The sequence below is a fragment of the Conyzicola nivalis genome, from assembly GCF_040548875.1.
Lineage (GTDB): Bacteria > Actinomycetota > Actinomycetes > Actinomycetales > Microbacteriaceae > Conyzicola > Conyzicola nivalis_A.
Window position 1 is genome coordinate 673,562 of the sequence record NZ_JBEPSJ010000002.1, and the last position, 95,866, is coordinate 769,427.

The window sequence follows — 95,866 nt, forward strand, 5'->3', positions numbered from 1 at the left end:
CTTTCGGGTTCACGGCGTAGCGCTTCATCGCGTTGGCGAGGGCGTGCACGGTCGTCGCGGCCACCTCGGGGTCGATCGCGGCCGAGCAGCGCTGTGCCTGCCCCGCTACCGACTGGCCGGCCGAGTCGGTCATGCGGTCGATGGCGACAGGGGCGCAGTAGGTGCCGTGGTTCGCTATGCCGGCGTAGGCGGCCGCCATGGTGAGCGGGGCGATCACGTTGGTGCCGATGATCGCCGAGGGGTTGGAGCCGAGCCTGTTCTCGACGATGTCGGTCGTCGCGGGGTCGTCGACGTCGTTGGCCGGGTGCACCCCGAGGGCCGTCGCGATGCGCTTGGTCTCGCACTGGTCGAGCTGGAGTCCCATCGAGACATACGCCCCGTTGATCGACGCCGCGGTCGCATCCATCACGGTCCGGCTTCCCCGCTCTCCCGACGAGTTCTTGAACGGCCACGGACCGCCGAACGGACCGTCTTCGACTCCCCCGCCGTTCGCACTGTTCGGGCAGCTGTTCGCGAAGGCCGCCTGCTGCACCGTTCGGCCGTTGCCGTCGACGACCTCGTTCAGCCCGTGCCCGCTCTGCAGCCAGTTGATGAGAGTGAAGACCTTGTAGGTCGACCCGATCTGAAACCCCCGCGAGCCGCCGTTCGGCCGGTCGGTGTTGTAGTTCACGCTCGTCGTTCCCGGCCCTCCGCCGACAGCCGTGTTGTCGAATCCGGTGTTCTGCGCCATGGCGAGGATGCGGCCGGTTCCCGGCTGCACGGACACCGCGGATGCGCCCAACGCGAACCGCGCCTCCGCCGCGGGCGCTCTGGCTGCCACGGCGTCCTGGGCCGCGGTCTGCAGGCGCAGGTCGAGGGTCGTGTACACCGTGAACCCGCCGATCTTCCACGCCTCGGCGCGTTCTGCCGGCGACGAGCCGAGCGTCTCCAGCTCCGGCACGAGAGTGGTGACGTAGTCGCAGAAGAACCGGGCGTACGGATGCGCCGCGATGCACCCGTTCGCGTAGGGCGCCAGCACGACGGTCGTGGGGTCGACCGGCACCGCGAGCGCCTCGTCGAGCTGCTCGCGGGTGATCATCTTCTCGACGAACATGTTGCGCAGGATCACGTCGCGGCGCTCGAGATTCGCGGCGTGGTTGGCGGGATCGTCGAGGCCGCGGGCCCCGGGCTCCTGCACGATCGCGATCAGGCTCGCGGCCTGCGCGAGTGTCACGTCGAGGGCGGAGACGCCGTAGTAGCGCTGCGCCGCCGCCTCCACGCCGTAGTTGTTGCCGCCGAAGCCCGCGATGTTGAGGTAGGCGAGAAGGATCTGCTCCTTCGTGTACCGCTTCTCCAACCCGATCGCGAGTTTCATCTCCCGGATCTTGCGGTCGGGCGTGCCGGCTTGCGCGGCGTCTATGCCCGCCTTGCGAGCCTCGGCGGTGGGCTGCTGCAGCGCGGCCTGGATCGCGATGTTCTTCACGAGCTGCATCGACAGGGTCGAGGCGCCGCTCTGCGAAGTGCCCGTGGCGTTGCCGACGGCCGCCCTCAGAACTCCCTGCAGGTCGACGCCGCCGTGATCGTAGAACCGGCGGTCCTCGCCGGCGATCGTCGCGTCCCTGAGGAACGGCGAGACCTCTTCGGCGGTGACCTCCTCGCGGTTCTGGTCGTAGACCTGGGCGATGCGCTCGTAGCTGTACGTGCCGTCGGCGTTCACGCCGTTGATCGCGAAGATCTCGTTCTTCTGCGGCTGGTCGCCGATCTCGATGAACTCGGGCAGGCTGTCGAAGATTCCGATGGCGTTCGATGCGGTCACGCCGGTCACGGCCATGAGCGGGGTCACCATGACGGTGACGAGCAGTCCGGCGACGACGCTCAGGCCGACGAAGCCGCACAGTGCGCGGAGAACGCCCAGCGGGCGGTGTTTCTGGGCAGGCAAATCAGTACCTCTCGGTCGGGGGTGCGCGCCGGCGGGGCGCGTGAAGGCACGCGGCGGGGCCGCGGCGGGTGGGACGGGGTGGGGCGGATGCCTCGGGCGGGTCTAGCCCAGGGCGGTGACGACGGCCGTCGCGGCTCGTGCGATCAGCGCGTCGTAGCGTTCGGCTCCCGGCGAGTCGCGGGTCGACATGATCGCCATCACGATCGGCTCGCGGCCGGGCGGCCAGACGATCGCGATGTCGTTGCGCACGCCATACCCCCCGCTGCCGGTCTTGTCGCCGACTACCCAGTCGGCGGGGACGCCGGCCCTGATGAGATTCGCGCCCGTGGTATTCGCTTTGAGCATCTCGATCAGGACCGCCTGCTTGTCGGCGCTCATCGCGTCGCCGAGTGCGAACTCCCTGAGGTCGGTCGCGAAGGCGCGAGGGCTGGTCGTGTCGCGGGGGTCTCCCGGCACGGCGTCGTTCAGCCCGGCCTCCCACCGTTCCGCGCGCGTCGTGTCGTCGCCGATCGCGGCAAGCGCGGCGTCGAATCCGCCCGGTCCGCCGAGCTCGTCGAGCAGCAGGTTTCCGGCCGTGTTGTCGCTGAAGCGCACGGCGGCGTCCGCGATCTCGATCAGGGTCATCCCGCTGTCGATCCTCAGCTCGGTGACGGGCGAGTAGGTGATGAGGTCGTCGCTCGTGAAGGTGACGACCCGCTGCATCCCGGCTGCGGTGTTCTTCTGCAGCACCGCCGCCGCCGCGAGGGCCTTGAACGTGGAGGCGTATGCGAACCTCTCGTCGGCTCGGAACGACACCTCGGCGCCTGTCGCCGTGTCGATCGCGTAGACGCCGAGGCGTGCGTCGAATTCGGTCTCGAGTGCTTCGAACTCGCCGGCATACGGTGCGACGGTCGGCGCGGGCGACGGCGCCTGCGTCGGTTCAGTCGCGGGTGGCGCGAGATCGGGGGCCGCGGCGGTGCACCCGGTGAGCGCGACGAGCAGGGTGAGCGCCGAGGCCGCCGCCACCGTTCTCGCGGGCGTCATCGCGCCACCCGGTCGACGACCGAGGCGGTGAGCGCCGTGTACTCGAGGGTGGTGCCTGCGGGGATCTCCCCGACTCCGTTCACTGACACGATGCGCACTCCGATGAATTCTCCCGTTGCCGGGTCGACGATGATCTCCTGGCGGCTGGCTCCGTCTGCCGTCGCCAGGCCGATGGCCGTTCCGCGCCGATCGTCGAGCGTCGTCTGCTGCTCGGTGATGACCACCGACGGCATCAGCGCGAGCGCCTCGTAGAGCGCGGCGCGCAGGTCCGACTTCACGGTTCCGCTGCGCAGCAGATCGACGACGTGGGCGAAGACGTTCTCGTCGCTCGACCCCGCCTGATAGCGGAAGTCGACCAGGTAGTCGAGCAGGGCCCGGGGGTCGCGCGGCATCAGCGACAGGTCTTCGACGGGACGCGTCGCATCGGGCTCGGCGACCACCACGCGTGGCGCGTCGGTCGCGGCTTCGGCCGCGCGCTTGCGGTCCCGGGCGGCGAACGCCTCGGCCCCGGCGCCGAAGAACACGGTGGGTTCGACATACGTCGTCATCTCGATGGGTCGGGCGCCGTCGTCTGCGGGGATGAAGGTCTCCCGCACCCGTGCGTCGAGGTACCCGATGGTCGACTCGGGCCGCCCGTCGAGTGACGTGGTCGCCAGGAACGCCGCCGTCGTCGCGAGCTTGAGGAACTGGCCGTCTGCGACGGTCGGATCGTTGGCGGCCTTCGCCGCCGTGCGCAGCATGGTCGACGCCTCCGCCGAGGGATCGGCGGGACCGGCCGACGGGGGGAGCGCGACCACCGCGGCCACCACTGCCGCGATCGCGCCGAGGGCGAGGGCGCCGATGCCGACACGGCGCACGGTGCGGCGGGGCTTGAGCTCGGCTTCGACGGCGGCGACGAGAATCCCCCGCGTAGCGAGCAGCTGCGCGGGCTCCAGCTTCGGTTCGGTCATCTCGCGTTCCCTTCCAGTGCTTCGGTCAGTGGCGTGCCGGGCCGTGTTCCTTCGAGACGGTCGGCGAGCGCCCGCTTGGCGAAGTGCAGGCGTGACTTCACGGTGCCGACCGGGATGCGCAGCACCCGAGCGGCATCCGCGACCGGCAGTCCCTCGATGATGCACAGTGTCACCACCAGGCGATGGCCGTGCGACAGGGTGCGCAGCGCGCCCAGCGCCGGACCGTCGTCGAGCCCCTCGGCGGGATCCGGCACGTCCTGGGCGGGCGGAACCCGCTCGATCAGGTCGCGGTAGCGTCTCGCGGCGCGCGAGATGTTCTGGGCGGCATGCGTGGCGGTGACGAGCAGCCAGGGGAGCAGCGAGTCGTCGACGAAGCGCACCGTCGCCCGTTTGCGCCACGCCTCCAGGAAGGTGACCGCCACGACGTCCTTCGCGTCGTCGAGCGACGGCACGAGAGCGAGACTGTGGCGGAACACCCTGTGCTGGTGTCGGTCGAAGATCGTGGCGAACCCTTCGCCGTCGCCGGTGAGCGCGAGACGCCAGTATTCGGCGTCGGTCGTGTTCGTGCTCATGTCTGTATTGTCCGGCAAGGCGCAAAAGGTTCACTGGGTCGTCACGAATCGCCGCGCCGTCCGGTCTTAACTAGTGACCCTCGAAGTGCTCCCCGAACGGCGAACGACGACGTGGTGGCTCCCGATGAAGCGAGGTACTGAAGAACAGGGCACAGGGGTCGGGAGGAAGACAATGCGAAGAATTGTGATTGTCGGCGGCGGCTATGCCGGCTTCTATACGGCCTGGAACCTCGAGAAGCGACTGCGTCGCGGGGAGGCGGAGGTCGTGGTGATCGACCCGCTGCCCTACATGACCTACCAGCCGTTCCTGCCCGAGGTGATGGCCGGCTCGGTCGAGCCGCGGCACGCGCTCGTGTCGTTGCGCCGCCACCTGCACCGCACCGAACTGCTGAGCGCGAGAGTCACCCGCATCGATCACGCGCGCAAGACCGTGACGGTGCAGCCGGCTGTCGGCGACGACTACGACCTGGACTACGACCTCGTCGTGGTCACTGCGGGCGCCGTCACGCGCACCTTCCCGATACCGGGAGTGCAGAGCGAGGCCATCGGCTTGAAGACGATCGAGGAGGCCGTGGCGGTGCGCGACCGGCTGCTCGCCAACTTCGACCGAGCCGCGGCGCTCGAACCCGGGCCGGAACGGCGGAGACTGCTCACCGCCACCTTCGTCGGGGGCGGGTTCGCCGGCGTCGAAGGCTTCGGCGAACTGCTCTCGCTCGCCAGCGCCCTGCTCGACTCGTACCCCGAGCTCAGCTTCGACGAGCTCGACTTCAGGCTCGTCGAGGCCCAGGGTCGCATCCTTCCCGAAGTGTCGGAGAAGACCGGCCGCTGGGTCGTCGACTCCCTCGAAGACCGCGGCGGTCGTGTGCACCTGAACACCCAGCTGGTGTCGGCGCTCGACGGTCACGTGGTGCTGTCGACGGGCGAGGAGTTCGACTCCGACCTCATCGTCTGGACAGCGGGGACCGCGGCCAACCCGGTCGTGGCGAGGCACACCGACCTCCCGGTCGACGACCGCGGCCGACTGCTCGTGGGCGCCGACCTGCGGGTGCGGGACGCGGGCGAGATCGTGGTCGACGCGTGGGGAGCCGGCGACAACGCCGCGGTGCCCGACGTGAGTCGCAACGCCGCCCGCTCGACCACCGTGCCCAACGCGCAGCACGCCGTGCGGCAGGGGAAGCGACTCGCGAAGAACCTCGCGGCGAGCCTCCGCGGAGAGGCGCCCCGAGACTACGTGCACGCCAACCTCGGTGTGGTCGCCACGCTCGGGCTGTACACGGGAGTCTTCCAGTCGGGGCCGTTCGTGGTGAAGGGCTTCATCGCGTGGGTCATGCACCGCGGCTATCACGTACTCGCGGTTCCGACGTGGGAGCGCAAGGTGCGTGTGCTCGCGGCGTGGATCCTCTCCTTCGTGCTCGGCCGCGACATCGTCTCGCTCGAGCAGACGCAGCACCCGCGGGACGCGTTCGAGCAGGTCGGCGCACGGCGATGAGAACCCCGCTGACCGAGCGTGCCGCGGCCGCCCTGACCGGGTCGCGCGCCGCGCGCGTGGCTGACGGGCTGCGGCATCGGGCCGCACCGAGCCACTGGTCGTCGATGTTCGGCGAGGTTGCGCTGTACAGTCTCGTCGTCGTCTTCGTCACCGGCATCTTCCTGACGTTCTTCTACGACCCGTCGAACACCCTGGTGAGATACGACGGGGCATACGTGCCGCTGCAGGGCGTCGAGATGTCGCGGGCGCTCGACTCGACACTTCACGTCTCGTTCGAGGTTCGCGGCGGGTTGCTCATCAGGCAGGCACACCACTGGGCGTCGCTGCTGCTGCTGGCGGCGCTCGGCGTGCACCTGCTGAGCATGTTCTTCACCGGCGGGTTCCGCAGGCCGCGGCGCCTGAACTGGGTGGTCGTGTTCTCGGTGTTCGTGCTGGGCCTCGTCGCGGGCTTGACGGGCTATGCGCTGCCCGACGACATGCTCTCCGGCAGCGGGCTGCGCATCGTGCACGGGGTCGTCCTCGGCATTCCCGTGGTGGGCACCTGGTTGTCGTTCCTGGTGTTCGGCGGCGAGTTTCCGAGCACGATCATCGCCACGTTCTATCCGCTGCACGCGATCATCGTGCCCCTGCTGATCCTGGCGCTGGTCGTTCTCTACATCGTGCTGGTCGTCTCGCAGAAGCCGGCGCAGTTCGCCGCCCCAGGTCGCACCAACGACAACGTCGTGGGCGTACCGGTGCTGCCGGGCTACGCGCTCAAGACCGGCGGGCTGTTCTTCATCGTCTTCGCGGTGGTGATGCTCATCTCGGCCACGGTCACGATCAACCCGATCTGGAACTACGGGCCGTCGTCTCCCGGCGACGCGTCCGCGGGCAGCCAGCCCGACTGGTACACGGGTTTCCTCGACGGGGCGCTGCGCCTCGTGCCGCCCGGCTGGGAGGTCGTGCTGTTCGGCCGTACCTTGACGCTCGCCGTGCTGGCCCCGCTCGCGGTCATCGGACTCTTCATGCTGCTCGTGCTCGTCTACCCGTTCGTCGAGGAGTGGATCACGGGAGACAAGCGTGAGCACAACATCCTCGACCGGCCGCGCAACGCTCCGGTGCGCACCGCCATCGGGGTCGCGGGTGTTCTGTTCTACGCCACCCTGTGGGCCGCGGCGAGCGCCGACGTCGCCGCGACGCACTTCCGCGTCTCCGTCGAGAGCCTCATCCACTTCTACCAGGCGATGCTCCTGATCGGTCCGGTGGTCGGCTTCGTGGTGGCCCGCAGGGTGGCGATTGCGCTGCAGCGCAAGGATCGCGAGCTCGTGCTGCACGGCTTCGAGACCGGGCGCATCGTCCGGCTGCCCGGGGGCGAGTACATCGAGGTGCACAAGCCGCTCGGGGAGTACGAACGGTGGCGGCTCGTCGACTTCGAGCAACAGGCGCCGTTACGGCTTCGACCGGATGCCCGTGGCCGGCTGTCGAGGTCGCAGCGCCTCCGGGTGCGGCTGTCTCGTCTTTTCTTCGAAGACCGCGTCGCTCCGGTGACGCCGCGCGAACTCGATGCGCCTCCGCCCGGCTGAGTCTCAGTGCCCGGGGCGCAGCCTCTCGAGCTTGTGCGGGTTGGCGACGACGTAGATGTTCTCGATCCCGGCGGTCGAGCCGTCGATCGAGATCGCGACCGACGGCTCGTCGCCGTAGGAGATCAGCACGCCGGAACGGCCGTTGAGCGAGACCACGGAGATGTCGAAGCCGGGCTTCGCCTTCCTGAGCACTCCGCCCAGGAAGCGGGCCACGTGGTCGCGGCCCTCGACCGGTCTGCGGCTCGCCGAGACCACGCCGCCGCCGTCGGAGATCGAGACGACGTTCTCGGCCAGTACGGCCTCGAGCGACTCGACGTCGCCCAGACGCACCGCCGCGAGCAGGGCCTGGAGCAGCTGGTCGTGGTCGGCGCCGGACACCGGCTCGTGTCGGTCTTCCTCTGCCATGTGCAGGCGTGCGCGGCGGCCGAGCTGCCGCGCGTTCGCCTCGCTGGTCTCCAGAACCTCGGCGATCTGCGCGAACGGGTACTCGAAGGCCTCACGCAGAACATAGACCGCGCGCTCGGTGGGCGACAGGCGTTCCATCATCAGCATCACGGCCACCCCCAGAGACTCGGCGCTCTCGGCGCCCAGGGCGGGATCGTCGGCCGTGACCACCGGCTCGGGCAGCCATGGTCCGACGTACACCTCGTGCCGGGCGCGTGCCGTGGTCGCCGCTGTGATCGCGAGGCGCGCGGTCGTGGTCATCAGGAACGCGGCGGGGTTGCGCACGACGGAGCGGTCGGTGGTCTGCCAGCGCAACCATGCCTCCTGCACGATGTCCTCCGCCTCCGAGACGCTGCCGAGCATGCGGTAGGCCACGCCGAACAGCTGGCGTCGCACACCCTGGAACGCCTCGACCGCATCGTCGAGGTGGCTGTCTGGCGTGGGTGACACGGGCATTCCCTCAGTTTATCGAGAGGGCGTCAGCGCGAGTGGTCGATGAGGTACTCGAGCGCCACGCGCCATCCCACCATCGGCTCCGTCTCGGCGCGATCGGCGCCCTCCACGGCGTGGCAGACGTAGAGCGGCGCATCCCGGCCCGCCGGATCGGCCGTGTGCTCGATGTCGCCGAGGTGTCGTTCGCCGTCGTAGACGAACCACCTCTCCGGCTCCTCCTCCTCGACGCGGTAGGTCTTCTCGTGATACTCGTAGGTACCGTCGGCGAGTTCCGGGGCGTCTGACATGGGACGAGGCTATCCACGCGCGAGCAGAAACAAAAGACCTCGTGCGAGTGGGCCGATCGTGCAGTCCGGGACTGGCCCGCTACCCGCGTCCGAGGGCGAGGGCCGGCGTTCTCGCGTCGTTCCGGTACTCCGACGGCAGCATGGCGTAGTGCTCGCGAAACGCGGCGCGCAGTTCGAACGCCGAACTGAAGCCGCAGTCGTACGCGATCTGCTGCATGGTGTGCCCCGATGCCATCGGAGAGACGAGCATCAGTGCTGCAGACTCGGCGCGGCGGCGCGCGATGGCGTGTGCCACCGACTGGTCGGCGTGCTCGAATGCGCGCTGCAGATGCCGCAGGGAGACGCTCAGGCGGGCCGCGACGACGGCCGGAGTCAGACGCGGGTCGCGGTGGTTGGCGGCGATCTCGACGAGCGCCCTGCCCCGGAGTCCGGCGCGCAGATCCTCGCCGTCCATGGAGTGCCCGTCTGCCTCGAGGAACATCCCCACGACCAGGTCCTCGATCGTGCGTTCGGCGACCAGTTCGCCCACGGTCGACGCGTTCCACGATGCATCGGCGACCGACAGGGCGAATCCACGCAACGGTGCACGCAGTGATCGCCCGATGTCGGCGGTGAACCGCGTCGCCCTTACGTGCACCCCCCGGTCGGCCAGCCGACCCGACTTCAGCAGTATGTGGAATCCGCGAACGGTCTCGGAGCACTCCAGGTGGACGGCACTCCAGTCGCTGACGACGCACGATCCGCCCGGGCCGAGCGCGACCACATCGCCGCCCTTCGGCGTGATGGTGACGGTGCCGCGCAGCACGAAGGCGATGTGCACAAGCTCTCGCGAATCCGGGGCCTCCGGGCCGACCACCCTCAGCGCCGAATGGGTCATGGTGACGAGGGCCGTCTCGCCGAGCAGGCGCCGCTCGGCCGCGAACCTGAGCTCGCTCTCCGCCGGGGCGAGAAAGTGCTGCGCCATCTGAGCGAGCGCCGTGTCTGGCAGGTCGATGCGGCCGTAGGCCTGATCGAGAACGTGGCGCATCGTCGCGACGGCGAGCGGCTCCCACGCGACCATCCCAGCCCCCGAACATCTCAGAAACGGACGAGACGCCCCGGCGCGGTCCGTCGTCGATCATGAAGAAATCCCGTTGTTCGACAGCCTGCCACTGTTCGGGCCGATAGCCAAGGAGTGCTTACTGCAACGACGACGTGAGCCGGGCGAGACTGTCACCGACCTTGGCTCCCACAGACCGTCGCATCCACTTGTCGAGCGTCAGCTCGTCGCTGTCGGCCCGGTAGGCGTCTTCCACCCGGCGCAGTTCGTCGACGAAGTCACGGCCGTGCACGAGCAACGAGACCTCCATGTTGAGGCTGAACGAGCGGATGTCCATGTTGCTCGAGCCGACCACCGCGACGTCACCGTCGACGGAGAAGTGCTTCGAGTGCAGCACCGTGGGCGAACGGTAGAGGTAGACGCGCACACCGGCGCGCAGCAACGCCTCGTAGTAGGAGCGTTGGGCGTGGTGCACGAGCGCCTGGTCGCCGACCGCCGAGACGAAGAGCTCCACCTCGACGCCGCGTGCCGCCGCGGTGACGATGGCGAGCATCGTGGACTCGTCGGGAACGAAGTAGGGGCTGGTGATGCTGATGCGGCGCTGCGCCCCGTGAAGCAGGTACACGAAGAGCTTGAGGTTGTTGTCGTTCTCGAAGCTCGGGCCGCTCGGAACGACCTGGGCGTCGAGCAGCAGGCTCGACGTGTCGAAGACCACCGGCGTGGTGTCGAGCTCGAGCAGTTCGTCGGTCTCGCTGAACCAGTCGGTGACGAACACCGCATCGAGCTCGCGCACCGCCGGCCCCTCGATGCGAACCATGAGCTCGCGCCAGTGCAGACCGCGCTGCACGTTCTTCGTCTTGAGGTAGGTCGAGTCGATGAGGTTCTGCGAGCCGGTGAACCCGACGCGGCCGTCGACCACGACGAGTTTGCGGTGGTTGCGCAGGTCGGGCCGCTGCCACTGCCCGCGCAGCGGCCGCAACGGCAGCATCGGATGCCACTCGGCGCCCATCGACTCGAACGACCTGCGGGTCTCTGCCCGGTTGGGAAACATCAGCCCGGAGACGTGGTCGGAGAGCACCCGCACCGACACTCCCCTGCCCGTCGCCCGGGCGAGGGAGTCGAAGAACGGCGCGGTGGAGTGGTCCTTGACGAGGATGTAGAACTCGACGTGCACGTGGTCGACCGCCGTGTCGATGTCGCGCACCATGCGGGCGAAGCTGCCCTCGTAGTCGTCGAGCAGTTCGGCGGAATTGCCGCCCACCATCGGCAGCGCCCCCAGCTCGACGTTCATGCGAACAGCCGACGCGAGCCCCTCCGGCCACTCCTCCCTGTGCCCCACCCGGTTCAGCCCCTCGGTGCGGTCGAGGATCGCCCGGTTCACGTCGCGCTGCTTGTCGCGCCGCGACTTGGGCAGCCGTCCGACGCCGACCAGCAGAAACCACAGGGCGCCGAGAAACGGGATGAAGATGATGGCGAGCACCCACGCTACGGCCGCGGACGGCGAGCGATTCGCCGAGATCAGCACCGTAGCGACGAGTCCGATGACCACGTGCGCCGCGAGCAGCACCACGGCGACGATCTCTACCTGCTCCATCCGCTAGCGCGCGGCCTGGCTGGGGACGACGACCTTCTTGACGATCAGGAGGATCGACGCCGAGATGGGGCAGGCCACGAGCGCGCCGAGCAGCCCGAGGAGGGAGGCCCCGACCATGGCCCCGATCAGTACGAGCGAGCCCGGAATGCGGATGGCCTTGCCCACGATCCGCGGGGTGAGCACGTAGGCCTCGACCTGCAGGTAGACCAGCATCACGATCAGCACGACGAGCGCGGTCTGCGGGGAGGTGAACAGCGAGACGAACGTGACGAGCGCGGTGCTGATCAGGCTGCCGACCACCGGAATGAAGGTGATCGGCAGGGCGAAGGCGGCGAGGATCGCGGCGTACCTGACACCCATCACGGTGAGCAGCACGAAGGTGAAACACGCATTGAGCACCGCCAACAGGAACATGCCGGTGAGGTACTTGCCGACGGAGTCGAAGATCTCCTCCGCGAGCTCGGCGAAACGCGCCTTGCGCGACGCCGGCACGAGCGAGTACAGACCGGCCTTCATGCTCTCGATGCTGCCGAGGAAGTAGAGGGTGAGCGCGACGACGAAGAGCACCCCGAAGGTTCCGTTGAGGATGCCGGCGCCGACCCTCAGCGCGCCGCCGCTCACGGCGAGCCAGACGGCGGGATCGGCCGCCGCAGCCTGGAGGGTGGCGACGAACGGCAGCAGAGACCCGCCGAAGAAGTCGTTGAACGAGATGAACCAGTCCTGATGCTCTATCTGGTCGATGCCGTTAGGCAGGTACTTCACCAGCTGCCCGCCCTGTTCGAAGATGACAGGAACGATCATCCACACCAGCAACGCGACGACGATGAGGAAGCACACCATCACGATGAGCACCGACGCCGTGCGGGATAGACCGCGGGACTCGAACTTCAGCACGACGGGGTAGAGCCCGAGGCTCACGAACAGCGAGAAGAAGATGAGGGTGAGGGCGTAGCCGATGCTGCCGATGGCTGCGCCGAGCACCAGGGCGAGCAGCACCCCGAGCGTCGTGACGAAGCCGAATCGGAAAGGGCCGGAGTTGAACAGCCGTGCGGTCGCCAGCCTGTCCATCTCGATCGTCCTACTTCCGCACGGGCGACGGGTCGGGGATCTCCTCGCGTTTGTAGCCGGGCAGCATGCTCGCCGGCAGGATGGCGAGGGCGCAGAGCGAGGCGAGCACGAGCAGTCCCAGCCGCAGCGACCGCAATCGCGCGTCGGAGTTGAGCGCCACGGCCTCGTCGACCTGCTCGGGCGTCGCGTCGGTGCGCTCGAGGGTGGCACGGAGGTTGTCGTTGCTGACGAAGTTGATGCTGTTGAGGTCGACCTGCGACTGCAGCGACTCGGGCAGGTTGTCGGAGGCCGCGACGCCCTGCGCCACCCCGATGCTGAGGAGCGCGACGAGCATCGCCCCGGCGAGCGCCGTGCCGACCGCCGAGGCGAGGTTCTGGGTGGTGCCGCGCAGCGATCCGACGTCGCCCGCGAGCTCCTTCGGCGACGAGGTGACGAGCACGTTGAACAGCAGGGTCACGAGGGCGCCCTGGCCGATGCCGAACAGCACGAGGCCGAGGATCGTCGGCAGCGTCTCCCAGTTGTTCGACACCACGAACGACAGCCAGACCAAGGCGAGCGTCGACAGCACGAACGCGAACTGGGCGATGCGGCGTGCGCTGAACCGGCTGTAGAAGCGGGTGATCAGCAGCGCGGAGAAGAAGACGGTGAGGTTGAACGGCATCATCGCGAGCGACGTGTCGAGCGGGGTGCGGCCCTGCACGATCTGGATGTAGAGGGGGATCGTGAAGTTGATGGATGCCTCGAGCCCGACGATCACGAACAGCGCGAAGACCGCGGCCCGCTCGGGTTTCGACTCGACGACCTCGAGCGCCAGCAGGGGTGTCTCGCCCCGTCTCGCTCGCCGGCGGGTCCACATGAAGAAGGCCTGCCCGGCGATGACGCCGATCACCACCGAGAACAGGGCGGGCGAGAGCCCGAAGACGCTGAACGGGGCACCCGGCTCTGCGGTGAGCACGCCCCAGCCGTTGAGGTTGTTGAACCCGACCGTGATCAGCATGATCGCGATGCCGATCAGCGCCGCCCCGACGAGGTCGATCTTCACCGACGAGTTCGCGGAGTCGGAACGCAGCCGGAAGCTCAGGATGAACACGACGATCGCGAGCACGACGAGGATCCCGAAGACGGGGCGCCAGCCGACGAAGGTGCCGAGGAGGCCGCCGATCAGGAAGGCGGAGATTCCGGACGCTGCGCGCGCCGAACCGAGGGAGCCGATGGCCGTCGCTTGCTGCGCCCCCTTGTAGTTCTCGGCGATGAGCGCCACGAGCGACGGGACGATGATCGCGGCCGCCGCTCCCGCCAGCGCCTGTGCCGCGATCATGAAGCCGGCGTTCGGGGCGAAGGTCATCAGGGTCATGGCCGCCGCGAAGACCACGATGACGATACGGAACACCAGCACCCACCCGAACTTCTGGCCGACCTTCGAGCCGGTCATCACGAGCGCGGCGACGACGAGCCCGTAGGTGACGATGGCAGTGCTGATCGTCGTCGGCGGAACGTCGAACTCATCGACCATCCCTCCCATCGACACCGGCAGGGCAGACACGTTGAACGACATCAGCACCTGCGCCAGGGCCAGGGCGATCATCGGCGACCACGACGCCTTCACCGCCGAGGCCTCCGTAGCCGGGGTGGCTGCTGTGGTCATGAGGTGCTTCCTTCCGTTGTGGTGCGCGAGCCGGCTGTCGGCTCCGGCTGCGACGCGAAGAGGTTGAGCCCCAGGGCCCGGGAGAGGTAACGGGTGGCGCTCTGCCCGCGCACGCTGTTGCCTGCCGGATCGAGCCGAGGCGAGAAGGTGGCCATCCCTCCCTTGCCGGGCGAGACGGTGATGATGCCCCCCGAGACGCCGCTCTTGCCGGGCATGCCGATCTCGTAGAGCCAGTCGCCCGACATCTCGTAGAGGCCTGTCGTCGCCATGACGGCGAGAGTGTCCCTGCTGGTGGCCGCGCTCACCACCCGCTCGCCGGTCACCGGGTTCACGCCGCCGTCGGCGAGGGTGGCGGCCATCACCGCGAGGTCGCGCGTGCTGACCAGCAGCGAGCACTGCTTCGTGTAGACATCCGTCGTCTGAAGGGGGTCGAACGCCATCCGGCCGTAGCTCTGCAGCAGCCGGGCTATGGCCTGGTTGCGCTGGTTGTTCGCCGCCTCGGACTCGTAGACGGCGATGTCGAGTTCGAGCACCCGGCCGGCGAAGCGCGAGAGGCCGTCGTGCACGAACTTCCATTTGGCGGCCGACGTCGCTCCGGGTGCCAGCGCCGTGGTGGCGAGCGCTCCCGCGTTGACCATCGGGTTCATCGGGCTGCCGCCGTTGAGCTCGAGCGCCATGACGGAGTTGAACGGCAGGCCGGTGTTGTTGACCCCGACCGTGCGCCACACCTCGTCGTGGCCGATGGCGTCGCAGACCAGAGCGAAGACGAACGCCTTGGAGATCGACTGGATCGAGATCTCGTGCGACGAGTCGCCCGCTACGAACACCCTGCCGCCGACCCCGGCGACGGCGAGACCGAACAGGCCGGGGTCGGCGATGCCGAGTTCGGGGATGTAGTCGGCGACCACGCCCTCGTCGAGGCCGCGGTAGCGCCCGTGGGCGGTGTCGAGCAGGTGCTGAACCCGCTCCTCGTCGGGCAGGCTCCCGGTGGAGACCGCCTGGTCGTCGAGTGAGTCCGTCGATTCATCCAGCCCCACCTGCATTGCGTCACCTCGCAGCATCGCGGTGTGCGCGGCCGAGCCATCCCCGCCGCGTCGCAATCACCCTGCCGCCGCGACCCGGGTGCGCTCACGAACCTGACGCGAAACTCCCGCCGCCGTGGCGCGAAACTGCGCCGTCGCTACGGGAGCAGGTGACCTGCCGCGGTGAACAGCCGGTACCACTCCTCGCGGGTGAACGGCAGGTCGGAGCCGAGCGCCGCGTCGCGCACGCGCTCGATCCTGGTCGTTCCGAGCACGACCTGCATGTTCGCGGGGTGCCGGGTGATCCAGGCGACCGCGATGGCCTCGACCGGCACGCCGTAGCCGGCGGCGAGCTCGTCGATGACGTCGTTCAGCTCGGCGAAGTTCTCCCGGTCGCCGAGGAACACGCCGTCGAAGAATCCCTTCTGGAACGGCGACCACGCCTGGAGGGTGATGTCGTTCAGACGGCTGTAGTCCAGCATCCCCAGGTCGATGCTGGTCGACTGCGCGACGCCCGACATGTTGGCCGCGACGCCCTGCGCGATGATCGGCGAGTGGGTGATGCTGAGCTGCACCTGGTTGATGGCGAGCGGCTGGGCGACGTGCTTCTTCAGCAGCTCGGTCTGGCCGGGCGTGTGGTTGGAGAGTCCGAAGTGCCGCACCTTGCCCGCGGCGTGCAGCTCGTCGAAGGCGGCCGCGACCTCCTCGGGCTCGACCAGGGTGTCGGGGCGGTGCAGCAGCAGGGCGTCGAGATAGTCGAGCTTCAGCGCGGCGAGCGACTCGTCGACGGTGGTGAGGATGTGCTGCTTCGAGAAGTCGAAGAAGCCGTCGCGGATTCCGACCTTCGACTGGATGACCACGGCCTCGCGTTCGGCGGGCGTGAAGGCGATCGCTTCGCCGAAGCGTCGTTCGCAGCCGTGACGCTCGCCGCCGTAGATGTCGGCGTGGTCGAAGTAGTTGATGCCGGCGTCACGCGCGGCAGACACCAGGTTGCGGATCTCGGCATCGTCGAGCTCGGTGATGCGCATCAACCCGAGGATGACGTTGGAGGTGTTCAGATCGGTCTGCGGCATTGCGGAAATCTTCATCCGTCCATCCTGCCTCGGATGGCGGCGTGGAGGTGCGTCACTCCCGCCCGACGATCGCGTCGACGAAGTCGTTTCCGAACTTCCCCTCCGGGTCGCGCCTTCGGGCGAGCGCGGCGAAGTCGGTCAGTCGCTCGTATTCGGTCGCTGCCGCCGCGGGAGACACGGCGGACACCTTGCCCCAGTGGGCGCGCGGAGAGAACGGGGCGAGGGCCGCCTCGATGAGAGGGAGCACCGCGCCGACCATCGCCGGGGCGTTTCGCCAGGTGAAGTGGATGCACAGGCTGTCGCGGCCATAGGTGGTGCTGAGCCACAGATCGTCGGCGGCGACGGTCCGCAGCTCCGACATCAGGAGCGCGGGTGCTATCTGCTCGCCGATCTCACGCAGAGCTGAGAGGGCGCCACTCGCATCCGCTCGCGCGATGAGGTATTCGCTCTGGATCTCGTCGCCGTTACTGGGGGTGGCGTCGAGACGGAAGTGCGGAAGGCGCTCGAGCCAGGGCCCGGGAACTCCGCCCTGCAGAGTGGTGCCGTCGTTCTCCTCCGTGCCCGGGGCGCCCTGTGGTACGCGCACGAGCGTCGCCCCGAACAGCCGGTCGGGCATCTCGCCGTCGGAGCCCGGCTCGAGCCGCGACTTCACCCACACGCGCGGCACGGTGTCGCCGAGCCAACGGGTGAACAGGCTCACGCTGTAGCCGCATCCCGACACCGCGTCGAAATCGGCGAGCGCCGTCGCCCAGTCGAGGTCTGCGTACACGTCCTGACGCACACGGTACGTCGGCTCGACGGCGAGGGTCACGCGCGCGGCAATGCCGAGGGCGCCGAGTGCCACGACCGAACCGGCGAAGTCGCCGTCGCCGTGCGCGACTGTGACGATCTCACCGTCGATGCCGATCAGGTCGATGGCCCGCACTGCCGACGAGAGACTGCCGTTGGCGCTGCCCGATCCGTGTGTGCCCGTGGCGACGGCGCCTGCGATCGAGATGTGCGGCAGCGATCCCATGTTGTGCAGAGCCAGTCTCTCCCGTTCGAGCCATGCGGCCAGGACGCCGTAGGTCGTTCCGCCCGCGGCCGAAACCGTGCCGTCGTCTTCGAGTCGGATGTCGGGAGGTACGTCGACGAGCGAGACGAGATCTCCGCGGGTGTCCGCGACGCCGTTGAAGGAGTGCCGGGTGCCGAGCGCGCGCACCTTGCTCGCTCGGGCGACGATGTGCTGTGCCTCGGCGACGGAGTGCACGGTGTGCACCGTCTGGGCGGAGTACTCGCGCGTACCGGCCCAGTTCTTCTCGCTCATGGGGTGCCCTCGGCGACGAGCATGACTTTGACTGAGTCGCCCGCGAGGTCCGCGAGCGCATCGTCGAGGTGCGCGAAGTCGTGCCGCCCGGTGATCAGATCGGCGAATGGCAGTTTGTCGTGGCGCCGCAGCAGGGCCATGGCCTCGGAGTACGACTGCGGCGGATTCGCCGCCACTCCGAGCAGGCGCACGTTCTTCTGGCACACGTCGACCGCGGGGTCGAGCGGGATGGTCACCCCGGTGCTGACGATGTTGCCCACCTCCACAACCGTTCCCAGGCGGCGCACCATTCCGAGCGCCTCGCCGAGCGCGGCAGGCTGGCTGCTCGCGTCGATGACGAGGTCGGCGCCTCGCCCGCTGGTGCGGTCGAGCACGAGGCGACGCCGTTCCGCGGCGTCGGTCGCGTGGATGTCGATCACCTGAGCGCCCGCCGCCGCCGCGAGGGCCAGCCGACGCGGCCGGGAGCCCGACACGATGATGTCGGTGACGCCCGCGGCCCGCAGAACCATGGCCGCGAGCAGACCAACCGCACCGGCGCCCAGCACGACGGCCGTGCTGTCGGGGCGGATGACCTCGTCCCAGGTGCCGGCCGCGGTCTTCATCACGTCGACGGAACGCACCGCCACCGCCAGCGGGTCGAGCAGTGCGGCGATCTCGTGAGGCATCGACTCCGGAACCCGCCAGAAGTACGTGCCGGGACGCACCACGAGGTGCCGCCCGAAGCCTCCGCTGAGCGACGTGTCGTCGGAACCGGCGAGCGGCGGCAGCCCCAGGGCCTCAGGAGGTATTCCGTAGACGAAGGGGTCGGAACAGGTCGTCGCCGTCGGCCCGAAACGTCGGCAACCCCAGCAGACCAAGCAGGGGAGCCACGGGAAGAGCGCGATCGTGTCACCGATCTCGAGCGGGTCGTCGTCGGCGTCGGTGCGCGGATGCTTCGATCCGAAGTCGACGATACGGCCCACGATCTCGTGCCCGAGCACGAGCGGTGCGCTGGGTTGGGAACCGATGAGGTGGGCGTCAGTTCCGCAGATGCCGTTCGCGGTCACTTCGATGAGCAGGCCGGTGGGGGGAATCTCGGGGATCGGGATGCTCCATTGCTCCACCCGCCCCGCGCCGACCCAGACGTGGGCGGTTGTGGACTCGGTCATGCTGACCTCCATTGGTCGGATCGGTGGTTCAGTTCTGCCATTCGAGAAAGCGCCCGGGATTGTCGACGAGGATGCCTTGCACGACGCGGTCGCCGAGACGCTGCTGGAGCCGCGGCACGAATCGTCGGCCGAGATAGGCGAGCCCGGGCATTCCGCCGTACGACTCGTACCTGCTGGCACGTGCCACGTCGGCGCCCAGCAGCACGCGGTCAGCGTGCCCGGACTCTACGAGGGCGGCGAGCGAGTCGATCAACACCGCATCGGGCCACAGTCGCAGCCGACCGGCGCCGTCGTACCCGACCGACGCGCCCGTTGCGGCGATCTCGGCGTGCAGGTGCGGGTCTGGGGTGCGGTCGGCGTGCGCGATGACGACGCGGGCTGGTCGCACCCCGTACGACTCCAACAGGGTGATCACTTCGAGGGCGGCGGAGCACGACTCGGTGTGCACCATGATCGGGGCGCCCGTCGCGGCGTGCGACGCGGCCACACCCTCGAGGGCGGCGCGTTCCCCTCGCGAGATCGCCCAGTAGTCGATGGCCGCTTTGAGCATGCCGGCGCGCACGTCCGCGCCGTCGGGGGCCTGCGCCGTGGCGACGTCGTCGAGCGGCAGCCGCCCGTACGCGGTGTCGTCGAGCGCCTGGCCGACGGTGAGTTCGCGGAGCGTGATCGCCGCCCATTCGTCGGCCGAAGCATCCAGAATCCACTGCTGTTCCGGATAGTGGGCGTCGCGGTGGCGGCCCGTGGTGGCAATCACCCGCACCCCGCTCGCGGCGGAGACGCGAGCGAGCGCGTCGGGGCGCCGGCCGAGGCCGACGGGGGTCGCGTCGACCATGCACTCGAATCCGCTCTCGGCGAGGCGACCGAGTTCGGCGCCGCTCAGCGTCTCGTCGTTGAGGTCGTCGCCGGGCAGCAGCGGCGAGGCCTGGAAGAGGTGCTCGTGGTAGTTCACCCGCCCCAGGTCGATCGAGGGAGCGTCGCCCAGCACGGTGCGCACACGACCGGCCGCGGGTAGCAGCTCGCCGGTCGGCACTACCGCACCGCTGAGGCGATCGCCGCGAGACGCCGCACGCGTTCCGCGTCCATCGGGATGTGGAAGACCTCGGCGATGACCTGCGTCCAACCGTGGATGAAGTACTCCCAGCCATCGACGACGGTGAGCTGTCGGGCGAACTCGGCGCCCGCCGCCTGATGCAGGAACTCCAGGCTGCCGCGGTAGTTGAACTCCCAAACGACGGAGCGGTGCGGGAAATCGACGTCGTCGGTGAGCGGCGAACCGGGCCGGTCCTTTCCCATCCCGGTCGCGTTGACGATGAGGGCACCATCCCCCGCCGCGGCGACGATCGCGTCGGCCTCGGCGGCCGGGTCGTCGCCCAGCAGACGGTAGTCGAACATGGTCGTGTCGATGCCTCCACGCTCGTGGATCTCGCGGGTGTGGTCGAGCGACTCCTGGCGTCGAGCGGTGATGACGACTTTCGACGGGCGATCGGCACGGTGTGCGAGGTACCAGCTGAGGGCCGTTCCCGAGCCGCCGGATCCGAGGCAGACGACCGACGCACCGGTGGTGGAGAAGTAGTCGTCGGCGATGATCGACTCGAGCGCCAGGCCGACGGTGATCGGGTCTTTCGCGTGACCGAGCAGCCGCCCGTTCTCCTTTGAGATCGACGAGACCTCGCGGCACGCGTCGGCGAAGGAGTCGAAATCGTCGAAGAGATCACCCGCCGCCTCGAAGACCCGCATCTTGTGGGTCGTCACCAAGGCGCCGGCCTGCCCGGCGTCGTCGCGGATCCGCGTCACCACGTCGCGGTAGGCCCCGTCTGTCGCGTCGGTAGGGAGGTCGAAGCCCGTGAGCTCCCGGGAGTCGAGACCGAGCTCGTCGGCCCACAGCGGAAACACTCGCATGATCGACGAGCCGGCGGTGTCGACGCCCACGAAGCCCATTCGTGCGCCGGTCATGCTGCGACCTCCATCTGGCGCAGCTTGCGATAGCGAGTCGTCATCTCTCGCGCCCGGGTCTCGATGACGTCGAAGCGGCCGGCCGCGAGGTCGCTGGCCGAGATCAGTTCGCTTCCGGCGCCCACGGCGACGACTCCGGCGGCGAGCCACGCTTCGAGGTTGTCTACGGAGACCCCGCCGGTCGGCATCATCCGCACGTCGGGGAACGGGCCGCGGAAGCTCGAGATGAGCTTCGGGCCGCCGAAGCCCGCGGGGAAAATCTTCACGACGTCGGCGCCCAGCTCGACGGCTGCCATGACTTCCGAGGGCGTGAGAGCGCCCAGCATGGTCGTGAGGCCGGTGTCGAACATCGCTTTCGCGACCGGGAGCGATACGCCCGGCGACACGAGGAACCTGGCTCCCGCTCGCGCGGCAGTCGCAGCCTGGGCGGGCTCGATCACCGTGCCGGCGCCGAGCAGGATGGAATCGCCGAAGCGGTCGGCGAGGTGGGCGATGACGCTGGGGGCGTCGGGTGTCGAGTACGTGATCTCGATTCCGGTGACGCCGCCTTTGACGAGCGCCTCGACGCCCGCGATCGCCGACTCCGCTGAGGGTGCGCGGACGACGGCGATGATCCCCACCCGGCGGAGCTCCTCAGTGCTGATGGTCATCGGACTGCCTTTCCAAGAGTCGGGGTTGATGCTGGTCGTACGGGATTCGGAGGATCGATGCCGTCGAGCACGGCGAGGACGTTGTCGACGGAACCGGTGCCCATGCGGTCGACCGCATCGACGGTCTGTGCGCCGAGGTGCGGGGTGATCGTGACCCTGTCGGCGAGATCGGCCGCGAGCAACGGGCTCGCAGCGTGCATCCCGCCCTCTCCGTCGAGCGTGTCGGCCGCATACGAGGAGACGGCTGCCGAGCGGAGGGCTGCCGCGAGGGCGGGCTCGTCGACCAGGTCCCCTCGGGCGGTGTTGACGAGCGCGGTTCCCGCGGCTCCCCGCAACCAGTCGGCGGTGACGAGGCGCTGACCCCCCGGCACGTGCAGCGACACGGCGTCACACCCGGCGAGTTCATCGAAGGTGTCGACGAGGGTGACGCCCTCTGGCGAGTCGGATCCCGCAGGGAGGTAGGGGTCGAAAGCGTGAACTCGGGCGCCGAGCGCGACGACGCGGGCGGCGAAGGAGCGCCCGATGCGGCCGTAGCCGGCCACCCCGATGGTGAGCGAGGCGATCTCCCGTCCGCGGATGGCACCCCAGTCGCCCGCTCGCACCGCGCGGTCTCCGGCGGAGACGTTGCGCAGGCTGGAGAGCAGCAGCGCGAGGGCGAGGTCGGCGACCGACTCCGAGTTGGCGCCCGGTGTGTTGGTGACCCGCACACCGCGGGCCTCGGCCGCCGCGATATCGACGGAGTCGACACCGACCCCGTAGCGGGCGACGACTCGCAGGGCGGGAGCCAGAGCCAGATGCTCCGCGGTCACGGGAGCGGTGCCGGCGATCCACGCGACGACATGCTTCAGGTGAGGTGCGAGCGCGTCGATCTCATGGCCGGGCGAGGCGGAGACCACGTCATATCCGGCCGCGTTCAGACGGGCAGCGACATCGACCGTTCCGGACGAGAACGACCGGCTGGTCACCAGTATCGACGCGGTCATCCCACGCTCCCGCCCTGGCGTGGAAACCAGCCCTCGAGACGCTCGTACGCGTCGACGAAGCGAGAGTGGGCGGCGGTGTACGCCTCGTGGCGCTCGGCGTGAGGCTCGAACTCGGCGGTCACCCTAGACAGGGTTCTTGCCGCACCGAAGTCACCGATGAGCCCGGCACCGACGCCTGCGGTCACGGCCGCGCCCAGACTGTTCGCCTCGTCGACGATGTCGCGGCGCCGGACCGTGACGCCCCACACGTCGGCCATGATCTGCAGCCAGGAGTCGGAGTTCGCTCCCCCGCCGATGGCGTCGATGCGATCGATCTTCTCGCCGCCCTCGCGAAAGGCGTCGATGCAGGTGGCGAGGTTGAACGCGACCCCCTCGAGCACCGCTCGGGTGAAGTGCTGGCGATCGTGGTGCCGAGCGAGTCCGACGAAGGCCCCCCGAGCGTCCTGGTTCCAGTAGGGTGATCGTTCGCCGAGCAGGTACGGGAGGAAGAAGAGGCCTTCGCCGGATGCGTCGACGTTCTCGGCCTCACCGACCAGACGGTCGAAGCGGTCCCCGTCTCCGCCGGGCTCGAACAGGTCGGCGATCCAGTGAAGCGACCCGCCTCCCGACTGCATCGTCGCGGTCGGCACGTATCGGCCAGGCACGACGTGGTTGAACGTCATGGTCCGCTGCGCCGGATCGAGCAGCGGTCGCCGCGCCGAGAACGACACCCACGACGACGAGCCGAGATAGACGTAGGCGCCGTCGCCCTCGTCTACGACACCGGCGCCCAGCGCGGCCAGGGGTCCGTCGCCCCCTCCGATCACCACCGCAGTCCCCTGGACGAGGCCGGTGGCGGATGCCGCGGCCGCCGTCACCCCTCCGACGACCTCTATAGACGGCACGATGTCGGGCAGCAGTCCCTTCTCGATTCCGGCGGCCGCGAGGATTTCTGCCGACCACTCGCCCGACGACTGGTCGAAGGCGTTCGTGCTGGAGGCATCCGACGGTTCCGTCACCAGCCGGCCGGTGAGCCTGGCCACCACGAAGTCCTTCGCCTGGGCCACAGCGGCGACCCTCGCGAACACCTCGGGCTCGTTGTCGCGCACCCACATGATCTTGCTGAGCGAGTAGGTGGGGTTGAAGCGGTGACCGGTGATCCCGTAGCCGCGGTCTTGCCCTATCCGGGCGATGAGCTGGTCGCACTGGGCGGCGCTGCGGGTGTCGGCCCAGATCATGGCCGGCCGCACCGGGTCGAGGTTCGCGTCGAGGAAGACGGCGCCCATCATCTGGCCCGAGAACCCGACAGCCCTGACTTCGGCGGCGGGTGTCGCGGTGCGCGCGAGCAGGGTGGAGGTGGCTTCGCACACGGCGTTCCACCAGTCTTCCGGATCCTGCTCCACGACGCCGCCGAGACCGTAGTGGGTCGAGTAAGCGACGGTGATCGCCGAGACGAGCGCCCCGTCGTCGGTGTGCAGCGATGCCTTGTCCCCGGTCGTGCCGAGGTCGTGGGCGATGATCATGCGATTTCTCCCGTTTCGCTCTTCGTCACTTGACGACGCCGAGTCGCGAACGGTCGATGGTGAGAACGACGGCGGCGATGATGACGATGCCGTAGACGATCTGCTCGAAGCTCGGGTCTACCCCGACCGCGGTGAGCCCGACTCGCAGCACCACGATGATCAGAGCGCCGATGACGGTCTTGATCGGGCCGCCGACGCCTCCGGTGATGGCCGTTCCCCCGATCACCACCGCCGCTATCGCGGGAAGCTGGAGGGTGTCCGCGAGGGTGGGTCCCCCGCTGTGCTGGCTCGCCGCCAGCATGACGGCGGCGAGGCCGGAGAAGAGCCCGCACAGCGTGAAAGCGAGGATGCGGATACGCACGGTGGAGCCGCCCGACATGAGCAGGGCCTGCTCGGCGAGGCCGATCGCGTGGAACGACTTGCCGCGGTTGAGCACGCGCATCGCGACGGAGATCAGTATCGCGAGCACGATCACGAGGATCGCCGCCAACGGCAGCTGCGCGACGCGTACGTCGGTGATCCAGGCGATCGCCTCATAGCCGGTGCTGATACGGATGTTGCTCGCACCGGAGATCGCGAGCCCCAGGCCGCTGTAGAGCCCGAGCGCCCCGAGTGTGGCGATGAACGACGGTATCTGCGCCTTCGCGATGACGAATCCGTTGATGAAACCGATGAGCGTCATGACGCCGAGTACGGCGACGACCCCGAAGACCCCCAGTTCGGGAAGCCATAATGCGAGGAGAACCGACCCGAACGACGCCGTCGCGGCGAACGAGAGGTCGATGCCGCCGGTGAGGATGACGAAGGTCTGGCCGAGCGCCAACAGGAGGATCGGGGCCATCGACTCGAGCAGTCCCCGTACGCTGCCGAGGGCGACGAAGTTGGGCTGCTTGCTCGTGACGATGAGGACGAGCAGGACGAGGACGATGAACGGGAGCGCCGCGAGGAACCGGCTCTTCCAGTCGGCGACGGGTGCCGCTTTGGCGACGGGGGCTGTGGTCAGGGTCTGGGACATTTTCTCTACACCATCTGCTGGACGAGGTCGACGGGCTTGGGCTTGTTGCCGGGTGATGCGTCGAAGCGGCTCTGGATCTCACCGTCGCGCATCACGATGATCGAGTGGCTGAGCGCGATCGTCTCCTCGAGGGTGTCTGCCAGCAGGATGATCGCGATGCCCTGCGTGCAGAGCTGGCGCACGAACGTGTACACGTCCTCCTTGGCCCCGACGTCGAGGCCTCGCGTGGGGTGGTCGAGGATCAGCACCCGCAGTCGGGGCGAGTTGAGCCACTTCGCGAGGACGACTTTCTGCTGGTTTCCGCCGCTCAGGTTCGAGATGTTCGCGTTGCGGTCCGGGGTGCGGATACGCAGCCGCTCGATCCACTGCGACGCGATCTCGCTGGCCTTCTTCGGCAGCAGGAACGGACCGAAGCTGACGGGACGCGGATCGGCGAGGAACATGTTGTCCTGCACGGACATGCCCTGCGCGATTCCCTCGATACGACGCTCGGCAGGGATGTAGCCGAACCCGGCCGCGACGGCGCCGACCGGCGACGCGAAACGCACCTTCTTGCCGTCGAGCGTGATGGTGCCGCTGTCGAAGGGCTCGGCGCCGAACAACACGCGAGTGAGCTCTTCGCGGCCGGAGCCGAGAACACCCGAGATGCCGAGCACCTCGCCGAGACGCACGTCGAAGGACACGTCGGAGAAGGCGTGGCTCTTGCCCAGCCCGTCGACCTGGAGCACGACTTTCTCGTTGTGCACGGGCTTCTGGTCGTTCTCGCGGTAGAACTCCGCTGAGCTCTCTCGGCCGACCATTAGACGGTGCAGCTCGTCGACGTCGGCGGTCTCCGGGTTGCGCTCGGCGACACACTTTCCGTCCTTGAGGATGTAGACCCGGTCGGAGACGCGCAGCACCTCGTCGAGACGGTGCGAGACGAAGATGACGGAGGCGATCTGACGCAGGCGTTCGATCTGCGCGAACAGCACCTCGAGCTCGTCTCCCTCGAGAACGCTCGACGGCTCGTCGAGAACGATGACGGGCTCGTCTGCACTGAACTCCTCGACGCCGAGGGCCTTCGCGAGTTCCACCATCTGGCGCTGCGCGAAGGAGAGGTCTTCGACATGCTCCTTGGGGGAGATCGGCGACTGGATCTTGTCGAGCTGCTTCTGGGCTTTCGCGTTGAGCGCCCGCCAGTTGTAGATCCCGGCGATCACGGCATTGCCCTCGGAACCGAGAAGGATGTTCTCGGCGACGGTGACGCTCGTCACGAGCGATTGCTCCTGGTGAACCATCCCGATACCGGCCTTGGCCGAGTCATTCACCCCGCGGAAGACGGTCTTCTTGCCGTTGCGGAGTATCTCGCCCGCGTCGGGCTGGTAGATGCCGGAGAGGATCTTGAGCAGCGTCGACTTTCCCGCGCCGTTCTCCCCGATGAGACCTACGACCTCGTGCCTGCGCACCTCGAACGTGACGTCGTCGAGCGCGACCACGTTCTTGAACGTCTTTGTGAGGTTCTTGACCTCGAGTACCGGAGAGCTCATTTGATGACACGTACCCTTCTGCGCAGCGACCAGCCGCTCGCGATGACTGCGACCACGATGACGAGGCCCTGCACTGCGGTCTGGATGTAGGGGTCGACGCCGACGAGGATGAGCCCGTTGGCGAGGACGGTGATGATCGCGACGCCGATGAGCGTGCGGATGACTCCGCCGCGCCCGCCGACGAGGAGGGTTCCGCCCAGAACGACCGCGGTGATCGCCGTGAAGAGGAAGCCGGTGCCGATGGTCGTGTCGCCGACGCCCAACTGAGTGGCGGCCATGACGCCCGCGATACCGGACGCCGTTCCCGACAGGACGAACGACGAGATCTTGTACTTGCGGATGTTGATGCCGGAGAGTTTGGCGATGGGTTCGTCGCCGCCGATGACGTATCCGTAGCGGCCCACCCTAGTGAAGCGCTGCACGAGGAAGGCGAGCCCGAGCACGACGATCGCGATGAAGACGAGGTTGGAGAGGCCCGCGGTGGAGCCGACGCCCCAGGCGCGCAGGCCTTCGTCGAGCAGCCGTGGCGCGCGACCGCCGAACAGCACGGTGGCGAGGCCGATTCCGATCGCACCGGTGCCGAGCGTCACCATGAACGACGGGATCCCCAGCCGTACGTGGAGTACACCGTTGACGAGGCCGAAGAGCGATCCGGTGAGGATGCCGGCGACCACCGCGAGAAGTCCGAACTCGAAGTCGTTGCGGTCGTTGGCCGCGAAGAGCACGAAGACGAGAGACGAAGAGGCCATGACTCCCTCGACCGAGAGGTCGATGCTGCCGAGCAGGATCACGAAGGTGAGCCCGACGCCGATGACCAGGAGGATCGACAGCTGGGTGAGCAGGATGCTCAGGTTGCCGGGCTGGGAGAAGGTCGGGGAGGCGATGGCGAAGAACACCACGAGGGCGACCAGGGCGACCAGGGGCCCTGCCCCCACGACGAACTTCTTGATCTGAGCGCCGCGGGTCGTGGTGACCGATTCGCCGATGGTGGTGCTGGTGGATGTCATTGGGAGTTCTCGATCGGGGTCGTGTTCGAGTAGTGGGGGTGGGGGCGGGCGGAGACACGGGTCTCCGCCCGCCCGCGCCGTCACGGAAGTGTCGTGACGACTAGTTGATGCCGCCCTGGCTGCGCTTCCACGGGTCGTCGAAGTCGGCCTCGAGCTTGTCGAGAGTCGGCGGCGTGATGAAGTCGTCGACGTTGTCGCCGGTTACGACGATCTGCGTTCCGTAGAAGGCGCGCTGGTCGTGCGAGAGGTCGGATACCTTGATGGCTCCGCTCGCAGCCATGTAGGCGAGCGACAGTGCCGCGCCGCCCTGCCAGAATGCGTCCGTCGACACCGAGGCGATGTATCCGCTCGTTCCCGACTTGATCTCGTCGAGCGCCTGCGGAACGGCGTCGAAGCCGACGATCGGGATCTCACCGTCGAGGCCGGCAGCCTTCAGCGCCTCGAGAGCTCCGAGTGCCATCTCGTCGTTCGCGGCCCAAATGCCCTTGACGCTGTCGCCGTGCTTGGCGAGCAGGGTCTGTGTCACGGTGAGCGCTTCAGAACGGCTCCAGTTGGCCGTCTGCTGGTCGAGAAGCGTGATGCCCGGCGCTTCGGCGAGCGCATTGTTGAGGCCCTCGAATCGCTGCTTGGATGCCACGTTGTCGAGGATGCCCTGCAGGGCGATGATTCCGCCCTCGCCTGCCATCGCGTCGAAGAGCTTTGCCGAGACCTCTTTGCCGCTCACACGTCCGTCGAAGCTGATGTGGGCTACCCAGTGGTCGCCGATGTCCCAGGGATTGAGGTCGTCGGGCTTGTTCCACTGTGTGACGACGTAGCCGCCGGCGTCGGTGACCGCGCGCACGATCGCCTCGGTGTCGGCCGAGGTGTTGGGGTCGACGTTGAGCGCGTAGACATTGCCGGATCCGGCGAGCGCCTTGATCTGCGAGAGCTGCTTCTGCGAGTCGGCCTCATCGGTGATGACGTCGAGCTTCTTGTCGACCGAGTCGGCGAACAGCTGCCCGCCGGCGACCCAGTTGGCGTGGTACGAGTTAGAGAGGCTTCGCACGCCCTCTACGAGCTGCACGTCTTCGGCGGCAGCGGTTGCCGACCCGCCGCCGTCCTCCGAGGCCGACGAGCAGCCGGCGAGGGCGATGGTGGCCACCGTGACGAGTGCCGCTGCCGTGACGAGCTGACGCTTGAAGCTGCGCCGCGTTACCTGTGGGGTTCTCATGGAATGGATCTCCTTCACTACGTTGTGATTTGCAAACTGACATCTTTGTGGTTTGACAGGCGAGGCGGCTGGCTTCATCACCTGGTTTCATTATGTAGCAAAACTACAGAACCTGCTAGTAATTGGCGCATAATGAGCGGCATTAGTCGAGAAATTGGGCTCAAACCTAGTTTGACTACGAATTTAGTCGGGAGGCGCGCCAGAGCGCATCCCCGCTCACGCCTGCCTACTCAGCGCTGGACGGGCTCCCGCGCGCCGAGCATCGCCAGCTCGCTCCTGCGCGGCATGCCCTCCCAGTCGCCGGGCACGAGGCACGCGAACGCGCCTGCCGTCACGGCTGTCGCGAGCCGGTCATCTACGCTCGCGCCCGACAGGAAGTCGGCGAGGTACGCACCCACGAAGGCGTCGCCGGCCCCGACGGTGTCGATCGCTTGAACGGGTACCGCTGGGCGCTCGTACTCCGCCCCGTCGACGAGGGCGACGCACCCGTCGATGCCGAGCTTGACGATCACCTGCCGCGGACCGAGGGCCGACACGGCGTGGGCGATCTCCAGTGGATGCGTCAGCGCCCCGGTGACGAGGGCGAATTCGTCGTCGCCTCCGAACACGATGTCACAGAGCGGGATCAGCTCGGCAAACTCCGTCGCCGCACGCTCGGGCGACCACAGCGCCGACCGGTAGTTCAGGTCGAACGATACGGTCACTCCCGCGTCGCGGGCCAGGTCCACGGCAGCGTGGACCGCCTCGCGGGCGTTCTGCGACAGGGCGGGCGTGATCCCCGTGATGTGAAGCAGCGACGCCGAGCGGATGTGCCCGGGGTCGATGTCGCCAACGGTCAGGCGCGAACCCGCACTCCCCGCCCGGTAGTACCAGACCTTGGTGGAGGCGGCGGTGCGGCGTTCCTTGAGCATGAGACCCGTCTGCGCGTCGGGATCCCGCTCGGCGGTGACCGCGATCCCCTCGGCCACGAGCTCGCGCACCACGAGGTCGCCAAGGCTGTCTGTTCCGAGCCGGCCGATCCAGCGCGTCGGAATCCCGAGTCGGGTGAGGGCGATCGCGACGTTCGACTCCGCCCCGCCGATCCCGAGCTGCAGGGCGCCGATGTGCGGAAACGAGCCCACCTCGGTCGCGCGCGCGAGTGCCATGGTCTCGCCGAGGGTGACCACGGTCGGCACGGTCACTAGCGGGCCAGCCAGCCGCCGTCGACGGGGAGGACGATCCCGTTGACGTAGTTGGCGGCCCTGGATGAGAGGAATACGGCGGCACCGCCGATGTCGGCGGCGTCGCCCCATCGGCCGGCGGGTATTCGCGACAGGATCGAGTCGCTGCGGTCGGGATCCGCCCTCAGCGCTGTGGTGTTGTCGGTCGCGATATACCCCGGGGCGATCGCGTTAACGTTGACGCCTGAACCGGCCCATTCGTTGGCGAGGGCCCGGGTGAGCCCGGCGACCGCACTCTTCGAGGCCGTGTATCCGGGCACGTTCACACCTCCTTGGAAGCTCAGCATCGAGGCGATGAAGACGATGCGCCCCGACCCGCGCTCGACGAACCCGCGCCCCAGCTCTCGTGCGAGCACGAACTGCGATCGCAGGTTGACGTCGATGACGTAGTCCCAGTCCTCGTCGCTATGGTTCACGGCCGGGCTGCGGCGGATCGTGCCGCCGTTGTTGACGAGCACGTCCGCGTCACGTCCCGCGAGCTCCGCGGCGAGGCCGGCGACAGCGCCGCGGTCAGAGAGGTCGGCCGAGAGCCCCTCGAACCGCCGGCCGTGCGACTCGACGAGCCGTCGGACGGGGCTGTCGCCGTTGTCAAGCGTGGCGCTCACGCCGACGATGTCCGCCCCGGCGGCGGCGAGCGAACCTGCGATGGCGAGGCCGATACCGCGACTCGCTCCCGTCACGACGGCCGTCGAGCCCGCCAGAGAGAAGAGGTCCTCGATCATCGCGTGTCCTTCTGGTTGCGGCCGGGTCATCGCATGTCCGAGATCGCGAAGCCGTCCATGTCGTCGAACGACTGGTTCTCGCCCGCCATCGCCCAGACGAAGCTGTAGCTAGCGGTACCTACGCCGGAGTGCACCGACCAGCTCGGCGCGATGATGGCCTGTTCGTTCGCGACGACCAGGTGACGGGTCTCGGTCGGCTCCCCCAGTATGTGGACGACCCGCGCCTCGTCGGGCAGACCGAAATAGAGATAGCACTCGGTGCGTCGGTCGTGGGTATGGGCAGGGAGCGTGTTCCACATATTGCCCGGATGCAGCTCGGTGACGCCCATGACGACCTGGCAGCTGCGCACGCCGTTCTCGTGGATGTACTGGTTGAGCGTGCGCCGGTTGGAGGTGAGCGGATCGCCCAGCTCGCGACGGATGCCGCCTCCCGCCGGCACGAGGGTCGTAGGGTAGCGCGTGTGGGCGGGAGCCGAGAAGATGTAGAGCCGGGCGGGTTCCGCCGCGGCATCCGATTCGAATTCGACCGAGGCCGCGCCCATTCCGACATAGAGACACGACCCGGTAGCCATTTCGAAGGACTCCCCATCGATCGTCGCGCGCCCGCTTCCTCCGACGTTGACGATTCCTGCTTCCCGGTGTTCGAAGAAGTAGTCGCTGCGAATCTCCGGGTAGGGAGGCAACGTCACCGGCCCTGACACCGGCTTGACGCCGACCAGTACGACGCGGTCGTGATGGGTGTACACCGCGGTCGCCCCGTCGTCGACGAATAGACCCTCGACGAGGTATCGGTCACGGAGGGCGGCAGTGTCGAAGCCGGGTATCTGCTCGGGGTTGGTCGCGTATCGCGTCTGCATGAACTGCTCTGTTCTCGAGATGTTGGCGGTGAGGAGGTGGCGGTCTAGAAGTCGTCGATGAAGTCGTTCGGGTGCTGACCCACGCGCTCGCCCCGGTGGATAGCGGCGAAGGCAGCCATGTCGTCTTCACTCAGCTCGAAGTCGAACAGAGCGATGTTCTCGCGGATGCGCGACTCGGTGGCCGACTTCGGCACGACGATGTTGCCCAGCTGCAGCTGCCAGCGAAGGATTACCTGGGCGGGAGTGCGCCCGAGCCGGTCGGCGATCGCGCGGATCACCGGGTCTCCGAGCACGGTCCCCTGGCCGAGGGGGCTCCACGACTCTGTCGCGATGCCCAGCTCCCGGTGCAGCGCGAACAGCTCGTGCTGCTGAAGGTACGGGTGGAACTCGATCTGGTTGAGGGCCGGCACGACATCCGCCGAGTCGAGCAGGGTGCGAAGATGGTCGGGCTCGAAGTTCGAGACGCCGATCGCCCGGACTCGGCCGTCGGCGTAGAGCTTCTCGAATGCCCGCCAGGTCTCGACATAGCGGTTGTGGAACGGCACCGGCCAGTGCACGAGGTACATGTCGATGTAGTCGGTTCCGAGCTTCGCGAGGCTGTTGTCGAACGCTCGCAGCACACTGTCGTAGCCCTGCTCGTTGTTCCAGAGCTTGGTGGTCACGAACACGTCTGAACGAGCGAGGTTGGATGCCTCGAGTGCGGCGCCGACGCCGCCCTCGTTCGTGTAGATGCGTGCCGTGTCAACGGCGCGATAGCCCGCGTCGAAGGCGGTGAGCACGGCCTCGGTCGCGCGTTCGTCAGGAGTGATCTGCCACACGCCGAAGCCGAGTTGGGGCATTTCCACCCCGTTGTTCAAAGTGACGGTGGGTACGGAAACGGTTGTACTCATTCGCGGCGACTCCTTCGTGGCGCTCATGCAGGGCAATTCGGGAAGAACCGCGTGGTCTCATTCTCGTCGCACGCGCTTCGGTAGTGATACTACCTAAATACTCGACTTTTCGGACGGAAAGTGATCAAATTGGACACGGCGACCTATTCATTGTCAGTTTCGCTACAGAAACCTTTCGCGAGAGTCGCTGCATCCGTTCCGAAACGAACACAGGAGTTCACCATGTCATCGTCGACACCTCAAACCCGACGCCGCGTCCATATCCCGAGCCCGGATGTGGTCGAGATAGTCTCCGAAGCGCTCCCCGAACTCGGAGATGACGAAGCGCTGGTCTCCATGCTCGTCGCCGGCGTCTGCGGCTCCGACACCCACGCCATGCACGGCCACCATCCGCAGATGAAGCTGCCCTACTATCCGGGGCACGAGGTTGTGGGAGTGGTCGAGGCGGTCGGCCGGAACGTCACCGGCGTGACCGTCGGCACGCGCGTCACCCCCGAGCCCACCCTGCCCTGCGGCGAATGCAAGATGTGCCGTACGGGGCGGGAGAACATCTGCGACAACCTCGAATTCTTCGGCTGCGGTTTTCGAGAAGGGGGCATGGCCGATGTCTTCACGGTGCGCGCCGACCGGCTGCACGCGATCCCCGACGGCATGAGCGACCTCGAGGCCGCCCTGATCGAACCGCTGGCCACGCCGGTCCACGCGGTCCGCCTGGCGGGCGACGTCAAAGGGAAGACGGTCGCGATTCTTGGCGCGGGCACCATCGCACTACTCGTTCTCGCGACCGTGCGCTACCGCGGCGCGCGTCGCGTAGTGATGACCGACGTGCTCGAGTCCAAGCGTGCACTCGCACTCAAGCTCGGCGCCGACGCCGTGCTCGATGCGGCCGACCCCGACGTCGCCGCCCAAGTCGTGGCACAGCTCGGCGAGACGGCCGACTTCGTGTTCGACTGCGTCTCCATCCAGCCCACTTTCGACTCCGCGGTCGAGATGGTGGGCAAGGGCGGAACGATCGTTGTCGTGGGCGTCCCGCAGAAATCGGTCGTCGTTCCCCTGCCTACCCTGCAGGACCGGCAGGTTCGCGTGCAGGGCGCGGCCACCTACGTTGCCGAGGATTACGCCGACGCCACGGAGATCATCCGCTCGGGCGCCGTCTCCACGAGCGACATGATCTCCAGTTCGTACCCGATGGCCGAATCGGCCGCCGCCTTCGCCGCCTCGGCTGGCGGGCACGAGGTGAAGGTCGTCATCACGGCCTGACGGTCAGCTGGGGGAGAGGCGGTCTCGGGTCCGGAACGACGCGAGACCGTCTTTCATTGCACGAATTCGCGCGAGGTGCTCGCTCCCGCGCTGCGAGGCGACCGACGTTGCGAGAATGTCGATGATCACGAGCCCCGCGAGCCTGCTGACCGTCGGAGTGTAGATGTCTGTGTCCTCGAAGGTCTTCACAACGAGCGTCACGTCGCTCTCGTCGACCAGAGGGCCGGACGAGGCGCCGGTGATCGCGACCACCGTCGCTCCGTTGGCTCTGGCCCGCGCCGCGACCTCGACGACGGACTGTGTGCGCCCGGTGTGCGAGATCGCCACGAGAACCGTTCCAGGCGCGCTCATCGCGGCGGCCATGAACTGCTGGTGTGCGTCTGTGGGCGCCATACACGGCACACCGAACAGGGAGAACTTCTGCGCCGCGTCCGTGGCGATGATCCCGGAGGCGCCGAAGCCGATAAAGAGAATCTGCTGGGCGGCCACAAGCTGTTCTACCGCCGATTCGATCGCCGCGGTGTCGAGATTGCGCCTGGCCCGGTCGAGGCTGGTGAGAGTGTGGTCGAAGATCTTGGTGACGAGCTCCGCGACGGAATCGTCGTCGTCGATAGCCGAGTGCGTCACCGGGATGCCGAGCGCGAGCGCTTGGGCGAGCGCGATCTTGAAAGACTGGAACCCGTCGAATCCGAGTCCCGTGCAGAACCTCATGACCGTCGGCTCGCTCACGCCGGCGGCCTCGGCTACGGCTGCCATCGTCGAGTGCATAAAGAACTCGGGATTCTCGGCAACCATGTCGGCGACCTTGCGCTCCGACTTGCGCAACGTCGCCGAGATCGTAGCCAGACGCTGCAGCAGCGGCTCCTCCGAACCGTCGAGCGCGGTCGTTGTCACTTCTTGGCTCTCTTCGGCCATTGCGTCAGACATCCCTTGATTCCCGACCGGGTAGCCCCGTCGATGGAATCGTAGCCTACGGTCGACGGCCGGTCAGGCCGTAGTCGTGTCGAGGGCATATCCGGTGTGGTTCGGGTTCGTCACGGCTCTCCAGCCGCCGGCGCCGTCATCTACGACCAACGTCTTCATGCCGCCGGCCGCGGCGATGACCTCGTAGTCCTGCCCGGCGTCGCCGTTGTAGCAGAACAGCGTGACGAACGGTTCGTCACCCACATTGACACTGCGATGTATCCAGTGCCCGGGCACGTGAACCGCGACGCCGGGCGTCATCTCGATGGCTCGCGTCTCGCCCCCGAGGGTGTCCATCAGCATGACTCCGCGGCCGGAGATGCAGTAGTACAACTCGGCGCGATCGGCAAGGGCGTGGAGGTGCCCGCGCGTGACGGCGAATTCCTCGCCCACCTTGCCAGGCAGCAGCGTGCTCGTGCCGATGGTGAGGGACCCCGGCCCGTTGTCATAACTGTGAACGTCGACTGTGTACACGAGCTCGTCCGCTCCACGTTGTGCGAGCTGGTTTTCGAATGCCCCATCATCGGAGTACACACCGGCGAGACGAGGCAGAAACACCTCGTAATTGTCGCTGCGGCCGCCCAGACCCGCGGAACTCACGGTAAACGCGGCAGGAATGGACACGGGGGCTGTGGTCATCGCGAACTCCATCGATTGGTAGTAAAGCTACATTCTGCCCCAATACTCTCAGATGCGAGGCAGGAATGTTGGCTTTGGCATCGTGTTTCTGTAGTATTACTACCACCACACCGCCGTGACGATTGAGAGACAACGTGAAAGCCATTGTGTTCCGAGAGGGCTCCCAGTGGGCCGTCGAAGATGTCGACACCCCCGTGCCCGGCGAGGGCGAAGTGCGTCTGCGCATCATTCGCACGGGAGTGTGCGGGACCGACGAGCACCTGCTGCACGGCGGGTTCATCGCGAAGCTCCCCCTCATCCCCGGCCACGAGATGCTAGGAGAAGTGGAGTCGCTCGGCGAGGGCGTGACCGGCCCCGCCATCGGCACAGTGGTCGCGGTGGACAACACCATCCACTGCGGTGAATGCGGGGCGTGCCTCAAGGGTCGTGCCCTGTTCTGCGAGAACTTCGTGTCTCTCGGCTGCAACGCGCCCGGCGGCTTCGCCGAGTACGTCGTCGTGCGCGCGGCCAAGACCTTCCCCACCCTCGGACTCTCGCCCGACGTGGCCGTCTTCGCGGAACCCACGGCATGCGCGATGCACGGTGTCGACATCCTCGACCTCGCACCAGCATCTGACGTGTTGATCTTCGGCGCCGGACCCACCGGCCTGATCCTCAGCCAGCTCGTGCGCATGGCCGGGGCGGCGCGCGTGACGGTCGCGGCCCCGACGCCGTCCAAGCTCGCTCTGGCGACGCAGTTCGGCGCCGACCACACGGTGGTAGTCGATCGCGACGACCCGAGCGCGGCGATCGCTGAGTTGCATACGATCGCACCGAAGGGATTCGACGCGGTCATCGAAGCGACGGGCGTGGTCGCGTTGCTCGAGCACGCGGTTGGCCTGACGGCGACCGGTGGAACCGTGATGGTCTACGGGGTGGCGTCCGAGGACGCGCGAGCGCGGCTGAGCCCCTATGAGATCTTCAGCCGCGAGCTGACGGTCAAGGGCTCGTTCGCGCAGGCCTTCACGCTGGGGCGGGCAATGACCGCCCTGCGCTCGGGGCGCATCAGCGTCGAGGGAATCGTCACAGACGTCGTCGGACTCGACGACTTCGGCCGGGCCCTCTCGAACCTCAAGGACTCTGGCCAGGTGAAGACCATGGTCGATCCATCGCTCTGGCGCGCCTGAACCCACGAACCGGCCGTCGTCGGCCCGGGCCTGTGGTGGGACCCGCGCCGACGGCCGGCTGCACCGGACGCCCCCCGCACCCCATGGGCGCGGGGGTCGTCTGCGTTACGACTACTCGTCGAGAGAACGCCCGGCGCCCACGGGCTCCAGCTCGCGCCCTCTGGTCTTCAGCAGGCTCGCCACAGTCGCCACGGCCACGGTCGCGGCGATGAACAGCAGCGAGAACCAGATGGGAATCTCGGGCACCCACTCGACGTGCTCGCCGCCGTTGATGAACGGCAGCTCGTTCACGTGCAGGGCGTGGAACACGAGCTTGACGCCGATGAAGCCGAGGATCACGGCAAGGCCCTGGGCCAGGTAGACGAGGCGCTCGAGCAGGCCGCCGATGAGGAAGAACAGCTGGCGCAGGCCCATCAGCGCGAAGGCGTTTGCGGTGAAGACGATGTACGCCTCCTCGGTGAGTCCGTAGATCGCCGGGATCGAGTCGACCGCGAACACCAGGTCGACCACGCCGATCGCGACGATGGTCAGCAGCATCGGGGTGAAGAAGCGCTTGCCGTCGATCTTCACGGTGATGCGGTCGCGGTGGTAGTCGTCGGTGATGGGGAGCACGCGGCGGGCGAGCCTCACCAGCTTGCCGTTGGCGGGGTCGCTCTCGTGGCTGCCGAATGCCTGACGCCAGGCAAGCACGAGCAGCAGGGCGCCGAAGATGTAGAAGATCCACGAGAAGTTCTCGATTAGGGTCGCGCCGACAGCGATGAAGATACCGCGCAGCACGAGCGCGATGATGATGCCGATCATCAGCACCTTCTGCTGGTACGCCTTGGGCACGGCGAAACCGCTCATGATGATGAGGAACACGAACAGGTTGTCGATCGACAGCGCCTTCTCGGTGAGGTAGCCGGCGAAGTACTCGCCGCCGAATACCCAGCCGTTGGTGACGCCGATGCCCACGCCGAAGAGCAGGGCGAGGCTGATGTAGAACACCGACCATCGGGCCGATTCGCCGATGGTGGGTTCGTGCGGCTTGCGCACGTGCACGAAGAACTCGTAGACGAAGAATGCGATGGTGACGGCGATGGTGATCAGCCAGACGGCAGGACTCACGTTCACGTGGGGCTCCAAGGGTAGGTCGAGACTCTAAAGTCTCATCCGCCCCGAGCCGCTCTCGCGATTCGGAAGCCGCCGCTCCGAGACCCAGTCGTGAGTCCGTATTGACGAAGCGTGCGTGTGTGGATTACTCCCCTTATTGCATGCAAAGCTATCGACCGAGTCTGAGAGAACGCGCAGAGGCCGGGCCCGGCATACCCTTGAACAGTGTTCCTCACTATGTTCGCCTCCAAGATCCATCGCGCCCGCGTCACCCACTCCGACCTGCACTATGTCGGCTCGCTCACGGTCGACCTCGACCTTCTGGACGCGGCGCAGATGCTGCCCGGCCAGCAGGTGAGCGTCGTCGACGTCGACAACGGCGAGCGCTTCGAGACCTACCTGATCGCGGGCGAGCGGGGCTCCGGCGTGATCGGGGTGAACGGTGCCGCCGCGCACAAGGCGCACATCGGTGACACGGTGATCCTGATCACCTACGCGGCGATGACACGGGCGGAGGCGTTGGAGTTCATGCCGGTCGTCGTGCACGTGGACCACGACAACCGCATCGTCGACATCGGGGCCGATCCCGCGGCGCCGACCGGCAACTCCGAGGCGCCGCCGTTCGCCGCCGCGGCACGACAAAGGCCGCCTCTCTAGAGAGGCGGCCTCCGTCTGATTCACACGGGAGCGACTAGCTCGCGACCTGCTCGCGGCGGGGCAGCTTCCAGCCCGGGCGCACGTAGTGGCACGTGTAGCCGTCGGGATAGGTCTGCAGGTAGTTCTGGTGCTCGTCCTCGGCCACCCAGAGCGGGCCGACGGGCTCGACCTCGGTGACGACCGGGCCCGGCCAGATGCCCGACGCGTCGACGTCGGCGATCGTGTCGCGGGCGACCCGCTCCTGCTCGGCGTCGGCGTAGTAGATCGCGGAGCGGTAGCTGCGTCCGCGGTCGTTGCCCTGGCGGTCCTTGGTCGACGGGTCGTGGATCTGGAAGAAGAACTCCAGCAGCTCACGGAAGTTCGTCTGCTCGGGGTCGAAGGTGATCTCGATCGCCTCGGCGTGGTCGCCGTGGTTGCGGTAGGTCGCGTTCGGGGTGTCGCCGCCGGTGTAGCCGACGCGCGTCGAGATGACTCCCGCGCGCTTACGCACCAGCTCCTCGACTCCCCAGAAACATCCGCCTGCCAGCGTGGCCTTCTCTGTCGTTGCGCTCATCGTGCGTCCTCCTTGCTTGTGAACAGGCTGCGGAAGTCTCCGTAGCCCTCCTTCTCCAGATCGTCGACCGCGATGAATCGCAGCGCAGCCGAGTTGATGCAATAGCGCAGCCCGCCGCTCTCGACCGGCCCGTCGCCGAAGACGTGGCCGAGGTGGCTGTCGCCGTGCGCGGAACGCACCTCGGTGCGCACCATGCCGTATTCGCGGTCCTGCTTGGTGACGACGTTAGCCGGATCGATGGGCACTGTGAAACTCGGCCAGCCCGATCGGCTGTCGTACTTGTCGGTCGAGGCGAACAGCGGCTCGCCCGACACGACGTCGACGTAGATTCCCGCGTCCTTCTTGTCCCAGAACCGGCCGGCTCGGTCTCCGCCTCCTGGGTCACGCGGTACTGCGTGGGAGTGAGGCCCGAGATCGCCTCGGGGGTCTTGCTGTAGGTGGTCGGCATGGGGCGTTCTCCTTCTCGTGCGGTCGCCGCTGGCTGCAGCGATCATGACGTCGACGGGTACAACGCACGGGGCACGCGAGCTGTTCCGACGCCCCGCGCGCACACAGCCCGCTCGCAGATTCGCCGTGAGCCGCACCGCAGGTCGGAGTAGCGTCGACGCCAACGCGACGAAGGGATATAGACCGTGACGACCTTTGCACTCATTCACGGCGGCGGCTCGACGGCGTGGGACTGGCACCTCGTGAGCCCCCTCCTGCGGGACGCGGGGCACGACGTCGTCGCCGTCGACCTGCCGATCGAGAACCCGGAGGCGCAGCTCGACGACTACGTCGACACCGTGGTGGCGGCGGTGGGCGACAGGCAGCACGTCATCGTCGTCGGCCACTCGCTGGGAGGATTCACCGCTCCTCTCGTCTGCGACGCGCTCCGGGCCGACGGCCTCGTCTATCTCTCCGCGATGATCCCGCTGCCCGGCGAGAGGTTCGGCGTCTGGTGGACGGCGACCGGTCACGACCGCGAGACCATCGACTCCGACCCGGATGTGTTGTTCTTCAACGGAGTGCCGAGGGAGCTCGCCGACGAAGCTCGCCGCAGAGAGCGCGATCAGGCGGGCGCGTGGATGTCGGGCGCCTGGCCGGCGGAGCGGCTCCCCGACGTTGCGACCCTGGCGATCCTCTGCCTCGACGACCGGTTCTTCCCCGCCGGCTTCATGCGGCGGCACGTCGGCGATCGCCTGGGAATCACACCCGTCGAGATCCCGGGCGGGCACTACGCCATGCTGACCCATCCCCGGGCGGTCGCGGGCGCTCTCGACGACTTCGCGAAGGAGATCGCCGCGGCCTAGACCCGGTCGAGCGCCTCGGGAACCACGTCGAGCCAGCGCTCCCGTTCGGCGGACGTCGGCGCAGCGGGCAGATGTCCTTGCCCGTCGGGCTTCGGGATGGCCGCCACCAGAGAGCGGGTGTATGGATGCGACGGGTCGTTCCAGACTTTCTCCGTGACTCCCGATTCCACGATTCTCCCGCGGTACATGACCACGGTCCGGTCGGCGATGAGCCGCACCACCGCGAGGTCGTGCGAGATGAAGAGCAGACCGGCGCCGGAGTCGATCGCCAGCACGCGCATCATCTCGGCCACGGCGGCCTGGCTGGAGGCGTCGAGCGCGGAGATCGGCTCGTCGGCGACCAGCAGGTCGGGGCGCGCGGCGAGCGCCCGGGCGATGGCGATGCGCTGGCGCTGCCCGCCCGAGAAGGAGTTGGGGTAGCGGCCGGCCATGGCGGAGGAGAGTCCGACCCGTTCGAGCCACTCCTCCGGCTTCGATGCGGCAGCCCCGCGACGACGGGCGGCGGCGATGCCCTCGTTGATCTGAGCACCGACGCGGATGCGCGGGTTGAGCGACGAGTTGGGGTCTTGGAAGACCATCTGGATCGACGTGAAGTCGTCAGACCGTTTGCGCACCCCGAGGGCAGGCACGGGGCGACCGCGGTAGCGCACCGTACCCTCACGCGGGGACTCCATACCGACGACAGCACGGGCGAGGCTCGACTTGCCGCACCCGCTTTCGCCGACGAGAGCCACGACTTCGCCGGCAGCGATGTCGAGCGAGACGCCGTCGACGGCGCGCACGACCTTCGTGCCGTGATACTCGACGACCAGGTCGTCGACCGAGAGCAGGCTCATTCCGTGTCTCCGTTCGCGACCTGCGCACCGGGCAGGGCCGCCAGCAGTTCTCGTGTGTACTCGTGCTGCGGTGCGGTGAACAGCTGCTCGCGAGTCCCCGACTCGACGATGAGCCCGGCCCGCATCACCGCGACGTCGTCGGCGATAGCGCTCATCACGCCGAGGTCGTGCGTGACGAGCAGCACGGCGAGCTGTCGTTCGAGCGCGAGGTCGCGCAGCAGCTGCAGGATTCCCGCCTGCACCGTCACGTCGAGGGCGGTGGTCGGCTCGTCGGCGAGCAGCACCTCGGGGTCGCAGGCGAGCGCGATCGCGATGGCGATGCGCTGTCGTTGTCCGCCGGAGAACTGGTGCGGGTAGCGCGCGAGCGCCTCTTCGGGGTCGGGAACCTGCACGCGCTCGAGCAGCTCGATCGCGTGGGCACGCGCCCGCTTGGCGTCGAGCCGGAGGTGCCGACGCACATGGTCGGTGAGCTGGGCGCCGATGCGGATCTGCGGGTGCAGGCTCGCCGACGGGTCCTGGAAGATCATGGCGATGCGGCGGCCGCGAATGCCGCGAAGCCGTTTCAGCGGAAGCCCGATCAGCTCGGTGTCGCCGAGCCGCATCGATCCGCCGACGACGGCGTTGACCGGGAGGAGGCCGAGCACCGCGAGCGACGACACCGTCTTGCCCGAACCGGATTCGCCGGCAAGGCCCTGCACGCGACCGGCGTGCAGGTCGAGCGAGATGCCTTTCACGATCGGGGTCGCAGAGCCCTTCGGGCCGATGGCGATGGTGAGGTCGCGGATGGAGAGTGCGGCGCTCATGCCTTCACCGCCGCCCGGCTCAGTGCCGACGTGGGGTCGAAGATGTCGCGCAGGGAGTCTCCGATGAAGTTGAACGCCATAACGACGGTGAGAATGGCGAGTCCCGGGAAGACCCCGATCCACCAGCTGTCGAAGTTCTGCAGCGAGGCCGAGATCATCGAGCCCCACTCCGCGGTCGGCGGCTGGGCGCCGAGCCCGAGGAACGACAGGCCCGACAGCAGCAGGATCGCCGTGCCGATGTCGAGGGTCGCCAGCACGAGGATCGGGCCGACGATGTTGGGGGCGATGTCGACCGCGAGCGACTTGGCGGGCGAGAAGCCGAGCAGCCGCCCGGCCACGACGTAGTTCTGGGTGCGCAGGCTGAGGACGAGGCTGCGCGTCATCCGCGCGTACTGCGGCCACGAGACGATGATCGCGGCGATGACGGCGTTCCAGAGCGACGGCCCGAGCGAGGCGGCGACGACCATGGCGAGGATGACGGTGGGGAACGCCATGACCAGGTCGGTCAGACGCATGAGTCCTTCGTCGACCCATTTTCCGAAGAACCCGGCGATCGCGCCGACGACGGTACCGAAGATCATGGATGCGGCGACGAGCAGCAGTGCCACCGGCACGGTGACCGCTGCGCCCGACAGCAGTCGGGAGAAGATGTCGCGGCCGAGCGCATCTGTTCCCATCAGTGTGTCGATGCCCGGCTCCTGCAGTCGCGGCAGGTTCTGCGCGAGAGGGTCGTGCGGCAGGTAGAGCGGTGCGGTGAACGCGACGATGATCCAGCCCAACGCGATGACGGCGCCGACGACGCCGAGCGGCGACACCCAGGCTTTCGGAACTCGGAGTCTGCGGCGTCTCATGCGAGCCTCACCCTCGGGTCGAGCACGCCGTAGAGCATGTCGACGATGAAATTGATGCCGAGGTAGATGACGCCGACGACGAGGCCGACCCCCATGATCCCGGGAAGGTCGAGGCTCGTCGCCGACTCGTAGGCGTAGGTGCCGAGCCCCGGCCAGGCGAATACCGCCTCGACGAGCACGGTGCCAGACAAGAGCGATCCGAAGGCGAGGCCGACGATGGTGAGGATCGGCAGCGAAGCCCCGCGCAGCACGTAGCCGAACAGCACCCGCGAACCGCTGAGGCCCTTCGCCCGGCCCGCCCGCACGTAGTCGGCGTCGAGCACCTCGAGCACCGAGGTGCGCACGAAGCGGGTGAGCAGGCCGATGGTGAACAGCGACAGCACGAACACGGGCAGCATGAGGTGCGCCATGGCGTCGAAGAAGATGTCCCACTGGCCGGCCAGCAGCGCGTCGACGGTGTAGAGGCCGGTCACGGTCGGCGGCGGTGTGTAGATCGGCGAGAGCCGGCCGGAGCCTGGCGCGATCCGCAGCTGGAGGAAGAAGATGTAGAAGCTGGTCAGCGCGAGCCAGAACGTCGGGATGCTCAGCCCGATGAGCGAGACGACGCGCACTACCTGGTCGGTGATCTTGCCGCGGCGGTAGGCCGCGAGCGAGCCGAGCGCGGTGCCGACGGCGAGGCTGACGATGATCGCGCCGAGGGCGACCTCGACGGTGGCGGGAACCGCCTTGAGGAGGTCGTCGGCGACGGGCTGGCGGGTGTGCAGCGAGGTGCCCATATCGCCCTGGAACAGGTTGCCGACATACGTGAGGTACTGCAGTGGCAGCGGCTGGTCGAGCCCGTACTTCTCGACGTAGGCGGCCACCGTGGCCGGGTTGCTCGCGGCGCCCTCGCCGAGGGCCGCGGCCACCGGGTTTCCGGGAACGAGGTTGGTCAGAGCGAAGGTGACCACGGTCACGCCGATCAACAGCAGTATGGATGTTCCGAGCCTGCGCAGCAGGTACCCGACCAGAGGACTTCTGGCCGAGTACCTGCGCGGCACGGTGATGCTTGATGCCACGTGTTGACTGTCTCTCGTCGAGATGGGTTGTTACTTGGCGCGGAGTTCCGCGATGTCCATCGTCCAGGTCGAGTTGTACGAGACGCCGGTGATGGATGACGCGGTCGCGATGTTCGAGCCGGGAACGATGAGCGGCACGAACGGGCCGGAGTCCTGCAGTCCCTGGGCGAAGGCGGCGAACGCCGCCTCGCGCTCGTCTACCGAGGTGGCGTTGGCCGCCGCGGCCGACAGGGCGACCGTCTCGGGGCTCATCTCCGCGGTCCAGCCGGCGCGGAGACCGACCTTGTCGCCGGCGGCGAAGGGCAGGAAGTTCGCGGAGTCGGCGTAGTCGGGGCCCCAGAACCAGATGCTGAACGCCTCGCGGCCGTTGACGTACTCGTCGATCTGCGTCGTGAACGGCGCCGGTGCGAGCTCGAGCGTGATGCCCGCCGCGTCGAGCTGCGACTGGATGCGCTCGGCGAGAGGGGTGAAGCTCACGCCGCCGACGGGGTAGTCGTTCGGGTACTCGAGGGTGATGGTCTCGCCGTCGTAGCCGGAGGCCGCGAGGGCGGTGGCCGAGGCATCCAGATCCTGCTCGACCCCGTCGGTGAGCGCACCGAGGAACGACGGGGGGATCACGCCGGTGGCCTGCTCGGAGCCGGCGCCGGCCAGCTCGAGGAGGCCGTCGTAGTCGAGCGCGTAACGCACGGCGTCGACGAAGTCGGGGTTCGAGGTGAACTCGCTGATCTCCGGGTTCTGGTTGAGCAGCAGGAAGATCGTCTGAGCCGACGGACCGGAGGTGACCGTGACGTCGTCGGAGAGGTCGGCCACCTGGTCGCCGCTCAGGTCGACGGCGACGTTGGAGTCGCCGCCCTCGAGGTTGAGCTTCTGGGTGGCGCTCTCGGAGACGCTGCGGATGACCACGCGGCCGAAGTCGATCTCCTCGTCGCCGTTGTACTCGGAGTTCTCGGTGAGCACGACCTGGCTGGCGAAGTCGAGCGAGTCGATCACGTAGGGGCCGGAGCCTGCCGACTCGGAATTGAGGAACTCCTCGGCGGCGTCGGTGTCGTCGGTGGTCCCGCCGTTGGCGATGACGACCTCGGAGTTGAGGATTGCGAGCGAGGGGTTGGTCATGAGGGCGGGCAGCTTGAGCGACGGCGTCTCTGTGGTCAGCTCGACGGTGAGATCGTCGATCTTCGCCACTTCGATGCCCGACATGAGGAAGTTGGCCTTGCTCTCGACCATTCCCTTGACGCGCTCGAGCGAGAACACGACGTCGTCGGCGGTGATCGGCGACCCGTCGGAGAAGACGCGGTCGGCGTCGAGCGTGAACGTGAAGACCGTGGCGTCGGCGTTCTGCTCGAAGGTGGCGAGCCCGGGAACCGGGGTGCTCTCGTCGGAGCCGGCGAAGTCGAGGAGAGTCTCGTAGACGGCCTTCGAGACCATGTAGCCGGTCGGCACGTAGTTGCGGCCCGGGTCTCCGGTCTCGAGGGTGAACGCGGTGTCTATGACCAGGCTCGACGGGGCGTCGCCCGAGGAGGAGGCGCCGGCTGAGCAGCCGGCGAGTGTGACTGTCGCCACGAGTCCAAGGGCTAGTACTGCGACACGGGTGTTGTTGCGCAAGGGTGGTGCCTCCTCATTGATGTGACCGGCGCTGCCCCACCGGAGCACCCGAACACGACTGTTCACAAACGGACGCCACGGCCTATCGCCTTTGGTAACCTCTGGACAGCGTGTGTCGAGAGTCGCATAGTCCACACAATCTGTCCAATCATGCGCGGGGTTGGCAGAAGTCGCGTTCGAAACTGATGATTCGGGGAATGAAATGTCCATAAAAGCGGGAGCCGGTTCTGACGCCGGTGGACAAAACGCCGGACCGCTCGACGAGACCAACGTGAAGATCCTCGCCGAGCTGCGCGACAACGGCCGCATCTCGATGGCGGCCCTCGCCGAGCGCGTGCAGGTGTCGCGCGCCAACGTCTACACACGGGTCGAGGGACTCATCGCAGACGGCGTCATCACCGGATTCTCCGCGCGGATCGACCCGGCGAAGGCGGGACTCGGCATCTGCGCTCTCGTGTTCGTCACGGTGCATCCGCAGACCTGGTCGACCTTCCGACAGAAGATCGAGACGATGCCCGACATCGAGTCGTGCCGCATCACGACCGGCGAGCACGACGCGATGCTCGTCATCCGGGCGCCCGAGGTGGGGGCGATCCACGACTTCGTGATCGGCGTGATCGCCGCGCTCTCCGAGGTCAAATCGGTCGAGACCGTGCTGGTGCTCGACGAGGTCTTCGAGCGGCCGTTCCTGTTGCCCTCCGACCTGCCGGTGCGCGAGACGCAGAACGCGCAGCTGGGCCTCACGCGGTTCACCCGAGCGGCCGCCGGGAGGGCCGGGCTCGGTTCCTAGACGGCGGATGCCCCGTGGCCGTCGACCTGCACGCACACGCTGCGGCCGGGCACGCCGTCGAGCACGAACTCCTCGACGAGCTCGAGCAGACCGTCGGACCGCACCTCGATGCGAGTGGAGCTGTTGCCGCTGAGCGTCTCGCCGGTGGCAACCAGCTCGTGCACGAAGAACTCGTCGAGCGCCTCTCCGGTGCGCACTCCCACGCAGTGGCCCGTGGTGACGGTGTCGCCGCGGTAGACGCCCCAGACGACCCCCTCGCGTTCGCTGAAGTCGAAGCGGGTCGGACCGCCGGAGTCGACGGCGCTCGCGCTCGAGATCGCGAGGTCGAACGAGGTCCCGTCGAGGTGCAGGTCGTCGGCTGTCGCCGGCGGCAGGCCCCAGCCGTCGTCGGGGTCGACCTGCACGCAGACGCTCCGGTGGTGCGCGCCATCCTTCACAAAGGCCTCGACCAGCAGCAGTCGGCCGTCCGCGTCGCGCGTTATCTCGCTCGACCCGCCGCCGAGCAGCGCGGCGCCGCCTTCGGCGAAGGCGTGTGCGAAACCGATCGTGATGCTGTCGCCGAGACGCTGGCCGGCGAACCGGCCGACGCTCACCGTGTCTCCGCGGTATTCGCCCCAGATCATCGACCCGCTCTGGTGATAGCGGAAGCGCGACGGGCTGGTCGTCGACACCTCGCTCGCTGTGGAGGAGATCATCTCGAACTCGCATCCGTCGAGGCTGGGCATGGTGGTGGTCTGGTCGGTGTCGCTCATCCCCACGAGTATCTCTGCGCGAACCGGCCGTCCGCCAATCGCGGCGGATCGATCCGCCGACGCCGCCTTCGCGCGAATCATTCTGGACAACGAGCCGCCGATCGCCCGTTCAGACGGAGAATCGTCTAATCCCGTGTCACCACTCCGCGACGTCGACGCCGAGCCATTCGGCCAGGTCGGCGATCTCCGCCCGCACCATCTCGTCTTCCTCGGGGTCGAACGGCGAGAACTCGTGCACCGCGGCGACGACGAGTGCCTCGCGTTCGCGGTCCACCTCCGCATCGAGCATCCCGACGAAACGGTCGCCCATCAGAATCGGGTGCGCGAAGAATCCGTACCTGCGCTGGGGTTTGGGCTTGAACTGCTCGAGCACGTACTCGAATTCGAACAGGTCGCGCAGCCGAGGGCGGTCGAAGAGCATGCCGTCGTACGGGCTGAGAAACGCGACCCGACCGCCCTCATCGGATTCCAGCGCGGCGACCGCCTCCGGATCGACGCGCCACTTCTGCCGCAGGCCCTCGACGACGGCGGGCTCGCCGGCGTCTCCCACCGGCGACCAGGGCGAGTTCTGCCTGGCGATGCCGAGGGCCTGCAGCCGCCGTTCGTTCAGCATCCGCTCGGCTTCTTCGTACTCGTATTCGGGCATGTCTTTCGGGTGCACCCGTTCGGCGAGGTCCCACAACCGGTGGCGGCCCCGGCGCCCGACGATCGCGACCTCGCCCTGGCGTTGCAGGAAGTCGAGCATGTGCACGACCTGGTTCGGCCCGTACCAGCCGTCCGACCCGCGGGGCACCTCGGCCGTGTCGGGAATCTGCGATGCCAGCAGGGGGCCCTCGCCGCGAAGCCGGGCGAGCACGTCGCTGCGGAAACGCATGTTGGCCTCGAGCCAGGCGACGGACTTAGGATGACTCGGCCAACGCCTCATCCCGGGGAGCATGAGCGGCAGCAGGCTCGCGGGCCTGAAGGCGCCGTCGAACTCGAACAGCAGACGGTCGGACTCCACCGCCTTCGACAGCTGAGCCCGGTCGTAGTCTGCGCCGATCCTCGACCAGAGGATCGTGTGCTCGGCCGGCGCGATGGTCGCTGTGGGGTCGATCTTTATGGCCCCGAGCTCCTCCGCGATGCCCACCACGTCGCTCGGTCGGTCGGCGTCGAGCCGCTGGGCGCGCACAGCGATGAGACGGGCCTCGTCGCGGGTGAGCCGGTGCGTCACGACTGCCCAGTCAGAGGTGCGTGTCGAATTCTTCCGCGGCAGGCCAGTCGTCGCTGTTCGGCGAAGCCGTCGGCGGCGAGATCAGCAGCTCGATCTTCCGGGTCATGAATTCGATGCCCTCCGAGTTGTCCGGCTCGGGGATCGTCGAGTTGGTGGTCGCAGACATCAGGTTGGTTCCGCTGCCGAGCACGAAGCTCGCCACTATGGCATCGCCCTCGTTGCCGATGGCGTTGAGGGATACGGCGTCGGCGTGACCCTTCTCGGCGAGAAGCGCCGAGAACCGGATCAAGACGTCGGCGGCTTCATCGCCGATGAGAACTGACTGGTCCGCGTAGGTGAGGTGCTTCATCGCTATAACGTAGGCAGTGGAGTTTCCATCACTCCACGGGGTTGACAAGAATCGGCGGCGACAGAAGCCGCCCGCGACCTATACATGGCTCTTCGGGAGCGGCGTCATTCCTGTGCCCGCACCGGGCTCGGGGAGGAAGGCGAGACCGCTGTTCGAGTTGGCCGTGGCGATCAGGGCGTTCAGCCAGTCGCGGTTGATCGCTACCGGCTTCGAGCCGGAGAACTTGAAGTAGAGCGGGATCGACTGCTCCAGCCAGATCGACGAGCGGCCGCTGCCCACGCTCGCGTTGTCCTGCCAGGAGAAGAAGAACTTCTCACCGCGTCGGAGCTTCGCGCTGATGACGAGTTGGATATGAGCGAGCGCGCGATCCTCGAATCCGATTTCGATTGCTGCACTGCTATAGAGGAGCTTGCCCATTGTCTGCTGCTTTCACTGATTCGAGAACGGAAAACGGAAGCGTCGCGGCCGGGGGCCGGGCGGTCGCCGCCGGATCGTCAACCGAAGCTCGCCGGGTCGGATGCGCGGCACGGCTGGCCCTCGGCGTCGGTGACGAACATGCCTGCGGATGAACTCGCGGAGAAGGTGAGCCTCTCGATCCACTCGCGGTCGATCTTCGCGGCTTCGTTGCTCGAATAGTGAAAGGTGAGCAGAGCGGCGGGATGCAGCCAGATGCCGGTTCGGCCGCCGCCCGCGGAGTCGGGCTCATGCCACGACATGAAGAAGGCCTCCTGCCGCCTCAGTTTCTGAATGACGACGACCTCCATATGGGCGAGGACCCGGTCCTCGAAGTCGACGGTCGTGCCGTCGTATTTGAGTGTCCCCATGCTGAGCCTCGTTCCTTCGTCGGTGTGACGGCTGGTTGACGACGAAAGAAGTTCCAGTTCAGAGGTCCTCCAGCCGGCAAGGGATCTGCGACAAGCGATAGACCCGGTCTCCATGAGGCTATTCGAGCGGGGAACGCGCATATTGACGGCTTGCGCAACTCGCTTCGGTCGGCTAGATAGCGGATAGAGAACGACGCTCTAGGTGAGTAGGGCTTGTTGCGCAACCGTCTGAACTCGATTTCCGGCTCGTGCATAGGCTGCTGGGATGAAGCATCTGACGTACTCCGAGAAGAGCCTGCTGGTCAGTGACGAGGCAATCGAGTACATGCGCGGCAAGCTTCAGGACCTCGCCTTTCCTCCACACGCCCAGCCGGAGCCCCACCACGAGTCGCACTACGCGGGCGACGACTACCAGCTCGGGTAGCCCTCTCACCGCCCCGAGGGAACCTCCACCGCGCACGTGTCGGCCACCGGTTGTGAATCGAGGCGGCTCCTCAACGCACGCTCCGGTGTCGCGGCGAGCTTCATCCGCTGCCCCCGGTAGACCACGCCCCCGTTCAGGCGAGCGCCTACCGCGAGCCAGACGCAGACGGCGCGTTCGGCCAGCCACACCGGCGCCCACAGACTGCTCGTCGGGGGGAACACGGTCGTGCCTTTAGCACGCCGGCGGCCGACCTCGGCGACCCCGACCGCCGCGGCGACCAAGGGGATCAGACGAGTCGGGCGTGCGACCGCCCACACCAGGGCGGGCAGGAGCGCGAGCTCGGCGGCCAGCCGCATGGGCTGAGCGAAGTCGTCGTACGCCTGACGAACCCGCTGCGCGAGAAACTTCTCGCGGCTGGGTGCGGTTCGCCCCACGAAGACACCGTCGGCCCGGTACTCTCGTCCTCCCGCGGCGCGGACCGTTCGGAGGAGCTCGAGGTTCTCGAAGAGGGCGTCGGCGCAGTAGCCCCCGGCAGCGAGGACGACGCTGCGACGCACCGCGAGCGTACCCGCGTAGTCGGACCAGAACGCACGGTTGACGAGGGTCCGCGCGGTGTCCCACTGTGTATGCCACGCGCGCTCGAGAAAGTAGTTCTGCGGCCGCACGATGTCGGCTCGACCGAGACATTCGACCACGCGTCTGAGTTCGGAGTAGCTGTAGCGCACGTCGTCGTCGCCGATGACGACCGCTTCGTGCCGGGAGAGGCGGAGTCCGGTCATGACTCCCAGCACTTTGCCGTTGAACCCCGGCCCGGGCTCCGGCGCCACGTGCCTGACGAGTCGCTGCCACCGTGCCGCGTTGTGCCGGAAGACCTCGTCGTCCGAGCCGTCGACGACCGTGACATCCGCCCACTCGGCCAGCCTGCTCAGATACTCGGTGAGGTCGTCGTGATCGTCTCCACGCTCGCACCTGATCGGCAGCACGTACTCCACGGCGAGCCTGGGCGCGTCGCGCATCAGCGCGCCAGCGGCATCGGGCTGCCGTCGGTTCCGAGCCCGAGCGCGAACCTGAACTCGTCGAACCATTCGACGCACTCGCCTAGGGTGCCGAACGAGTAGGCCTCGACCTCCTCCCCGTCGAGGCCGACGCGGAACCGGTCACCGTCGCAGACGATGTGACCGATCACCGCGCCGGCGACGGGCTGCTTGAACGCGCGTACCTCCCACAGCAGCGGCGCGACCGCGATAGCGGCTACGTCGCGCTGCGAGTCGGGCGGGCGGCGTCCGGTGTTCATGGCCGGGCGTCAGTTGGAAGTGACAGCGTCCTTGATCACTCCCGCTGCCTTCTCCACGATGTTCGGCTTGGGGGTGGTCCCGTACAGACGCTCGTCCGGCTGCGTGGGCGGGGGCATCGGCACGCCACGTGGCGGCTCTGCGACGTAGGTGAACTCCCCCTTGCCGTCGGGGGTCGCACCGCTCGCCCACGAGCCTTCGCTCGCCTTGGCGCCGTCGGAGAAGTTGATGTACTGGTACGAGACGTCGCGCTCCTCCTTGTCGATCGGGAAGTTGCTCGGCACAGGCAGGTCTTCCACTCCCTCGGCGCGGAGCTCCGCGGCCGCGGCGATCCACTGGTTCTGGTGCATCGTGTCTCTCGCCAGCAGGAACGAGAGCAGGTCACGCACGCCGTGGTCGTCGGTCATGTGATACAGCCGCGCCACCTGCAACCGACCCTGCATCTCGGCGTTGGCGTTCGACGTGAAGTCGGCCAGGAGATTGCCGCTGGCTGTCACGTAGCTTCCCTGCCACGGGTTGCCGTTGCTGTCGACGGGGCGAGCGCCGGCGCCGGCCACGATGGCCGCCTGAACGTCGGTGCCGCCGATGACCGCGCCGAGCACCGGGTCGGCCCTCATCGCGTCTTCCGACTGCTCGACCGGCGCCTTCTCCAGCAACTGCGCGATCATGATCGCGAGCATCTCGACGTGCCCGAACTCCTCCGCTCCGATGCCGTAGAGGAGGTCGCGGTACTTGCCCGGTTCGTGCGAGTTCCAGGCCTGGAAGCCGTATTGCATGGCGACGCTGATCTCGCCGTATTGTCCGCCCAGCACCTCTTGCAGCCGGCGGGCGAACACCGCGTCGGGCTTGCTGGGCGAGGCCTTGAACTGCAGTTCCTGTCGGTGGAAGAACATGGCTCTCCATTGCGTTTGGTGGGTGTGAAGCCGCGATACCGCGGCCAGATGCGTCTACGGTAGGCACCTCGTCGGCGCTGCAGATCCGGGGGTTGACCAACGCCGTTCGAAGGCAGATAGTGCCTCCCCGTGGGTAGTGGCGCCTCACGCACGACGGGCACGGATTTCTGCTTTTGTCCACCCTCGGGCGCGGTGTCGGCTGCGGTTGTTTGAATTGAGGCAACCACGGAGGACTCATGAGACATTCACCGACGCTCCAGGGACAGGCCATGGTCCTTCCGATCTCGGCAACGGAGTGGCGGATCAGCGACCCCCGCCGCAGCGAGAACGATGCGCTGTGCCTGATCGGCTTTGTCCAGCAGATCGACCAGGTCTTCGAGACCACCCGAATCGGCCGCCCGCTCGAACGACGCTTTTTCGTATCCCTGTCGGCCGCCGTGGAATTCCTGACCGTCCCGTGAACCAGTCGGTCGAGTTCGACCACCGCGCGCCCGCGGCGAAGTCCTATGCAGCGGGACTGCTCATCGGCATCGGGCTGATGGCGGCCGTTGACGAGATCGTCTTCCACCAGCTTCTCGGCTGGCACCACTTCTACGACCGAGACACGACCCGGGTCGGCCTCGTCTCCGACGGCCTCCTTCACGCCGCCGAGCTGGTGGCGTTGGTGGCGGGGTTCTTTCTTCTGGCGGATGCTCGCAGGTGGGGCTCATCCGTGGGGCTGTTCCCCTGGGCGGGGCTCTTCGTGGGCCTCGGCGTCTTCCAGCTCTGGGACGGCCTCGTGAATCACAAGGTCCTGCGGCTCCACCAGGTGCGTTACGACGTCGACCTCCTCCCCTACGACCTGCTGTGGAACGGGGCCGCCGCACTCCTGTTGGCGGTCGGTGTCGTGCTCACGATCGTGGCGGTCACGCGACGCCGCCGCGGGTGACCCCGGTGCACGGTCACGGCACGTCGACGATCGGGCTGGGTACGCCGATCCTCGCGCTCGCTGCCGTGCTGACCGTCGCGTATGTGGCGGCCGCGATCCGCCTGCGGCGCCCGGGCGGCCGGGGATGGCCCGCGCCGCGGGTCGTCGCCGCCGTGCTCGCGTTCTGCGCCGTGTCGGCGACCCTGGTCGGCCCCATCGCGGTCGGGGCGTCCGACGATCTCGCCGCGCACATGGCCGCGCACCTCGCGGTGGGCATGCTCGCACCGCTGCTGATAGTCGTCGCGGCGCCGGGCACTCTCGCCCTGCGCGCGCTCGACGTCGTGCCGGCCAGACGCCTCTCCCGGCTGCTCCGTTCGGGCCCTGTGCGCCTGGCCACCCATCCGTTGTTCGCCGGCACCCTCTACACCGCGTCGATGTGGCTGCTCTATACGACCCCTTTCGGCGTGGGCCTCACCGGCAATCCGCTGCTGCACTGGGTGCTCCTCGTGCATTTCCTCGTGGCCGGCTGCCTCTTCACCGCGTCGATCGTGCCCGTCGATCCGTCGCCGCACAGGTCGAGCTTCCGGCTTCGGCTCACGGTCTTCCTGCTGGCGGCCGCCGCGCATTCGGTGCTCGCCAAGCAGATCTACGCGCATCCGCCGCCCGGCACGACGACGGACGAAGCGCAACTCGGCGGCCTGATCATGTACTACGGCGGCGACACCGTCGGGCTTGCCATCCTCGTCGTCATGTTCACACGGCAGTACATTGCCACCCGCCCGCGGGGACGACTCCGTGGCCATCCGTCAGGGGTTGCGGCGGCCCGGCAGCATCGTGACGATCAGCGGAACGACCGACACTATGAGCAAAACCGTGCTGAGCACCTCGTCGTCGGCGCGAACCACGGCGCCGGCGACCACCAGGGCGCCGAACACGAGACCCGAGACAAGACGCCGTAGGGTGCGGTCGAGTCGTGCGACCTGCCGCTCGAGCCGCGGAGTCGCGATGGACACCGTGCCGTCTTCGAACCTGCTGATGAGGGAGTCGAGCCGCCCCGGCAGCCGCACCGCGACGCCGGCCGCATCGACGGCCTTCTGCGCGAAATCCTGCACGATGTTGCCGCTCTCGTCGCGCAGCAATTTCGCGGCGTACGGCTCGACCGAGTCCCAGAGGTTGAACCGGGGATCGAGCGAGCTGCTCACGCCCGATATCAACGACATCGCGCGGATGACCAGCAGGAAGTTCTCGGGCAGCTGGAACGGCAGCGACCGCACGACGTCGCCGAACTGCACGGCGAACTGCCGGAACTCGCGGGGGTCGACCTCGCGCAGCTCGGCGAAGCCCATCCCGCCGAAGCGGCCGAACAGCTGGGTCATGGCTCGCTCGAGCTCGATGACGTCGGCGGAGGGCAGGAGCACGCCGACGTCGCGCATCGCGTCGACCATGCCCTTGCCGTCGCGGGAGGCCGCGGCGATCAGCAGCTTGCGCAGGCCGCTGCGGGTGGAGTTGGGGATGGCGCCCATCATCCCGAAGTCGATGAAGGTGAGCTTCCACGGTCGGCCGTCGGAGCCCTCGTCCGCGGGGGTGACGAAGATGTTTCCGGGGTGCGGATCGGCGTGGAAGAAGCCGGTGGAGAAGAGCTGGTCGAACATCACCGCGGCGAAGTCCCGCGCCACGTCGGCGGGGTCGATCCCGGCGGCGCGCAGCCCGGGCAGGTCGGTGATCTTGATGGCGGTCACGTCTTCGAGAGTGAGCACCCGCCTGGTAGTGCGCTCCCAGACGACGCTCGGCACGCCGACCCGGTCGTCTCCGGCGAAGAACTCCGCGAAGCGCTCGGAGTTCGCGGCCTCGTGCAGATAGTCGATCTCCTCGAGGCTCGTCACGGCGAACTCCTCGATCAGGGCGGGCATGTCGACCCGGTCGTAGACCAGCCGGATCCGGCTGAGCCAGCCGCCGACGCGGCGCAGAGCCGACAGGTCGACGGCGACGATCTCGTCGATGCCCGGCCGCTGCACCTTGATCACGACGCCGGTGAGCCCGGTCGCTGCCGCGTCCTCCGGACCGAGCCACGCCCGGTGCGCCTGGCCGAGCGATGCCGCCGCGATCGGCGTCTCGTCGACCGAGGCGAACGCGTCGGCGAGCCGAACACCGAGCTCCGCCTCGGCGAGCGCGCGGATCCCCTCGAAGGGAACCGGCGGCACCTCGTCCTGCAGGCCCTCGAGCTCCTTGGTGAACTCGGGCGGCAGAACATCCAGCCTCGACGACATGAACTGGCCGACCTTGATCATGAGCCCGCCGAGATCGAGGGCGAGCACGTGGAAGCGTCGCGCGAAGCGCTGCATCCGCTTCGCCCGCGTGCGCTCCGTGACCCGCGTGAACCCGACTCGGGGCAGGAAGAGCTCGTACCACCAGGTGACGGCGAGGTGCCAGGCGGCGAATCGCAGGATGCGACGGTAACGGTCGCGATGAGCCCCGCGCCCCGGCCGCTCGGACTCCGCGGTCAGCGGAGCAGACGTGGTCGTGGTCACACTCGCGCGAGGATCGAGTAGAGGCGACGGCGCGCGTCGTCGAGCACGGCCACGGCCTCCTGGATCTGCTCAGGGGTACCGGTGCGCCCGACCTGCGCGGTAGCCTGCGCGAGCTCGACGCCCGCCTTCGGCAGAGCGGCGAATCCGCTGCCCGGCGCCGCGCCCGTCGACTCCCACGGCGACGACGCGTCCGGGCCGGCGACGGCCTCCCGGCCGGTGTCGGTCAGCGAGTAGATCTTGCGGCCGTTTCCCTCTTCGACGCTGATGAGTCCCTCGTCGGCCAGAAGCTGCAGGGTCGGGTACACCGATCCGGCGCTGGGCTTCCAGCTTCCGCCGCTGCGCTCCTCGATCTCATGGATCATCTGGTAGCCGTGCATGGGCTTCTCGGCGAGCAGTGCGAGCACCGCGGCGCGCACGTCACCGCGACCTACGCGCGACCCGGCGCGCTTCTCGAACGTCGTGCGCATCTGCTCCATCGCCTGCCACACGCCGTCGATGTTGTTGCCGAGATTGAAGCCGCCTGCCGGAAATGAAGCACCCATGCTGTCCTCCTACGTGGACCGTGAACGATATACAACGATACTGAACGATATACCCTTCGAGGTGCATCCGCGCGGATGCTCGCGCTCAGAGTCGCGCGTAGAGAGCGAGCGGGTTCTCGACCGCGGCCACGACCGAACGCAGGAAGCCCGCGGCGTAGCCGCCGTCGCAGACGCGGTGGTCGAAGACGAGCGAGATCTGCATGATGCGCCGCGGCACCACCGCTCCTTCGACGACCCACGGGCGCTCGATCATGCGCCCGAGTCCGAGGATCGCGACCTCCGGGTGGTTGATGATCGCCGCCGACCCGTCGACGCCCAGGCTGCCGTAGTTGTTGAGGGTGAAGGTGGATCCGGTCAGCTGGGCCGGCGACGCCGCGCCGGAACGCGCCGCCTCCGCGAGCCGACGGATCTCCGCGTCGAGGGAGGCGATCGAGTGTCGCTCCGCGTGGCGGAGAACGGGCACCATCAGGCCGCGCGGAGTATCCGCGGCGAAGCCGAGGTTCACGCCGTCGAACTGGATGATCTCGCCGCCGTCGTCGCTCAGCCGGCCGGCGAGAACGGGGTAGTCGGCCAGGGCGATCAGCACGAACTTCGCAACCATCGCCGTGAACGACGGCCGGGAGTCGCCGATCGACTCGCGCAGCGTGTGGAGCTCGGTGGCGTCGACGTCGACCCACACCGTGGCCTCGGGGATCTCCGTGCGGCTGCGGCTCAGCCTCGCTGCCACGGTCTTCCGCAGCATCCCGAGCGGCTCCCGCGATACCACCCGCAGCTCGTTGGTGGAGTCTTCCGTCGCCGCCGACGAGGGCGACACGGCGGCGAGCACGTCGGAGCGGCGGATGACCCCGTCGGGCGCGCTGGGGTGGATGGCTCGCAGGTCGACCCCGCGGCTGCGGGCGAGGCTGCGCACGATGGGCGACCGCACCGGCACCGGCCCTCGAGCGGGATGCGTGGTGCCGGATGCCGCGCCCGACGGAGCACCGGGGGTCGCGGCCGCGACCCGGGCGCGACCGCGACGGCGGCCCGCGCCTCCGCTCTCGCTCGTGCCGTAGCCGATGAGCACGTTGCCGGATCCGGCTCGCTCCTCCGCGCGGTGCGCGTCGAGCTCGACGTCTGTCGGCACCTCGGCGTCCACCTCCATAAACGGGGAGCCGACGTCGAGGGTCTGCCCCTCCTCGCCGTGGAGGGCCGTGACGACGCCGGCGAACGGCGACGGCAGCTCGACGATGCTCTTGGCGGTCTCGACCTCGGCGATCGGCTCGTCGACGGCAACCCTGTCGCCCACGGCGACGATCCACCGCACGAGAGCGGCCTCGGTGAGCCCCTCGCCCAGATCGGGCAGTCGGAAGACCCGGCCCGCCATCAGTCGTCCCACTGCAACGTGTCGACCGCGTCGAGAACACGGTCGACGTCGGGCAGGTAGAAGTGCTCGAGCTTCGGCGGAGCGTACGGCACGTCGAAGCCGGTGACGCGGCGCACCGGCGCCTCGAGCCAGGAGAAGCAACGCTCCGAGATGCGGGCCGCGATCTCCGAGGCGACACTCGCGAAGCCCGGCGCCTCGGCGATGACCACCGCGCGACCCGTCGAGCGCACCGCGGCATCCACCGTCTCGTCGTCGTACGGCGTCAGGCTCCTCAGGTCGACGACCTGCAGGCTGCGCCCCTCCTCTTCGGCGACGGCGGCGGCCTCGAGGGCGATGGGGACGGATGTCCCGTAGGCGACGAGGGTCGCATCCGTGCCCTCGCGCGCGATGCGCGCCCTGCCGATCGGCGTCTCGACCGCGGGGTCGACGGCGCCCTTGGTCCAGTAGAGCTTCTTCGGCTCGAGGAACACGACCGGGTCGGGGCAGCGGATCGCCTCGCGCAGGAGGCTGTAGGCGTCTTGCGGGGTGGCCGGGGCGACGACGGTCAGACCGGGCGTGTGCACGTAGTACGACTCGGAGGAGTCGCAGTGGTGCTCCACTCCGCCGATGCCTCCGGCGTAGGGGATCCGGATGACGATCGGCATGCGCATCGCACCGCGCGTGCGGTTGCCCATCTTCGCGACGTGGCTCACCACCTGCTCGAATGCCGGGTACGCGAAGGCGTCGAACTGCATCTCGACGACGGGAATCAAGCCGTTCATCGCCATGCCGACGGCCGTGCCGACGATGCCGGCCTCGGCGAGGGGCGTGTCGAAGCAGCGGCTCTCGCCGAACCGGGCGGTGAGGCCGTCGGTCACCCGGAACACCCCGCCGAGCACGCCGACGTCTTCGCCGAAGACGAGCACTCTGTCGTCGGCCTGCATGGCGTCGGCGAGCGCGAGGTTGATCGCCCCGGCCATCGTCAGGGTGGTGGCGGCCGCGGGAGTCGCGGCCGGTCGCTCGGAGGTCATGGTCATCGGGCGTCCTCTCGGCTGCGCTCGAGCTCCCCACGCAGCAGCTCGTACTGCTCGTCGAGCTGCGGGTTGCCCGACGCGTACACGTGCTCGAACAGGGCTCGCGGGTCGGGCGCCGTGTCGGCGTTGAGCGCATCCCGCAGCTCGGTCGCTATCGCCTCGGCCTCGTCGGCGATCGCCGTCTCCGCGCTCGCGTCGAGCAGGTTCGCGCGCGTCAGGTGGGCGCGCAGGCGGGTGAGCGGGTCGCGCTCCACCCACTCCTGCACCTCGGAACGCTCGCGGTAGCGGGTGTCGTCGTCGGCGTTGGTGTGGGCCTGCATGCGGTAGGTGTGCGCCTCCACGAGGGTCGGACCGCCGCCGGAACGGGCTCGCGCGACGGCGACCTCGAGCACCGACGCGAGGGCGGCGAGGTCGTTGCCGTCGACGCGCTCTCCCGGCATGCCGTAGCCGATCGCCTTGTGCGCCAGCGACTCGGCCGCGGTCTGCCTCGAGAGCGGCACGGAGATCGCGAATCTGTTGTTCTGCACCAGGAAGACGACGGGAACGCGGAAGACCGCGGCGAAGTTGAGGGCCTCGTGGAAGTCGCCCTCGCTCGTCGCGCCGTCACCGCACATGGCGAGTGCGACCGTGTTCTCGCCTTTCAACACCGCCGCGTGGGCGAAGCCGACGGCGTGCAGCAACTGGGTGGCGAGGGGTGTGGTGAGGGGCGCGACGTTGTGGTCGTAGGGGTCGTAGCCGTTGTGCCAGTCGCCCTTGAGCAGCACCATCGCGTCGGCTGGCCTCACGCCCCTGAGCATCACCGCGACCGAGTCGCGGTAGGTCGGGAAGAGCCAGTCTCCCGCCTCGAGTGCGCCGACGGCAGCGATCTGACACGCCTCCTGCCCGTGTGACGAGGGGTACACGGCGAGACGACCCTGACGCACGAGAGCGTTGCACTGGTCGTTGATCCGGCGGCCGATCACGAGAGACCGGTAGCCGTCGAGCAGCGCCGCCGTCGACGGCGCGGCGTAGCCGTCGTCGTCGCGGACCAGACCTTCAGCGTCGATGAGCTGCACCGGCACGCCCCTGGGAAGCAAGTCGTTCATGAGGTCTCCGTTGATTGCATGGACGCTTTGGTGAAGATCATGCGCTTCCCGGGTCAATTGAGACAGCTTCGACGGCGAACCCTAGATGTATTGCCGTGTTCTGGTGAATACTCGTACAACGCGTATGACCAATCCACCGCCGGAGGTCGCCTGATGCCCATCGAACTGGACGAGCTCGATCGACGAATCCTCGCCGAGCTGCGCCGAGACGGCAGGGCGTCGGTCAGCGCGGTCGCTGCCGCCACCCACATCTCGCGTGCGAACGCCTACACCCGGGTCAACCGCCTCATCGACTCGCAGGTGATCAAGGGTTTCGGCGCCCGCATCGACCCCGTGCTCTCTGGCCAGCACTCGTCGGCCTATGTGACGCTCACCCTCGACCAGGCCTCGTGGCAGGACACCCGCGCGCGCCTCTCCCAGATTCCCGAGGTGAGCCACATCGCTCTCGTGGGCGGCGATTTCGACTGCATCCTGTTGGTGCGCGCCCGCGACAACGGCGACCTGCGGCGTGTCGTGCTCGAGGAGCTGCAGTCGATCCCCGGGGTGAGGTCGTCGAAGACGGCGCTGATCTTCGAGGACTTCGAGACCGTCTGACCGCGCGTGTTGACTTCGTTTCGAGAGCCGTGCCATTCTTACAGAACGAACGGTCAGTAGGTATAGCCAGCGAGGGTGACGGGGCCATGGCAGAGGCATTCACGACGCTCGAGGTGGTCGACGATCGTTCCGACCGCCTGCACGTGCGGCTCGACCGGCCCGAGGTGCGCAACGCCATCGACCGCACCATGGTGCTCGAGCTGCACGACGTATGCGCGGCGCTCGAGGAGACGCCGCGCATCCTCATCATCAGCGGCGGCGACGGGGTGTTCGCGTCGGGCGCCGACATCTCCGAACTGCGGGAACGCACCGCGTCCGACGCGCTGGAAGGCATCAACTCCCGCCTGTTCTCGCGCATCGCGGCACTGCCCATGCCCGTGATCGCGGCGATCGACGGCTGGGCCCTCGGCGGCGGCGCCGAGCTCGCCTACGCCGCCGACTTCCGCATCGCCAGCTCGCGCGCCCGCATCGGCAACCCCGAGACATCCCTCGGCATCATCGCCGCGGCCGGAGGCACCTGGCGCCTTCCCGAGCTCGTCGGCGAGCCGCTGGCGAAGGAGATCCTCCTCGCCGGGCGTGTGCTCGACGCCGAGGAGGCTCTCGCCGTGCGACTGGTCACCGAGGTGCACGAGCCCGACGCCCTCGACGCCGCCGCGCACGCCCTCGCCGACCGCATCGCCGGGCAGGACCCGCTCGCCGTGCGGTTCACCAAGTCGGTGATGCACGCCCCTCGGGCCGAGCACCCTGCCGTCGACGATCGCGCGCAGTCGGTGCTGTTCGCGTCGCCCGAGAAGCACGCGCGGATGACCGCGTTTCTCGAGAGGCGGGCGAAGTGACCGGCGTTCCCGAGGTCGTCGGCGTCGTGGGCGGCGGTCGCATGGGAGCGGGTATCGCGCACGCATTCCTGCTCGCCGGGGCATCCGTCACCGTTCTCGAGCGTGACGCGGATGCCGCGGCCCACGCCCTCGAATCCCTCGGTACCGCGATCGACACCTCCATCGCCCGCGGCACGACGACCGAGCCGCGCGAGGCGTTGCTCGCCCGCGCGACGAGCACCGACTCCGCGGAGGCGCTCGCGGGCGCGATGCTCGTCGTCGAGGCCGTTCCCGAAGACCTCGCCCTCAAGACCGGGATGCTCGAGCGCGTGGAGCGGGTCGTCGGTGCCGACGCCTGGCTCGCCTCGAACACCTCGTCGCTCTCGATCGCGCTGCTCGCCGAGCCGCTTCAGCGCCCGGAGCGCCTGTGCGGGCTGCATTTTTTCAACCCCGTGCCGAGTTCGACGCTCGTCGAGATCGTGCGCGGCCCACGGTCCGCCCCCGAGTTGATCACCCTCGCGCAGCAGTGGACCGCCGCCATCGGCAAGACGCCGGTGACAGTCAACGACTCGCCCGGCTTCGCGAGCTCCCGGCTCGGCGTCGCCGTCGCCCTGGAGGCGATCCGGATGCTCGAGGAGGGCGTCGCCTCGGCCGAGGACATCGACACGGCCATGGTGCTCGGCTACAGGTTCCCGGTCGGGCCCCTGCGCCTCACCGACATGGTCGGCCTCGACGTGCGGCTCGGCATCGCGGACTACCTGCACGGCACGCTCGGAGACCGGTTCGCGCCGCCGAAGCTGCTGCGCACGATGGTCGCCGACGGCAGGCTGGGCCGCAAGAGCGGCGAGGGGTTCTTCGTATGGAACGACTAGCGCCGGTCGACGATGAGGTTGGTGATGCGCACGGTGCACAGCCGCGCCCCCGACTCGTCGGTCACGACCACCTCGTGACTGGTGATCGTGTTGCCGAGCTGCAGCGCCGTCGCGGTGCCCGTCACGATGCCTGCGCGGACGCCGCGATGGTGGGTTCCGCTGATGTCGAGGCCGACCGCGGTCTTGCCCAGTGTGCTCGCGTGGATGACGGCGGCCCACGAGCCGAGGGCTTCGCCGAGCACCATGGATGCACCGCCGTGAAGGGCACCGAACGACTGGGTGTTGCCGATCACCGGCATCGTCGCGACCACCCGCTGCGCCGACTGCTCGAGGATCTCGATCCCCATCTTGCGGTCGAGCTCGCCGAGTTCGATGGTCCAGGGTGCATGCGTCATGCCCGTCAGTGTATTGACCGAACAGCGAAAGCAGAGAGCAGAAGCCGATGACCTCCACCATGACCGACACGCGAGTACTGCCGAGCTACGTCCTGGGCGACTGGTGGGACCCGCAGACCGGCACCCCGACCCGCGACGCCTCCACCGGCGAGGTACTCGCCCTGGTCGGCAGCGACGGCATCGACCTGGCCGGCGCCGTCGACTTCGCCCGCACCGTCGGGCAGCACAGCCTCGGCGAGCTCACCTTCCACCAGCGCGCGCTCCTGCTGAAGTCGCTCGCCGTGGCGCTCACCGCCGCCAAAGACGACCTGTACGCGGTGAGCGGCCGTACCGGCGCGACCCCACGCGACTCGCTCGTCGACGTCGACGGCGGCATCGGCGTGCTCTTCACCTACTCCTCGAAGGGGCGGCGCGAACTGCCGAACACCCGAACGCGCATCGTCGACGGGCCCGCGGAGAACCTCTCGAAGGACGGCAGCTTCGGCGGCCAGCACGTCTACGAACGCATCCCCGGGGTGGCCGTGCAGGTGAACGCCTTCAACTTCCCCGTCTGGGGCATGCTCGAGAAGTTCGCGCCGGCCTTCCTCGCCGGTGTTCCCACCATCGTCAAGCCGGCGACGCCGACCGCTCTGCTCACCGAGGCGGCAGTGCGCGTGATGGTCGACTCGGGCCTGCTGCCGGCCGGTTCGCTGCAGCTCGTCTGCGGCGGCGCCCGCGACCTCCTCGACCTGCTCGACGTGCGCGACCACGTCGCGTTCACCGGTTCGGCGAGCACGGCACAGTCGCTCGCGGTGCACTCCAACGTCATCCGCCGCGGCCTGACGATCACGTGCGAGACCGACTCCCTCAACGCCGCGATCCTCGGCCCGGACGTCACGCCGGACGCCCCCGAGTTCGCGGCGTTCGTCGCCTCGGTCGTCACCGAGATGACCAGCAAGGCCGGCCAGAAGTGCACGAGCATCCGCCGCGTCATCGTGCCCCGCGGCGTCGCAGACGAGGTCGTCGCCGCGATCGGCGACCGGATCGAAGCCCGCACCGTGGTGGGCGACCCGCGTGCCGAGGGCGTGACCATGGGACCGTTGGCCAGCTCCGAGCAGCGCGACGAGGTGCGCCGCAGCGTCGAGCGCCTCGTTTCAGGCGGCGGCCGGATCGTGCTCGGCGGCCTCGACGATCCCCAGGTGCGCCACGACGACGGCACGACCGGGCCCGCCCCCGACGGTGCTTTCCTCGCCCCCGTGCTGCTGCGTTTCGACGACGCGGAGGCACACGCCGTGCACGAGATCGAGGCCTTCGGACCGGTGGCCTCGCTCATCGCCTACGACACCGTCGCCGAGGCCGTGCACCTCGCCAACCGCGGCGGCGGCTCGCTGGTCGCGACCGTCTGCAGCTACGACGCCGAGACCGTGTCGGCACTGGTCGACGGCATCGCCCCGTTCCACGGCCGCATCCTCGTGCTCGACCGCGACGACGCGCGCAGCTCCACGGGCCACGGCTCGCCCGTCCCCCACCTGGTGCACGGAGGCCCCGGCCGGGCCGGCGGCAGCGAGGAGCTCGGCGGCATCCGCGCGGTCAAGCACCACATGCGGCGCCTCGCCCTGCAGGGCACGCCGAACGTGCTCACCGGCCTGACCGGCGAGTGGCGCACCGGCGCGGACACCGCCACGGGCGAGCATCCGTTCCGTAGGCCGCTGTCGCGACTGCGGCTGGGCGACTCGGTGCAGTCGGAGGAGCGCGTGATCACCCTCGACGACATCGCGCACTTCGCCGAGTTCACGGGCGACACGTTCTACGCGCACACCGACGAGGAGGCCGCCGCGGCCAACCCGTTCTTCCCCGGCCGGGTCGCTCACGGCTACCTGCTGCTCTCCTGGGCCGCAGGCCTCTTCGTCGACCCCGCACCGGGCCCGGTGCTCGCCAACTACGGGCTCGAGAACCTGCGCTTCGTCACACCGGTGTCGCCCGGCGACCTGGTCAAGGTGCGGCTGACCGCCAAGCGGATCACACCGAGAGAGACGGATGACTACGGCGAGGTGTCGTGGGACGCGCTGCTCACCAACCAGCGCGACGAGGTGGTGGCCACCTACGACGTGCTCACCCTCGTGGCGAAGGAGTAGCACGCCGGCTATGCGCGGGCGACGCCGTCGAACGCGACGGAGATGACGTCGTCTGCGAGCTGGTCGGGCGTCAGTGGTCCACCCGGCCGGTACCACTCGACGATCGAGTTGATCATGCCGAAGAGCAGCCTCGTGGTGGTGCGGGCGTCGATGTCGGCCCGCAGGCTGCCCTCGTCGCGCGCCTCGTCCACGAGCCGTGCGACGGCGTGGTCGAACTCGCGCCTGCGTTCGAGGGCCTCCCGCTCGACCGCGGAGTTGCCGCGCAGCCGCAGCAGCAGGGTCACGTACGGCAGGTCGTCGACGAGCACACGCACGGCGCCGCGCACGACGAATCGCAGCCGGGCGTCGGCCTTGCCGGTCGTCGCGCCCTCCTGCTCGAGCACGCGCTCCAGCTCGCCCAGAGCGCGGTCGAGCGCGAGGCGCAGCAGGTCTTCCTTGCTGGTCACGTGGTAGTAGATCGCCGACTTGCTCGTACCCAGCCGCTCGGCCAGGACGCCCATCGACGTGGCCTCGTAGCCGAACTCGTTGAAGGCAGCCGTCGCGATGTCGAGCACCGCCGCGAGGTCGTACGGATCGCGGCCCGCGCGACCGTTGCCGCCCCGACGCTCGCCAGTCGCGCTAGTCATCCGTGCCCCTCCGCCCGTGGTCTTCCGACACTACCCGACGCCTTGAAAAGCCTATCCGCCCGCTGGTACAGTCTACTGAACGGACGGTAAGTAATCGGGAGGCGTTGTGGCCGAGTCGACGGAGACTATGGACGACGATGCGGGTGCCGCGCGCTTCGCGGAGCTGCTCGCGAACGAGCACCGGGTCGAACCTACCGACTGGATGCCCGAGGGCTACCGCAAGACCCTCATCCGGCAGATCTCCCAGCACGCGCACTCGGAGATCATCGGCATGCAGCCCGAGGGCAACTGGATCACGCGGGCGCCTAGCCTGAAGCGCAAGGCGATCCTCATGGCCAAGGTGCAAGACGAGGCCGGCCACGGACTCTACCTCTATTCCGCCGCCCAGACCCTCGGCATCGAACGCGAGACGATGTTCGATCAGCTGATCACCGGCAAGGCCAAGTACTCGTCGATCTTCAACTACACGACACCCACCTGGGCAGATATGGGATCGATCGGCTGGCTCGTCGACGGCGCCGCAATCTGCAACCAGGTGCCCCTGTGCCGGGCGTCGTACGGGCCGTACGGCCGGGCCATGGTGCGCATCTGCAAGGAGGAGTCGTTTCACCAGCGCCAGGGGTTCGAGATCCTGCTGCAGCTCATGCGCGGCACCGACGCGCAGCGGGCGATGGCGCAGGAGTCGGTGAATCGCTGGTACGCCCCGGCGCTCATGATGTTCGGCCCGCCCGACGACGACTCGCCCAACTCGAAGCAGAGCATGGCCTGGAACATCAAACGCTTCAGCAACGACGACCTTCGGCAACGATTCGTCGACATGCTCGTGCCGCAGGCCGAGATTCTCGGGATCACCCTGCCCGATCCCGACATCGCCTGGAACGAGGGACGCGGGCACTATGACTTCGGCGAGCTCGACTGGGCAGAGTTCCACGAGGTGCTCGCCGGGCGCGGGCCCGCCAACGCGATCCGCGTGGCCCGCCGGCGCACCGCGCACGAGGAGGGCGCCTGGGTGCGCGAGGCCGCCCGCGCCTACGCCGACGCCCGATCGACCGAGAGGATCGCGTCATGACCAGCCCCGGCGACTCCGGCGGCAGGGAGACCTGGCCGCTCTGGGAGGTCTTCGTGCGATCATCCCGGGGGCTCTCACACGTGCACGCCGGGTCGCTCCATGCGCCCGACGAGATCATGGCCGTGCGCAACGCCCGCGACCTCTACACCCGCCGCGCCGAGGGAGTCTCGATCTGGGTCGTGCCCGCCTCGGCGATCACGGCCTCCGACCCCGATGCGCGCGGCACCTTCTTCGAGTCGCCGCAGGGCAAGGAGTACCGTCACGCCACGTACTACACCGAGTCGGAGGCGGTGCCGCACCTGTGAAGACCAGCCACGTGAAATCGACCGCTATCACCCCGGAGTCGATCGTCGAGGCCGGAGCTATCGCCCCGGGCCCGGTGGCCGATTACGCCCTGGGACTGGGAGACGATGCCCTCGTGCTCGCCCAGCGTCTCGGCGAGTGGATCGCGCACGCGCCCGAGCTCGAGGAAGACGTCGCGCTCGGAAACATCGCCCTCGACCAGCTGGGCCACGCGCGCAGCATGCTCACCTACGCGGGTTCCGCGTGGGGAAAGACGGAAGACGAACTCGCCTACTTCCGCGGCGAATCGGAGTTCCGCAACCGGCAGCTGTTCGAGCGGCCGAACGGCGATTTCGCCGTGACAATCGCCCGCCAGCTGGTGGCGTCGGTCTACTTCGACTCCCTCTACACCGCCCTCGCCGACTCCACAGACCCGACCCTCGCCGCCATCGCCGCGAAGGCCGTCAAGGAGGTCGACTACCACCTCGACCACAGCGTGCAGTGGCTGCTGCGGCTCGGGCGCGGAACCGAGCTGTCTCACGAGCGCATGCAGCGCGGACTCGAGACCATCTGGCCGTTCGTCGGCGAGCTGTACAGCGCCGACCCGTTTGCCGAGGGGCTCGACGGCGTCGCGGTCGACCCGCGCACACTCCAGGCGCGATTCGACGACGTCGTGCCGCGACTCATCGCCGACGCCTCGCTCACCCTTCCCGCCATCCCGTTCGCCCGGGGCGGCGGCCGTGACGGGCGCCACTCCGAGTCGATGGGCCCGCTCCTGGCCGAGATGCAGGTGCTCGCGCGCGCCCATCCGGGTGCGAAATGGTGACCGTCGAGCGGGTCGCCCGTCCGCGCCCCGACGACGCGGTCGAACGGCAGATCTGGGATGTCGCGGCGACGGTCGTCGACCCCGAGGTGCCCGTGCTCACCATCGAAGACCTCGGCGTGCTGCGCTCGGTGCGGCTGGCCGACGACGGGATCGTCGTGCAGATAACTCCGACATACTCCGGATGCCCCGCCGTCGACGCCATCCGCGACGACATAGTCTCCGCGCTGTCCGCCGCCGGGCACCCCCCGGCGCGCGTCGAGGTGGTGCTGGCCCCGGCCTGGACCACCGACTGGATGAGCGAATCCGGCCGCGACAAGCTCGAGCGGTACGGCATCGCCCCTCCCGCCCCCCGCCGCGCCGACGGTGTCATCCGCCTCGGCCTCGGGGTGCGGTGCCCGAACTGCGGATCGCTGCACACGCGCGAGGCCTCCCGCTTCGGCTCGACCTCGTGCAAGGCCCTCTACGTGTGCCAGCGCTGCCAGGAGCCCTTCGACTACTTCAAGGAACACTGATGGCGACGAGCACCCGGCGCCGGGCCAGCTTCCACGACCTGACCGTCTCCGGGGTGCGCCCGCTCACCGACGATGCCATCGAGGTCACCTTCGCGGTGCCCGACGAGCTCGTCGACGAGTACGACTACGCGCCCGGCCAGTACATCGCGCTGCGCACGACGGTCGAGGGCGAAGACGTGCGCCGCAGCTATTCGATCTGCCAGGCACCCGTGACGGGCGAGCTGAAGGTGGGCATCAAGCGTGACCTCGGCGGGCTGTTCTCCACCTGGGCGGTCGAGAACCTGCGGCCCGGGATGCGGCTCTCGGTCATGGTGCCAGAGGGCGGGTTCGTCTCGCAGCTCGTCGCCGGGCCGGCGCACTACGTCGCCATCGCCGCCGGATCCGGCATCACGCCGGCCATCGCGCTCATCGAGGGCGCACTGCGCGAGCATCCGCTCAACCGTTTCTCGCTCGTCTACTCCAACCGCACGGCGATGGACACGATGTTCGTCGACGAGCTCGCCGACCTGAAGGACCGCTACCCGTCGCGGCTCGCGCTGTACCACGTGCTAACGCGAGAGCAGCGGAGCTCGGAGCTGCTCTCGGGCCGGCTCGACGCCGAGAAGCTCGACGCGATACTCGACCGGCTCATCGCACCGGACGCGGTCGACGAGTGGTTCGTCTGCGGCCCCTTCGACCTGGTGCAGCTCGTGCGCGACACCCTCGCCGACCGGGGGGTGCCGGCCGCCGCCATCCGTTTCGAGCTGTTCAGCACCGGGCGCCCGGAGGGTCTCGCCGGCCAGACCGGCCGCCCCGTCGTCGTCGAGGCCGGGCAGGACGTGCACACGGTGCGCTTCACGCTCGACGGCACCACGGCGACGGTCACCACGCCGGTGCACAGCAACGAGAGCATCCTCAACGCCGCCCTGCGGGTTCGCGGCGACGTACCGTTCGCCTGCGCGGGCGGGGTCTGCGGCACCTGTCGCGCGACCGTGGTCTCGGGCTCGGTGAACATGGTCGAGAACTACGCGCTCGAGCCGGAGGAGGTCGCGCGAGGGTACGTGCTCACCTGCCAGTCCATACCGACGAGCGAGTTCGTCGACGTCAACTACGACAGCTAGGAGCCGCCATGACCATCGACCTCACGATCGACGGCGCCGTCGGCGAGATCGTCTTGAACGACCCGGCCAAGCTCAACGCTCTCGACGAGACCGCGCTCGGCGAGCTCGCCGAGGCCTACGCCGAAGCCGCCGCTGCGCGGGTGGGCGCGGTGCTGCTGCGAGGGGAGGGACGCGCGTTCTGCGCCGGCCGCGACATCTCGCACGTCGACCCCGCCACCGACGACGCCACCGGCTACCTCGCCGGGGTGGTCACACCCGTGCTGCGGCAGATCGACGGGTTTCCGGCACCGACGTTCGCCATGGCAACGGGCGCGTGCCTCGGCGTCGGGCTCGGGCTGCTCATCGCGAGCGACGTCGTCTACGTCGCCGACACCGCGAAGATCGGGTCGCCCTTCGCGAACCTCGGCGCGACCCTCGACTCCGGCGGCCACGCCCTCTTCTTCGAACGGCTCGGCGCGCACCGCACCCTCGACCTCGTCTACACCGGCGAGCTGATGAGCGGCGCCGAGGCGGTCGCCGCGGGGCTGTTCAGCCGCGTCGTGCCCGCCGCCGAGCTGCTCGACTTCACCCGCGAACGCGTGCACCGGGTATCGCTCGGGGCCACCGAGGCGTTCCGCGCGAGCAAGGCGCTCGTGCACGAGCTGCGCGACGAGCGCCTCGGCCTGTGGGATTCGATCGACCACGAGAACGTCGCACAGGGCGAGCTCTGTTCGACCGACGACTACCGGGAGGGTTTCGCCGCGTTCCAGCAGAAACGTGCGCCGGTGTTCGGTGCGGCCCGGTTGTGACTCCCCGTGAGATGTTCGAGCGGGACGCGGCATCCGCGGCTCTCGGCATGCGGCTCGTCGACCTCGGGCCACAGCGCGCGGTCGTGACGATGACCGTGCGCGACGACATGCTCAACGGCTTCGCGGTCGCCCACGGCGGCATCGTCTTCGCGGTGGCCGACACCGCCTTCGCCATGGCCTGCAACGACGGCACGGCGGTGACCCTCTCCGCCGGGGCCGACATCAGCTTCTTGCGGCCGGTGCGCGCGGGCCAGGTGCTCACGGCGAGCGCGGTCGTACGCTCGGATATTGGGCGCAGCGGCCTCTACGACGTCACCGTGACCGACGAGACGGGCGCCGCGGTGGCGGAGTTCCGCGGTCGGAGCCGGCGGACGAGCCTGGACGCGCCGGCGTAACCACGCGCGGAACACCCATCCCAGACCACGCTCACACGGTACGTCGTTCCCATGGCGAAGAGGGAGTCGCCCCGGTCATGAGACTTTCGCGCCGGCGCCTTCGGGCGCAATTCCCCGTCGGCGTCGCAGGAGTGCTACGGCCCCCGTCAGCGCCAGACCCGCGGCTCCCACCGCACAGACCCACAAGCCCGCGTACGTGCCGTAGACGATCCAGCCGGGTGCGTATTGCGGCTGCAGGCCCTGGTCCTCTCGGATCCGGTACTGCACCCCGGAGATGACCGTGAAGACTGATCTGTTCGTTTACGGCCCGCACGTACGCGCTATTGATGGGCGACTCTCGGCCGTCGATGATGAACTGCGCGACGTCACGCAGGTCCTCGAGCAGAGCCAGGTCAGCGCGAGAGGTGATTCCTTCGATGCTGCCTGAGCGCAGGAAGTTCTCTGTATGGAGGCGGCTCGCACGTAGTCCGTCGAACGTCTTGCCCGCGGAATAGACGACTTCTGCGAGATTGGCGACGGTGAGGACGGTGGTCGCGGCAGCACCCGCAAGGATCGGCGGCGTGCGCTTATGTGCGTCGAGCATCACGGCCTCCTCGTGTTCGCTGATATGTGGAGGTTAGTGCTGTCGTCGCACTTCTACTTGTAGACCTCACGGTGGGCCACGCGGACCACGGTCACGACGAGCACATCGTCGAGGACCTCGTACAGCACGCGGCAGTCGCCGATCCGGATCCGCCAGGCGTCGCCCTCGCCGACGAGCTTCTCGACCGCCTCCTCGACGACGAAAGACGCACGGCCGCGTTGTTGCAATGCGCCCGTGCGCCTTTATGCCGAGCTACTTAGATCGTCGTCCGAACGGCCAAACAAGAATGGCGAGCACGGCCACGACCATGATCGTGGCGGCCAAGAACGCGTCGACCTTGAAGAAGAACAGAATCAAGTAGACCGCAACCACCGCGATAGCGCGGACTACGTCCGCAATCCACTGCCCGGCGGTCTTCTTCACTGGGGAACTTCCGTTTCCTTCTAGCAATTCTCGCTCCTTATCCCGCCTGCGAGAAACTGCGCTACGGCCGGGAAGGAGAAGGTGAAGGCCAAGCACTTTCCCGGAGTGTTGTATGCGCTGTTGATCGCGGTGATGCCCGCCGTGAATGCGACGGCGACAGCCGCTTTACAGGCTACGCCCAACGGTCCGCCGGCTGACTTGCACATGTCAGCGGCTATGACGGCCGCGCCAGCTCCACTAGCGGCGAGGGCGCCCGCTGACCGCGTCTCGGCTCGCGTGTACTTGAAGCATTGAGCTGGGTACCATCCGCCGAGGGTGCAGTACGAGACGGCCGGATCGGCGACTACGGGGTAGGCCACTCCCGCACGGTCGTGCTCCACGACCTGCACCAGGGCGGAGCCGCGGATTTCAAAGTGGGTCGCGACACTCTCGCCGTTGGCATCAGCCGCCCACGGTGCGCTGATGAAGCCAGCCGAGATCGTCTGTCCTTCCGCATCTGACCGTCCGAGGAAGACAGAGCCATCTTCGTTGATTACGGGAGTGACGTTGGAAGACAGCTGGAAGCTGTACTCGGTGTCTGCGCTCGAGTCGCGGATGATGGTCTGGATCCTCACCCCGCCGTCGAACGACTGGACGGCGATGTCGGTCGCGAGAGCGGAGTCGTTTTTGTACACCGCGGTCCCGTCCTCGGCTACGACCGCGTCGCTGTGGGCAGACGTAGCCGGCAGCCCGATTGTCACGGCCTCGAGGCCGCCCGAGCTGGGAAGCTCGACGCTTCCTTCTGCGGAGACCGGGAGGATCGCGTCAGCGTTGGACACGGGCGTGGGCGCCGAGTCGAACTGAGGAGTCGTAACCTCCAGCGACGGCGCGACGGCGGCGACCTCTGCAGCGACCTCGTCGGCGTCGCTCTGCCCGTCTTGGGCGTGGGCGACACCCACGCTTGCCAGGACCATGGATGCGGAGAGCAGGGCGATCGCGGCGAGCCGCGGTTTGTACCCTGTGTGAATTCGTCGTTGAATCATGAGGCTTCCCTTTCGGACCGACAGCGTTTCCCCCCGTCATGCCGAACCTAGCAGCGACTCGAGCAGAAGTCAGGTTAAATCTGAGGAAATCTTTTATAAAACAAACTGTCTCATCGGAGGCCCTGCTCGACCGTCAACAATGCCGGGTCGGCCCGTCTTGAGGGCGATGCGCACGTACCGGGTGCTGATCTGCCCTCGCTGGACAGCGATGCGTGACGAGTGCCGGAGTCGTCATGGCGCGACCGTGTCGGCCTCCGTGCCGCTTGCCCACCTTTGGGGGCCAAGGCCAGTGGGAGCCCCGCATGACGCAGCCAGCTCCTCGACTTGGACTCGAACGCATTAACAGTGCGTTGCTCTGCCAATTGAGCTATCGAGGATGGAACAACATCGCAATTGATGTTGTCAGGCGAATCGCTCGTCACGACCAAGCTAGTGCATCCGAGGCTTCATGCAGATTTCAAGGCCAGCGAGGCACGGGCCAATCGTCGAGCAGGGGCTCCCTTGGGTGCCTGCAACGCGCTATCGCCTGCTCTCCGGCCAGCCCGCCAAAGGTTCGATTGCGACTCTGGTGTCGGCGCGCCATACTCGGTGAAACAGTTAACTCGTTTCAACGAGTCTCTGGGTGACAACCTATTAGCTCGGGTGTGGACTTCGACGGCTGAGGGAATCGTACGACGGCCGTAGGCGCAATTCGCCCCGGTCCGGTGCGCCGCGACTGAGCCGCCGTTTTATGGCGTCGCGCGTATCGCCGAGCGATCTCTGGCTAGCTCATCGTCGTCGATCGGCCAATCGGTCAGCACCGCGAAGAGCGAGCCGCCCGCTGTCATGGTCTGGACCGGTCGCACGAGCGATTCGGCCGCCTCGCGTGCGGAAGCCAACCATAGCTCCGGGGCAACATCAAGGTCGTCAATACTCGATGAAACAGCACCTGTCCGGACTAACGCCGATCGGAGCTCCGAGATGAGGTCGCCTGACCGGTCAGGGTTTTCTCGCTTCGATTTCGGCCACGACTGAAGGGTAGCGGGCGACGAGCGTCTCCGCGCGGCTCCTTACACATGGCAACGAGAGATTGCGGGGGCGAACCCCTACGGCTGCGGAACGGTGACGCCCCACCCGCGCTCCGCAGCGAGCAGGGATTCCGCCGCTTCCGCCTCTTCGGCAGTTTCCGCGGGCATCCCTCGCTCCGCCCTCATTACGGCGCGCGCCTCGGCCGCGGTCAGATGACCTCGGCTCGCGGGGTAGAAGCACCGCCATCCATCGGCGTTGGCATACGCGATCGATCGCAACTCCTCGTTCGTCAGCGGCTCAATTGGAGGGTTATCGCGAACTGTTGGGAACGTGACCAGATGCAGGCCGTCGTCAAAGCGACTGCCGATCTCGAGCTGGATTTCCATCTCTGAGTTCTGCACATTTGCCGAAGCTAATTCCAACGCACGTCCCTTTCGCAGCACCGCCGAGCAAACCGCTCATTACTAGATGTCCGGACCTGCAAGAAAGGTTCACGGCTAGGCGTGTCGCGACTGCGTACACTTACCGAGGGCAAGGGGGATTGTTGACTGACGTGCAGGATTCGGACGCGGCGCTCTGGCTAGCCGCGTCGTCAGGGACGGAACGCGCCTTCGTCACGATTTTCGACCGGTACCGCTCTCGAATTTTCAGCGCAGCTTTCAGGCGGACGAATAAGGTCAGCGACGCTGAAGAGGTTGTCGCCATCGTGTTCCTAGAGGCATGGAAACTGAGAAAGCGCGTGCGGATCGTAGATGGCTCGCTACTGCCCTGGCTCTTGGCCGTCACAGCCAACGTCACGTCGAACCTTTCCCGGTCGCAGCGACGGTACGAACGGATGATCGCTCGGCTGCCGCTGCCCCCGGAACAAGAGGATCACACGTCGTTGGTCGACGAGCGCTTGGACAGCCTGCCGTATAGGAAGGCGATTGACGAAGCCTTGAAAGCGCTCAGCGCCGGTGATCGCGCTGTCGTCGAACTCTGCCTGATCGAAGAACTTCCGCTCGCCGCGGCCGCGGCCGCACTGGACCTTCCCATCGGGACTGTGAAATCCCGGCTGCATCGCGCGCGCAAGCAGCTTCAGACCCGCCTGGCGGTCGCGGAGTTGCCCGACAACCTTTTCACGATGAATACCGCCGAGGAGGTGGCCTGAGATGCCTTCCCAAGACCCGAAAATGACCGAGGTGCGAACGGACGCGATCCGGGGCCTCCTCGCTGAGACCATCCGTGACGAGCCCGAGTTCCGCCGTCGCCGAATACGCCGCCGACTGCTCATCTGGGGAGGAGTCGGACTCATCACCATTGGCGGTCTGAGCACCGCCGGCTCGGTGCTCTTCGGGGACGCACCGCTCACCGACCAGTCCATCGTTCAATGCTTCAGCTCCACCGTCCCTAATGCGGACGGAACTTTCCCCGGCTCAGGGGCGACGGTCGCGACAAAGGACGGACCGGGCCGCGTCGACGATGCTCTAGCTCTATGCAGCGAGATGTGGCGTCATGGCATTCTCAGCAGCGGGTACGATCCCACCGCAGCGACCTACGCACCGGAGGAGACCGAAGTTCCCGCGTTGCAGGTGTGCGTGATGCGCGATGGGACCGCCGCAGTTGTGCCGAGTGAAGATGCCGCTATTTGCCAAGCTCTCGGCATGTCTGCTTTAGCGCGTTAGCCGCTACCCGAGAGTCCCGGTTGGACGGAACACGATCGATTTCACCGCATCGTTCACCGCCCCGAGCGCCGAACAGAACGGCGTGCAATTTAGGCGAGTGCCGCCGTAGTTCGTCGCCGTGTAGACGGTGCCCCAACAGCTGTTCGTCGCCCGCAAGGAGCTGATGCTGTTTTCCCAGCCTGACGGTACGGTCGAGAATCCGAACGTCACGCCGGAGCACCCGCTCGAGCCGAAGAATGTCAGGCTTCCTCCAGTCCCGCCTGCGTCTTTGTACACGGTACCGACCGCAACGCTCGCGGCGGCTCCTCGTGCGGCATTGCCGGAAAGGAACGCTGTGACTTCCTCGGGCGTGCCGAAGCACACAGCTTCGCCATCTGCGTCGCTCTGTTCGCCTATCGGGAAGATCTCAACCGCACAAAACGGCAGTTCCACTTCTACTGGATTGGCAACTGCACCTTGAACCGGCGCGGTGGCCGCTCCCAGCACCAAAGCCAAAACAACCCCTGAATAGCCCAACTTATATTTCCGCATGACTTCTCCGTCTCAACAGAGCGCGCTCGCGCCCGTCGGATGGATATGTCCGATCGCACCGGATCGGTTCGCGCTTCAAGCGCGGCAGGGTGCGCCGGTGGCAGCGCGGAGCGTTTGCGCGGGCACTGGGATAACCCGGTTCGATCGGAGATATCTACGCCGGGGCGAGACCCGCCCCGTCGGCCTCGCGACTCGACTGCCCGGCTGGATAGACGCGGCCGGTGGCCGTTACGTGCTCCGCACAGGCTCCACCTGGTCGAACGAGGTCGACACCACCACGGAACTAGCCCCCGATTCGCTGGCGAGCTGACGGCGCCGCAATTGGTCAAGAAGATGGGACTCGAGCGCTCGAGGCTCGGGCAAGCGGCCGCCCGGAGCGGTTCACCCCCTGATGCGCAGGTAGTGAACTGCTAGCTCCCGCCCAGCTTCGGCGGGCGGATCGGCACTCGCTATAACCTTCCGCTTGCATCTGACTCTGTCCACGACGAGATACCCAAGGTCAGCACACAATCCCTCCACAACGTATCTGCGGCACTAGCGGACCCAACTTCCAGCCCCGCGACCGCGCTTCAAGCCCCCACGAAGGGGAGCATCTGGTGCAACTCCGGCGCGCGATCGCTGGCGAGCGCGCGCCGGATGCTCGCGGATCCCACCTGAAGGGTCACCGCGATGCTGCCCTAGGTAGCGCTCTCAGAACCGACCCGTCCGCTCACGTGATTGTTTTCAGGTCGAGTTGTGACACGTCGACGAAGGTTGCCAGATCCAGCCCGAAGATATCGACGAAGCGTGAAGGGCAGGGAGTGCTGGTCACTTCGACGGCGTGCTCGCGTGTTGTGCGCTCGCCTCGCAAATCTATGCACGTGTAGTACTCGACTACCTGGCTGCTGAATCCCCCCGACATTACCCCGGTGGCTAGCAAGAACTTCGCCCGTACCTCGAGTTCGCTCTGTTCGAAGTCGAATAGGCCCTGCCTCGCACCGCCGTAGTCTGCGTACTCACGTTCCGTTACATCGCGGATGTCTTCTTCCAATTTTTCATCGATTTCGGCGAGTAGATCCGTTTCCGGCCCCGTAGAGGAGGAGGAGAGAAATCCCTGTAGTCGGTCGTGGGCCCTCTCGACTCGCGAGAGCACCGCCGCGTTCCCGTCGGCGTCCATGGATGAACAACCGCAGAGCGACAGGGCCACCCCCATGACGGTTGCGGCCGCGAGTAGCCTGCGAGTGGTAACGCTTCTTCCTGCCAAAACGATCTCCTCTGTTGAGCGGGTCGGGGTCGGGAAGCCGAGCTCTTCGGTACTTCGATGAGCTAACCACCTTGTGAGCTATAGTCAAGCACCGCGAACTCCGGCAGCTCGAGAAGGTAGACATCCCATGCGCCCAACAGCTCAGACGAAAATCGCGCGTTCAGCATTCCTCACGGCGTGCGTTGCCGCTGCCGTCGTTCTTTCGGGCTGCACCTCTAGCCAGCTCCTCGATGAAACTAAGCAGGCGCCGCAAGTCGACTCCACGGAAGTGGAAACGCCAGTTGCGGGCACCTCGGGCCAGGCCGGCTGGCAGACGGAATTGCCCGACACTCCTCCTAGAGGCCCGCGAACCGGGAATTTCATTTCCCAAGCGGCCGCCACGTCGGGAGCTGTCGCGCTCGAGACCGATGCTGACGGTCGACTGCTCCTGACTTTCACAGACTTCTCAACCGCCGACGTTCCCGACCTGCGAGTGAATCTGAACGAAGGAGCGCTCTTCCTCGACTCGAACGGCGAGTACCAGGTCGATCACAACGAGCCGACCAGCGCCGTGCTCGAACTTGGTCCCCTCGCCTCGATCGACGGAGACCAGTCCTATGACGTCACCGCGGTGTCGAACTGGCTGACACGCACTCAGAGCATCACCGTCTTCGACTATCGAAACAAACGCGACATGGGCTCCGTGGCCGTCGGCCCCTTCTAGATCATCCCGCCGGGCACCGGCTGAAATCTCACGGTTCGAAGCAGCAGTTGGTTCCAGACGTTGCTGCCTTGTAGGTGCGAACCCCCAACAGATCCAGGGAGTGATGTCCGTAGGTCGATCGGCTTATCAACATCGCTGCGGACATTCTGTGGAACCGGATGGCCCGCCGAAAACGGTTCCAAAACCACCTGCCGATTGAACCTGCTCGATACCTGTTTGAATTCGAGCAGACTTTCGATCATCGGTTTCGATCAAGTTGTGAGCAGCCGCATTCCGTTCTCGTTTTCTCGGCCGCAAACGATCATTTCCGACGGATCGCTATGCGCAGCTGCGGTTGACGTCGCGGGCACCTGCTCCTCTCCTTGGGCGAGATTGGCCCATAGTCTGCTCCCATGACGAACCGTCCAAACGAACGCGTACTGCGTGCATTCAGCCTGTCGAGCGAGCTCACAACGGCGACGGAGCTTCTCGCCCTCGGATTAAACCAGGCCGCTAATGCGAAATGGGTAGCTCGTCAGCCAGGAGGTGTATTTACGCAGCTCTCGCAGGGAGTTGAGCGCGTTCTTAAAGTCACGTTCTGGCTCCACGAACAAAGCAAAGGGCGAGAGGTCGATCCGAAGTTCGGTTCCGGATCATCAGGGCACGCGCTCAGAGAACTGAACGCGAAGGTATTTGACATTTTCGTATTTGAATCCCAACTGAAGACGCCCTACATTGCAGGGCTCGTTGAAGAGGTAGTCGTCGATCCATATTGGCCCGATCTGCTTCTTGCGCTAGATCGGTGGGCTGCAACGTCTGGTCGCTATCGCGATCTGGATGCGCTGAGAGGAAAGGATCTTCAAGGCGATCCGCCGTGGGCATCGTGGGAGGAAGCTGAGCATCGGGCAGTGACGGCGGCCGACGGCTGGGCGAATCCGACCGATGAGACGTTCGCGGCGAGTCGGATGCGGATGCTTTTGAGCATCATGCAGTGGTGGCACACTCTGTACCGGGGTTGGCAGCATGGCCTCGTCGGAGAGGACGGGATCATGTTCTCAAGCGCACTAGACCCGAAAAACATCCATTTAGACGATGCCGTGTTCAAACTGATAGCTGGGCGGTAGCGACGCCGCTTGCGGGCGACTAGTGAACGAGCTTGTGCACCGGTTGGACGATGCTGGCGCCCCCTCTGTCGTTTCTCGTCATCCGTTCTCGGGACGCCCACGCCGGCAGGAAGTCGCGCACCAGGGCATCCGGGGCCTGTGACCAGAACCATCGTTCGAATCGCGCCCACTCGGGGCTGCGTTCGGTCGTGAGCGCCTGCCGGCCGGTGTGCGGCTCGCTCTCCATGAACGTGACCGCCATGTCGGCCATTTCGAGTGTCGGGAAGTACTCGAACAGCCGGCGGTCGGTGGGCTCTGGCGCCCATCGGACGACGCGGTAGCGCTCTTCCGGCTTGTCCTCGAGGTAGCGCACGAGAGCGGCCGGCTTCGACGGGTGGTCGCGCATGACGACCCACTCGCAGCCGGATATCTGGATCAACGGCCACGGGGTCTGCCAACGGATTACGTGCAATGGTTGCTCCTCGTGATGACGAAGCAGCCGGCCCTGCATTTACCCGATCAGGCTACGACAACCGGGCGACTCTGCACGACGGGCACCAGCGCGGGTGCTGCGTCGTGCCGGCGACCTCGACGGAAGTCGAGCACTCCGCGCAGCGCGGCGTCACCATGTCGGCATCATCCATCCGGGCAGCGTGCGCCGCTGCTTCGTGACGGGCAATCAGTGGCGAACTGCCGTTGGCGTCCGAGCTAGAGGAGGCGTTTCGTGCCGTTCGCAGTCAGGCTTAGGCGTCTGTGCCGCACGTACCGGATGTACCGGATGTACCACATTTATGCGGTCCCGAAACTTCGAACACAGTTGGGACCAGCCAAGAGAAAGTGTACGAATATGCACGAAGGGTCTAACTCTCCCGGAATGATGCGCGGGCGGGGGCTCTACAAACTTGTGTTTGTCGCTAGAACGAATGTGTAACGAGCTTCGGGGTGGATGGGCGCCGATCGCGTACGGCACAGGAGTCTGACCGCCATCGAGGCAGTACACATCTGAGGAGACGGAAACGTGCACGTTTGTGTAAACGGGCAGCAATCGACCCTGCGAAAGCCCATTGGGGCAGCCTGAGTCAGCTTCGCCCGGATATCGCTGTTCGCCCTGGCGGTTTGAACCGCGACGCAACGTTGAGTACGAGCGACAACATCGCGGGGATCATTGGCAACTCGTGGTGCAAAGCGGGGCCTATGCGGCAGTTGCGCACATCACCTCACAGATGTTCTGTTACTGCTGCGTTACTGTTCGTATCACAGTAGGCAAATGAAACCCCCCTGCATCCCAGTGCTTACATGGGAAGCAGGGGGGTTGTTAGCTGGCGGAACCGGTGGGATTTGAACCCACGGTGGGCTCAACACCCACACAACTTTTCGAGAGTTGCACCTTCGGCCGCTCGGACACGGTTCCGAGGACGATCTTAGTACAGAGATGGCCGTGTTCATGAATCGGGCACTCAGGCGGTATTCATAGGGTCGACCTAGAGAGCGCATAGACGGCACCGGCAGCCTGCGGGAATGAAGATCTCCCGACCCGTGCTCGTCAACACCTCCCTGGGCGTCGTGATCGCCGGCGCGATCGCCGCGAGCCTGCTCATCCTGCTGCCTGCCCGGGCGAGCACCTCGACCGACGCCACTCAGCTCACCTCGACCGTGCAGCAGGGAGTCGTGAGCAGCACGATCACCGCGAACGGATCCGTCGCCGCGGTGCGCGAGGTCGACGCGAACTTCGCCGTGTCCGGCACGATCGCGAGCGTCGACGTGGCCCTCGGCGCCACCGTGACCGCGGGGCAGCAGCTCGGCACACTCGACGCGACCGAGCTCGACAATGCCGTGGCATCCGCCTCGACGGCGCTCACCCGCGCCACGACGGATCTTGCGACCGCGAACGCCGCGGTGACGAGTGCGACGACGGATGCTTCATCCGCCGATCCCCAGACCGCATCGATCGCGGGGGAGAAGTTGACCAGCGCGAAATCCCAGGTTCTCGACGCGAAAGACAAGGTCGCCGACGCGAACGACGTGCTCGCCGCCGCGCAAGCCGATCGGGCGAACGCGACCCTGGTCTCGCCGATCGCCGGACTCGTCGTCGCGGTGTCCGGCACCGTCGGCGGCAGCAGCGGCTCGAGCACGTCCGGCACGTCGGCGGCGGGCGGCACGACGACCACGTCGAGCGAATTCGTGACCATCGCCGACGTCACCGCGATGACGATGACCGCCGCGATCGCCGAGGCCGACATCGCCCTCGTCGCGGTGGGCCAGACCGCCGCGGTGACCTTTCCCGCGCTCGAAGACGTCACCGCGACGGCGACCGTGACATCGATAGCGCCGACCGGCACGACGAGCAACTCCATCGTCACCTACTCCACCACCATCACGCTCGATACGATCCCCGAGGGGCTGCGCCTGGGCCAGACCGCCGAGGTCACGATAACGACAGTCGCCTCGGCCGACGACGCCCTCTACGTGCCGACCGCGGCGATCACCACCGCGGCCGACGGCACCTCCACCGTCGATGTGATCGGCGACGACGATGTGACGACGACCAACGTCGAGCTGGGCGTCGTTGGCGACGCCGGCACGGTCGTCACCTCGGGGCTCACCGCGGGACAGACGATCGTGCTCGGCGAGGTCGCGGCCACCACCGAGTCCGACGCCGTCACCGGCACGACCGACCAGCGCGGCCAATTCGGCGGCGGCACCGGAACCGGCGGGTTCACCCCTCCGACCGGCGGAACCTTCCCGGGCGGCAACTGATGAGCCTCGTACTCCAGCTCGACGGAATCCAGCAGGTCTACGGCACCGGCGAGGCCGCCGTGCACGCCCTGCGCGGCATCGACCTCGCGGTCGAGGCGGGCGACTACGTGGCCATCATGGGTCCGTCGGGCTCGGGGAAGTCGACGCTCATGAACCTGCTCGGCTGCCTCGACATCGCCTCGCACGGAACCTACTCCCTCGCCGGGCACGACGTCGCCACACTCACCGAGAACGAGCTGGCGACGGTGCGCAACAAGGAGATCGGCTTCATCTTCCAGTCGTTCAACCTCATCGCGCGCATGTCGGCGCTCGCCAACGTCGAACTGCCGCTGATCTACGGCCGCGTGTCCCGCGGCGAGCGCCGCACCCGGGCACTCGCGGCCCTGGAAAGCGTCGGCCTCGCCGCCCGGTCCGGGCACGAGCCGCAGGAGCTTTCCGGCGGCCAACAACAGCGCGTCGCGATCGCGCGAGCGCTCGTCACGGGCCCCACGCTCATCCTCGCCGACGAACCCACCGGCAACCTCGACAACGAGTCGACCGACGACATCCTCGGCCTCTTCGACACCCTGGCCGCGGAAGGCAAAACCATCGTGATCATCACCCACGAAGACCACGTGGCCGCCCGTGCCCACCGCGTCATCACCATCAGCGACGGCCTCGTCGTCGGCGACCGCCTCAGCGCTCGCCCGGCCGGGGCGGTGCTCGCATGAGCGTCTTCGAGATCCTCGTCTCGGCTCTCCGCGGAGTCACGGCCAACAAGCTCCGTTCCATCCTGACCCTCCTCGGCGTCATGATCGGGGTAGCCTCCGTCATCCTGCTGCTCGCCGTGGGCAACGGGTCGGCCCAGGACGTGAAGAGCGCCATCTCGAGCCTGGGCGCCAACACGATCACCGTGCGGGCCAGCGGAATGGGCGGCGGTGGAGGAGAGGAGTCCACCGCCGGCAACACCAAGAAGGTCATCACGACCGGGGTGAGCGACAAGCTCGCCGCCGCGGGCCTCGGCCACGTGGCATCCGTCGTCCCGCAGGTGAGCACGAGCCTGACCGTGTCGTCCACGTCGGCGTCGAGCGACAGCGTCAGCATCGTCGGCACGACGCCCGGCTACTTCGACGTCGGCACGACCGGCGTCGGCACGGGCGAGGCGTTCACCGCCTCCGACGTGACCTCTTCGTCGAAGGTCGCCGTGATCGGGCAGACGCTGGCGACCACGCTTTTCCCGACCGGGTCGGCGCTCGGACAGTCGATCACGGTCGACGGAACCCCGTTGACCGTTATCGGCGTCCTCGAGAGTCAGAGCAGCACCGGAGTCACCGATGCGAACTCGGTCGTGATCGCGCCCATCACGCGCATCCAGAGGTCGTTCACCGGGTTCGGCGCGGTCTCGACGCTGTCGATCGAGGCGACCGACGCCGACTCGGTGGAAGCCGCGGAGGGCGAGATCGAGATCGTGCTCAACCAGCTGCTCGGCCAGACCGACGACGACGAGAGCTACTCGATCTCGAACCAGAGATCGCTGCTCGAGACGCAGGAGGAGAGCGCCGACAGCTTCACCGTGCTGCTCGGCGTGGTCGCGGCCTTCAGCCTGCTCGTCGGCGGGATCGGCGTGACCAACGTCATGCTCGTCTCGGTGACCGAGAGAACGAAGGAGATCGGCATCCGCAAGGCGCTCGGCGCCACTCGCGGCGCGATCCTCGGGCAGTTTCTCGCCGAAGCGGCCATGCTCACCCTGCTCGGCGGCGTGCTGGGCGTGGTCGCGGCGCTCATGGGAGCGAACTACGAGATCTACGGCACCCAGCCGGTGGTGCTCGACTACTCGATCCCCCTGGCCCTCGGCGTCTCCGTCGCCATCGGGGTCTTCTTCGGCGTCTACCCCGCAGCGCGGGCGGCTGCCATGCGCCCGATCCAGGCGCTCCGGGCCGCCTGATTCACCCTCTTCCACTCCCCTATCACCCCGACCCCCACCGAAAACGAAGGACAACCATGACGAACCCCACCCCAAACCCCGTTTCACCGCCCGTTACCGGCGCGTCTCCTTCGTTTTCGGAGACGACGCGTGGCCCAGAGGGCACGGATGGCGCGGGCCGGCCCAAGCGCAAGGCGCGGTTCATCACGCCGGCGCTCGCGCTGGTCGCGGTGCTCGGCGTCGGCATCTTCGGCGGCGTGCTCATCGGCCAGAACACGGCGAGCGCCACCTCCGCCGGATCCGCGGCCCTCGGCCAGGGCCGCCCGGACGGCGCAGCGGGCGATGCGGCCGGGGGCGCCCCCGCAGGCATGGGCGGCTTCACCTCGGGCACAGTCACCGCGGTCGACGGCGACACCGTCACTCTCGAGCTGTCCGACGGCTCGACCGTCACGATCACCACGACCGACGACACCACGGTCACCACGACGCACGACAGCTCGGTCGGCGACCTCACGGAGGGCGACTCGCTCACGGTCATCGGCGAGGCGGACGACGACGGCAACGTCGCGGCCACTTCGATCACCGAGGGCGCACGCGGCTTCGGCGGCGGCACCGGCGGAGCGGGCGGCGGAACCCCGCCCACAGGCACCGGCACCGGCACCGATTCGAACTAGCCTCGAGCACCCGAGATGCGTAGGGTTTTGCCATGGTGGCAAAGACCCCGGGCATCGTCGGCGGGGCGGTGGTCGCGGTAGCGGCCACCGCCTTCGTCGGCTACCGCCTGGCTGAACGCCGCCAGCGCTCGGGGGCCGTGATAGCGGCCGCGGCCATAACCCCGCACGCCGAATGGTGGCACTCGCAGCGCGATGTCAGCGGCGAGCTGCTCTACGTCGCGATCGGGGACTCGGCGGCGCAGGGCGTCGGGGCCAGCGTGCCCGCTCGCAGCTACGTCGGGCTGCTCGCCGAACGCGCCCGCGCCGCGACCGGGCGCACCGTGCGCGTGATCAACCTCAGCCAGTCGGGCGGTCGTGTCACCGAGGCGCTCACCAAGCAGGTCGCCCATCTCGACGACCTCGCCCCCGACGTCGTCACCGTCGCGATCGGCGCGAACGACATCGGCCCGCATTTCGACCCGGCGAAGTTCGAGCGCGAGATCGACGAGCTCTACCGCCGCCTCCCGCGGCTCACGATCGTCGCCGACGTTCCTTCCTTCTATTTCGGATGGCGCGAGCGTCAGGTGCGTGTAGCGAGCGAGATCATCCACCGTGTGGCCGAGACCTACGGACTCGACGTCGCCCCGCTGCACTCCACGACGAGGCGCCAGAGCGCGCCCCGCTATTTCCTCAATCAGGTCGCCGCCGACCTCTTCCACCCGAACGACCGCGGCTACGCGGTGTGGGCGTCCGCATTCTTTCCACACTTCGACCGTCGGCTCACCGGGGGTGACGGTGGCCTCGCCTAGGCTGGCCAGATGGCCCGAGTCACCACTAATTTCCGCTGCACAGAGTGCGACTGGTCGAGCATCAAATGGGTGGGCCGTTGTGGCGAGTGCCAGTCCTGGGGCACCGTGGTCGACCAGGCCGAGACGGTCGGCATCGCCGCACGCGGCGTGACCGCGGTCAAGATCACGGATGCGCGCAGCGCCCGCCCGATCACCGAGATCGGCGCGGACTCCGTGGCCCACTGGCCCAGCGGCATCTCGGAGTTCGACCGTGTGCTCGGCGGCGGCATCGTTCCCGGCGCGGCCATCCTGCTGAGCGGCGAGCCGGGAGTGGGCAAGTCCACCCTGCTGCTCGAGGTCGCGTCGCGCGCCGCCGCGACCGGGCAGCGCGTGCTCTACGTCAGTGCCGAGGAGTCGGTCAGCCAGGTGCGCCTGCGCGCGCAGCGCACCAACGCGCTGCAACCCTCGCTCTACCTCGCCGCCGAGACCGACCTCGCCACCATCCTCGGCCAGATCGACCAGGTGCAGCCGCAGCTGGTCATCGTCGACTCGGTGCAGACGGTTTCGTCGTCGCTGTCCGAGGGGCTCGCCGGCGGTCCGTCGCAGGTCCGGGAGGTGGCATCCACTCTCATCCGCGTCTCGAAAGACCGCAACCTGCCCGTTCTGCTCGTCGGCCACGTCACCAAGGACGGTTCGATCGCCGGCCCCCGTCTGCTCGAGCACCTCGTCGACGTGGTGCTGCAGTTCGAGGGCGACCGGCAGACCGCGCTGCGCTTCGTGCGGGCGCACAAGAACCGCTTCGGACCCACCGACGAGGTCGGCTGCTTCGAGATGACCGGCGAGGGTATCGCCGAGGTCGCCGACCCGTCGGGTCTGTTCCTCTCGCGCGCACGCCAGCCGGTGAGCGGCACCTGTGTCACGATCGCCGTCGAGGGGCGACGCGCCCTTCCGGTCGAGGTGCAGGCGCTCATCGTGAAGAGCGGAGCCCCGAACCCCCGCCGGGTGGTCAACGGGGTCGACGGCTCCCGGGTCGCGATGCTGCTCGCGGTGCTCGAGCGCCGGGCGGGCTTCAAGCTCTCCGAGGTCGACGTCTACGTCTCCACGGTCGGCGGCATCCGGGTGACCGAGCCGGGCGCCGACCTCGCGATCGCCCTCGCCATCGCGAGCGCCTTCAACGACAAGGCCTTCCCGATCACGCAGGCGGTCATGGGCGAGATCAGCCTCGCCGGTGAGATCCGTCCCGCGTCATCCGCCAAACAACGCGTCGCCGAAGCCCGCCGACTCGGTTTCTCGACCATCATCGACGCCGAGGCGATCCATCTGCGCGAGGCTCTGCGTCAGGCGTTCACCGCCTCGACGGTCGAGAGGGTCGAGGTGCCGCAGTTCTAAGCGGCTCTTCTCACGGCTGGTCTTCTTCGCTGTCGTCGGCGGGGGTCCCGTCGCGCATGCCTTGGTCGGCCAGCGGCAGGTTGGGCGCCTCGCCCTCGTAGCCGGGCTTCTCGCTCGACTCCATGTCCTCGGCCGTGCCGACCCGATTGCCCTCGATCAGCGCGTCGGGGTTGCCGCCCTCGGTGAACGGGTTGCCCTTGTCGCCGAGCTGTTCGTACATCGGCTCGTCGGCTGGATCACTCATCGTCGTCTCCTGTCGGCTCGGGCGCCCCTCCGGACGCGTCGTCGGGCGGCGTGCCCTCCGCGTTCGTCGTCTTGTCGGGATCGGCGTTGGTGGCCGTCTCCATGTCTCCGAAGACCTTGTCGTCGCTCACTGGGTGCCTCCCGTCGCGGGCTTCGTCGTCGCGGGCTTGTCCGACGATGGGGTTTCGGTGCCTGAGCCCGTAGCGCCCGACGACGTGTCGGGCGACGTGTCATTGACGCTGTCGACGACAGCCGCGCCGAGGTCGTGTGCCACGGGCGCCTTGTCTCCCACGAAGTCATCCACCTTCTTCACCGTGTTCTGCACCTCGGGGCGCTCCCACAGGTCGGTCACCGTCGTCTTGATCTTCTCGTACTGCTTGCGGCCCGCGGCCGCGCCAACCACGTATCCCGCGGCGAAGCCGAGCAGAATCCATCCTTTTGCCATTGTCATTCCTTTTCTGTCGGGTGGTGCGTTCAGGGGAGGGGCGCGTCGCCGCCGGGACGGATGTCGCGGGCGTTCAGATCCGGCTCGTCCTCGCCCTCGTCCAGGCGGCTGCCGCCCGGGAGCAGTCCGGCGACGTCGCCGCCGTCGGGATTCATGTCTGCGTCGGCCGGCACGCTGCCGTCGTCGTAGGGGTCATGGGTCTTCTCGGTGTTGCTCATTGCTCTCCTGGTTTCAGTACGACCTTGATACAGCCGTCGCTCTTCTTCTGGAACGTGTCGTACATCTCGGGGGCCCGGTCGATCGGCACCGTGTGCGTCACGAGATCCGTGACGCCGAGCGGGTCGGCCGGGTCTTCGACGAGGGGCAGCAGGTCGTCGATCCAGTTCTTCACGTTGCACTGCCCCATGCGCAGGGAGACCTGCTTGTCGAACATCGTCTTCATCGGCATCACGTCTGCCTCGCCGGCGTACACGCCGCTCAGCGAGACGCTGCCACCACGACGCACGAGGTCGACGGAGGCGTGCAACGCGGCGAGCCGGTCGATGCCCGCGACGTCCATTGCCTTGCGGGCGAGCGCGTCCGGCAGCACGCCGACGGCAGCCTGGGCGAACCCCGCGATGGGGTTGCCGTGGGCCTCCATGCCCACGGCGTCGACCACGGCGTCGGGCCCGCGGCCGAGAGTGCGCTCGCGCAGTGCGGCGGTCGTGTCGCCGGTGAGGTCCCACGTCTCGATGCCGTGCCTCTCGGCCATCGCACGGCGCTCCGGCACCGGGTCGACGCCGAGCACTTCGTAGCCGAGGTGGCGGGCCACGCGAGTGACGAGCTGCCCGACGGGGCCGAGGCCCATGACGGCGATCGTGCCGCCCTCGGGAGCGTTCGTGTACTTGACGCCCTGCCATGCCGTCGGGAGGATGTCGCTGAGGAAGAGATAGCGCTCGTCGGGCAGGTCCGAGCCCACGACGATGGTGTTGTAGTCGGCGAGCGGTACGCGCAGCAGTTCTGCCTGCCCGCCCGGCACCTGGCCGTAGAGCTTCGTGTACCCGAAGAGCGCGGCGCCGGAACCGTGCTCGCGCACCTGGGTCGTCTCGCACTGGCTCTGCAGCCCGCGCACGCACATAAAACACGTGCCGCACGCGATGTTGAACGGCACGACGACGCGGTCGCCCGGGCGCAGGCCGACGACGGCCTCCCCGGTCTCGACGACGACCCCCATCGCCTCATGGCCGAGGATGTCGCCGGCGTCGAGAAACGGGCCGAGCAGTTCGTAGAGATGCAGGTCCGACCCGCAGATGGCGGTCGACGTGATGCGCACGATGGCGTCGGTGGGTTCGAGCACGATCGGATCGGGCACGGTGTCGACGCTCACCTTGCGCCGCCCCTGCCAGGTGACGGCCTTCATCAACGCACCTTGCTGGCGCAGCCCACGCACTGGGTCGAGTAGGGGCGTACTTCGAGGCGCGCGACGGGGATCGGCTTGTGGCAGGTCACGCACACGCCGTAGGTTCCGCCGTCGATGTGCTCGAGCGCGCTCTCGATCTGGGAGAGGTGGATGCGCGTCTGCCCGAGGATCGCGGTGGACTGCGACCGTTCGAACGCGAGGGTAGGGCCTTCGGGATCGTGCTCGTCGTCGACGGGGGCGTCCTGGCGCGAGTGCTGGAACGAATCGAGGTCTGAGACCAGTCGGGAGATCAGCAGCTCGGTCGCCTTGTGGTCGTCGACGAGTCGCGATCGTAGCTTGGCGCGCTGGCGTGTCGAGAGTGTTGCTGTGTCTTCCGCGGTCGTGGTCATCTGGCAAGTCCACACCCGAACCACGAGAAGTGTCATCCCCTATCGCGACCCCGATGCATTTGATAGGCCGCCGGCGGCGCTCAGTCGGTGAGGGCGAGCAGGTACTCGTTGATGCCGGCGGTGAGCGCGGCGTCGACCGGGAACGGCGCACCGTCGAGGGCCCGCACCGGCGCGGCGAGCCGCACGCTCGACACCAGCCACGCGGCATCCGCGCTTCGCAGCTGGTCGGGGGTGACCAGTTCGAATCCCGTCGTGAACCCCAGCGACTCGGCGTAGCGGAAGACGTTCGCCTGCGTCGTGCCGTCGAGGATGCCCAGGCCGGTCCCCGGGGTGAGCAGCCGGTCGCCGCGGCGGAAGACCACCGACGACGTCGGCCCCTCGAGCACGAACCCGTCGCTCGAGACGAAGATCACGTCGTCGGCGTCGCGGCGGTGCGCCTCGCGCAGCACGGACCGGTTCACGGCGTAGCTCAGCGTCTTGGCGCCCGCGAGCAACCAGGGCGACGTCTGCTCGACGTCGTGCCGGTAACCGCGATCGAGGGTTACCACCCGCACGCCCGTGGTGCGGGCCTGCGAGAAGTCGGAGGTATGGGCCGCGTACACCCAGCCCGTCGGGCGTCCGTCGCCCTCGACGCCGCGCGTCAGCACCGTCTTCACCCACGACTCCGCGCCCGGCTCCAGCTCGACGATGGCCGCGAGGATCGCCTCACGCCACGCGTCGAGGTCGGGCGCGGGCAGGTCGAGCTTCGCCGCCGAGCTCGCGAACCGGCGGAGATGGTGTTCGAGCGCCTGGGCGTGGCCGTGGCCGACGCTGATCGACTCGAAGATGCCGTCGCCGCGGGTGACGCCGAGATCCATGACGCTGAGGTGCGGCTCAGCGGCGTCGGCGAAGGCGAACGGCGCGGCGCCCGGGGTGTGCGGCGGGGCGTCGGCTGAGGGTTGGTTGAGAATCGCGAGTACGTGGAGAGCCATTTGTTCCATTCTGCATGCTCCGGTGCGAGCATGAAGCATGTCCGACAACGAAGAACAGACCATGCAAGACGGCAACCACGCCACCGACGACGACAAGGTACAGGGGATTATCGGCCAGGTGCGGGCGGATGTCTCGCTCGGCAACGAGGGCGACGTGCGCACTCTTCTCGAGCAGCGACTTCACGATGCCGGCATCACGCTCTCGGCCGAGCAGTTCGATGCCGCCCTCGCCGAGGTGAGCGCCGCCTAGAACAGCGCCGCTGCCTAAGGCTGAACCGGGATGCTCGCCGTCTCGTAGGTGGGCCTGGCCTTCGGGATGAAGATCGCGATGACCACGCCCACCACCGACACGGCGGCGCCGATCGCGAACGTCAGCTGGAACGCCGCGGTCGTCGGGATCGAGACGCCGTCGGCCACGACGACCTGGGTCGACAGGATCACGCCGACGATGGTCGCCGCCACGGTGGAGCCGAGTGTGCGCATCACCGAGTTGAGCCCGTTCGCGGCCGCGGTCTCGCTGGGCGGCACGGCGTTCATGATGAGCGTCGGCATGGCGGCATAGGCATACCCCACGCCGAGGCCCACGAACACCGAGATCAGCACCACGTGCCAGACCTCGCCGGTGAGCAGGATGCCCGCCGCGAAGGTCAAGGCGATGATCGAGCCGCCGAGGATCAGGCTGGTGCGCGGCCCGCGTGCGTTCGATAGCTTGGCGGCGAGCGGGGATGTGAAGAACATCACCAGGCCGAGCGGCATGAGGCACAGGCTGGCGACGATCAACGGCAGCCCGAAGGCCACACCCGTGGTCGTAGGCGCCTGCAGGAGCACTGGCAGCGCCGCCGACGTGATGAAGAAGGCGAATCCGACCGAGATGGAGGTGAGGTTCGTCAGCAGCACGGGGCGCCGGGCGGCGACCCGCAGGTCGATCAGCGCGTGCGGTGTGCGCAGCTCGTAGAAGCCCCACGCCACGAGCACGACGGTTCCGCCGAGGAGCAGGCCGAGGATCGTCGGGCTGGTCCAGCCCCACTCCGACCCCTTCGAGACGCCGAGTAGGATGCCGATCAACCCGACGCCGAGCCCCACCGCTCCGACGAAGTCGAACCGGCCGGCGGTGCGCAGTGTGCTGACGGGCACGATCCAGGCCACGAGCGCCAGTGCGACGAGGCTGAGCGCCGTCGCGAGCCAGAACAGGTAGTGCCACGAGAAGTTCTCGGCGATGAGAGCCGCGACCGGCAGTCCGACCGCGCCGCCGATTCCTAGGGTGGCGCTCACGAGCGCGACCGCCCCGCCGAGGTTCTTCGGGTGGATGACGTCGCGCAGGATGCTGATGCCGAGGGAGATCACGCCCAGGCCGATGCCCTGCAGCGAGCGCCCGACGATCATCGGGATGACGGAGTCCGACAGCGCGGCCACGACAGACCCGATCGTCATGATCACGAGCAGCGCGAGCACGATGCGGCGCTTGCCGTACATGTCGCCGAGCCGGCCCGCGATGGGTGTCGCGATGGCGGCGGCGAGCAGGGTGGAGGTGAGGACCCACGACGTGTCAGAGGGCACACTGTTCAACAGCACGGGCAGCTCGGCGATGATCGGGGTCACGAGCGTCTGCATGAACGCGGCGATGAGCCCGGTACTGGCGAGCACGGCGACGACCGTACGGTCGCTGCGCACCCGGGTGAGACGGCGTCGATCGCGGGGCGAGAGCGAGCCGGCGTCATCCGACGTGTTTTCTGGGGGGTCGGATGGTGGTGTGGTCACGCTGTGCCTTTCGGGGCCACCGTCGCCCGGGGAAGGTCACGCGGGAGGCAGGGGCGTTCCACTCTATCCCCGCGGGACGCTCTGCCGCCGGGCCGTGCGCTTCCGCGGCTCAGAGGTCGTGGTGTCCCTCGTCGAGGTGCGTCTCGACGTCGGGGTCCTCGCCGAATTCGGCGTATGCGGCCGCGTCCTCGCCGTCGATGAGAACCTCGTCGTCGGTGTACTCGACGCCCAGGGTGTGGGGGTGGCCGGCGGCCGTCTCCGCGACGTCCACGGCCGGGCGTTCCGGGTTGTTCATGGTGAAATGCGGATTGCGCATCGCCTGCTCCTCACGTCGTCACACCACGTTAGTAAACGGTGCTCGCCGCGGGCAAGAAGAGATTGCGGCGGTGATCAGCGCAGGCTCACGCTGTCGGCCGCCGTGGCCCTCCGCCCGCCCGCGGCGCGAGCCACCAGGTACCGGCGGCGCATCCAACCCGGCCAATTGAGGGCGATAGTCGCCACGCCGCGCCAGGCGCGCACGGCGAACGAGTCGAGCGAGTCGAACGGCCGCGCAGAGATCTCCATGAGCCGCGCGTCGTCGTAGTCGACCACCATGCCGGGCTGCACCTGGAAGCTGAGATCGAGGTCGTCGTGCACCGTGGCGCTCTCACGGTGGAATCCGTTGCGCAGCCGTTGCCATGCGGCGGATCGCAGCACCAGGTTGGATCCGAAGAACGGCGGATGCCCCAGCATCAGACCCATCGCCCAGAAGTACCAGCCGAGGTAGGCGACACGCCCGACCCACGCGGTGAACCGGCTGCCGTCGATGAAGTCGGCCGAGCCCGTGAGCGCGTCGAGCCCCGGGTGCGCGTCGAACCGCTGCTCGGCGCGCAGCAGCCAGTCGCGGGCGGGCACGCAGTCCGCGTCGATGCGGGCCAGCAGCTCGCCGCGCGCCGCGTCGAAACCGGCGGCCGATGCGGGGGCGATGCCCCGACGGGGTTCGACGACGACGCGCGCACCCCGGGCCCGCGCGACCGCCGCGGAGTCGTCGCTCGAGCCGTTGTCGACGACGACGATCTCATCGGGCAGGCGGCTGCCGGCCCCGAGGGCGTCCAGGCAGCGGGCGAGAAGCCGGGCGTCGTTGAACACGGGGATGACGACGGATATGGTGCTCATTGTCTGCCCACACTAGGTCGGGCGGTCGTCGTCGCGCGCGCCCTTGACTGCCGTCGGGGACTAGTCCTCGCTCGACAGCGTGAGCGCATCCAGCACGTCGGCGGGGTCGGCCTGCATGGCGTGCGGGCCCGCGACGTCGAACCAGACGGCCTCGAGAACTCCGATATTGGTCTCGAGGAACTCACGCAGCAGCGCCCGGTCGTAGGCGAGCACCCGGTGGTCGGTCTCGTTCGGCAGCATCTTCACGTAGGTGGCCGCCGACGAGAAGAGCAGCAGCATGTACTTGTCGGCGTCGTCGCGTCGGAAGACGCGTACCTGGGCCGGCCCCTCCACGGGAAGGAGCGGCACGATCACCTTGTCGTTGCGCAGCGCGAACGCCACAGCCGCGGCATCCTGGGCCTTCAGGGCGTGTTCGAGCGGCTCGGAACGGAAGTCTTCGTTTCGGGGTGTGGTCTTTTTTGCCATGACCCTAGTTCAGCAGAAATTGCTTGGTGTCGGCGCTCTCGACGCCGTTGATGGCCACGGCGAGGTGGTAGCTCGCGCCGCCACCGGTGACGGGGGCGCGCTCGGTGGACTCGCAGGCGGCGGGGTCGGAGCGGGTGCGGTCCCAGGTGAACGGCGTGGTCGCGAGGGCTACGCCGGGCTCGAGCACGCGCGACTCCGGTGTGGCGGCGGCCTGGCAGTCGGTGGAGGTCCAGATCTGCTCGGTGCCGCTCGTGATCGTGTACTTCTGCACGTCGGCGCCGACGGCGAAGGTGCAGGCGGCGGTTCCGGTGTTGGTCACGGAGAGCGAGAGAAGGGGCTGCTGCCCTGCGATGTAGTCGCCGGCATCGGTGATGGCCTCCACCGTCACGACTCCTGGGGCGCACGGCGTCTCGGGGTCTGCGGCCTTCCCGCTGTCGGCGGGCGCCGCGGTGTTGGTCTTCTTGTCGTCGCCGGTCGTCGCGGCGGGCGTGCTCCCCGGCCGCACCGCGATGAGCACGATCACCACGATGACCGCGACCAGCCCGAGGATCACCATCAGTCTGCGGCGCCAGTAGGTGCTGCTCGGCTGGGGGCCAACGGGGTTCCGGAACGTCGACATGGTCTCAGGGTAAGCCCGACTCGCCCGCAGATCGGGTCACCGCACCGGCGTGTACGCGCGCTACGCCAGAATCTTCAGCATGCGCGTGTTGCCGAGGGTGTTCGGCTTCACGCGAGACAGGTCGAGGAACTCCGCGACACCCTCGTCAGACGACAGCGCGAGCTCGGCGAACACCGCGGGATCGACGACGCCCTCGCCCGTGGGCAGGAAGCCGTTGCGCTCGAAGAACGACACCTCGAAGGTGAGGCAGAACAACCGGTGAACGCCGAGCGCGAGCGCGTCGGTCTCGAGCCGATCGAGGATCGCGCGTCCGACGCCCTTGCCCAGCCATGCGGCATCCACCGCCAGGGTGCGCACTTCGGCGAGGTCGTCCCACATGACGTGCAGCGCGCCGCAGCCGATCGGGGTGCCGTGCTCGTCTTCGGCGATGCGGAACTCCTGCACGGCCTCGTAGAAGACGACGCGGTCTTTGCCCAGCAGGATGCGCTGCTGCACCAGGGGCTCGACGAGCGCCTGGATGTAGGGGACATCGGATGTTCGGGCGGGGCGCACGGAGAATGTCACGGTGTCGAGTCTAAGACGCCTTAAACGCCGAATGGGCCTGTCGAAACTCGACAGGCCCATTCGGATTCGGGTTACGCCTCGACGGCGATCGGCTCCGCCTCGTTGAGACCGGCCTGGCGGCTGGTCGTGAACACGAACACGTTGTCGATGAAGTCGACGTGCACGTGGTCGCCGGCACCGAGCTCGCCGTGCAGGATCTTCTCGCTCAGGGCGTCTTCGATCTCGTGCTGCACAGCGCGGCGCAGCGGCCGTGCTCCGAGCGAAGGATCGAACCCGACCTTGATGAGACGCTCCTTGGCGGGAACGGTCAGCTCGACCGAGAGGTCGCGGTCGAGCAGACGCTCGCTGAGTCGCTTGAGGAAGAGGTCGACGATCTGCAGCAGCTCTCCGGGGCTGAGCTGCGGGAACACGATCGTCTCGTCGACGCGGTTCAGGAACTCGGGCTTGAAGTGCTTCTTCAGCTCCTCGACGACCTTGCCGCGCATGCGGTCGTAGCCGGTCGCGGTGTCGGTGGACGACGTGAACCCGATGGGGGTTCCCGTGATGTCCTTCGTTCCGAGGTTCGTGGTCATGATGATCACGGTGTTCTTGAAGTCGACGACTCGACCCTGGCCATCCGTCAGGCGCCCCTCTTCCAGAATCTGGAGGAGCGAGTTGAAGATGTCGGGGTGGGCCTTCTCGATCTCGTCGAACAGCACCACGGAGAACGGCTTGCGGCGCACCTTCTCGGTGAGCTGGCCGCCCTCTTCGAAGCCGACGAACCCGGGAGGGGCACCGAACAGTCGCGAGACCGTGTGCTTCTCGCCGTACTCGCTCATGTCGAGGGAGATCAGCGCGTTCTCGTCGTCGAACAGGAACTCGGCGAGTGCCTTGGCGAGCTCGGTCTTTCCGACACCGGTGGGGCCGGCGAAGATGAACGAACCGCTCGGACGCTTCGGGTCCTTGAGTCCGGCGCGGGTGCGACGGATGGTCTTCGACAGGACCGAGATGGCCTCTTCCTGGCCGATGACGCGCATGTGCAGCGCCTTCTCCATGAAGATGAGTCGGCTCGACTCCTCCTCGGTCAGCTTGAAGACCGGGATGCCGGTTGCCTGGGCGAGAACCTCGGCGATGAGTCCTTCATCGACGGTTCCGCTGGCTCCGACGTCGCCGCTCTTCCACTGCTTCTCGAGACGCAGACGCTCACCGAGCAGCTTCTTCTCCTCATCGCGGAGAGAGGCGGCCTTCTCGAAGTCCTGATCCTCGATCGCGCCTTCCTTCTGGCCGCGGACGACGGAGATCTTGTCGTCGAACTCGCGCAGCTCGGGCGGAGCGGAGAGGATCGAGAGACGCAGGCGCGCTCCGGCCTCGTCGAGCAGGTCGATCGCCTTGTCGGGCAGGAAGCGGTCGCTCACGTAGCGGTCGGCGAGGTTCGCCGCCGCGACGATCGCGCCGTCGGTGATCGAGACCTTGTGGAACGCCTCGTACTTGTCGCGCAGCCCCTTGAGGATGTTGATGGTGTGAGGCAGAGACGGCTCGTGCACCTGCACAGGCTGGAAGCGACGCTCGAGAGCGGCGTCCTTCTCGAAGTGCTTGCGGTACTCGTCGAGCGTGGTCGCACCGATCGTCTGCAGCTCTCCGCGCGCGAGAAGCGGCTTCAGAATGGATGCGGCGTCGATGGCACCCTCCGCGGCGCCGGCTCCCACCAGCGTGTGAATCTCGTCGATGAAGACGATGATGTCGCCGCGGGTGCGGACCTCCTTCGTCACCTTCTTGAGGCGCTCTTCGAAGTCACCGCGGTAGCGGCTGCCGGCGATGAGCGAGCCGAGGTCGAGCGAGTAGAGCTGCTTGTCCTTCAGCGTCTCGGGGACATCGCCCTTGACGATCGCCTGGGCGAGACCCTCGACGACGGCGGTCTTGCCGACGCCGGGCTCGCCGATCAGCACGGGGTTGTTCTTGGAGCGACGGGAGAGGATCTGCATAACGCGCTCCATCTCCTTCTCGCGCCCGATGACCGGGTCGAGCTTTCCGTCGCGCGCAGCCTGCGTGAGGTTGCGACCGAACTGATCGAGTACCTGCGAACCCTTGTCGGGTGCCGCGTCGTTGGCGCCCACCGCGACGGCCTCCTTGCCCTGATAGCCAGAGAGAAGCTGGATCACCTGCTGGCGAACACGGTTCAGATCGGCACCCAGCTTCACGAGCACCTGCGCAGCTACGCCCTCACCCTCGCGGATGAGACCGAGCAGGATGTGCTCCGTACCGATGTAGTTGTGGCCGAGCTGCAGCGCTTCGCGCAGGCTCAGCTCGAGTACCTTCTTCGCGCGAGGCGTGAAGGGGATGTGGCCGGTGGGCTGTTGCTGCCCCTGGCCGATAATGTCTTGGACCTGCTCGCGCACCGCGTCGAGCGAGATGTTGAGCGACTCCAGAGCCTTGGCTGCCACGCCCTCACCCTCGTGGATGAGTCCGAGCAGGATGTGCTCCGTGCCGATGTAGTTGTGGTTGAGCATCTTGGCCTCTTCTTGGGCCAGGACGACAACGCGACGTGCTCGGTCGGTAAATCTTTCAAACATGTTTACTCCCTAAGCACCAGGCAGGAATTGGTGCCGATATAGAGAGACTAACCACCGTTTCGGCCTATTGATGCCTGTGTTCGCCGTGGGCGTTACACCATCTACAGGCTTCGAACGGGGCTCACGTAATGGCCCGCAAACTGGTCGCGAAATCCACGTTAAAGCAGAATAGCCAGCCCCGAGGGGCTGGCTATTCTTCAAATTATGTCCGGCGGTGTCCTACTCTCCCACAAGGTCCCCCTTGCAGTACCATCGGCGCAGAGAGTCTTAGCTTCCGGGTTCGGAATGTGACCGGGC

Annotated in this window: 105 protein-coding genes, 1 tRNA gene, 1 rRNA gene and 2 pseudogenes (1 of these 109 only partly in view); 34 read left to right on the plus strand and 75 right to left on the minus strand. The window is 67.7% G+C overall.

Annotation, left to right across the window (positions count from 1 at the left end):
* The 4 genes from ABIE21_RS11965 to ABIE21_RS11980 form a co-directional block, all read right to left on the minus strand.
* On the minus strand, positions 1-1,918 hold the 5' portion of the coding sequence (locus tag ABIE21_RS11965; RefSeq protein WP_354025035.1) for a transglycosylase domain-containing protein. 662 nt of this gene lie to the left of the window's left edge; only the first 1,918 of its 2,580 coding nucleotides appear in the window; the start codon lies at positions 1,916-1,918; the stop codon falls past the left edge of the window.
* 102 nt (positions 1,919-2,020) lie between these two features.
* Complete coding sequence (gene bla / locus ABIE21_RS11970; protein ID WP_354025036.1) at positions 2,021-2,941, minus strand: class A beta-lactamase; 921 nt, start codon at positions 2,939-2,941, stop codon at positions 2,021-2,023.
* On the minus strand, positions 2,938-3,891 hold the full coding sequence (locus tag ABIE21_RS11975) for a CU044_5270 family protein (RefSeq protein ID WP_354025037.1): 954 nt from the start codon (positions 3,889-3,891) through the stop codon (positions 2,938-2,940). The genes bla and ABIE21_RS11975 overlap by 4 nt, the downstream gene beginning before the upstream one ends.
* Entirely contained in the window at positions 3,888-4,463 is a 576-nt protein-coding gene (locus tag ABIE21_RS11980; protein WP_354025038.1) for an RNA polymerase sigma factor, read from the minus strand. Before ABIE21_RS11980 ends, ABIE21_RS11975 begins: the two co-directional genes overlap by 4 nt.
* A 172-nt stretch (positions 4,464-4,635) precedes the next feature.
* On the opposite strand from ABIE21_RS11980, the gene ABIE21_RS11985 reads away from it, so the two are divergent.
* Complete coding sequence (locus tag ABIE21_RS11985) at positions 4,636-5,952, plus strand: NAD(P)/FAD-dependent oxidoreductase (protein ID WP_354025039.1); 1,317 nt, start codon at positions 4,636-4,638, stop codon at positions 5,950-5,952.
* Positions 5,949-7,514, plus strand: a complete 1,566-nt coding sequence (qcrB, locus tag ABIE21_RS11990; RefSeq protein ID WP_354025040.1) for a cytochrome bc1 complex cytochrome b subunit — start codon at positions 5,949-5,951, stop codon at positions 7,512-7,514. The genes ABIE21_RS11985 and qcrB overlap by 4 nt, the downstream gene beginning before the upstream one ends.
* A gap of 3 nt (positions 7,515-7,517) precedes the next feature.
* Here qcrB and ABIE21_RS11995 read toward each other — a convergent pair whose 3' ends face one another.
* From ABIE21_RS11995 to ABIE21_RS12105, 23 genes are all read right to left on the minus strand, one after another.
* Complete coding sequence (locus tag ABIE21_RS11995; protein ID WP_354025041.1) at positions 7,518-8,414, minus strand: RNA polymerase sigma-70 factor; 897 nt, start codon at positions 8,412-8,414, stop codon at positions 7,518-7,520.
* Between the two features lie 23 nt (positions 8,415-8,437).
* Positions 8,438-8,698, minus strand: a complete 261-nt coding sequence (locus ABIE21_RS12000) for a hypothetical protein (RefSeq protein ID WP_354025042.1) — start codon at positions 8,696-8,698, stop codon at positions 8,438-8,440.
* Positions 8,699-8,777: 79 nt separating this feature from the next.
* The gene (locus ABIE21_RS12005) at positions 8,778-9,758 is read right to left on the minus strand and encodes an AraC family transcriptional regulator (RefSeq protein WP_354025043.1); all 981 of its coding nucleotides are present in this window, start codon (positions 9,756-9,758) and stop codon (positions 8,778-8,780) included.
* Between the two features lie 118 nt (positions 9,759-9,876).
* On the minus strand, positions 9,877-11,331 hold the full coding sequence (gene cls, locus ABIE21_RS12010) for a cardiolipin synthase (RefSeq protein WP_354025044.1): 1,455 nt from the start codon (positions 11,329-11,331) through the stop codon (positions 9,877-9,879).
* A gap of 3 nt (positions 11,332-11,334) precedes the next feature.
* Positions 11,335-12,399: an AI-2E family transporter gene (locus tag ABIE21_RS12015; protein ID WP_354025045.1), complete on the minus strand. Its 1,065-nt coding sequence runs from the start codon at positions 12,397-12,399 to the stop codon at positions 11,335-11,337.
* A 10-nt stretch (positions 12,400-12,409) separates the two neighbouring features.
* The gene (locus ABIE21_RS12020) at positions 12,410-14,044 is read right to left on the minus strand and encodes an MFS transporter (protein ID WP_354025046.1); all 1,635 of its coding nucleotides are present in this window, start codon (positions 14,042-14,044) and stop codon (positions 12,410-12,412) included.
* A complete protein-coding gene (gene glsA / locus ABIE21_RS12025; protein WP_354025047.1) occupies positions 14,041-15,087 on the minus strand; it encodes a glutaminase A in 1,047 nt (348 codons plus the stop codon). The genes ABIE21_RS12020 and glsA overlap by 4 nt, the downstream gene beginning before the upstream one ends.
* A gap of 137 nt (positions 15,088-15,224) precedes the next feature.
* On the minus strand, positions 15,225-16,154 hold the full coding sequence (locus tag ABIE21_RS12030) for an aldo/keto reductase (protein ID WP_354025048.1): 930 nt from the start codon (positions 16,152-16,154) through the stop codon (positions 15,225-15,227).
* Between the two features lie 37 nt (positions 16,155-16,191).
* Positions 16,192-17,445, minus strand: a complete 1,254-nt coding sequence (locus tag ABIE21_RS12035; protein WP_354025049.1) for a D-arabinono-1,4-lactone oxidase — start codon at positions 17,443-17,445, stop codon at positions 16,192-16,194.
* Entirely contained in the window at positions 17,442-18,593 is a 1,152-nt protein-coding gene (locus ABIE21_RS12040; protein WP_354025050.1) for a zinc-dependent alcohol dehydrogenase, read from the minus strand. Before ABIE21_RS12040 ends, ABIE21_RS12035 begins: the two co-directional genes overlap by 4 nt.
* Before the next feature lie 28 nt (positions 18,594-18,621).
* Positions 18,622-19,623: a phosphotriesterase family protein gene (locus tag ABIE21_RS12045; RefSeq protein ID WP_354025051.1), complete on the minus strand. Its 1,002-nt coding sequence runs from the start codon at positions 19,621-19,623 to the stop codon at positions 18,622-18,624.
* Positions 19,623-20,546: a shikimate dehydrogenase family protein gene (locus tag ABIE21_RS12050; protein ID WP_354025052.1), complete on the minus strand. Its 924-nt coding sequence runs from the start codon at positions 20,544-20,546 to the stop codon at positions 19,623-19,625. The genes ABIE21_RS12045 and ABIE21_RS12050 overlap by 1 nt, the downstream gene beginning before the upstream one ends.
* Positions 20,543-21,196, minus strand: a complete 654-nt coding sequence (locus tag ABIE21_RS12055; RefSeq protein ID WP_354025053.1) for a bifunctional 4-hydroxy-2-oxoglutarate aldolase/2-dehydro-3-deoxy-phosphogluconate aldolase — start codon at positions 21,194-21,196, stop codon at positions 20,543-20,545. Before ABIE21_RS12055 ends, ABIE21_RS12050 begins: the two co-directional genes overlap by 4 nt.
* Complete coding sequence (locus ABIE21_RS12060; RefSeq protein WP_354025054.1) at positions 21,193-22,179, minus strand: NAD(P)-dependent oxidoreductase; 987 nt, start codon at positions 22,177-22,179, stop codon at positions 21,193-21,195. Before ABIE21_RS12060 ends, ABIE21_RS12055 begins: the two co-directional genes overlap by 4 nt.
* On the minus strand, positions 22,176-23,681 hold the full coding sequence (gene xylB / locus ABIE21_RS12065; RefSeq protein WP_354025055.1) for a xylulokinase: 1,506 nt from the start codon (positions 23,679-23,681) through the stop codon (positions 22,176-22,178). Before xylB ends, ABIE21_RS12060 begins: the two co-directional genes overlap by 4 nt.
* Positions 23,682-23,706: 25 nt before the next feature.
* Positions 23,707-24,696, minus strand: coding sequence for an ABC transporter permease (locus tag ABIE21_RS12070; RefSeq protein ID WP_354025056.1), 990 nt, complete (start codon positions 24,694-24,696; stop codon positions 23,707-23,709).
* Positions 24,697-24,701: 5 nt separating this feature from the next.
* Complete coding sequence (locus ABIE21_RS12075) at positions 24,702-26,222, minus strand: sugar ABC transporter ATP-binding protein (RefSeq protein WP_354025057.1); 1,521 nt, start codon at positions 26,220-26,222, stop codon at positions 24,702-24,704.
* Positions 26,219-27,229: an ABC transporter permease gene (locus ABIE21_RS12080; protein ID WP_354025058.1), complete on the minus strand. Its 1,011-nt coding sequence runs from the start codon at positions 27,227-27,229 to the stop codon at positions 26,219-26,221. Before ABIE21_RS12080 ends, ABIE21_RS12075 begins: the two co-directional genes overlap by 4 nt.
* A gap of 100 nt (positions 27,230-27,329) precedes the next feature.
* Positions 27,330-28,439, minus strand: a complete 1,110-nt coding sequence (locus ABIE21_RS12085; protein ID WP_354025059.1) for a sugar ABC transporter substrate-binding protein — start codon at positions 28,437-28,439, stop codon at positions 27,330-27,332.
* 230 nt (positions 28,440-28,669) lie between these two features.
* Positions 28,670-29,620 (minus strand): sugar kinase, encoded by a 951-nt coding sequence (locus tag ABIE21_RS12090; protein ID WP_354025060.1) that lies wholly within the window; start codon positions 29,618-29,620, stop codon positions 28,670-28,672.
* On the minus strand, positions 29,620-30,381 hold the full coding sequence (locus ABIE21_RS12095) for an SDR family oxidoreductase (RefSeq protein WP_354025061.1): 762 nt from the start codon (positions 30,379-30,381) through the stop codon (positions 29,620-29,622). The genes ABIE21_RS12090 and ABIE21_RS12095 overlap by 1 nt, the downstream gene beginning before the upstream one ends.
* Before the next feature lie 26 nt (positions 30,382-30,407).
* The gene (kduI, locus tag ABIE21_RS12100; protein WP_354025062.1) at positions 30,408-31,238 is read right to left on the minus strand and encodes a 5-dehydro-4-deoxy-D-glucuronate isomerase; all 831 of its coding nucleotides are present in this window, start codon (positions 31,236-31,238) and stop codon (positions 30,408-30,410) included.
* 44 nt (positions 31,239-31,282) lie between these two features.
* A complete protein-coding gene (locus ABIE21_RS12105) occupies positions 31,283-32,128 on the minus strand; it encodes an aldo/keto reductase (protein ID WP_354025063.1) in 846 nt (281 codons plus the stop codon).
* A gap of 129 nt (positions 32,129-32,257) precedes the next feature.
* Here ABIE21_RS12105 and ABIE21_RS12110 point away from each other — a divergent pair, with 129 nt between their 5' ends.
* Complete coding sequence (locus tag ABIE21_RS12110; RefSeq protein WP_354025064.1) at positions 32,258-33,388, plus strand: zinc-dependent alcohol dehydrogenase; 1,131 nt, start codon at positions 32,258-32,260, stop codon at positions 33,386-33,388.
* A 3-nt stretch (positions 33,389-33,391) separates the two neighbouring features.
* On the opposite strand, the gene ABIE21_RS12115 is transcribed toward ABIE21_RS12110, so the two are convergent.
* Both ABIE21_RS12115 and ABIE21_RS12120 read right to left on the minus strand, forming a co-directional pair.
* The gene (locus tag ABIE21_RS12115; RefSeq protein ID WP_354025065.1) at positions 33,392-34,315 is read right to left on the minus strand and encodes an SIS domain-containing protein; all 924 of its coding nucleotides are present in this window, start codon (positions 34,313-34,315) and stop codon (positions 33,392-33,394) included.
* A gap of 60 nt (positions 34,316-34,375) precedes the next feature.
* Positions 34,376-34,990: a glucose-6-phosphate isomerase family protein gene (locus ABIE21_RS12120; RefSeq protein ID WP_354025066.1), complete on the minus strand. Its 615-nt coding sequence runs from the start codon at positions 34,988-34,990 to the stop codon at positions 34,376-34,378.
* 134 nt (positions 34,991-35,124) lie between these two features.
* Between ABIE21_RS12120 and ABIE21_RS12125 the strand changes: the two genes are divergently transcribed.
* The gene (locus ABIE21_RS12125; RefSeq protein ID WP_354025067.1) at positions 35,125-36,156 is read left to right on the plus strand and encodes a zinc-dependent alcohol dehydrogenase family protein; all 1,032 of its coding nucleotides are present in this window, start codon (positions 35,125-35,127) and stop codon (positions 36,154-36,156) included.
* Positions 36,157-36,267: 111 nt separating this feature from the next.
* Here ABIE21_RS12125 and ABIE21_RS12130 read toward each other — a convergent pair whose 3' ends face one another.
* Positions 36,268-37,269 (minus strand): TerC family protein, encoded by a 1,002-nt coding sequence (locus ABIE21_RS12130; RefSeq protein ID WP_354025068.1) that lies wholly within the window; start codon positions 37,267-37,269, stop codon positions 36,268-36,270.
* 204 nt (positions 37,270-37,473) lie between these two features.
* On the opposite strand from ABIE21_RS12130, the gene panD reads away from it, so the two are divergent.
* On the plus strand, positions 37,474-37,905 hold the full coding sequence (panD, locus tag ABIE21_RS12135) for an aspartate 1-decarboxylase (protein WP_354025069.1): 432 nt from the start codon (positions 37,474-37,476) through the stop codon (positions 37,903-37,905).
* 34 nt (positions 37,906-37,939) lie between these two features.
* Here panD and msrA read toward each other — a convergent pair whose 3' ends face one another.
* Together msrA and msrB are read right to left on the minus strand one after the other, a co-directional pair.
* Positions 37,940-38,458 (minus strand): peptide-methionine (S)-S-oxide reductase MsrA, encoded by a 519-nt coding sequence (gene msrA / locus ABIE21_RS12140; RefSeq protein ID WP_354025070.1) that lies wholly within the window; start codon positions 38,456-38,458, stop codon positions 37,940-37,942.
* A pseudogene (gene msrB / locus ABIE21_RS12145) lies at positions 38,455-38,906 on the minus strand (peptide-methionine (R)-S-oxide reductase MsrB). The gene msrA and the pseudogene msrB overlap by 4 nt, the downstream one beginning before the upstream one ends.
* Before the next feature lie 184 nt (positions 38,907-39,090).
* Here msrB and ABIE21_RS12150 point away from each other — a divergent pair.
* On the plus strand, positions 39,091-39,750 hold the full coding sequence (locus ABIE21_RS12150) for an alpha/beta fold hydrolase (RefSeq protein WP_354025071.1): 660 nt from the start codon (positions 39,091-39,093) through the stop codon (positions 39,748-39,750).
* On the opposite strand, the gene ABIE21_RS12155 is transcribed toward ABIE21_RS12150, so the two are convergent.
* The 5 genes from ABIE21_RS12155 to ABIE21_RS12175 are packed head-to-tail and all read right to left on the minus strand — an operon-like array spanning position 39,747 to position 44,858.
* Entirely contained in the window at positions 39,747-40,586 is an 840-nt protein-coding gene (locus ABIE21_RS12155; protein ID WP_354025072.1) for an ABC transporter ATP-binding protein, read from the minus strand. The genes ABIE21_RS12150 and ABIE21_RS12155 overlap by 4 nt on opposite strands.
* Entirely contained in the window at positions 40,583-41,389 is an 807-nt protein-coding gene (locus ABIE21_RS12160) for an ABC transporter ATP-binding protein (protein WP_354025073.1), read from the minus strand. The genes ABIE21_RS12155 and ABIE21_RS12160 overlap by 4 nt, the downstream gene beginning before the upstream one ends.
* Positions 41,386-42,240, minus strand: coding sequence for an ABC transporter permease (locus ABIE21_RS12165; protein WP_354025074.1), 855 nt, complete (start codon positions 42,238-42,240; stop codon positions 41,386-41,388). Before ABIE21_RS12165 ends, ABIE21_RS12160 begins: the two co-directional genes overlap by 4 nt.
* Positions 42,237-43,298 carry an ABC transporter permease gene (locus tag ABIE21_RS12170; protein WP_354025075.1) on the minus strand — a complete coding sequence of 354 codons (1,062 nt, stop codon included), beginning with the start codon at positions 43,296-43,298 and terminating at the stop codon, positions 42,237-42,239. Before ABIE21_RS12170 ends, ABIE21_RS12165 begins: the two co-directional genes overlap by 4 nt.
* Before the next feature lie 30 nt (positions 43,299-43,328).
* On the minus strand, positions 43,329-44,858 hold the full coding sequence (locus ABIE21_RS12175; RefSeq protein ID WP_354025076.1) for an ABC transporter substrate-binding protein: 1,530 nt from the start codon (positions 44,856-44,858) through the stop codon (positions 43,329-43,331).
* A 244-nt stretch (positions 44,859-45,102) separates the two neighbouring features.
* Between ABIE21_RS12175 and ABIE21_RS12180 the strand changes: the two genes are divergently transcribed.
* Complete coding sequence (locus ABIE21_RS12180; protein WP_354025077.1) at positions 45,103-45,690, plus strand: Lrp/AsnC family transcriptional regulator; 588 nt, start codon at positions 45,103-45,105, stop codon at positions 45,688-45,690.
* Here the strand turns inward: ABIE21_RS12180 and ABIE21_RS12185 are convergent.
* The 5 genes from ABIE21_RS12185 to ABIE21_RS12205 form a co-directional block, all read right to left on the minus strand.
* On the minus strand, positions 45,687-46,442 hold the full coding sequence (locus ABIE21_RS12185; protein WP_354025078.1) for a hypothetical protein: 756 nt from the start codon (positions 46,440-46,442) through the stop codon (positions 45,687-45,689). The genes ABIE21_RS12180 and ABIE21_RS12185 overlap by 4 nt on opposite strands.
* A gap of 136 nt (positions 46,443-46,578) precedes the next feature.
* Complete coding sequence (locus tag ABIE21_RS12190) at positions 46,579-47,655, minus strand: DNA glycosylase AlkZ-like family protein (protein WP_354025079.1); 1,077 nt, start codon at positions 47,653-47,655, stop codon at positions 46,579-46,581.
* 10 nt (positions 47,656-47,665) lie between these two features.
* Complete coding sequence (locus tag ABIE21_RS12195) at positions 47,666-48,004, minus strand: hypothetical protein (RefSeq protein ID WP_354025080.1); 339 nt, start codon at positions 48,002-48,004, stop codon at positions 47,666-47,668.
* A 78-nt stretch (positions 48,005-48,082) separates the two neighbouring features.
* Positions 48,083-48,421 (minus strand): DUF7882 family protein, encoded by a 339-nt coding sequence (locus ABIE21_RS12200; RefSeq protein ID WP_354025081.1) that lies wholly within the window; start codon positions 48,419-48,421, stop codon positions 48,083-48,085.
* 77 nt (positions 48,422-48,498) lie between these two features.
* Positions 48,499-48,828: a DUF7882 family protein gene (locus ABIE21_RS12205; protein WP_354025082.1), complete on the minus strand. Its 330-nt coding sequence runs from the start codon at positions 48,826-48,828 to the stop codon at positions 48,499-48,501.
* 265 nt (positions 48,829-49,093) lie between these two features.
* On the opposite strand from ABIE21_RS12205, the gene ABIE21_RS12210 reads away from it, so the two are divergent.
* Positions 49,094-49,252 carry a hypothetical protein gene (locus ABIE21_RS12210; protein ID WP_354025083.1) on the plus strand — a complete coding sequence of 53 codons (159 nt, stop codon included), beginning with the start codon at positions 49,094-49,096 and terminating at the stop codon, positions 49,250-49,252.
* Positions 49,253-49,257: 5 nt separating this feature from the next.
* Here ABIE21_RS12210 and ABIE21_RS12215 read toward each other — a convergent pair whose 3' ends face one another.
* From ABIE21_RS12215 to ABIE21_RS12225, 3 genes are read right to left on the minus strand one after another with little or no spacing between them, the layout of a single operon-like run.
* Positions 49,258-50,268, minus strand: a complete 1,011-nt coding sequence (locus ABIE21_RS12215; RefSeq protein WP_354025084.1) for a glycosyltransferase — start codon at positions 50,266-50,268, stop codon at positions 49,258-49,260.
* A complete protein-coding gene (locus ABIE21_RS12220; protein WP_354025085.1) occupies positions 50,268-50,546 on the minus strand; it encodes a hypothetical protein in 279 nt (92 codons plus the stop codon). Before ABIE21_RS12220 ends, ABIE21_RS12215 begins: the two co-directional genes overlap by 1 nt.
* A 9-nt stretch (positions 50,547-50,555) precedes the next feature.
* Positions 50,556-51,437, minus strand: a complete 882-nt coding sequence (locus ABIE21_RS12225) for a manganese catalase family protein (RefSeq protein WP_354025086.1) — start codon at positions 51,435-51,437, stop codon at positions 50,556-50,558.
* A gap of 269 nt (positions 51,438-51,706) precedes the next feature.
* Between ABIE21_RS12225 and ABIE21_RS12230 the strand changes: the two genes are divergently transcribed.
* The 3 genes and pseudogenes from ABIE21_RS12230 to ABIE21_RS12240 form a co-directional block, all read left to right on the plus strand.
* Positions 51,707-51,898 carry a hypothetical protein gene (locus tag ABIE21_RS12230; RefSeq protein ID WP_354025087.1) on the plus strand — a complete coding sequence of 64 codons (192 nt, stop codon included), beginning with the start codon at positions 51,707-51,709 and terminating at the stop codon, positions 51,896-51,898.
* Positions 51,895-52,365: a DUF2243 domain-containing protein gene (locus ABIE21_RS12235; protein ID WP_354025088.1), complete on the plus strand. Its 471-nt coding sequence runs from the start codon at positions 51,895-51,897 to the stop codon at positions 52,363-52,365. Before ABIE21_RS12230 ends, ABIE21_RS12235 begins: the two co-directional genes overlap by 4 nt.
* Before the next feature lie 83 nt (positions 52,366-52,448).
* Positions 52,449-53,093 (plus strand): annotated as a pseudogene (locus tag ABIE21_RS12240) (cytochrome c oxidase assembly protein); the annotation flags it as partial.
* A gap of 57 nt (positions 53,094-53,150) precedes the next feature.
* Here ABIE21_RS12240 and ABIE21_RS12245 read toward each other — a convergent pair.
* From ABIE21_RS12245 to pdhA, 5 genes are all read right to left on the minus strand, one after another.
* Positions 53,151-54,872 carry an ABC1 kinase family protein gene (locus ABIE21_RS12245; protein WP_436232331.1) on the minus strand — a complete coding sequence of 574 codons (1,722 nt, stop codon included), beginning with the start codon at positions 54,870-54,872 and terminating at the stop codon, positions 53,151-53,153.
* Positions 54,869-55,414: a PadR family transcriptional regulator gene (locus ABIE21_RS12250; protein ID WP_354025089.1), complete on the minus strand. Its 546-nt coding sequence runs from the start codon at positions 55,412-55,414 to the stop codon at positions 54,869-54,871. Before ABIE21_RS12250 ends, ABIE21_RS12245 begins: the two co-directional genes overlap by 4 nt.
* A gap of 85 nt (positions 55,415-55,499) precedes the next feature.
* Positions 55,500-56,789, minus strand: coding sequence for a dihydrolipoamide acetyltransferase family protein (locus ABIE21_RS12255; RefSeq protein WP_354025090.1), 1,290 nt, complete (start codon positions 56,787-56,789; stop codon positions 55,500-55,502).
* Complete coding sequence (locus ABIE21_RS12260; protein ID WP_354025091.1) at positions 56,777-57,793, minus strand: alpha-ketoacid dehydrogenase subunit beta; 1,017 nt, start codon at positions 57,791-57,793, stop codon at positions 56,777-56,779. The genes ABIE21_RS12255 and ABIE21_RS12260 overlap by 13 nt, the downstream gene beginning before the upstream one ends.
* Positions 57,790-58,875 (minus strand): pyruvate dehydrogenase (acetyl-transferring) E1 component subunit alpha, encoded by a 1,086-nt coding sequence (pdhA, locus tag ABIE21_RS12265; protein WP_354025092.1) that lies wholly within the window; start codon positions 58,873-58,875, stop codon positions 57,790-57,792. Before pdhA ends, ABIE21_RS12260 begins: the two co-directional genes overlap by 4 nt.
* A gap of 153 nt (positions 58,876-59,028) precedes the next feature.
* Here pdhA and ABIE21_RS12270 point away from each other — a divergent pair, with 153 nt between their 5' ends.
* From ABIE21_RS12270 to ABIE21_RS12280, 3 genes are all read left to right on the plus strand, one after another.
* Positions 59,029-59,469, plus strand: coding sequence for an Lrp/AsnC family transcriptional regulator (locus ABIE21_RS12270; RefSeq protein ID WP_354025093.1), 441 nt, complete (start codon positions 59,029-59,031; stop codon positions 59,467-59,469).
* An 86-nt stretch (positions 59,470-59,555) separates the two neighbouring features.
* Complete coding sequence (locus ABIE21_RS12275) at positions 59,556-60,305, plus strand: enoyl-CoA hydratase/isomerase family protein (RefSeq protein WP_354025094.1); 750 nt, start codon at positions 59,556-59,558, stop codon at positions 60,303-60,305.
* Complete coding sequence (locus ABIE21_RS12280; RefSeq protein ID WP_354025095.1) at positions 60,302-61,156, plus strand: 3-hydroxyacyl-CoA dehydrogenase family protein; 855 nt, start codon at positions 60,302-60,304, stop codon at positions 61,154-61,156. The genes ABIE21_RS12275 and ABIE21_RS12280 overlap by 4 nt, the downstream gene beginning before the upstream one ends.
* On the opposite strand, the gene ABIE21_RS12285 is transcribed toward ABIE21_RS12280, so the two are convergent.
* Positions 61,153-61,551 (minus strand): PaaI family thioesterase, encoded by a 399-nt coding sequence (locus ABIE21_RS12285; protein WP_354025096.1) that lies wholly within the window; start codon positions 61,549-61,551, stop codon positions 61,153-61,155. The two genes, ABIE21_RS12280 and ABIE21_RS12285, sit on opposite strands and share 4 nt — an antisense overlap.
* A 47-nt stretch (positions 61,552-61,598) precedes the next feature.
* Between ABIE21_RS12285 and paaZ the strand changes: the two genes are divergently transcribed.
* Complete coding sequence (gene paaZ, locus ABIE21_RS12290) at positions 61,599-63,665, plus strand: phenylacetic acid degradation bifunctional protein PaaZ (RefSeq protein ID WP_354025097.1); 2,067 nt, start codon at positions 61,599-61,601, stop codon at positions 63,663-63,665.
* A gap of 8 nt (positions 63,666-63,673) precedes the next feature.
* Here paaZ and ABIE21_RS12295 read toward each other — a convergent pair whose 3' ends face one another.
* Positions 63,674-64,291, minus strand: coding sequence for a TetR/AcrR family transcriptional regulator (locus tag ABIE21_RS12295; RefSeq protein WP_354025098.1), 618 nt, complete (start codon positions 64,289-64,291; stop codon positions 63,674-63,676).
* Positions 64,292-64,418: 127 nt separating this feature from the next.
* Between ABIE21_RS12295 and paaA the strand changes: the two genes are divergently transcribed.
* The 8 genes from paaA to ABIE21_RS12335 all read left to right on the plus strand — a co-directional run bounded on the left by paaA (position 64,419) and on the right by ABIE21_RS12335 (position 69,690).
* Positions 64,419-65,360 carry a 1,2-phenylacetyl-CoA epoxidase subunit PaaA gene (paaA, locus tag ABIE21_RS12300; protein WP_354025099.1) on the plus strand — a complete coding sequence of 314 codons (942 nt, stop codon included), beginning with the start codon at positions 64,419-64,421 and terminating at the stop codon, positions 65,358-65,360.
* Positions 65,357-65,665, plus strand: a complete 309-nt coding sequence (gene paaB, locus ABIE21_RS12305) for a 1,2-phenylacetyl-CoA epoxidase subunit PaaB (protein ID WP_354025100.1) — start codon at positions 65,357-65,359, stop codon at positions 65,663-65,665. The genes paaA and paaB overlap by 4 nt, the downstream gene beginning before the upstream one ends.
* 11 nt (positions 65,666-65,676) lie before the next feature.
* Complete coding sequence (gene paaC, locus ABIE21_RS12310; protein ID WP_436232332.1) at positions 65,677-66,468, plus strand: 1,2-phenylacetyl-CoA epoxidase subunit PaaC; 792 nt, start codon at positions 65,677-65,679, stop codon at positions 66,466-66,468.
* Positions 66,462-66,980: a 1,2-phenylacetyl-CoA epoxidase subunit PaaD gene (paaD, locus tag ABIE21_RS12315; protein ID WP_354025101.1), complete on the plus strand. Its 519-nt coding sequence runs from the start codon at positions 66,462-66,464 to the stop codon at positions 66,978-66,980. The genes paaC and paaD overlap by 7 nt, the downstream gene beginning before the upstream one ends.
* Positions 66,980-68,080, plus strand: coding sequence for a 1,2-phenylacetyl-CoA epoxidase subunit PaaE (gene paaE, locus ABIE21_RS12320; RefSeq protein WP_354025102.1), 1,101 nt, complete (start codon positions 66,980-66,982; stop codon positions 68,078-68,080). The genes paaD and paaE overlap by 1 nt, the downstream gene beginning before the upstream one ends.
* A gap of 8 nt (positions 68,081-68,088) precedes the next feature.
* On the plus strand, positions 68,089-68,868 hold the full coding sequence (locus ABIE21_RS12325) for an enoyl-CoA hydratase/isomerase family protein (protein WP_354025103.1): 780 nt from the start codon (positions 68,089-68,091) through the stop codon (positions 68,866-68,868).
* 11 nt (positions 68,869-68,879) lie between these two features.
* Entirely contained in the window at positions 68,880-69,263 is a 384-nt protein-coding gene (gene paaI / locus ABIE21_RS12330; RefSeq protein WP_354025104.1) for a hydroxyphenylacetyl-CoA thioesterase PaaI, read from the plus strand.
* A 280-nt stretch (positions 69,264-69,543) separates the two neighbouring features.
* Positions 69,544-69,690 carry a hypothetical protein gene (locus ABIE21_RS12335; RefSeq protein WP_354025105.1) on the plus strand — a complete coding sequence of 49 codons (147 nt, stop codon included), beginning with the start codon at positions 69,544-69,546 and terminating at the stop codon, positions 69,688-69,690.
* Between the two features lie 209 nt (positions 69,691-69,899).
* Here the strand turns inward: ABIE21_RS12335 and ABIE21_RS12340 are convergent, their stop codons facing one another.
* The 4 genes from ABIE21_RS12340 to ABIE21_RS12355 all read right to left on the minus strand — a co-directional run bounded on the left by ABIE21_RS12340 (position 69,900) and on the right by ABIE21_RS12355 (position 72,685).
* Positions 69,900-70,073, minus strand: a complete 174-nt coding sequence (locus ABIE21_RS12340) for a type II toxin-antitoxin system RelE/ParE family toxin (protein WP_354025106.1) — start codon at positions 70,071-70,073, stop codon at positions 69,900-69,902.
* A gap of 25 nt (positions 70,074-70,098) precedes the next feature.
* The gene (locus tag ABIE21_RS12345; RefSeq protein WP_354025107.1) at positions 70,099-70,269 is read right to left on the minus strand and encodes a hypothetical protein; all 171 of its coding nucleotides are present in this window, start codon (positions 70,267-70,269) and stop codon (positions 70,099-70,101) included.
* A gap of 20 nt (positions 70,270-70,289) precedes the next feature.
* Positions 70,290-71,291, minus strand: coding sequence for a hypothetical protein (locus ABIE21_RS12350; RefSeq protein ID WP_354025108.1), 1,002 nt, complete (start codon positions 71,289-71,291; stop codon positions 70,290-70,292).
* A gap of 1,085 nt (positions 71,292-72,376) precedes the next feature.
* Positions 72,377-72,685 (minus strand): hypothetical protein, encoded by a 309-nt coding sequence (locus ABIE21_RS12355; RefSeq protein WP_354025109.1) that lies wholly within the window; start codon positions 72,683-72,685, stop codon positions 72,377-72,379.
* 167 nt (positions 72,686-72,852) lie between these two features.
* On the opposite strand from ABIE21_RS12355, the gene ABIE21_RS12360 reads away from it, so the two are divergent.
* Both ABIE21_RS12360 and ABIE21_RS12365 read left to right on the plus strand, forming a co-directional pair.
* Positions 72,853-73,449: an RNA polymerase sigma factor gene (locus ABIE21_RS12360; protein WP_354025169.1), complete on the plus strand. Its 597-nt coding sequence runs from the start codon at positions 72,853-72,855 to the stop codon at positions 73,447-73,449.
* 22 nt (positions 73,450-73,471) lie between these two features.
* On the plus strand, positions 73,472-73,963 hold the full coding sequence (locus ABIE21_RS12365) for a hypothetical protein (protein ID WP_354025110.1): 492 nt from the start codon (positions 73,472-73,474) through the stop codon (positions 73,961-73,963).
* A gap of 3 nt (positions 73,964-73,966) precedes the next feature.
* Here ABIE21_RS12365 and ABIE21_RS12370 read toward each other — a convergent pair whose 3' ends face one another.
* Both ABIE21_RS12370 and ABIE21_RS12375 read right to left on the minus strand, forming a co-directional pair.
* Complete coding sequence (locus ABIE21_RS12370) at positions 73,967-74,494, minus strand: peptidase inhibitor family I36 protein (protein ID WP_354025111.1); 528 nt, start codon at positions 74,492-74,494, stop codon at positions 73,967-73,969.
* A gap of 709 nt (positions 74,495-75,203) precedes the next feature.
* Entirely contained in the window at positions 75,204-75,737 is a 534-nt protein-coding gene (locus ABIE21_RS12375) for a hypothetical protein (protein WP_354025112.1), read from the minus strand.
* Between the two features lie 127 nt (positions 75,738-75,864).
* On the opposite strand from ABIE21_RS12375, the gene ABIE21_RS12380 reads away from it, so the two are divergent.
* Positions 75,865-76,440: a DM13 domain-containing protein gene (locus ABIE21_RS12380; protein ID WP_354025113.1), complete on the plus strand. Its 576-nt coding sequence runs from the start codon at positions 75,865-75,867 to the stop codon at positions 76,438-76,440.
* Positions 76,441-76,832: 392 nt separating this feature from the next.
* A complete protein-coding gene (locus tag ABIE21_RS12385) occupies positions 76,833-77,543 on the plus strand; it encodes a hypothetical protein (RefSeq protein WP_354025114.1) in 711 nt (236 codons plus the stop codon).
* A 19-nt stretch (positions 77,544-77,562) separates the two neighbouring features.
* Here ABIE21_RS12385 and ABIE21_RS12390 read toward each other — a convergent pair whose 3' ends face one another.
* On the minus strand, positions 77,563-77,994 hold the full coding sequence (locus ABIE21_RS12390) for a hypothetical protein (protein WP_354025115.1): 432 nt from the start codon (positions 77,992-77,994) through the stop codon (positions 77,563-77,565).
* 848 nt (positions 77,995-78,842) lie between these two features.
* A tRNA-Ser gene (locus ABIE21_RS12395) sits at positions 78,843-78,933 on the minus strand.
* A 107-nt stretch (positions 78,934-79,040) separates the two neighbouring features.
* Between ABIE21_RS12395 and ABIE21_RS12400 the strand changes: the two genes are divergently transcribed.
* From ABIE21_RS12400 to radA, 6 genes are read left to right on the plus strand one after another with little or no spacing between them, the layout of a single operon-like run.
* On the plus strand, positions 79,041-80,279 hold the full coding sequence (locus ABIE21_RS12400) for an efflux RND transporter periplasmic adaptor subunit (RefSeq protein ID WP_354025116.1): 1,239 nt from the start codon (positions 79,041-79,043) through the stop codon (positions 80,277-80,279).
* Positions 80,279-80,989, plus strand: coding sequence for an ABC transporter ATP-binding protein (locus ABIE21_RS12405; RefSeq protein WP_354025117.1), 711 nt, complete (start codon positions 80,279-80,281; stop codon positions 80,987-80,989). Before ABIE21_RS12400 ends, ABIE21_RS12405 begins: the two co-directional genes overlap by 1 nt.
* Complete coding sequence (locus ABIE21_RS12410) at positions 80,986-82,203, plus strand: ABC transporter permease (protein WP_354025118.1); 1,218 nt, start codon at positions 80,986-80,988, stop codon at positions 82,201-82,203. Before ABIE21_RS12405 ends, ABIE21_RS12410 begins: the two co-directional genes overlap by 4 nt.
* Positions 82,204-82,259: 56 nt before the next feature.
* On the plus strand, positions 82,260-82,856 hold the full coding sequence (locus tag ABIE21_RS12415) for a hypothetical protein (protein ID WP_354025119.1): 597 nt from the start codon (positions 82,260-82,262) through the stop codon (positions 82,854-82,856).
* A 32-nt stretch (positions 82,857-82,888) separates the two neighbouring features.
* Positions 82,889-83,644, plus strand: coding sequence for an SGNH/GDSL hydrolase family protein (locus ABIE21_RS12420; RefSeq protein ID WP_354025120.1), 756 nt, complete (start codon positions 82,889-82,891; stop codon positions 83,642-83,644).
* Positions 83,645-83,653: 9 nt separating this feature from the next.
* Complete coding sequence (radA, locus tag ABIE21_RS12425) at positions 83,654-85,012, plus strand: DNA repair protein RadA (RefSeq protein ID WP_354025121.1); 1,359 nt, start codon at positions 83,654-83,656, stop codon at positions 85,010-85,012.
* A 10-nt stretch (positions 85,013-85,022) separates the two neighbouring features.
* Here the strand turns inward: radA and ABIE21_RS12430 are convergent, their stop codons facing one another.
* The 7 genes from ABIE21_RS12430 to ABIE21_RS12460 all read right to left on the minus strand — a co-directional run bounded on the left by ABIE21_RS12430 (position 85,023) and on the right by ABIE21_RS12460 (position 88,459).
* Complete coding sequence (locus tag ABIE21_RS12430; RefSeq protein ID WP_354025122.1) at positions 85,023-85,256, minus strand: hypothetical protein; 234 nt, start codon at positions 85,254-85,256, stop codon at positions 85,023-85,025.
* Positions 85,249-85,386 (minus strand): hypothetical protein, encoded by a 138-nt coding sequence (locus ABIE21_RS12435; protein ID WP_354025123.1) that lies wholly within the window; start codon positions 85,384-85,386, stop codon positions 85,249-85,251. The genes ABIE21_RS12430 and ABIE21_RS12435 overlap by 8 nt, the downstream gene beginning before the upstream one ends.
* Positions 85,383-85,706 (minus strand): YtxH domain-containing protein, encoded by a 324-nt coding sequence (locus tag ABIE21_RS12440; protein WP_354025124.1) that lies wholly within the window; start codon positions 85,704-85,706, stop codon positions 85,383-85,385. Before ABIE21_RS12440 ends, ABIE21_RS12435 begins: the two co-directional genes overlap by 4 nt.
* A gap of 23 nt (positions 85,707-85,729) precedes the next feature.
* Positions 85,730-85,918: a hypothetical protein gene (locus ABIE21_RS12445; protein WP_354025125.1), complete on the minus strand. Its 189-nt coding sequence runs from the start codon at positions 85,916-85,918 to the stop codon at positions 85,730-85,732.
* A complete protein-coding gene (locus ABIE21_RS12450; protein WP_354025126.1) occupies positions 85,915-87,099 on the minus strand; it encodes an alcohol dehydrogenase catalytic domain-containing protein in 1,185 nt (394 codons plus the stop codon). Before ABIE21_RS12450 ends, ABIE21_RS12445 begins: the two co-directional genes overlap by 4 nt.
* A complete protein-coding gene (locus ABIE21_RS12455; protein WP_354025127.1) occupies positions 87,099-87,488 on the minus strand; it encodes a TraR/DksA family transcriptional regulator in 390 nt (129 codons plus the stop codon). Before ABIE21_RS12455 ends, ABIE21_RS12450 begins: the two co-directional genes overlap by 1 nt.
* Positions 87,489-87,568: 80 nt before the next feature.
* A complete protein-coding gene (locus tag ABIE21_RS12460; protein WP_354025128.1) occupies positions 87,569-88,459 on the minus strand; it encodes an aminodeoxychorismate lyase in 891 nt (296 codons plus the stop codon).
* Positions 88,460-88,496: 37 nt separating this feature from the next.
* Between ABIE21_RS12460 and ABIE21_RS12465 the strand changes: the two genes are divergently transcribed.
* Positions 88,497-88,709, plus strand: coding sequence for a hypothetical protein (locus ABIE21_RS12465; protein ID WP_354025129.1), 213 nt, complete (start codon positions 88,497-88,499; stop codon positions 88,707-88,709).
* 14 nt (positions 88,710-88,723) lie between these two features.
* Here the strand turns inward: ABIE21_RS12465 and ABIE21_RS12470 are convergent, their stop codons facing one another.
* From ABIE21_RS12470 to rrf, 8 genes are all read right to left on the minus strand, one after another.
* Positions 88,724-90,217: an MFS transporter gene (locus ABIE21_RS12470; protein WP_354025130.1), complete on the minus strand. Its 1,494-nt coding sequence runs from the start codon at positions 90,215-90,217 to the stop codon at positions 88,724-88,726.
* A 109-nt stretch (positions 90,218-90,326) separates the two neighbouring features.
* Entirely contained in the window at positions 90,327-90,533 is a 207-nt protein-coding gene (locus tag ABIE21_RS12475) for a hypothetical protein (protein WP_354025131.1), read from the minus strand.
* A 74-nt stretch (positions 90,534-90,607) separates the two neighbouring features.
* A complete protein-coding gene (locus tag ABIE21_RS12480; protein WP_354025132.1) occupies positions 90,608-91,372 on the minus strand; it encodes a glycosyltransferase family A protein in 765 nt (254 codons plus the stop codon).
* A gap of 60 nt (positions 91,373-91,432) precedes the next feature.
* Complete coding sequence (locus ABIE21_RS12485) at positions 91,433-91,837, minus strand: SseB family protein (RefSeq protein WP_354025133.1); 405 nt, start codon at positions 91,835-91,837, stop codon at positions 91,433-91,435.
* Positions 91,838-91,841: 4 nt separating this feature from the next.
* Positions 91,842-92,456 (minus strand): hypothetical protein, encoded by a 615-nt coding sequence (locus ABIE21_RS12490; protein ID WP_354025134.1) that lies wholly within the window; start codon positions 92,454-92,456, stop codon positions 91,842-91,844.
* Positions 92,457-92,516: 60 nt separating this feature from the next.
* Positions 92,517-93,020, minus strand: coding sequence for an amino-acid N-acetyltransferase (locus ABIE21_RS12495; protein WP_354025135.1), 504 nt, complete (start codon positions 93,018-93,020; stop codon positions 92,517-92,519).
* Between the two features lie 71 nt (positions 93,021-93,091).
* Positions 93,092-95,569, minus strand: coding sequence for an ATP-dependent Clp protease ATP-binding subunit (locus ABIE21_RS12500; protein ID WP_354025136.1), 2,478 nt, complete (start codon positions 95,567-95,569; stop codon positions 93,092-93,094).
* 206 nt (positions 95,570-95,775) lie between these two features.
* Positions 95,776-95,866 (minus strand): 5S ribosomal RNA (gene rrf, locus ABIE21_RS12505); the annotation flags it as partial.

What these genes read in the sequence shown, in the direction of transcription:
- bla (WP_354025036.1), bottom strand. Translation starts at nt 2,941, where the DNA reads ATGACGCCCGCGAGAACGGTGGCGGCGGCCTCGGCGCTCACCCTGCTC.
- ABIE21_RS11975 (WP_354025037.1), bottom strand. Translation starts at nt 3,891, where the DNA reads ATGACCGAACCGAAGCTGGAGCCCGCGCAGCTGCTCGCTACGCGGGGG.
- ABIE21_RS11980 (WP_354025038.1), bottom strand. Translation starts at nt 4,463, where the DNA reads ATGAGCACGAACACGACCGACGCCGAATACTGGCGTCTCGCGCTCACC.
- ABIE21_RS11985 (WP_354025039.1), top strand. Translation starts at nt 4,636, where the DNA reads ATGCGAAGAATTGTGATTGTCGGCGGCGGCTATGCCGGCTTCTATACG.
- qcrB (WP_354025040.1), top strand. Translation starts at nt 5,949, where the DNA reads ATGAGAACCCCGCTGACCGAGCGTGCCGCGGCCGCCCTGACCGGGTCG.
- ABIE21_RS11995 (WP_354025041.1), bottom strand. Translation starts at nt 8,414, where the DNA reads ATGCCCGTGTCACCCACGCCAGACAGCCACCTCGACGATGCGGTCGAG.
- ABIE21_RS12000 (WP_354025042.1), bottom strand. Translation starts at nt 8,698, where the DNA reads ATGTCAGACGCCCCGGAACTCGCCGACGGTACCTACGAGTATCACGAG.
- ABIE21_RS12005 (WP_354025043.1), bottom strand. Translation starts at nt 9,758, where the DNA reads ATGGTCGCGTGGGAGCCGCTCGCCGTCGCGACGATGCGCCACGTTCTC.
- cls (WP_354025044.1), bottom strand. Translation starts at nt 11,331, where the DNA reads ATGGAGCAGGTAGAGATCGTCGCCGTGGTGCTGCTCGCGGCGCACGTG.
- ABIE21_RS12015 (WP_354025045.1), bottom strand. Translation starts at nt 12,399, where the DNA reads ATGGACAGGCTGGCGACCGCACGGCTGTTCAACTCCGGCCCTTTCCGA.
- ABIE21_RS12020 (WP_354025046.1), bottom strand. Translation starts at nt 14,044, where the DNA reads ATGACCACAGCAGCCACCCCGGCTACGGAGGCCTCGGCGGTGAAGGCG.
- glsA (WP_354025047.1), bottom strand. Translation starts at nt 15,087, where the DNA reads ATGCAGGTGGGGCTGGATGAATCGACGGACTCACTCGACGACCAGGCG.
- ABIE21_RS12030 (WP_354025048.1), bottom strand. Translation starts at nt 16,154, where the DNA reads ATGAAGATTTCCGCAATGCCGCAGACCGATCTGAACACCTCCAACGTC.
- ABIE21_RS12035 (WP_354025049.1), bottom strand. Translation starts at nt 17,445, where the DNA reads ATGAGCGAGAAGAACTGGGCCGGTACGCGCGAGTACTCCGCCCAGACG.
- ABIE21_RS12040 (WP_354025050.1), bottom strand. Translation starts at nt 18,593, where the DNA reads ATGACCGAGTCCACAACCGCCCACGTCTGGGTCGGCGCGGGGCGGGTG.
- ABIE21_RS12050 (WP_354025052.1), bottom strand. Translation starts at nt 20,546, where the DNA reads ATGACCGGCGCACGAATGGGCTTCGTGGGCGTCGACACCGCCGGCTCG.
- ABIE21_RS12055 (WP_354025053.1), bottom strand. Translation starts at nt 21,196, where the DNA reads ATGACCATCAGCACTGAGGAGCTCCGCCGGGTGGGGATCATCGCCGTC.
- ABIE21_RS12060 (WP_354025054.1), bottom strand. Translation starts at nt 22,179, where the DNA reads ATGACCGCGTCGATACTGGTGACCAGCCGGTCGTTCTCGTCCGGAACG.
- xylB (WP_354025055.1), bottom strand. Translation starts at nt 23,681, where the DNA reads ATGATCATCGCCCACGACCTCGGCACGACCGGGGACAAGGCATCGCTG.
- ABIE21_RS12070 (WP_354025056.1), bottom strand. Translation starts at nt 24,696, where the DNA reads ATGTCCCAGACCCTGACCACAGCCCCCGTCGCCAAAGCGGCACCCGTC.
- ABIE21_RS12075 (WP_354025057.1), bottom strand. Translation starts at nt 26,222, where the DNA reads ATGAGCTCTCCGGTACTCGAGGTCAAGAACCTCACAAAGACGTTCAAG.
- ABIE21_RS12080 (WP_354025058.1), bottom strand. Translation starts at nt 27,229, where the DNA reads ATGACATCCACCAGCACCACCATCGGCGAATCGGTCACCACGACCCGC.
- ABIE21_RS12085 (WP_354025059.1), bottom strand. Translation starts at nt 28,439, where the DNA reads ATGAGAACCCCACAGGTAACGCGGCGCAGCTTCAAGCGTCAGCTCGTC.
- ABIE21_RS12095 (WP_354025061.1), bottom strand. Translation starts at nt 30,381, where the DNA reads ATGATCGAGGACCTCTTCTCTCTGGCGGGCTCGACGGCCGTCGTGACG.
- kduI (WP_354025062.1), bottom strand. Translation starts at nt 31,238, where the DNA reads ATGCAGACGCGATACGCGACCAACCCCGAGCAGATACCCGGCTTCGAC.
- ABIE21_RS12105 (WP_354025063.1), bottom strand. Translation starts at nt 32,128, where the DNA reads ATGAGTACAACCGTTTCCGTACCCACCGTCACTTTGAACAACGGGGTG.
- ABIE21_RS12115 (WP_354025065.1), bottom strand. Translation starts at nt 34,315, where the DNA reads ATGTCTGACGCAATGGCCGAAGAGAGCCAAGAAGTGACAACGACCGCG.
- ABIE21_RS12120 (WP_354025066.1), bottom strand. Translation starts at nt 34,990, where the DNA reads ATGACCACAGCCCCCGTGTCCATTCCTGCCGCGTTTACCGTGAGTTCC.
- msrA (WP_354025070.1), bottom strand. Translation starts at nt 38,458, where the DNA reads ATGAGCGCAACGACAGAGAAGGCCACGCTGGCAGGCGGATGTTTCTGG.
- ABIE21_RS12155 (WP_354025072.1), bottom strand. Translation starts at nt 40,586, where the DNA reads ATGAGCCTGCTCTCGGTCGACGACCTGGTCGTCGAGTATCACGGCACG.
- ABIE21_RS12160 (WP_354025073.1), bottom strand. Translation starts at nt 41,389, where the DNA reads ATGAGCGCCGCACTCTCCATCCGCGACCTCACCATCGCCATCGGCCCG.
- ABIE21_RS12165 (WP_354025074.1), bottom strand. Translation starts at nt 42,240, where the DNA reads ATGAGACGCCGCAGACTCCGAGTTCCGAAAGCCTGGGTGTCGCCGCTC.
- ABIE21_RS12180 (WP_354025077.1), top strand. Translation starts at nt 45,103, where the DNA reads ATGTCCATAAAAGCGGGAGCCGGTTCTGACGCCGGTGGACAAAACGCC.
- ABIE21_RS12185 (WP_354025078.1), bottom strand. Translation starts at nt 46,442, where the DNA reads ATGAGCGACACCGACCAGACCACCACCATGCCCAGCCTCGACGGATGC.
- ABIE21_RS12195 (WP_354025080.1), bottom strand. Translation starts at nt 48,004, where the DNA reads ATGAAGCACCTCACCTACGCGGACCAGTCAGTTCTCATCGGCGATGAA.
- ABIE21_RS12200 (WP_354025081.1), bottom strand. Translation starts at nt 48,421, where the DNA reads ATGGGCAAGCTCCTCTATAGCAGTGCAGCAATCGAAATCGGATTCGAG.
- ABIE21_RS12205 (WP_354025082.1), bottom strand. Translation starts at nt 48,828, where the DNA reads ATGGGGACACTCAAATACGACGGCACGACCGTCGACTTCGAGGACCGG.
- ABIE21_RS12210 (WP_354025083.1), top strand. Translation starts at nt 49,094, where the DNA reads ATGAAGCATCTGACGTACTCCGAGAAGAGCCTGCTGGTCAGTGACGAG.
- ABIE21_RS12215 (WP_354025084.1), bottom strand. Translation starts at nt 50,268, where the DNA reads ATGCGCGACGCGCCCAGGCTCGCCGTGGAGTACGTGCTGCCGATCAGG.
- ABIE21_RS12220 (WP_354025085.1), bottom strand. Translation starts at nt 50,546, where the DNA reads ATGAACACCGGACGCCGCCCGCCCGACTCGCAGCGCGACGTAGCCGCT.
- ABIE21_RS12225 (WP_354025086.1), bottom strand. Translation starts at nt 51,437, where the DNA reads ATGTTCTTCCACCGACAGGAACTGCAGTTCAAGGCCTCGCCCAGCAAG.
- ABIE21_RS12230 (WP_354025087.1), top strand. Translation starts at nt 51,707, where the DNA reads ATGGTCCTTCCGATCTCGGCAACGGAGTGGCGGATCAGCGACCCCCGC.
- ABIE21_RS12250 (WP_354025089.1), bottom strand. Translation starts at nt 55,414, where the DNA reads ATGGGTGCTTCATTTCCGGCAGGCGGCTTCAATCTCGGCAACAACATC.
- ABIE21_RS12260 (WP_354025091.1), bottom strand. Translation starts at nt 57,793, where the DNA reads ATGACCATGACCTCCGAGCGACCGGCCGCGACTCCCGCGGCCGCCACC.
- pdhA (WP_354025092.1), bottom strand. Translation starts at nt 58,875, where the DNA reads ATGAACGACTTGCTTCCCAGGGGCGTGCCGGTGCAGCTCATCGACGCT.
- ABIE21_RS12270 (WP_354025093.1), top strand. Translation starts at nt 59,029, where the DNA reads ATGCCCATCGAACTGGACGAGCTCGATCGACGAATCCTCGCCGAGCTG.
- ABIE21_RS12275 (WP_354025094.1), top strand. Translation starts at nt 59,556, where the DNA reads ATGGCAGAGGCATTCACGACGCTCGAGGTGGTCGACGATCGTTCCGAC.
- ABIE21_RS12285 (WP_354025096.1), bottom strand. Translation starts at nt 61,551, where the DNA reads ATGACGCATGCACCCTGGACCATCGAACTCGGCGAGCTCGACCGCAAG.
- paaZ (WP_354025097.1), top strand. Translation starts at nt 61,599, where the DNA reads ATGACCTCCACCATGACCGACACGCGAGTACTGCCGAGCTACGTCCTG.
- ABIE21_RS12295 (WP_354025098.1), bottom strand. Translation starts at nt 64,291, where the DNA reads ATGACTAGCGCGACTGGCGAGCGTCGGGGCGGCAACGGTCGCGCGGGC.
- paaA (WP_354025099.1), top strand. Translation starts at nt 64,419, where the DNA reads ATGGACGACGATGCGGGTGCCGCGCGCTTCGCGGAGCTGCTCGCGAAC.
- paaB (WP_354025100.1), top strand. Translation starts at nt 65,357, where the DNA reads ATGACCAGCCCCGGCGACTCCGGCGGCAGGGAGACCTGGCCGCTCTGG.
- paaD (WP_354025101.1), top strand. Translation starts at nt 66,462, where the DNA reads ATGGTGACCGTCGAGCGGGTCGCCCGTCCGCGCCCCGACGACGCGGTC.
- paaE (WP_354025102.1), top strand. Translation starts at nt 66,980, where the DNA reads ATGGCGACGAGCACCCGGCGCCGGGCCAGCTTCCACGACCTGACCGTC.
- ABIE21_RS12325 (WP_354025103.1), top strand. Translation starts at nt 68,089, where the DNA reads ATGACCATCGACCTCACGATCGACGGCGCCGTCGGCGAGATCGTCTTG.
- paaI (WP_354025104.1), top strand. Translation starts at nt 68,880, where the DNA reads ATGTTCGAGCGGGACGCGGCATCCGCGGCTCTCGGCATGCGGCTCGTC.
- ABIE21_RS12350 (WP_354025108.1), bottom strand. Translation starts at nt 71,291, where the DNA reads ATGATTCAACGACGAATTCACACAGGGTACAAACCGCGGCTCGCCGCG.
- ABIE21_RS12355 (WP_354025109.1), bottom strand. Translation starts at nt 72,685, where the DNA reads ATGGAAATCCAGCTCGAGATCGGCAGTCGCTTTGACGACGGCCTGCAT.
- ABIE21_RS12365 (WP_354025110.1), top strand. Translation starts at nt 73,472, where the DNA reads ATGACCGAGGTGCGAACGGACGCGATCCGGGGCCTCCTCGCTGAGACC.
- ABIE21_RS12370 (WP_354025111.1), bottom strand. Translation starts at nt 74,494, where the DNA reads ATGCGGAAATATAAGTTGGGCTATTCAGGGGTTGTTTTGGCTTTGGTG.
- ABIE21_RS12380 (WP_354025113.1), top strand. Translation starts at nt 75,865, where the DNA reads ATGCGCCCAACAGCTCAGACGAAAATCGCGCGTTCAGCATTCCTCACG.
- ABIE21_RS12385 (WP_354025114.1), top strand. Translation starts at nt 76,833, where the DNA reads ATGACGAACCGTCCAAACGAACGCGTACTGCGTGCATTCAGCCTGTCG.
- ABIE21_RS12400 (WP_354025116.1), top strand. Translation starts at nt 79,041, where the DNA reads ATGAAGATCTCCCGACCCGTGCTCGTCAACACCTCCCTGGGCGTCGTG.
- ABIE21_RS12405 (WP_354025117.1), top strand. Translation starts at nt 80,279, where the DNA reads ATGAGCCTCGTACTCCAGCTCGACGGAATCCAGCAGGTCTACGGCACC.
- ABIE21_RS12410 (WP_354025118.1), top strand. Translation starts at nt 80,986, where the DNA reads ATGAGCGTCTTCGAGATCCTCGTCTCGGCTCTCCGCGGAGTCACGGCC.
- ABIE21_RS12415 (WP_354025119.1), top strand. Translation starts at nt 82,260, where the DNA reads ATGACGAACCCCACCCCAAACCCCGTTTCACCGCCCGTTACCGGCGCG.
- ABIE21_RS12420 (WP_354025120.1), top strand. Translation starts at nt 82,889, where the DNA reads ATGGTGGCAAAGACCCCGGGCATCGTCGGCGGGGCGGTGGTCGCGGTA.
- radA (WP_354025121.1), top strand. Translation starts at nt 83,654, where the DNA reads ATGGCCCGAGTCACCACTAATTTCCGCTGCACAGAGTGCGACTGGTCG.
- ABIE21_RS12430 (WP_354025122.1), bottom strand. Translation starts at nt 85,256, where the DNA reads ATGAGTGATCCAGCCGACGAGCCGATGTACGAACAGCTCGGCGACAAG.
- ABIE21_RS12440 (WP_354025124.1), bottom strand. Translation starts at nt 85,706, where the DNA reads ATGACAATGGCAAAAGGATGGATTCTGCTCGGCTTCGCCGCGGGATAC.
- ABIE21_RS12445 (WP_354025125.1), bottom strand. Translation starts at nt 85,918, where the DNA reads ATGAGCAACACCGAGAAGACCCATGACCCCTACGACGACGGCAGCGTG.
- ABIE21_RS12450 (WP_354025126.1), bottom strand. Translation starts at nt 87,099, where the DNA reads ATGAAGGCCGTCACCTGGCAGGGGCGGCGCAAGGTGAGCGTCGACACC.
- ABIE21_RS12455 (WP_354025127.1), bottom strand. Translation starts at nt 87,488, where the DNA reads ATGACCACGACCGCGGAAGACACAGCAACACTCTCGACACGCCAGCGC.
- ABIE21_RS12460 (WP_354025128.1), bottom strand. Translation starts at nt 88,459, where the DNA reads ATGGCTCTCCACGTACTCGCGATTCTCAACCAACCCTCAGCCGACGCC.
- ABIE21_RS12465 (WP_354025129.1), top strand. Translation starts at nt 88,497, where the DNA reads ATGTCCGACAACGAAGAACAGACCATGCAAGACGGCAACCACGCCACC.
- ABIE21_RS12475 (WP_354025131.1), bottom strand. Translation starts at nt 90,533, where the DNA reads ATGCGCAATCCGCATTTCACCATGAACAACCCGGAACGCCCGGCCGTG.
- ABIE21_RS12480 (WP_354025132.1), bottom strand. Translation starts at nt 91,372, where the DNA reads ATGAGCACCATATCCGTCGTCATCCCCGTGTTCAACGACGCCCGGCTT.
- ABIE21_RS12485 (WP_354025133.1), bottom strand. Translation starts at nt 91,837, where the DNA reads ATGGCAAAAAAGACCACACCCCGAAACGAAGACTTCCGTTCCGAGCCG.
- ABIE21_RS12490 (WP_354025134.1), bottom strand. Translation starts at nt 92,456, where the DNA reads ATGTCGACGTTCCGGAACCCCGTTGGCCCCCAGCCGAGCAGCACCTAC.
- ABIE21_RS12500 (WP_354025136.1), bottom strand. Translation starts at nt 95,569, where the DNA reads ATGTTTGAAAGATTTACCGACCGAGCACGTCGCGTTGTCGTCCTGGCC.